The organism is Cobetia sp. LC6, from assembly GCF_030264805.1.
Classification (GTDB): Bacteria; Pseudomonadota; Gammaproteobacteria; order Pseudomonadales; family Halomonadaceae; genus Cobetia.
In genome coordinates this window covers 115,344-230,686 of record NZ_JASSPL010000005.1, presented here as the reverse complement: position 1 = coordinate 230,686, position 115,343 = coordinate 115,344, and the positions used below count along the sequence as shown (strand labels likewise).

The following is a 115,343-nucleotide window of genomic DNA, read 5'->3' as shown; positions in this document are numbered from 1 at the left end:
TTGCCCGCACGGCTATGCCAGTGCCTATCAGGTCGCCCATGAAGCGCTGTCCGGGGGCAACGCCCCCACCGCCTTCATGTGTGCCAGCGACATCTTCGCCTACGGCGTGATGGAAGCGGTCAGCGCCTGCGGCCATGCACCCGGCAAGGACATCGCCATCATCGGCGCCGATAACCTGCCGCCGCAGATGTACCGGCAGCCCAGCCTCAGCACCCTGGACATCTCGTTCGAGACCGTCAGTCAGGCACTGATCGAACTGGTGCTGGCGCCGCAGGAGGGCGCGCCACGTCATCGCTGCTTCGATTACGACCTGCTGCTGCGCGATACCACTGCCTGAGCACACTGGATCATCGCCTGACCTCACGACGCCAGACGCCTGACCGCCAAACGCCTGATCTGAAATTGCCACTGACAGAACGTGGTCAGCGTGACGCCAGAAAAACAACACCCGACCGGGGAGACCTCCATGCGCAAGATGCCAATCGCCCTCGCTTTGCTGGCGCTGCTGGGCAGTACGTCCGCCCTCGCTGACATCACCTTCTTCAGCACCCAGGCCAGACCGCTGGAAGAGGCCCAGCAGATGCGCGAGATCGCGCTGGCACCCTACGCCGAGGCCATCAATTACATGCCGCAGGAGACGGGCACCTTCCTGTCACGTCTCGAGGCGGAGAAAACCAGCCCCGACGGCGCGCTGGATCTGCTCGGTGGGCTGCACGGCGAACTGGGGTCGCTGACGCCCAGCATTCTGGCACCGCTGAATGACCTGGAAAGCTCGCTTGCGGACACGGGCATCAGCCAGCAGTACATGATGCTGGGCAAGCTGGGCGGCGACCAGCAGCGCTACATTCCGTGGATGCAGGCGACCTACATCATGGCCGCCAATCGCAAGGCGCTGCCCTACCTGCCCGAAGGTGCTGACCTGAACGCGCTGAGCTATGACGAGCTGCTGGCCTGGGGCCGCAACATGCAGGAGGCCACCGGCAGCCCCAAGCTGGGCTTCCCGGCCGGTCGCAAGGGGCTGATCCACCGCTTCCTGGAAGGCTATCTCTACCCGTCCTTTACCCACTCGGTGGTGCGTGAGTTCCGCAGCGATGACGCCGTGGCCATGTGGAAGAAGTTCCGCGAGATCTGGGCGGTGACCAATCCGCGCTCCACCGCCTATGGCTTCATGCAGGAACCGCTGCTCAATGGCGAGGTGTGGGTTGCCTTCGATCACACCGCGCGCCTAAAGGATGCCTTCAACAAGCAGCCGGATCAGTACGTGGCCTTCCCGGCCCCCGCCGGCCCCAGCGGACGCGGCTACATGCCGGTGGTCGCCGGTCTGGCAGTGCCCGCCAATGCCACGAATCCCGACGCCTCACGCAAGCTGATCCGCTATTTGATGACGCCCGAGGCACAGATTCGCACCCTGCGCGCGACCAACTTCTTCCCGGTGGTGGAGGCAGAGCTTCCCGATGACCTGCCCGCCAGCATTCGCATGTCCGGCAAGGCGGTCGCGGCTCAGTCCTCCGCCGATGACGCCTTGCTCTCGCTGCTGCCCAGCGGCCTAGGCCAGCAGTCGGGCCTGTTCAACAAAATCTACCGCGATGCCTTCGTGCAGATCGTACTGCGCGACGCCGACATCGAGGAGACGCTGAATATCCTCGCCCCGCGCCTGCAGACGCTGATCAACAAGTCAGGCGCAGGCTGCTGGCTCCCGGATACGCCCAGCGACGGCCCCTGCCCAGTCAAGTAAGCCGCTGGCGCCAGAACGCAACATCAAGAACGCATCACTCGCAACACAGCAGCAGCAACGGCAATCCCCAGACGGGTCGCCATGTCGGAACGCCAACCCCTGTCATACCGACCCGGTGCCACCAAACCATTCCGACAAGCCATCACAACAACGCCAAAGGTGAGCAAAGATGAAGCACGATCGCTGGCTACCTTATTACCTGATCGCCCCCAGCCTGCTGTTCATGGGTGCCTTCTTTCTCTATCCGTTCATCCAGATCTTCGCCGAGGCCTTCACCAGCAGTGACGGCAATGTTGGCCTGGCCAACTTCACGCGCATCTATCAGGACTTCAACTTCTGGCCGTCACTCAAGAACACCCTGCTGCTGACCGGGGTCGTGGTGCCGCTGCAGCTTGTGCTGGCCATCGGCATGGCGCTGATGGTCACCAAGATGAACAAGGGCCGCGACAGCATCCTCTACATCTGGACCATCCCGCTGGGCATCTCCGATCTGGCCGCCGGCATCATCTGGCTGGCGATCCTCGAGCAGTTCGGCTTCCTCAACAGCTTCCTGAGCGCGGTCAGCGTGATCGATGCGCCGGCGTCCTGGCTCAACTATCAGAATGCCTTCGCGCTGTTCCTGGCCGTGGTGGTCGCCGAGATCTGGCGCGGTACCGCCATCGTGCTGGTGATCCTGGTATCGGGCATGGGGCTGATTCCCAAGGAATATGACGAAGCCGGTCAGGTGTTCGGCGCCAGCTACTGGCAGCGCCTGTGGAAGATCACCCTGCCGATGCTGCGCCCCAGCATCCAGTCGGCGCTGATTCTGCGCACCCTGCTGGCACTCGAGGTCTTCGCGGTAGTGATGATGCTGGGCGGCAGTGACATGCCGGTACTGATGAGCGAGACCTTCGACTGGCAGTTCCTCTACCAGCAGACAGGTGCCGCTGCGGCCTACGCGGTGTTGATCATGCTGATCTCGGTGGTCATCACCGGCTTCTACATCAAGTTCCTCAATGTGCCGAAGGAGGCTCGCTGATGAAATCCTCTTCTTCCGAGGCCGTCATGCCGTCATCGCTTTCGTCACGCGCAAGCGCCTCCTCAGCCGGCTCCTCAAGCCAGGTGGCACAGACCGCACACAAACCACGGCGCAATGATATGGCCTGGAAATGGCTGTTCTGGGCCGGTGTCTCGATTCTGGTGCTGTGGGTGCTGGTGCCCATCGCCCTGCTGATGCTCAACAGCGTCAGCACGCCGGAGCAGATCACCGGCTGGCCCAAGACCCTGACCCCGGCGCTGAGCTTCGAGACCCTCGACTTCTTCTGGCACTACCAGGGTGTGATCAGCGCGCTGGGCAACTCGCTGCTGGCCGCCGTCTTCACCATGGTGATCGCCATCGTGCTCGGCGCACCGGCAGGCTACGCACTGGCCCGCTTCGTGTTCCCGGGCATGAATGCCTACCGCATGATCATCATCCTGTCGCGGGCCTTCCCGATGCCGCTGCTGGCGCTGCCGCTGGCCGTCATCTTCATCCAGGTCGGCATCGATGACTCCATCCTGGGCCTGGCGATGGTGCACGCCACCTTGGCACTGCCGTTTGCGGTGCTGATCACCTCCAGCCTGTTCATGGGCATTCCGGTGGAACTCGAGGAAGCTGCCTGGCTGATGGGCTGCAATCGCTGGCAGGCCTTCCGTCGCGTGGTGCTGCCGCTGGCCGCCCCGGGCATCACCGCCTCAGCCGTGTTCGCCTTCGTGATCTCGTGGAACGAGGTGTTCGCCTCGGCGATTCTCACCGTCGAGAACCGCACCCTGACCGCCTTCTTGGTGCAGAGCCTTTCCGAGTCACCTGCCGAGATCAAGTATGCCGGTGGTCTGATTCTGGTCGTCCCGGCACTGCTGTTCCTGTTCGCGATCAGGAAGTACCTGTTCAGCATGTGGGGCATTTCCAACCGCTAACGTACGCCCGCTCATCAGGCCAATGACCGGCGGCGATCTTCATCGTCTCCCGCAAGCGAGTTCACTTCCTCGCCGCCGCTCTCGATCAAAGGAGTCAGACCATGTCAGCCATCCAAATCAGCGCCGTACGCAAGCAGTTCGGCAAGCAGGAAATCCTCAAGTCCATCGATCTCGAGATCCGCGACAAGGAATTCACCGTGCTGCTCGGCCCGTCCGGCTGCGGCAAGTCCACCCTGCTGCGCATCATCGCCGGGCTGGAATACGAGAGCAGCGGCTCCATCCGCATCGGCGAGCGTGAGATCACCTCGCTGGCACCGCGCGATCGTCGCATCGCGATGGTATTCCAGAACTACGCCGTCTTCCCGCACATGACCGTGGCGGAGAACATCGCCTTCGGCCTGCGCGTGCGCAAGGACAGCGAGGCGCATATCCAGCGCAAGGTGAAGGAAACCGCTGAACTGATGCATATCGAGGACCGCCTCGATCACTACTCCGGTCAGCTCTCCGGCGGTCAGCGTCAGCGTGTCGCGGTCGCGCGCGCCCTGGCGATGGAGCCGGAAGTGCTGCTGATGGATGAGCCGCTCTCGAATCTGGACGCCCTGCTGCGTCTGGAGATGCGCGCCGAGCTCAAGACCATCCTCGCCGCCTCCGACACCACCACCATCTACGTGACCCACGACCAGGTCGAGGCCATGAGCCTAGCGGACCGTATCGCGGTCATGAAGGGTGGCCAGATCGAGCAGTACGCACCGCCGTCCGAGATCTACCACTACCCGGCGACCGAATTCGTCGGCAGCTTCATCGGCAACCCGCCGATGAACTTCATCGCCCCGGATGCACGCTGGAATCAACCCACCAGCACTTCGCCGTCCGCCAGCCAGATCCACAAATGCGGCATTCGCCCCGAAGACTTCGAGGTGCGCTTCGAGCCCACCGAGAACTTCGCGCCGGTGCGCGTGCTGGTCTCGGAATTGCTGGGATCGCACAAGCAGCTGACCGCCCGTTTCGGCGACGAGATGATTCGCGTCAACGTGCCGAGTGATCTCGAGGTCGGCAATGGCAGCGACATCCACATCCGCCCGCTGGCCGAGAAGGTGCGCTTCTACGACCACAGCGGCCACCTGATGTCGGCGTAAGGCACCCCGACCCCGCTCTACCCAACCTTTCAGCCCAAACCTTTCATCCCGAACGGAGCCGACTTACATGAATGCCAAGCTCGACGCGCTCAGCGCTCACGACGTTCTCAAGCTCAACGACCTGGGCGGCTACACCGTGCCCACGCGTGGCCTCTATCCCTTCCAGTGGAACTGGGACGCCGCCATCACCGCGCTGGGCTGGCTGGCCGCCGGTGACGAAGCGCGTGCCTGGCGTGAGGTCGAGCGCTTGCTGGAAGGTCAGTGGGATAACGGCATGGTGCCGCACATCGTCTTCCACGGTGACGCGGAAACCTACTTCCCGGGACCGGAAGTATGGGGCGTCAAGCATAGCCCATCGACCAGCGCCATTTCCCAGCCGCCTGTGCTGGCCAGCGTCATGAAGCTGCTGTTCGAGGAAGGCCGTGATCGCAAGCTGGCCGAGGAAAAGCTGGCCGCCACCCTGCCCGGCGTCATTCGCTACCACCTGTGGTTCTACCGCGATCGCGATCCGGAACACACCGGCCGCGTGTGCAGCTATCACCCGTGGGAATCGGGCATGGACAATAGCCCTCAGTGGGATGGCCCGCTGGCTGGCGTGCCGCCGGTCGATGCTGAATACGTGCGTCGCGACACCGGGCTGGTCGATCCGTCCGAGCGCCCGCACAAGTACGAATATGATCGCTATATCTATCTGGTGAAGTTCTTCCAGCAGAATGAGCACGACGCCGAGGCGCTGTATCGCGACTGCCCGTACCGTGTCGAGGACATCAGCCTGATCTCCATCCTGCACCGCGGCACGCGCGACCTGATCGCGCTGTGCGAAGAAGATGCCGCCGGCCTGGGCCTGGTCAACACCCATGGAGAGGCGCTCTTCAGTCTCAAGCAGTCTCTGGCGCGCACCGAGGAAGGCGTGCAGGCGCTTTGGAGCGATGAGCTGGGCTGCTTCCTGAGCCGCGATGCGCGTGCCAACGTTCTGCTGGAGCACGTCACCACCGCCGGCATTCTGCCGCTGTTCGCCGGTGTCGCCAGCGGCGCCCAGGCGCAGCGCATGGGCGGACTGCTTGAGGAATGGCTGGAACAGGCGCCCTTCGGTGTCGCCTCCACCCACCCGGTCAGCACCCGCTTCGAGCCGAAGCGTTACTGGCGCGGACCGAGCTGGCTGCATATCAACTGGATGCTGGCCATCGGCTGCGAGGAATATGGCATGTCCCGCGAGTCCGACCAGATCAAGCAGGCCAGCCAAAAGTGCATCGAGGCCGCCGGCTACTACGAGTACTTCAACTCGGTAACCGGCGAAGGCTGTGGCGGTCGCGACTTCTCCTGGACCGCGGCGATGGACCTCTACTGGCTCAACCCGCTGGAGAGCTTCACTGCCAGCAAGGCGGCAGCCGGCGTCGTGGAGGCTTCCTGATGACTCAGCAAGCCTCTCAACTAGCGCAGGCACCGCAACAGGCACCGCTGACCAGACAGGCAGTACCGCCCATGCCGGCAACTTTCGCCAGCCGCGGCTTTCTGGACACGCATATCCGCTCGATCATGGACTTTTATCTGCCCAACGCGATAGATCATGAGCGCGGTGGCTACTTCCAGGCCTGGCGCGACGACGGCACAGTGTATGCGCCCGCGGCGCGTCATCTGGTCAGCAGCACGCGAATGGTGTTCAACTTCGCGATGGAATATCTGCGCAGCGGTGATGAGCAGTGTCTGGCCGCGACCCGCCACGGCATCGACTACCTGCGCAATGTCCATCTCGATCCGCAGACCGGTGGCTATCTGTGGTCGCTGAGCGAGCAAGGCGAGGCGGACCACACCAACCAGTGCTACGGCCTGGCGTTCGTGATGCTGGCCTATGCGACGGCCTATCGCGCCGGTATCGAGGAGGCTCGTGGCTGGCTCGAGGAGACCCGCGTGCTGATGGAAGACAAGTTCTGGTCGCCAGAGGCGGGGCTCTATGCCGACGAGGCCAGCGCCGATTGGCAGACGCTGTCCGACTACCGTGGCCAGAACGCCAACATGCATGCCTGTGAAGCCATGCTGGCCGCCTTCGAAGCCACCGATGAGGCGCACTATCTGGAGCGGGCCATGACCCTGGCCAGCAACATCTGCCAGCGTCAGGCCGCCAAGGCCGATGGCCTGATCTGGGAGCATTACGATCGCGACTGGAACGTCGACTGGGACTACAACCGCGACGACCCCAAGAACCTCTATCGTCCGTGGGGCTTCCAGCCGGGGCACCTGACGGAATGGGCCAAGCTGCTGCTGATGCTCAAGCGTCATCGCGATGACGACTGGCTGCTGCCGACCGCGCAGCGTCTGTTCGATACCGCCTTGGATCTGGCCTGGGACAGCGAGCGCGGCGGCATCTACTACGGCTTCGCGCCGGATGGCACCATCTGCGACGACGACAAGTACTTCTGGGTGCAAGCCGAGAGCCTGGTGGCTGCGGCGCTGCTGCACGAGGCCACCGGCAATTCACACTACGCCGAGTGGTACGAGCGCCTGTGGGGCTATGCCTGGCAGCACTTCATCGACCACCGGTACGGTGCCTGGTATCGCCTACTGAATTCTGACAACCAGCGCTTCGATGACCTCAAGAGCTCACCGGGTGCCAAGTGTGACTATCACAGCCTCGGCGCCTGTCATGAGCTGTTGCGCGTGATCACCCGCGACTGACCGCAGGCTGCTGTCCCGGGGCATGAATGTCTGCCCTGAATTAGCGATGGCAATAAAATGACGACCCGACTCTCCGCCTCTGCGGGGCGTCGGGTCGTTGCGTTTTTGTCGTTGCATTTTGTTCGTTGCGTTCTGTTCGTGCCATCGAGTGCAGGTCGAACCGACCAGCTTGCACATCGCGAGCTATTTTTTAGCACACCCATCGTGTTTCTTTAGAGCACTGCTAATGACAATACTGAATTGCGCTGATCACCCCACAAGAGGGTGACAGTCACCATCCGCGGGAATGACCCGACGCGATGTCCGTCTCGAATGTCTCAAAAAAGCAGAAACTACAATAACAAGCGGAGTCCTACATGCCCCTTTCTCAACTACTGGACTGGCGGTTACACCTGCTGGTCGTGGTGCTGTCTCTCAGCGCCGAATTGATCGGTATTCTCAAGTTCCCGCTAGGCCTCGGCACATTGCTGCTGTTGCCGCTGTTCTATGCCTTCATTGCCGCCGTACTGTGCAATCCGCACCTATTCAGTGGTACCAAGCGCTTCATCCCGCCGGTAGTCAGCGCGGCAGCAGGGCCAGTCATCCTGCTGTCGATCATGCCGTTCATCGCCCGTTTCGGTTCCACCATCGGCCCGGCCATCGAGCAGCTGATCTCGGCGGGGCCGGCGCTGATCCTGCAGGAGCTGGGTAATCTGGGCACGATGCTGATCGCGATGCCGATCGCGGTGGTGGTGCTCAAGATGGGCCGCGAGGCGATCGGTGCGACTTACTCCATCGCGCGTGAACCCAATATCGCGATCATCTCCGACAAATATGGCCTCAAGGGCCCGGAAGGTGTCGGCGTGATGGGCGTATATGTCGTGGGCACCATGTTCGGCACCCTGTGGTTCGCGCTGATGGCGGGCTACCTAACCTCACTGGACATCTTCGATCCACGTGCACTGGCCATGGCCTGCGGTGTCGGTAGCGGCAGCATGGTGGCGGCGTGTTCCGGCGCCATCGCCGGTGCCCTGCCGGAGATGGGCGAAGATCTGCTGGCCTTCGCCGGCGCCAGCAACCTGCTGACCTATGCCACCGGCCTCTATGTATCGCTGTTCATCGCCCTACCGGTTGCCGAGCGCCTGTTCCGCTTCTTCAGCCGCAACCGGGCTGGCAACGATGACGCCATGAATGATGAGGAAGCCAAACTCGCTTCCGAAGCACTGGCCGAAGACCGTCCGGAGAACCAGCTGGGCAAGACAGCACTGGTCGTCGCAGCCGTCTGCGTAGTCGGCTGGGTGGTCAACACCATCAATGGTGCCAGCCTGATTGATGCAGCGCCCGGCATGCTGATCCTGTACGTGATGACCATGCTCGGTCTGCTGGTCGCCCGCGTCATGCCCTTCTACCTGCCGGCCATCGCTTGGGTGTCGCTGGTCAGCATCCTGATGACACTGCCGTGGTTCCCAGGCAGCGGCTGGATCACCGAGCAGTTGGGCTTCGTCAACTTCCTCGCCATCGTCACGCCGGTACTCGGCTATGCGGGTCTGGCGCTGAGCAAGCGCGAGTTCAGCATGTTCCGCCAGGCGGGCTGGAAGCTGGTGATCATCTCGCTGCTGGTCTTCACTGGTACCTATATCGGCTCGGCGGTCGTGGCGCAGGCACTGCTCTGATCACACGGGCTTCGGGCTGTACCTTTCGCATTACCTTTCGCCTCTCACTTTGCTACCCCCTTCTCATCACTTTCACGCCGGCACTCCAGGGTGCCGGTTTCCACAGGAATACAGCATGCAACTACCCGACAAGATCGACGAGGCACTGCTGCGCAGCTGGCGTCATGAGTTTCATAAGCATCCCGAGACGGCCTTCGAGGAGCACCGCACCTCGGCGCGCGTCGCCGAGATCCTGCGTGCGGCAGGCTTGGAAGTCACCACGGGGCTCGCCGAGACCGGCGTGATCGCGGTGCTCGACGGGAAGCTGGGCAAGGGCCAGACCATCGGCCTGCGCGCCGACATGGATGCGCTGGATGTCACCGAGGCCAACGCCGTCTCACATTGCTCGCACACACCGGGCAAGATGCATGCCTGCGGCCATGATGGCCACACCACCATGCTGCTGGGCGCGGCCTGTGAACTGGCGCGCGCCCCGGACTTTGCCGGCCGCGTGGTGTTTGTGTTCCAGCCGGCCGAGGAGAACGAAGGCGGCGGCCGTCGCATGGTCGAGGACGGCCTGTTCGAGCAGTTCCCGATGGATGCCATCTATGGCCTGCACAACTGGCCGGGGCTGGCGCTCGGCGAGGCGGCCGTGCATGAAGAGGCGGTGATGGCGGCCTTCGATGTCTTCACCCTGACCCTGAGCGGTCACGGCTGCCACGCCGCCATGCCGCATCTGGGCAAGGACACCATCCTGGCGGCCTGTCAGCTGGTGACCCAGCTGCAGGGGCTGATCAGCCGCGAGACGCCGGCGCACCAGACCGCGATTCTCAGCATCACCCAGTTCCATGCCGGTGATGCCTTCAACGTGATGCCGGAAGAGGTCGAACTGCGCGGCACCCTGCGCTGCTTCGACCCGACACTGCGCGCGCATCTGCAGCAGCGCTTCCATGACGCCGTCGATGCCATGGCGACCTTCCACGGTCTCAAGGTCAACTTCGACTATCAGCCGCGCTATCCCGCGACGCTCAATGCGCCCGGCCATGCCGAACGCTGCGCCAGCGTTCTCGAGCAGCTGCCGAGCATCCAGCGGGTCCATCGTGACCTGCCACCCTCGATGGCCTCGGAAGACTTCGCCTATCTGCTGCAGGAATGTCCGGGCGCCTATATCTGGCTGGGCAACGGCGAAGACAGCGCCTCGCTGCACAACCCCCACTACGACTTCAATGATGCTGCCACGCCCATCGGTGTCAGCTACTGGACGTCGCTGGTGCGTCAGCTGCTGGCTGTTGGCGGATAGCAGATGGCCGGGATGAAGCACTGACGAAACCACCATCACTGATCAAAACCATCACTGATCAAGACCACCAGCGACTCGGGCCCGGCGAGGGGTGCTCAGCATGAAGATCTGCGTGATTGGCGATGCGCCCATTGGCACTCGGGCTATACAGGCGCTTGCGCATGCCGGAGTCGAGGGCGTCACGGTAGTGGCAGCGCCCGAGGGGCAAATCGCGAGCCATTCGTCCTTCAGCGCCGAGGTCTACCTGATGGCGCTGGCCACATCGCAACAGGTGCAGAAGGTACTGACGGGCAAGCAAGGCCTGCTGCGCAGGGCGCCGCCAGGCAGTACCGTGATCGATCTATGCAGTGGTGATGTCACGCTCAGCCGCGAACTGGGCGTGCAGACACGCCTCGCCGGCCATCACTGGCTGGAAGCGGCCACCAGTCGCAACCCGGCCGATGAGGCGAATGACAGCCTGACGCTGTTGATCGGCAGTGATGAGGCGACAGTGACGCGCATGACAGCGCTGCTTGATGCCATCTGCACGCAGCATCTGCATGTCGGGGACGCCGGCTGTGGCCATGCCGCCGCCCTGGCCAGCGACTATCTGCATACCGCGCACCTGATCACCACCGCCGAGGCGGTCGCCATGGCCTATCGCGCAGGCGTGACACCTCAGGCGTGCATCGATGCCATCAACCTGGGTGCCGGGCGCAGTGCCGTGAGCGAGGTGAATTTTCCGCGTTGGGTGCTGCCTGGCCGCTATGACTCGGGGATCTCCACCGGTCAGCTGCGCCGCGACCTGCGCCTGGCGCGCAGTTTCGTCACCACGCTCAACCTGGCAGAAGGCTTGATGAAGGCGGTCTTCGAACGCTGTCAGCCGCCGGAGCTGTGTCCGGCGGACGAGGATGATCTCCATCATCTATGTGATCGCTGGCTGAGCAAGGTGCCCGCCCAGCTGCGCCCGCCTCAACTGACCGAAACCAGAGCCCCTGGATCATGAGGCCCGAGGTCAGCGCGCTTCCTGACGCGGACCGCTGAATGCCGTGATCCAGCGTTCGAGATGACGAAGCAACTGCAGGCTGGCACGCGGCATGCGCCGTCCGACCCGCGTGATGATATGTGCGCGGGCCTGGCGGAAGCTGGCACATTCCACATCCCGCGCGATCAACACGCCCTCCTGGAGCTCACGGGCCGCGGCAAAGGCCGGCAACAGCGTGATGCACAGTTCGGACCGCGCCGCCTGCTTGAGCACTTCCATGGAATTGGTCTGCACCACCATATGCGGGCGCACCCCCGCCTCACGAAAACCATCGTCCATCAGCTGACGCACGCCGTGACTCGGCCCCCACAGCGCCATGGGGTGCTGCGCCACTTCCTCGAGTGTCAGCGCATGGGCCTCGCTCGCCAGCGGATGCTCCGGCGACATGATGGCCACCAGCGGCTGCGGACTCGAATGCCAGAAGCGCAACTGGGGATGGACCCGCTCGTGATACATCAGGCCGATATCCGCCTCATCCTCGATCACGCTGTCGATGATGCTCTGCATGCTGCCGGTATCGACCTTGAGCGTGATGCCGGGGTACTGCTTGCGAAAGGCGCGCAGCGGACTGTTGATGATATCGCCGACGAAGCCTTCGCCGATGATCAGGCGAATTTCCCCGGTTTCCAGCCGCTGATAGGCATCGAGGCGCTCGCCGAGGTGCTGGTCGAGCTTCTCTCGCTGCAGGATGTAATCCAGCAGCATCTCGCCGACTCGCGTCGGCTGCACGCCGTCACGGGTACGCTCGATGAGCGAGGCGGCCATGGCCTCTTCGAGCAGACCTATCTGACGACTGACAGCCGAGGGAGCGATGTTCAGACGCGCTGCGGCACGCCGGATGGAGCCGGCTTCGACGGTGACCTGAAAATAGACAAGACGCTGATGCGGGATATCCATAAGGCGCTCTGCAGAGGATGGGAGAGGGAATTACATAAGTGCCAGGGAAAGTGCTGCCAAGAATGTCTGGATAACTGGACAGTCTTCACACAGGACGCAGCCAGCAGAGTACTCGATATTCTGACGTCTCGGGCAGCACGCGGTTGAACTCCCCCACCCTCAACGCCATATCAGAACGAATCATCACTTCACCTCCTCTTCATGACAGTTCTCACGGCCCTCCGCGCCGTGACGCGAAGACAGGCGATCAGCGTCGCGAGCAGGCCGAATGGAGAAGCAGACGCACCCGCCATTCTGAAGCCAGTGCGCGAATAGGCTAAGATGGTCCATCGCTCCATTGACTGTGTCTGCGTGACACACCACACAGTCCCCATGACAAGGAGATTCAATATGCTGACCATCTCCAATTCGGTAGCGCTGGCCGACTGGGAAATCGACCTCACCCAGATTCGCGCCCAGGGCAATGGCGGCCAGAACGTCAACAAGGTCGCCTCCGCCGTTCACCTGCGCTTCGATGTGCAGCGCTCGACGCTGCCCGGCTTCTACAAGGAGCGCCTGATGCAGCTGTCGGATCAGCGCATCAGCAAGGAAGGCGTCATCATCATCAAGGCGCAGAGCCATCGCACCCTCGAGTTGAACAAGGAGGATGCGCTGGCGCGTCTCAAGGCGATGATTCTGGAAGCCGTGAAGGTACAGAAGGCGCGCCGTGCGACAGCGCCCAGCAAGGGCGCCAAGCGTCGCCGCGTCGACAGCAAGACGCGCAAGGGCAAGATCAAGGCCATGCGTGGCAAGGTACAGGACTGACATCGCCGCAAGCGGCGGCCAGTTCACGACTCATAACTCACGTCAGGGATGACAATTCATGCGCAATATCATCAGCTCGGCCGTGCTGGGCGGCCTGCTGGCCGTGGGGATGGTCTGGAGTGGCAGCTATCTCAAGCAGGCTGCCCAGGTATGGGAATCTTCCAGCCGTGTAGTTACGGTAAAGGGACTCGCGGAGCGCGAGGTCAAGGCCGACCTGGCCCTCTGGCCGCTGCACTTCAGCGTCAATGCCAATCAGCTGACCGGGCTTCATGAGGCGCTGGCCAATGATGAGCGCAAGATTCGCGCCTTTCTCACCGCCCAGGGCTTCCCCTCCGACCAGGTCAGCGTGACCTCTCCCCAAGTGACTGACCTTTACGCCAACAGCTACAACGCCCAGCGCCCGGATGAGCGCTATCGCGCCGAAGCTACGGTGCTGGTGCGCTCGCCCAAGGTCGACCTCGTCAAGCAAAGCGCCTCACTGACCGGTGAACTGGTGCGCGAGGGTATCCTGCTCTCGGCTGACTATGCCTACCGCACCGAATTCCTGTTCACGGGGCTTGAAGCCATCAAGCCGGACATGATCGCGGCCGCGACCGCGGATGCCCGACGCGCCGCCCAGCAGTTCGCGGAGGATTCCGGTAGCACGGTCGGCCACATCAAGCATGCCAGCCAGGGCTATTTCTCGATCTCGGACCTCGACAGCTATACCCCTGACATCAAGAAGGTCAGAGTCGTGACCACCATCGACTACACCCTGAGCCACTGATCACCTCTCGACAGCCCCCTTCTTCGCCGTATGGAGCCCCAATGCCCGACACCCCGCTGAGCAAGACCCAGACAAGCTTCTATCGACGCCTGTTCGTGGCCCACCTCATCGCGCATGACATCGCCAGCGTGCCAGCCATCATCGCGGCCACCGGCATGCCGCGGCGTACCGCCCAGGACACCATCACCGCCCTGGGTGAGCTCGAGATCGTCTGTGAATTCCAGCGCGAGGAAGGCCAGCGCAACAATATCGGCCACTACGTGATTCGTGACTGGGGGCCGATCAATGCCCAGTGGGTAGCCGACAATGCCGAGCGCCTGCAGAAAGCGCTGGGCTATGCGTGAGGGGCATGAACTTGATCGAAAAACGAGGGCCGAGAAATGGGGGGCGAGAGATGGCTTTCGAGAATGAGCTCTCAAGCATGAGGCCTCAAGCATGATGGCTGACCCATGACGGCCGAGATTCTGGACAGTGCCGTTCAGCACGGCGTGATCGCAGTGCTGATCCAGCTGGCGCTGTGGCCGCTGTTTGGCGTGGGGTCGGCAGGTGCCATCGCCGTCGCCCTGTTTCTGGGCCGTGAGATCGCTCAGCATGAATACAAGGGCGATGGACCCAAGGCAGAGAACTGGGACTACGGCCTGCTGCAGCACTGGAATCTGGATTCCTGTCTCGATGTCGCCCTGCCGCTGCTCTGCTGTGTGAGCCTGGCCAGTACGGTCTGGGCGTTCAGGCGCTACCTGACCCGGGAGTGATCCGCGGCCCGCCTCGCGACTAGATGGGTCGCTCAAGCGCACGGCGAAAAGTGAACGTCGTAAAAAGTGAAAAACCCGTGCAGTCTTCTCTGAACGACTCCCCTCCCCCAGCGCTGCGTTCCACCCTTCCTTGCCCTGCGCGTTTTGACTGTCCTTGTAGCCTTTTCTTCCTGGCTGTCTTCCTTGCTGCCTCGCTAGCCCTGTGCTTGGCTGTCTCTTGCCTACATCTGGCCTGCTTTTCACCTCAGCACGGTGCAACGATATTCGCTGGAAAGCGTTGCCTCAAGCATCATCAGCCAACGGCAATGCTGGTGACACTGCGCCGTGCAGCGCCCGTCGCAGTGGCGGAAGGCGCAGAAGCAGCGCGACGACGCAGCGGATGTCGGGCGCGATCCTGCAGGTAGGCCGAGAGCGTTTCCGGGCGAATGCCGGGATGCTGAAAGACGTAATCCTCGGTGATGATCGACAGAAATTCTGCACTGCGTGCGCCCGCGACCTCAAATCCCAGGATGAAGTGGCGCGACTGAGAGACCTCGAAGCAATAGTTCTCGGCGGCCACGGCGCAGGTCTGCACCACGTAGCCTCCCGCCCAGCTGTTCTTTAAGGATGGATCGTTCGGGATTGAATCGAGATGCCGTGTGAACGTCTATGATTTTCATTATCACCCCCAATATCGACTGGCGCAGTATATACGAAAAATCTAATACTTTCATGATCAGAGAAATCACCCTACCTGCCCCGCACTTCGAACCGACAGTCAATTGATCCAGATCAACTCAAGCGGCAGCGACTTCTGGGCCAGATGCCAGTGGCATCTGCCTGGATCAATAGAAAAGCGCTTGCGCGAGCACAGTGCTGATTGAGCTGAGAGGCAAGGAAAGAGAGCAATACGAACCAAAGGAGAGATACGCGAGGCAGGCGGGTCATCGCGAGAATGGTGATGAAGAATGGAAATCGGGAGCTGAAAAATGAAGAGCAGTGAGTGAATAGTGACGAGATGGGCATCTTCAGGACATGCGAAAACACAAAAAGGCCATCCGTTACCGGATGGCCTTTTCACTTGAATCTGGTCGGGACGACAGGATTCGAACCTGCGACCTCTGCAACCCCATTGCAGCGCGCTACCAAGCTGCGCCACGTCCCGACAGTGTCTGGAAGAGCTTCCCCCTCAAGACGAGACGTAATGTACCGCATTGATCTCAAAAAGAAAAGCAGGAATCTCACATTTCTTTACCTGCGTCGTGATCTGGTGTCGCAGTGACGCCTGAATCAGCTGTCGGCATTGCAAAATGCCCGGGTGCGACGCATGTTCATGAAGCAGCCATTCTTGCGCACCTTCGAATGCAGCGCCCCATAAACGACAATCGTCTAGGAGTTACCTACCGATGATCCAATTCACGCTTACGTCCATACTCAAGAGCGGCACCAGTGTCAGCGGAGACCCCATCAAGGTCAGCGCCGACAGTGTCCCTGCTGCCGGCAGCCAGATCACCAAGGGGCAATGGCCGGCACTCGATGCCCTGTCGCCCAACTTTCCGGTGACGGTAACGGGGGTCGAAGAGGATGACGATGGCAACACTCTTGTGCGCCTCAAGGAAGCCGACAGCCCGGATGCCAACGATCCCGACAGCTACCGCTACACGCCCTGGAAATAAAGGAGACTGCCACAATCCACACAAAGTCGCTCCGGGTAGCTGACGAGATACGCACCCTGCAGGTAGCTTTTGCGCCGCTTCAGCAAAACTACTGAACGCCATTGCGCATGACGCTATATACGGCAATCTTTTGCCCTCCTCTGCGTTGGTATAGAGTTAACAATCTTATCGTTGGCTCCAGCGAGATGTGACTGATGATGGGCCGTAGTATTATCCAGTCTTTCCCAACTGGTGCCTGCTGTGCACTGAAATCTCGTTACCCGAGGTCACATGGTCAGCCCATTGAAAATGATAGTTGCCTCTTGGCGGTGGCTAGTTGGTGGGACCGGATCCGCGCGTGAGACACTCCACCATGGCTTTCTCGTTTCCGCTATCTTCATCGGGTTGATCTCTGCCCTCTTCAATTCCCTGCTGGACCTTACCCTACCGGCGTATAACATCGTGCTGACCATCATCAGCGCATTCATCGCTCTAATTTGGTATCGCTCGCGCTTTCATGGTGAATTTCAGCGTATGGCCTGGCTGTTCTGCACCTTGGTGACCTTTGTGATGCTACCGGGCAACTGGTTGTTCAATCATGGCGCGACCGGCCCGACCCTGCTGTTCTACTTGATGGCATCGGCTTATGTGCTTGCCGTACTCCCCGACAACCCCAGGCGCCGGGGCGTCATCATAATCGGTCTGATGTTCATGCCTTGGGGGTTGCTGGCGTTTGAACAGGCAAGACCGGGACTGGTCAGTGCCTATCCATCCGAGGGCATGCGCTTCCTCGATATGGGCTTCAGCTATACGCTGTCCTTCGGACTGCTCAGTGTAGTAATTGCCGGATACGCCAAGCGCATCCACGAAGAGCGAGATATCGCCAATGCCTATGCCGCACGGCTCGAGCGCCTCAGCATGCTGGATAGCCTGACTGGCCTCTACAACCACCGCGCCATCCACGAACAGGCCAAAGCCTGGATCAGAAGTTCGCAAAGTGCCTGCCTGCTGATCTGTGACCTGGATCACTTCAAGATGATCAATGACAACCACGGGCACCCTTACGGCGACACAGTACTGGAAGAGTTCTCACGCCATGTCAGCCAGCTGACGCAGGAATTCTCAGGGGAAGCGGGACGCTATGGCGGCGAGGAGTTCATGATCCTGATCCCCGGGACCTTGGCGACGGCTCGCCAGTTCGATAGAAACTTGCGGGAGCGCTGCGAAGCCTCGCCTCTGCTACATGGCGTAATCCTCTTCAGCACCGGCGCCAGCGAATTGCACGCCGATGATACCCTGTCGAGCTGGGTCAAGCGCAGCGATGACGCCCTCTATCACGCCAAGGAAAATGGCAGAGGCCGCCTGATGGTCGACAAGGACCTGAGCGTCATCTAAACCTCGATCCTACTTTCTTGGACCGGCTGAGCCATCCCCAAACACATCGCCCCCGCAAGCTTGGCTTGCGGGGGCGATGTGTTTGGGGTCTGATGCGAAGCCACTACACCCAACGCGAGGCGAGGCAGATGCCGCTCAGCGCTCGCCCTTCAGCCACTCGAGGTTGATCTCGTGCTGGCCGTTGTCATCGGTGATGAAGATGGTGCCTTCGGAGATCATCACGGTCCACTTGATGTTGCGTGGCAGCGACTCGGTTATGGCGTCCAGCGAACCTTCCGGCACGGCCGCGATGTTAAGGTTGGAGAGCCCCGCCACTGCCGGCACGACCTTGGTTTCCCACACGCGCAGGCTGCCATAGGCCAGCAGCGAGGTACGCTCGGTGCGGCGCGAGCACCAGGTCAGGCGCTCGGCATCCGGCTGACCGACTTCGATCCAGTGCAGGACACGACCATCGAGGCTCTTTTCCCACAGCGCCGGCTCATCGACATCGGACAGGCCGCGACCGAACGCGATGTTCTCGCTGTACCACAGGGCGTGGCCCAGCAGGCGCACGCAGAGACGCAGTTCGGTTTCGGAGGGATGACGAGCCACCGTGAAGCGCAGGGTCTCGTAGACGCCGCGATCCAGGTCGGTCAGCGACAGATCCACCTTGTAAGGCGTGGAAGACAGGGCCATGAAAATCTCTTCTTGAAAAGGCAAACGTCTCGGAAAGGCGATGGCAGGAATACATTCCCTATAAAGCACCATGCTCCTCGACTGAACCACGCGCGTGAAAGTGCAAACGCGTGGGTGCGGAGCGCAGAGTCTACCCTAGCCGGGCCCTGAACGCCCGACTCCTGCCTAGCATGCCAACCCTCAGGCGAGGTGACGCGCTACCAGGGCATCAATGGCCTGGATGTCGCTCAGGCTTTCGCGCACCATGATCAGCTCGCGCCCGAGCGCCAGCGCCCGCCGCTCGGCGCGTGCGCGGGTGGTATCATCGCTGATGGATTCGAGTTCCAGAATATGCGCAAGCCCCACGGTACGACGGATCAGCTCACAGCCGGCGTAACCGAGCGCATCCCGCAACATGCGAGCCAATAGACGCTCAGCCACGCTCGGCGCAGCGAAGCTGGCATCCGGCGTGTTGGCGGCCTGCTCACGATACTCACGAGCGAAGTTATCCCAGCTGGCGACCGCCTGGGCGCGCAGCTGGGCCACGTAGTCACGCTTGTCGCCCTGCTCTCCCTCAAGCTCGGTATGCGCACAGGCCGCCAGCCACAGTGCCGCCAGCCAGCTGCCGATATCGAAACCCGCCGGACCGAAGAAGCCGAATTCCGGATCAATGACCTTGGTGCTGTCTTCACGCACGAAGATCGAACCGGCATGCAGATCGCCATGCAGCAGTGCCTCGGGCGCGGACAGGAAACGCTGCTTGAGCTCCGCCACTTCAACCTTCAAGGCGGCGTCCTGCCACAGGGCTTCGGCATCCGCGCGCAGCGCCGGATTGATGCTGTTGCGCTCGTGATCACAGAACGGATCTATGAAGAACAGGTCTTCGGTGATCTTGCACTGATCGGGATTGATGAAGCGGGCGACGCGCGCCTTCTTGTCGTGGGCATCGAGTGCCAGATCGCTGCTGCGATAAAGCGTAGTGGCCAGAAAATGCCCCATCTGCTCGCCCAGCCGTGGCAATGACGCGCGCGCCAGAAAGGCATGGCGCAGATTGCGGTGATCGCCGATATCTTCCATCACGATCGCTGAACGAGCTTCATCGAAGTGATGAAGCGCCGGCACCAGGTCCGGCGCGCAGTCTGCCTCGAACTGCAGGGTTTCAGCCTCGATGCGCACACGCACCAGCGACAGCGGCCAGCTTTCGCCGATGATACGCACCCAGGGCAGGCCCTGCTTGACGATTACCGAGGCGGAGCGGTCCGGCGTGCAGACGCGATAGACATAGTTGATGTTGCCATCGCCGATCTCTTCGACCTGAAGTGCTTCAGCGGTCGCGAAGCCCGGATATCGAGCACCGACGTGCTGGCGCGCGAAGGCGATCACATCCGCATCATCGCGAAACTGATAGTCGATGGAAGGCGCGTGGCTAGCGGTGGGGTCTTGAGCAGTCATGGCAGGTCTCAGCGCTGAATCATGAAGTCGCCGGCCCCGGCGACGCTTCGCGTGCATGGCATGCGAAGCACCTCAAGGCTCTCACCTTATTCTTTTAAGAAATAAGAAGGCGATCAGTTATAGCGAGAAGATGCCTGCTGGCGCGGCGATTGGCAAGACCTGCCGAGCGAGTTTTGCTCAGCTCGGCAGGCGCTTGTCGCATGCAGGATGCTGGATTACTGGATGGGAGCCAGCAGATAGGCCGCGCGCGAGACCAGCTTGCGCCACATCGGCCGCGCATCCAGCTCTTCGCAGCTGATTTCACGACAGTGGCGGAAGTCCTCTTCGAGCATCGCCTCCACTTCCGAGGCGAACTGATGATCAGGCACGAACGCCGTGATCTCGAAGTTGAGGCGGAAGGAGCGGTTGTCGAGATTGACGGTGCCGATGGTTGCCGTATGACTATCCATCAACATCACCTTCTGATGCAGGAAGCCTGGCTGATAGCGGAAGACGCGCACGCCGGAGCGAATCATCTCGGACAGGAACGAGAACGCCGACAGGAACACCAGCAGGTGATCGGGTCGCTCAGGAATCATCACCCGCACATCCACCCCGCGCAGCGCAGCGATCTTGAGCGCATCCTGCACGCCCTGGTCCGGCACGAAATAAGGGCTGGTGATCCAGATGCGGCTGACCGAGGAGTGAATCGCCTGCTGCACCAGCAGGCTGGCCGTCTCGCGGCGGTCCGCCGGGCCGGAAGGCACGATCACTACATGCTGACATTCGTCACAGCTGATCTGCGGCTGCCATTCAAGCGACAGCACCTCACCGGTCGCCCAGTGCCAGTCTTCCCAGAAGGCTTCCTGCAGGCCCATCACGCTGGGGCCCTCAAGCTTGAGATGGGTATCACGCCAGGCCCCGTAACGCTCGGAATGGCCCAGATATTCATTGCCGACATTCAGCCCGCCCACGAAGCCGACACGGCCGTCGATGACGGTGATCTTGCGATGATTACGGAAGTTGATCTGGAAACGATGGCGCCAGCCCCGCGAGGAATTGAAGGCACTGACCTCACACCCCGATTCCATCAGATCATTCAGATAGCCGTCGGGCAGCTTGCGCGAGCCGATCTCGTCATACAGGAAACAGACCCGCACGCCGCGTTCGGCGCGGCGCATCAACTTCTGCTTGAGACGCACCCCCAGTTCATCGTTTCGCACGATGAAGAACTGGATCAGGATGTAATCCTCGGCGGTATCGATGGCATGAAACAGCGAATCGAAGGTGTGCTCGCCATTGATCAACAACTTGGCGCGGTTGCCGGTGGTGACAGGCATCATCGCCAGGCGCTCTATGGCATCCAGATGGGTGGGATTGCCGCCCAGCGGGCGTGACAGCCACGGCGACAGTTTGGGACGGAAACGCATCAAGACGCGGCGCATGGTCGAGTCGCGCTCCTCGCGAGCACTGACATAACCATAGAAACGTGGGCGCCCGAATACCCAGTACAGTGGCAGGGCGACGTAGGGAAAGGTCAGCAGACACAGAATCCAGGCGATCGCACCCTGGGAGGTACGACTGGACATCAGGGCCATGACGGCGGTCATCGCACCCAGAATGTGACTGCTCAACAGCAGAAAGCCAAGTAACCAGGCGGTCATTGCAGCTCCATTGCAGGCGTCAGGGTTGCCAGAGTATGCCACAGCAGTGCGCGCAACGATGCCATGACATCGACGGCACACAGACGAAGACCCCCGCCGGCATGCCATCACCGGCGGGGGTCTTCAGGTCATATCCACACGATACGACGGCGTATCACGACAGGGCCATCATGCACGCTCAGCGATGATTTCCTTCCACTTGGCCGGGCCCGTCTGGTGCACGGAGACACCCGCGCTGTCGACGGCCACGGTCACCGGCATGTCTTCGACCTCGAATTCGTAGATCGCTTCCATGCCCAGGTCTTCAAATGCCAGCACACGGGATTTCTTGATCGCCTGGGCGACCAGGTAGGCAGCGCCGCCGACGGCCATCAGGTAGCTGGACTTGTTGTCACGGATGGCGTCGATCGCGGTCGGGCCACGCTCTGCCTTGCCAACCATGCCCAAGAGACCTGTCTCTTCCAGCAGCGTACGCGTGAACTTGTCCATGCGGGTCGCGGTGGTCGGGCCAGCCGGACCGACGACTTCGTCACGGATCGGGTCGACCGGGCCGACGTAATAGATGAAGCGACCCTTGAGGTCGACCGGCAGCTGCTCGCCGCGCGCCAGCATCTCGGTCATGCGCTTGTGAGCCGCATCACGGCCAGTCAGCAGCTTGCCGTTGAGCAGTAGGGTGTCGCCCGGCTGCCAGCTCTGCACTTCCTCAGGCGTCACGGTATCGAGGTTGACACGCTTGACGCTGTCGCCCGCTTCACGGGTGATTTCCGGCCAGTCCTCGAGCTTGGGTGCCGGCAGTTCTGCCGCACCGCTGCCATCCAGAGTGAAGTGCACGTGACGGGTCGCCGCGCAGTTCGGGATGATCGCCACCGGCTTGTTGGCCGCGTGGGTCGGGTAATCCATGACCTTGATATCGAGTACGGTAGTCAGGCCACCGAGCCCCTGGGCGCCGACACCAGTCGCGTTGACCTTCTTGAACAGCTCGAGACGGAGCTCTTCGGCACGGTTGGAGGCACCACGCGCCTGCAGCTCCTGGATATCGATCGGCTCGAGCAGGGACTCCTTGGCCAGCTGCATCGCCTTCTCGGCGGTACCGCCGATGCCGATGCCCAGCATGCCGGGCGGACACCAGCCAGCGCCCATCTTCGGAATCTGCTCCAGCACCCAGTCGACCACGGAGTCGGAGGGATTGAGCATCGCGAACTTGGACTTGGCTTCGCTGCCGCCGCCCTTGGCCGCGACGTGGATCTCGACGCTGTCACCCGGCACCAGCTTGTGGTGAATGATGGCCGGCGTGTTGTCCTTGGTGTTGGCACGCTTGCCGTCCGGGTCTGCCAGCACGGAGGCACGCAGCACGTTGTCCGGCAGAAGATAGGCGCGACGCACGCCTTCGTTGATCATGTCATCCAGGCTCATGTCGGCATCGAAGCTCACGTTCATGCCGACGTGAACGAAGACGGTGACGATACCGGTGTCCTGACAGATGGGACGATGACCCAGGGCACACATCCGGGAGTTGATCAGGATCTGCGCGATGGCATCCTTGGCGGCAGGATTCTCTTCACGCTCGTACGCCGCGTTCATGGCGTCGATGAAATCCTTCGGATGGTAGTAGGAGATGTACTGCAGCGCGTCGGCGACGCTCTGGATCAGGTCATCCTGGCGGATCACGGTCATCAGGATCGGCTCCTCAAGGGCAAGCGATGGAAAAGACAGACACACTGGCGCGCAGGGCACAGGGGCGATTACTGTTGTCAGGCACGGCAATCGCGCCGCCACGGGGCGAGCGTCAGGTCAGGTGCGCGGGATTATACCTCATGCGAGCACGCGGCGGCAGAGCGAATCCTGCAACCCGCAAGTCATGAGAATTCAGCAGGTTATGGCCCAGTCTGCGCAAGGCTCTGCCGCCCTGAGCCACCTGCTTCGCTGCCGGCAGTCGAGTGTATCGCGAGGCGACTGCCGCCGCCCCGTTGCGGTACCGTCCTGTCATGCAGACTCCCCCTTCTTCAGCCACGATGATTGCTCAATGACGCCACGCGACTGTTCACCCCCCTCCTTCTCGCCACGCCTCTTCCCGCGACGCTTCTTCTCGCGGCGTCTGCTGTCGCTGGCCGCTGCCGCGCTCACGATGTTGCTGGCAGGCTGTGGCACCCAGTCGGGTTCTGGCGCAGGTATCGGGAGCGATACCTTAGACTGGGTGACGCCCTCCCCCCCCCACGGCAAGAGCAATTCACGGGTTCGCCATCTGGTACTTCACTACACCGATGATGATCTGCACGGCTCCCTGCTCAGCCTGACGGGCTCTCAGGTCAGCGCGCATTATCTGCTGTCGGCGCCGATGCCCGCGACCGGCCTGCCGCGCGTCTATCCGCTGGTGCCGGAAGCGCGCCGCGCCTGGCATGCCGGCGTCAGCCAGTGGGGTGAGCGCAGCAATCTCAATGACACCTCCATCGGTATCGAGATCGTCAATGCCGGGCCCCTGGCACTGGAGCCATTGCAGGGAGGCGAGCAGGAAGATGCCAGGGAGGCGGTCGCCAGGCGCTGGGCCCCCTCACGTGGCTTCGCACCGTGGAGCGAGGCGCAGATCACTGCATTAATCACGCTGCTCAAGCCCATCATCGCGCGCCATGGCATCAAGGCGGTGGATATCGTCGGGCACTCGGACATCGCCCCTGAGCGCAAGACCGACCCCGGCCCGCGATTCCCCTGGCAACGTCTGCATGACGCCGGCATCGGTGCCTGGCCACGCACCTCTGACGTGCTGTGCTTCCAGCGCCAGCTGGCAAGCGAAGGGCTGCCATCACGAGAGGTTCTGCTCACGGCGCTGACGCATTACGGCTACCCAGTGGACGTCGCACGGCCCGAATTGGCGATTGCCGCGTTCCAGGCACACTTTCGTCCCGGGTCGATCAGTGGGGCCTTCGATGTCGAGAGTATCGCGATATTGCTGGCGCTCAACGCACGTTACCGCCAGTCGCCTGGCTGCCAGCCGCCCTGAAAACGTCAGGCATGAGCCCCGGACAGTCACCTGAATGTCACTTCTCTGTCACATTTCTGACGCAGCATCGATTTGTCCTTGACGCACCAAACAGATTTGCATGGCAGTTTGACGACCGCCGTCTACTCTGGGATGAGGCATGACCAGAGAGGGTCATGGGCAGACAAGCTAGCGACTGGCTCGAAGAAGCCGGAATACCCCATCACAATGAGGTTCATCATGGCTGACAACATTCTCAGTGCAGTACCTGAAACGGCAGCAGACATGACAACACCCGCCACATCCCCCGGGGCTCTTGGATTCGTCGTCTGTGATGACAATCGCATCTATGGGGCGGGCATGAGCGAAGAAGACTGCCTCGACAACGCCCTGGAGTGCCTGTGCGGTTTCTGTGAGCGCAGCGCGCTCAAGAAGATGCTGGAGCTATGTCAATCCGGCGTGCGCTATCCCTTGCGCCAGCTTCCCGCCAGCCAGGCCTGCGTCAGCAATTGCCAGGTCTCCGGCCCTACCGATCATTACCGTATCCATGACGGCGTCGCCTATGCTCCGGAAGAATTCATGACACCTCTCTCGGCGTAAGCCATTCACGCCACTTTACCCGCCCCCCTGGCTCGCACCCTGCATCGCATCCTCAAGAACGCGCCCCTGCCACCGAGGTTTCAGTGACAGGGGCGCGTTCTTTTGCATTGCCTTCCTCTGGTGAGGCGCGACAGCGAATCACGTGCCAGGCCTCTCAGCCGCCAAGATAGGCACGACGCACGTCATCATTGGCCAGCAGCGCCTTGCCGCTGTCCGCCAGCACCACGCGACCATGCTCCAGCACATAACCGCGATCGGCGATCGACAGGGCGCGATGGGCATTCTGCTCCACCAGGAAGATGGTGGTGCCCTGCTCGCGCAGCTGCTCTACGATCTCGAAGATCTGCCCGATCACGATGGGCGCCAGCCCCAGCGATGGCTCATCGAGCAACAACAGCCGCGGCCGACTCATCAGGGCGCGCCCGATGGCCAACATCTGCTGCTCTCCGCCGGACATGGTGCCGCCGCGCTGCTGAAAGCGTTCCTTGAGGCGCGGGAAGAGCCCCAGCACGTGCTCGATACTGCGCTCGTTTTCCTCCTTGCTCTGGTAATAGCCGCCCATGGCAAGATTCTCCTCCACCGTCATGCCGGTGAAGATGCGGCGACCTTCCGGCACCACCGACAGCCCTCCACGCATCACACGCGCCGTGGGTGTACCGGTGATCTCCTCGCCCTCGAACCACACCCGCCCGCTGGTCGGACGCGGATCGCCACAGATCGACATCAGAAGCGTCGTCTTGCCGGCACCGTTGGCACCGATCAGCGTCACGATCTCTCCCTGTCCGACGGCCAGCGAGACATCATTGAGCGCCTGCACCGGCCCGTAGTGGGTGGTCAGATGCTCGAGGGCCAGCATGGCCTCCCGGGGCGCGAGCTCCTCACCGGCAAGCGTGGCCTCGGGTGTCACGTCTTCGACATGCTCACTCATGATCACTCTTCCCCCAGATAGGCCTTGATCACGGCATCATTGCGCCGTATGTCTTCCGGACTGCCATCCGCCAGCGGCTGGCCCTGATTGACCACGTAGATGTGGTCCGAGATGCCCATTACCAGACTCATGTCATGCTCGATCAACAGCACCGAGATGCCCTCATCGCGGGTCAGGCTGACGATCAGGTCATCCAGATCGCGCGTTTCATTGGGATTGAGGCCCGCCGCCGGCTCATCCAGCATCAGCAGCCGCGGCCTGGCGACCATGCAGCGCGCGATCTCGAGCCGACGCTGCTGGCCATAGGCCAGATTGCCCGCCTCGCGGTTGGCGAATTCGAGCAGACCGACTCGCTCCAGCCAGTCGCCGGCATGCTGCATCAGCGCCTTTTCACTGCGTCGATAGCCCGGCGTCTTGAACAGTCCCTTGAGAAGGTTGCGTTCGGCGTGCATGTGCTGCGCCACCAGCAGGTTCTCGATGACGGTCATCTCCTTGAACAACCGCACGTTCTGGAAGGTGCGCACCATGCCAGCCTGAGCAATTCGGTAGCCCGGCAGACGATGCATGGCGCGGTTCTGGAAATACACCTCGCCGCCAGTCGGCTGATAGAAGCCGGAAATGCAGTTGAAGACGGTGGTCTTGCCTGCACCATTCGGTCCGATGACCGACACCACCTCCCCCGGATGTACCTGAAGCGTCACCCCATCCACGGCCTTGAGGCCACCGAACTGCATGGTGAGGTCACGCACATCCAGCAACGGTGCCCCACCCTCAGCGCGCGCCTGACGATGTGAGGAGGTGGCTGGTGCTGCCTTGTTGAGGCCTTGCCTGTCGTGGACCTGCTTATCATGTGTGTCAGCCACGGTCGAGCTCCATCTGCGGTCGTTTGAGCGGCACCAGGCCCTGAGGACGCCATACCATCATCAGCACCATCATCAGTCCGAACAGCAGCATGCGATATTCATTGAATTCGCGTGCCAGCTCCGGCAACAGCGTCATGGCGATCGCGGCCAGAATCACACCCAATTGCGAGCCCATTCCCCCCAGCACCACGATGGCCAGAATGATCGCCGACTCGATGAAGGTGAAGGATTCTGGGCTGATGAAACCCTGACGCGCAGCGAAGAAGGCACCGGCGAAACCGGCGAAGCTCGCACCGATCGTGAAGGCCGAGAGCTTGATACCGGTGGGGTTCATCCCCAGCGAGCGACAGGCGATGTCATCCTCGCGCAGCGCCTCCCACGCCCGCCCGATGGGCATGCGCAGCAAGCGGTAGATCACGAACAGCGTGATCAGCACCAGAATCAAGGCCAGCAGATACAGGTAGATCACCTTGAGGGCCGGGTCATAGTCGATGCCGAAGAACTCATGGAAGGCGATGTTGCCCTCGTCGGCCCGCCGCGAGAACTCGAGATTGAACAAGGTCGGCTTGGGAATGCGCGCGATGCCATTCGGGCCGCCAGTCAACTCGGTCCAGTTGTTGAGCAGGATGCGGATGATCTCGCCGAAGCCCAGCGTCACGATGGCCAGATAGTCACCACGCAGCCGTAGCACGGGGAAGCCAAGCAGATAGCCGAACAGCGCCGTCATCAATCCGGCGATGGGCAATGCCTCCCAGAAGCTGAAGCCCAGATAGCTGTTGAGCAGCGCATAGGTATAGGCCCCAACGGCGTAGAAGCCCACGTAGCCGAGATCCAGCAGCCCGGCGAGCCCTACCACCACGTTGAGCCCCAGGCCCAGCATGATGTAGATCAGCGTCAGGGTGGCGAGGTCCACCGCCGAGCGGTTGGAGAGGAACGGGAAGATCAGCAACGCACCGATGGCCAGCATGATCCACAGCTGACGCTTCTGACCGCTCATGACATCAGGGACGCTGAAACGTGAAGGTTTGCGCGTGCGTGCGCGCCACTCCTCTATCTGCGGACGTACCAGCTGATGCAGGAAGACAGCCAGCGCCGCGGCCAGCAACCATCCCCAGGTGTCCATGCCCATCAAGCGTACTGTGGTGGTGATGCCGGTGGACTCGAGCTGCACACCCAATACCGAGCCCCCCAGCACGAGGGTCAGCACGGCGGCCGCAAGTGCCGACCACCAGGGACGCCGATAGGAAGGCTGTGGCGGAATCGTCTCGGCGGGTGAGGTACCCGCTGTCTTCAAAGTCTGTTTCGCAAGCTTGGGCATCAGATCTTCTCCACTTCGGGCTTGCCGAGAATCCCGGAGGGACGGAACAGCAGAATCAGGATCAGCAGTCCGAAGGCCACCACGTCCTTGTATTCAGTCGACAGGTAACCGCCGGTCAGCGCCTCCGCGACGCCCAGCAGCAGGCCACCCAGCATGGCGCCGGGGATGCTGCCGATACCGCCCAGCACCGCCGCCGTGAACGCCTTGAGGCCGGCAAGGAAGCCGATGTAGGGATTGACCACGCCGTAGTACATGCCGAGCAGCAGGCCTGCCACGGCGGCAAGCGCCGCCCCGATCACGAAGGTCATCGAGATGATCATGTCGGTATTGATGCCCAGCAGACGTGCCATGCCGGCATCCTGCGAGCAGGCACGGCAGGCACGCCCCAGGCGCGAGCGCGAGATGAAGGACGACAGCAGCAGCATGCACACCAGAGTGACGCTGAAGATGATCACCTGCATGTAGGAGAGATTGACTGCGAAGCTTTCCAGCCCGAACTCCCAGCCGCCCGGGATCAGGCTGGAGATCGCCATGTCCCGCGAGCCCTGGGCCAGACGCATGTAGTTCTGCAGGAAGATCGACATGCCGATCGCCGAGATCAGCGCGATCAGACGCTTGGAGCCACGTACCGGGCGATAGGCCACCCGCTCCACAGCAAAGCCGTAGGCACAGGACACCAGCACCGCCACCAGCAAGGCGGCCGCCATCAGAAAGAAGGGGTTGGCGATACCCAGCATGCCCAGCGCCGCGATAACGATGAAGGTCACGTAGGTGCCGATCATGTAGATCTCGCCGTGGGCGAAATTGATCATGCCGATGATGCCATAGACCATCGTGTAGCCGATGGCGATCAAGGCATAGGTACTGCCGATGGTCAGGCCATTGATGACCTGTTGCAGGAAGTAGAGGATGTCTTCCATGGAACGACCCTTGGCCGCGACTGTCGTCGGCTTGTGGCCGGTGACCGTCAGGGAAATGCCGCATGTGCGGCGACAACGGGAGGGCACGGCGATATTGCATCACCGTGGACTCGACCGAACGGAGAAGCCCGCCATGCCAGGTGGCATGACGGGAAGCGTCTCGGGGGTGATCCACCACGGCCAAATGAGGTCTCAACTACTCTCTCAAATGATCGCTCGAATGAGGTGCCAGATGTGATGTCACATGGCCGTGGCGAAGGCTGAGCTCAGACGAGCAGAGGCCAGCCGATGATCAATGTGCCGCTTCGCTCTTGGTTCCGTCGGCGTGCCAGTTGTAGACGACGAAGTTGAAGTCCTTCAGATCGCCCTTCTCGTCGTATTCGACCTTGCCGATGGGCGTGTCGAAGCTGTTGGCCTTGAGATATTCGGCGACGTCATAGGGGTCGGTGGAGTCGGCGCCCTTGATGCCATCGGCGATGAGCTCCACCGCGGTGTAGGCCGGCATGACGAACGGGCCGGAGGGGTCCTGATCCTTGTCCTTGAAGGCCGCGACCAGATCGGCGTTCTTCGGGTCTGTCTCGAAGGCCGGCGGCAGCGTCACGTAAAGCCCTTCGGAGGCCTGACCGGCGATCTTGGAAATGTCCGGGTTGCCGACCCCTTCCGGGCCCATGAAGGGTGCATCGAAGCCCAGCTCACGCGACTGACGCAGCAAGAGGCCCAGCTCCGGGTGATAGCCGCCGTAGTAGACGAAGTCGACGTTCTCCTTCTTGAGCTTGGAGATCAGCGCCGAAAAATCCTTGTCGCCTGCCGTGATGCCCTCGAACAGCACCACATCGATGCCTGCTTCCTCGACGGTGTCGCGCACGCCGGTGGCGATGCCTTCCCCGTACTGCTGCTTGTCGTGGATCACGGCCATGTGCTTGGGCTTGACCGTCTCGGCGATATAGCGCCCGGCGACCGGCCCCTGCAGGGAATCCAGGCCGATGGTGCGGAAGACCAGCTCATAGCCCTGCTCGGTGATGGTCGGGCTGGTGGACGCCGCCGTGATCATCATCACGCCTTCCTCGGCGTAGATGTCCGAGGCCGGCTGGGTCGCGCTGGAGCACAGGTGGCCGATCACGTACTGGACACCGTCATTGACGATCTGGTTGGCCACCGCCACCGCCTGCTTGGGATCACAGGCGTCGTCGTATTTGACGCCCTTGAGCATCTCGCCGTCGACGCCACCGGCGGCATTGATCCGCTCGATGGCCATCTCGGCACCGATGAACTGCATGTCACCGTACTGGGCGACCGGCCCCGTGACAGGGCCTGCCATGGCGATGGTGATATCGGCCTGAGCCTGGGTGGACATCGCCGCGGCGATACCGAGAGCGAGAAGAGACCTGCGCATCATGATGAGAATTCCTGTTCCCGATTATTGTTGTACTACGGCCGGGCAGACCTGACTGACGCCTGGTGCCAACGCTGGGCTGACCGAAAAAGGCTGGCGACAGTGTCTGTCATTCGCTGACCTTGTGCGCCGCTGCCAGCCTGCAGGCAGGGGGTCGACACGTCAGGAATGCCTTGAAAGCATTATTGGCAGCAGCGAATACGCATGTAAAGTGACCGTTTGGGCGCTCATGAATGCGGCCCGGCAGCCTGCCAATAGCGAAAAGCACCACGCTTTCCAATGTGGCCAGACAATCCTCGGAAAACCCGATCAAAGCCAGTCATTGGCACATGCCAACACGCGGATAACAGGATTTCCCTCTCCTCTTGCACCATCAGGACGCGCCGCAGCCCCCTGCCCGGCTACGCCCAAGGTTGTAAGAGAAGCAATCCTGCCACCCTCCCCGAGCAACCGGTTGCCCCTGAGCCATGCACTGAGCTGCAATGTGATGATCTGCGAGGCATAGGCAAGATAACGGGATAACTCGCTGATGACACTTGCGCAACACATATCCGCCGCGCGCTGGTGCCAACGCCAGCCCTGAACGCCACGCGCCCGACGATGGGTGACATCGTCGGGCGCGCAGGGTAATGCCTTTGGCAACGCGAAAGCTGGTCGATGGAGAGCGGCGTCAGCCCAGCGCGATCAGGCGATTGCGGACATCGTTGATCTGATCGCGCAGTCGACCGGCTTCCTCGAACTCGAGGTTCTTGGCCGCGGCAAACATGGCATCTTCGAGACGGCTGATCTCCTTCTCGAGCGCCTGAGGCCCTTCGGCCGCCAGTGCGGCGTAGTCCGGCGTCTCTTCCGCCACCTGACGCTCGCTGCCCTTGCGACGGCTGCTCTTGCGGCCCGGTGCCTGGGCACCTTCCATGATATCCGCCACCGACTTGGTGATGGTGCGCGGCGTGATGCCGTGCTCGTCGTTGAAGGCCATCTGCTTCTCGCGACGGCGTTCGGTCTCGGCGATGGCCCGCTGCATGGAATCGGTGATGCGATCCCCGTACAGAATGGCCTTGCCGTTGGCGTTACGCGCCGCGCGGCCGATGGTCTGGATCAGCGAGCGTTCCGAGCGCAGGAAGCCCTCCTTGTCGGCATCCAGGATCGCCACCAGCGAGACCTCCGGTATATCGAGGCCCTCACGCAGCAGATTGATACCGACCAGCACATCGAACTTGCCCAGGCGCAGGTCACGTATGATCTCGACGCGCTCGACGGTGTCGATATCGGAGTGCAGATAACGCACCCGCACATCATGCTCTCCCAGATACTCGGTCAGGTCTTCCGACATGCGCTTGGTCAGCGTGGTGATAAGCACGCGCTCGCCCACCTGGGTGCGCGCCTTGATCTCGGAGAGCACATCATCGACCTGGGTCGAGGCCGAACGCACCTCGATGATCGGATCGAGCAGTCCAGTTGGACGTACCACCTGCTCCACCACCTGGCCGGCATGTTCTTCCTCATAGGGGCCAGGCGTCGCCGAGACGAATATCGTCTGCGGAAGGATGCTCTCCCACTCCTCGAATTTCATCGGGCGGTTGTCGAGGGCCGACGGCAGGCGGAAGCCGTACTCCACCAGCGTCTCCTTGCGCGAACGGTCACCGCGGTACATGCCGCCGACCTGCGGCACGCTGACGTGGGACTCGTCGATGAAGACCAGTGCATCCTTGGGCAGGTAGTCGAAGAAGGTCGGCGGCGCATTGCCGGGATCACGCCCCGACAGATAGCGCGAGTAGTTCTCGATGCCGTTGCAGTAGCCCAGCTCCATCATCATCTCGATGTCATAGAGGGTACGCTGCTCCAGGCGCTGGGCCTCGACCAGCTTGTCGTGCTTGCGCAGGTAATCGAGGCGCTCGACGAGTTCTTCCTTGATGCGATCGACTGCAGCGACGATGGTCTCGCGCGGCGTCACGTAGTGACTCTTGGGATAGATGGTCATGCGCGGCACCGACTCGGTTACTTCACCGGTCAGCGGATCGAACAGCCGGATGGAATCGATCTCGTCATCGAACAGCTCGACACGCACCGCCTGCTCTTCGGAGTCGGCTGGGAAGATGTCGATCACGTCGCCACGCACCCGATAGGTGCCGCGCCGGAAATCCATGTCGTTGCGAGTGTACTGCAGCTCCGCCAGTCGCCTGAGGAAGCCACGCTGGTCTATCTGCTCACCACGATTGAAGTGCAGACGCATCTTCAGGTATTGATCCGGATCCCCCAGGCCATAGATGGCCGAGACCGAGACCACGATGATCGCATCGCGGCGTTCCAGCAGCGCCTTGGTCGCCGACAGGCGCATCTGCTCGATATGGTCGTTGATCGAGGCATCCTTCTCGATGAAGGTGTCCGAGGAGGCGACGTAGGCTTCGGGCTGGTAGTAATCGTAATAGGAGACGAAATATTCGACGGCGTTGTCGGGGAAGAACGACTTGAACTCACCGTACAGCTGCGCCGCCAGCGTCTTGTTGGGAGCCATGACGATGGCCGGACGCTGCAGACGCTCCACGATGTTGGCCACCGTGAAGGTCTTGCCGGAGCCAGTCACGCCCAGGAGGGTCTGATGCGCCAGGCCCGCGTCCAGGCCGGTGATCAGCTTCTCGATGGCCGCCGGTTGGTCACCGGCCGGCTGAAACTTGGAATCGATGCGAAATGGTTTGCTCATGCGCTCTCAATGGTGGCAGTCAGTCGGGTCTTCAACTGACGACAGACAGATGATTGCCCAGCGCTATCATTCATTCGCGGGCGCTTCTCGACTGGTCACCGAGACCCGGGTGCTGGTCATCAGGCGATGGATGGGGCAACGCTCGGAGATCTCGATCAGGCGTGCGCGCGTCTCGGCGTCCAGCTCATGGCCCTCCTCGGCCAGAAACTGCATGCTGACCGTGAGGCGATATTCGCTGTCGCTGCCACGGCGCTCGTCGCTGTCGTCCCGGTCCACCGTGGTGGTGATCCCCGCCAGCGGCAAGCCCTTGCGCCTTGCATACATCTGCACGGTGATCGACTTGCAGGCCCCCAGCGACAGGTCGAAGTAGTCATGCGGGTCCGGAGCGCTCTCGTCGCCACCGACCACCGCCGGCACATCGACCAGCAACTCATCAAAGCTAGCGACCTGTACCCGCTGCACGAAACTGCCTGACCGACGGCTGATTACCTCGATGCTCATTCGTCACCTCCCTGTCGCTGATCTGTCCGTGATCCCGCTCATGAGACGTTGCCTGCTCGCCGCCTGTCCAGCGTCACCGCACTGCGGTCACTTGACCTTGTAACCGGCCTTCTCGACCGCCTTGACCAGCGCGTCATAACGCACCTGACCGTCGACTTCGGCAAAGCCACGCCCGACCTCGGCTTCCTTGACGCCATCCATCATCATCAGCGCCGTGGTGACCTTGTTGACGTCCTTGACGCTCTCGACGCCGATCAAAGTAAGAGAAAAACTGGCCATCGTGTCATTCCTGTCATGCGGTAAAAAAGGGGCGCCGCGGCGCATTGCAGCCGTCAAGAATAGCACGGTTGCCTGGCAGTCAGCGCGGAGCAGACGCTTCGCAAGCCAGGCCGCAGAAACGCCTGGCGGGACGGGAGCCCAGATTTGCCCGTTCTTTTACTGCCACTTGAGGCACAAGGGGCTGACAGCCGCCAGCTGGCGCGTGACAATGCGGGCATCCGACATGCCGCATGGTTGCCAGAGCGCCACCGGCAGTTCACTCCTTCGCAACAGGATGGTGGTAGATGAATCCCTTCAAGACGCTGATGCAAGACCACGGCTACCAGCTCGGCGAGGACGGCCGCCTGACGCTGGGTGAGCCAGACGATGCCTCCATGCCAATCGCTGGCGTAGCTGACCGCACCCTGGCCGAAAATGGGTTGACCCCGCTGGGCAATTTCGAAGTCCTCGAGGTCTGCGGCAAGGATGGCGAACGCTTTCTGCAGGGGCAGACCTCACAGCAGCTGAGTCTGGTCGATGGCGAGCTGGCGCCGCTGACGACCTTCTGCACACCCAAGGGGCGCATTCTGGCCATGGCTCAGCTGCTGCGCGTCAGCGAAGAGCGCCTGTGGCTGGTGATGCCGGCTGGCACCGCCGAACCGCTGCGCGCCCATCTGGCCAAGTTCGCGCCCTTCTACAAGGTGACGCTGGAGGTGTCGTGCGAGCTGAGCGTGCTCGGCCTTCTCGGCGAACAGACTCTGGCGGCCTGTGCCGACGCCCTGGCGGCACCGGCTCTGCCCGCGTACGACCTGGCCATGCGCTCGGTTCTCCAGTCGCCCCTGCAGTCGAGCGAGGAAGAAGAACCGCAGACCTGCGCGCTGGCTCGCCAGCCGTCAGGCGATACCCCGCGCGCGATACTGGTCGGCCCGCATGCCACCCTGGCAAGCCTCGCGACGGCGCTTTTCGCACGCGATGTGGCCGCCAGCGACGAAACCCGCTGGCGCCTAGAAGATATTCGCGCCGGTCTGCAGTGGGTCACTTCCGCGCAGACTGACAGCTGGCTGCCGCAGATGCTCAATCTGGAAGCCCTCGCCGCGATCAGCTTCAAGAAAGGCTGCTATACCGGTCAGGAAGTCGTGGCACGTGCCCACTTCCGCGGTCAGGTCAAGAAGCGCCTGCAACGCCTGACGACAATGCAGCCGGCCGACTTGCCGGCGGTGGGCAGCAAGGTCACATCTCCCGATGGCAAGTCCCTTGGCGAGGTGCTGCAGGCAGCCCATGATGAGCAAGGACGCCTGGAGCTGCTGGCCGTGATCAGCCTGCGTGATGAAGAGATCGCGTTGGCATTGGAAGATGGCACCGAGCTTGAGCGCAGCGCACTGCCCTATGCCGTCGAGCGTCGCGACCCGGAGCAGCTCAAGGGCTGACTGTCTTGAAGGGCTGAGCCTTGAAGGACTGATCGCTTGAAAGCCGCCACAGGAAAGCCCCGCACGTGCCAAGGTGCGGGGCTTTTGACTGTCGGGATTGCTGATTTCAGGCGCCTGCCGGGGCTCACAGCCCTTACAGCCCTTACAGCCCTTCCGGCAGCCAGCCATCCCCTGCGACAAGGTGCTCGATCAGCTCCTGCACCGGCATCGGTCGTGCATAGAGATAGCCCTGATGCAGCGAACAGCCATGTGCGAGCAATTCCGCTCGCTGCTCTGGCGTCTCGATACCTTCTGCTACCACCGCAAGATGGAAAGCCTCCGCCAGGCCCAGCATTGCTTCGATCATGGCCTGCCCCTTGCTGGAGCCAAGCGCCATCACGAACTGCCGATCGATCTTGAGCTTGTCGAACGGCAACTGCTGAAGCTGTGACAGCGAGGAGTAGCCCGTACCGAAATCGTCCAATGCCAATGCCACGCCGTGAGCCCGGATGGTCTGGAACAGCACGGCGAGAGCCTGGATGTCATCCGGCAGCTGGCTCTCGACCAGCTCAAGCGTCAGGCGCTCACACAGCTCCGGATGCCGGAACAACGTTTCCAGATCTGACAGGAAGCGCTTGTCCATCATGTGACGCACGGTCACGTTGACGCTCAGATGCAGCTCATGACCGCTTTCGTGGACGCGCATCAGGGTCGCGATGCTTTCCTTGAGCACCCAACGCCCCAGCGCGACATCCAGGCGTGCGGACTCGACGATCGCCATGAAATCCGCCGAGCCCAACAAGCCATGTTCGGGGTGCTGCCAGCGAATCAACGCCTCCGACAGCTGCAAGCGGCCGCTACGCCCATCGACGATAGGCTGCACGAAGAGCCTGAGCTGATTCTCACGCAGCGCGACGGTGAACTCGGCCTCCAGCTGCTTGAGGCGACGCAACTCACGCTCCGCCTCCTCATCGAAGAAATGCCACTCACGTTGGCACTGCTGCGTATCGTGCAAGGCACGCTCGGCGCGATAGACCAGCGCATCCACCTGGTGGCCATCCTCGGGGTAGCGCGTGATGCCCAGACTCGGCTGCAGATAGATCACCTCATCATTGAGCGTGACCTTGTCGCGCACGGCATTCAGCAGGTTGTCCAGCCAGCCGCTGATACCGCCTCGCGTCGCTTCCAGCAGCCGGCGCTGGACCATGATCAGCAGCCTGTCGGTCTCGAGGCGCGCCACATCGCCCGAATTCCCCAGCAAGGGAGCGATACGCTTCTGGACCTGCTCCAGCTGGTGATTGCCCGGCTCGGCGCCGGCATGATCATAGAGCACCTGCAAACCGCCAATCCGCAGCGCCATCAGCACGAAGCCCTCCATCGGCGCGACCTCTCCCAGCTGATCAATCCGCACCTTGATCAGGCGTAGCATGCCTTCACGGCTGAGCAGGCCGGTATCGAGATCCGTCTCGCGCTCCTCGAGCAACTGGTGCTGGAGCAGCACGCGTTCCTGCTCCAATCCTCGTACCACCAGCGTATCGAGGGTCATGTCCAGCAACGGCATCATCTCGGTGGGATTGAGTTGGTGGCCACGACTGGCCACCAGCAGCGATTCGCTGCGCCCGGGATGCGGCGAGACCGAATACCCCATCAGCTGGCTGGCACCCAGTCGCTGGCACAGCAGCAGCGCGCGGTCATTCGGCTCATTGGCATTCCTGTCGACGCTCCCATCGCCTTCGCGCCGCGAGCGATCATCGGCTGACACGCACACGCGTCCCACCGGCAGGCGCCAGAGAGGATCATGCCGCAACGATTCCTCACTCAACCACTCACGCTCATCGTGACTCTGCAGGATCAGGTAGCCAGCGTTGGGGTTTCCCACCTCACGCCGATAGAGGATGATCTCTGCTCCCAGCATCTCGCGCACGCGCTGCAGATACCGGGTGAGAGACGCTCGCGCATTCTGCGGCGTGTGGGTTTCATAGGGGGCGCTCAGGAATTGCTGGTTGAGGATGCTGTGGCGCTGGTATTGATGCTCGAGATAGGCGCCATAGGCCTGGCTCGCTCTGCGGCGCCGACTGTCGCGCACCAACATGCCGATAGTCCCCATGCCCGCAAGCAAAATGATCAACAGCAACACCGCCAGCGGAGCGCCCATCTCCTGCAGCAACTGAGCGACGCGGTTTTCATTCTGCCAGCAGGCCTTGGCATGGTTGTAGCGATCGGCACGGCCGGACGCCGGCAAGGCCACGCAGACCTGCTGCGTCGCGATGGGCTGTGGCATGGCATTGCTGACCACCTGCAGACCCTTCAAGCCCAGTACGGCCGCCTGCTCATCGAGCAGGTCTGCCGTGAGCGGCATGCCCAGTATCAACAACCCCTGCTCGTCTCGCGGTGGCAAGGCCTCCTCATCCTCGTAGAGCCCCTGCACGCCGATCAGCCATGGCTGGTGGTCGACGATCAACCAGGCCAGCTGAGGCTGCGTAGGTGACTGACGGGCAACCTGCATGACGGGGGCGAGCGCACGTCGCCAGCTCACCGGCTGCTTGCCCAGCCAGTCGGCCCCCGGCGATCCGGCGTTGTGCTGGACCCAGGCTACCACCTGGCCATCGCCACGCACCGCAGAGATCAGATGTATGCCGGTATTGATGGCGAATTCGGGGCCATACATGTACTCAAGCCAGGTCGTGTCGAGCTTGGGCTCGCGCAGAAACCTGGTCACGGCTTCTTCCCAGTAGCCGTTTTCCTGCAACTGCCCCTCGAGCAGGCGCTGTTCACTCCTGATCCACAAGGCCAGCCGCTGCCTGTCGGATTCATGATCCGCCTCGCGGGATTGCGTGATCTGGCTGGCCGTCAACCAGGCGGTGGCCAGCAATGCCGCCAGCAACAGCAGCGGCAGCAGGTACATCCGATAGCGGGGGCCAGCAGGCAGGAAGGCGTGCGCGAAGACAGCAGAGGACTCATGTGACGACACACGAGAGGAGGAACGCGATGCTGAAGAATCTGACATTGATTTACCGATGATGAGGCGACCTCCTGAACCGGGTCGGCAGGCTGTCGCCTGGCCTTTGAGGTCAGTCTAGATCAGACGTTCAGTTGAAGAATACGCTGCACATTCGTCGTGGTGGATAACGCGATATCGTGGCGGCTGCTCGAGCGGAGTTCCGCCACCACGTCCGCGACCTTCGCCACTCGCGATGGCTCATTGCGCTGGCCCTGAAACCCGCACAGCGGCATGTCGGGGCTATCGGTTTCCAGCACGAAGCCATCGTCGGGCAGTGACGCCACCACTCCGCGCAGCTTGTTGGCACGCGAGTAGGTCACGCTGCCGCCCAGCCCCAGCACGAAGCCAAGCTCCAGAAAGCGCTGTGCCTGCACCTGACTGCCCGCGAAGGCATGGATGATGCCACCACGGGTGAGTCGTGCCTGTTTGATACGCTTGGCGACTTCGTCATTGGCACGCACGCAGTGCACGATGACAGGCAGGGAGAATTCGCGTGCCATGCTCAGCTGTGCCTCGAACAGCTGCCATTGGGCGTCATGATCGGCCAGGCGCGCATCAAAGCCACACTCGCCCAACGCGACGATCTGGCCAGCATGCTGGTCGAGAGCCTGATGGAGCGTCGCCAGCGCGCCCTCACCATGTTCGGACAGAAAATAGGGATGCAGTCCCAGGGCACCGTAGATACGCGCCGATGAATCCGCCAGCGCCAGCACTGCCGAAAAGCTTGCCACCGTGGTGGCGGGCACCACGAAGGCCGAGACATCTTCCTGCTCGGCACGCGCGATGACCGCCTCACGATCCGGCGTGAAGTCAGCGAAATCCAGATGGCAATGGCTGTCAATCAGCATGGAATCTCCCGGTGATGGTCGTACAGCCATCGTGCTATATCAGCGCGTGTCAGACAAACGAAGGGACCGGCCTGGTGGCCGGCCCCTTGAGGACGAGTGTCGATATTGCTTTATAGACCGTCGTGACTGGCGAAGATGACCTAGGCCGCCTCCACCGGCGCCGCCGGCGCAAGCTCCGAGGTGCAATGACCACAACGGGTCGCTGCCAGCGGAACCTTGGATAGACAATACGGGCAATCCTTGTCGGTGACCTCCTCCGGCACTTCCTCGGCTTCCTTCTTGAGCTTGTTGATCTGGCGGATCAATACGAATACCGCCAGCGCCACCAAGGCAAAGCTGATGATGGCATTGATGAACAAGCCATAGTTCAGGGTTACGGCTCCCGCTTCCTTCGCGGCATCCAGGCTGGCATAGGGGGCCGCCTGGGCACCTTCCTTGAGCACGATGAAGAAGTTGGAGAAATCGACTCCCCCGATCAGCAGCCCGATCAGCGGGTTGAGCATGTCACCCACCAGACTCTTGACGATCAGGGTGAATGCCCCGCCGATGATGATGCCGACCGCCATGTCGACGACATTTCCCTTGACGGCAAAGTCACGAAATTCCTGCATGAATCCGGACATCTGTCACCTCCTGTCACTCGCTAACCATCCGGTGGATTACCACGCATCAAGCATGGCCCGCACTGAGACATATCCCACGCCATTGTTGTTGTCATTGTCTGCGCCCTACCGGCCTTCGCCCCTGCAAGATTCATCACGCGGATGCCTGCACGACAACATGACCAGAACATTATGCCGTGCTGATGCCGCGCCATGGGTTGGCTGTGTAAACGTAGGGTTACACGCAAGTCGGGACACAAAAAACGCTACCTTTCGCCGAGCATAAAAAACGCCACCCCGAAGGGTGGCGTTCTTCATGCCGTGATCGACAGTCTCGCTATCGCAGCGCCGCAGTGGCAGCGCCGTTGTGGCGACTACATTGTGGCAACGCCGTTGCGGCAACGCCGTTGTGGCAACTGTCTCAGTGCTCACGGGTCGCGCGGAAGGTGATGTCCGGCCAGCGCTCCTGGGTCAGCTGCAGGTTGACGCGGGTCGGCGCGATATAGGTCAGCCAGCCGCCGCCATCATAGGCCAGGTTGGCACTGGCCTTGCGCTTGAAGTCTTCCAGCATCTTGGTGTCATCGCAGTAGATCCAGCGTGCGGTCTGCACGTTGATCGCCTCATAGATGCACTCGACCTTGTACTCTTCCTTCAGGCGGTGAGCGACCACGTCAAACTGCAGCGTACCGACGGCACCGACGATCAGGTCGTTGTTGTCGAACGGCTGGAAAACCTGGGTCGCACCCTCTTCGGAGAGCTGCTGCAGCCCTTTCTGCAGTGCCTTCATCTTCAGCGGGTCCTTCAGGCGCACACGCTTGAACAGTTCCGGCGCGAAGTGCGGAATGCCGGTGAAGCGCATGTCCTCACCGATGGTGAAGGTATCACCGATCTGGATGGTGCCGTGGTTGTGCAGGCCGATGATATCGCCCGGCCAGGCTTCTTCCACGTGGGAGCGGTCCGCCGCCATGAAGGTCAGGGCGTCAGGAATCTTGACATCCTTGTTGATGCGTACGTGGCGCATCTTCATGTTCTTCTCGTACTTGCCGGAGCAGACACGCAGGAAGGCGACACGGTCACGGTGCTTCGGGTCCATGTTGGCCTGGATCTTGAACACGAAGCCGGTGAAACGCTCATCGTGAGCCGTGACTTCGCGGGTATCGGTATCGCGCGGCTGGGGCGGCGGCGCGTATTCGACGAAGCCATCGAGCATCTCGCGCACGCCGAAGTTGCCCATGGCAGTACCGAAGTAGACAGGCGTCAGTTCACCGCGACGATAGGCCTCGAGATCGAACTCGTGAGAGGCGCCGCGCACCAGCTCGACTTCCATGCTCAGCTCTTCGATCAGGTCCTCGCCCAGCACTTCGATGGCTTCGGGGCTGTCGAGGCCCTTGATGCGCACGTCGTCGGGAATACGGTTGCCCTGGCCCTGCTTGTAGAGATGGATCTCGTCATTGAGCAGATGATAGACGCCCTTGAAGCCCTTGCCGACGCCGATCGGCCAGGTCATCGGCGCGCACTGGATGTTGAGCACCGTCTCGACTTCATCCATCACCTCAATGGGGTCACGCGTCTCGCGGTCCATCTTGTTGACGAAGGTCAGGATCGGCGTGGTGCGCAGACGGCAGACTTCCATCAGCTTGATGGTGCGGTCCTCGACACCCTTGGCACCATCGATGACCATCAGCGCCGAGTCGACGGCGGTCAGCGTCCGGTAGGTATCTTCGGAGAAGTCCTCGTGCCCGGGGGTATCCAGCAGGTTGACCATGCGGTCCTTGTAGGGGAACTGCATCACGGAGGTGGTCACGGAGATGCCACGCTCCTGCTCCATCTTCATCCAGTCAGAGGTCGCGTGGCGATCGGCCCGCTTGCTCTTGACCGAGCCGGCCATCTGGATGGCATTCCCGAACAGCAACAGCTTCTCGGTAATGGTGGTCTTACCGGCATCCGGGTGAGAGATGATGGCGAATGTACGGCGCACATCCGCCGCCTTGGCAATCTGGGAATCTGACATGGGCTGAAAGGCATCCGGCTCGACGTGAGGCACGCCGCGCGCACTGTTGGGTGAATAGCAGAACAAGACGAATGGCGCGCATTGTAGCGGCTGGCGCGGCGCGGCAACAGAGGCGAGCGTGATCAGCGGCCTTCAGTCATCCTTGCGCGCGCGAAAATGCCAGGGCCCCTCGCCCACCGGCGCCTGATCATTGAGGATCTCGTGGCGGATGGCATCCTCGATCTCGTCGCTGTCCAGGGAATAGAGGCCGCATTGCTTCAGCGCGCAGCGAACCCGGATGTCACGCCCGAGATATTCGAGCAGCACGCGAGTGCTGGCCGGCGTGCGGTCACCACTTGCCGATACCCCGATCCGCAGCCCCTTGAGGCGCGACACACGGCTGGTGAAGGTCGGGTAGAGAATGGTCTGGGTGATCTCATTGCCGGTCATCGACTCGTAGTCGGTCATGAAGATGCGATCACTCAGATAGAACGCCATCCCCTGATACTTGCAGTGTGAAACGCCGACGCCGGAGGACTCGCGCTCGACCAGGCGCTCAAGACGCTGGTAATAGACGCCGTCCTCGCGCTGGATGATGGACACCAGCCCCCGCAGTATCCGCCCCGGCGACGACATCGACAGGTAATACTCATAGTAGTAGCCCACATAGCGGCTCAGTTCGGAGGCGCCCGAGCGCCTCAGCTGCGCCAGCGGCTCGCTCTCCACACGCGTGGCCTGACTCTCGCGTGGCTTGGGACGCACCTGCACCAGACGCTGGAACTGACGATTGGGGAGCAGGATCTCGTGCTCCTCCACCCCGAAGAACTCGCAGATCCGCCGCAGCGTATGCGCAGCGGGCCGGTACTGACCGCTCAGATATCGATTGAACTGTGGGCGGCTGATCTCGAGCCGTCGACTCACCTCGGCGATGGATCGGTAGTAGCTGCACAGCAGCCGCAGATTGAGGGCCAGGTCTTCGTTCATGGGACTGTCTCGCGCGGGGATAGAACCTCAGTCTACGCCGCCCACTCGCCATGACCCAGAGTGCGTCAGGCTCAGTCTGTATCGGATAGTGCGCCTGAGTGCGCCACCTTGAGTCAGGTCGTCAAATTCCGCGCCTCACGAGTGAGTGATGCAATGCAGAAGTCCCTCACACGCAGATAGTAATAACCATAAAAGAGGCTATCGCATGACTCTTGCATCCAAACTCACGTTCCACGGCGGGCCCTGGGTCTCGTTCCTGCCCATCCTGTGCTTCATCACCACGGCCATTTATGTGGCCACCAGTCTGGAGGAGCCGACCATCCAGGGTATGTGGGTCGGTATTCTCGCCGGCCTGCTGGCCACCTTCCTGTTTGCCCGTGACAAGTCCGTCTACAGCGACACCATCATGAAGGGCATGGCCAGCAAGGTGGCCATCGCCCCGGTGGCAGCCTGGATCTTTGCCGGCATCTTCGCCACGGTGCTGCGCTCCTCAGGGCTGGTGGACGGCATCCTGTGGGCGGCTTATCACACCGGCGCCACCGGCACGGCCTTCCTTGTCGTGACCTTCCTCGCCTGCGCCCTGTTCGCCACCGCGGCAGGCACCGGCTTCGGCACCATCGCCGCGGGCATGGGCGTGCTCTATCCCGCGGGCGTCATGCTGGGAGCCGACCCGCTGCTGCTGGCAGGGGCCATCGTGGGCGGCGGTGCCTTCGGCGACAACCTGGCACCCATCTCCGACACCACTATCTCCTCGGCAGCGAGTCAGGGCGCTGACATCGGTGGCGTGGTTCGCTCCCGACTCCCCTTCACGCTGGTGGCCGGCAGCATCACGCTCGTGGTGATGGTGCTGATCAGTCTGACGCAGCAAACGACGCCACTGGTCGTCGCGCATGAACAGCTGGCCGAGCACATGGACCCCAAGGGCCTGGTGATGTTGCTGCCCGCCCTGGCCGCCATCTACGTGGCTATGAAGAAAGGCGATGTGATCTTCGCCACCACCGTGGGAATTCTGTCCGGCATGCTGGTGGCGATGCTCACCGGCCTCAACACCCTGAGCGGTTTCGTGTCGGTCGAGAATGGTGCGCTTATCAATGGCGTGGCCGGTTGGATGGCAGACCTGTCGATTCTGGTGATCCTGCTGTCGGCGGGCATTCGTCTGATGCTCGATGGCGGTGGCAGTGAGAAGCTCATCAATGCGCTCAAGGGCGTCGTGCGCACACCGCGTGGCGCGGAAGCCTCCTCCGCCGGGCTCTCGCTGCTGATGTCCTCGCTGATGAGCATCAATGCCCCGGCGATCCTCGCGGTCGGCCTGTCCTACGCCAAACCGGTCGGTGAACGCTTCGACCTGAGCCCTTACCGTCGCGCCAACATTATCGACAGCATGTCCTGCATCCTGGTCTATTCGCTCCCCTGGTCAGCCGCACTGCTCTTCGCCTCCGGGCTGTCCGTGAAAGCCGCCGAGACCTTCCCCGGCGTGCCAGCCCTGATGCCGCTCGATCTGACGCCTTGGGTGCTCTACGCCTGGGTCCTGCTGGCCGTGATGAGCGTCTCCATCGCCACCGGCTGGGGCCGTCGTTTCAGCCCGGAAGGCCAAGCGAGCGCGCAGGACGAAGCTACCGGCGACACGCCCGCTGTGCGCTCCCCGCTGTCAGCGTCATCCTCAAACTCAGTCTCAAGTTAGGCCCCAGGCTCAGCCAACTGATCTGCCCCTGACTGAGCTGCCCTTGACTGAACCTTCACCGCCTGCCCCGCAACAAGACGACGGACATCGCCATGCAAGATACTGAGCTGCGACAACGCAACGTGATCGGCATCCTTACCGGCTCCGGCCCGGATGCCGGACTGGATCTCTGGAACAAGCTGCTGATCGCCAACAAGGCCCGCGTCGGGCCTGGCTATCGGGGAGATCTGGATGCGCCACATGTCCACCTGATCTCCCAACCGGCGCTCGGGCTGTCCATGGAGCTCGAATCCCATGAACAACAGGTATGGGAGGCGCTGTCCGACAGCGCCCGCAAGCTCGCCGAGCATGTCGACTACTACGCCATCGCCTGCAATACGCTGAACTACTATCAGCCACAGCTGGAGGCTCTGGCGCTGAATGCCCGGCTGGTGTCGTTCAACGATGTCGTCATCGACAGGGTGAGGCGCGACGGACTAGAAAAGGTGGCGCTGCTGGGCGCGAAATCCGTGACGGACATGGGTGACTGGTCACCCTATCGGGCACTGGCGGAGGTAGTGGAGGTCGAGGTGCCCGGCGACCCACACCTGCTGCATCAGATCATCTATGACGTGAAGGCACGTGGCGGCGATGACCCGAGCGTGGTCCAGCGCTTTCATGCGCTGCTGGAGAGCCTGTCGTCAGGCACCGTGCTGCTGGCCTGTACGGAGCTGCCACTGATTCCCGTCAGCACCGTCAGCTCATCAGGCAACGACACAGCCCCCGCCAAGACCCTGATCGATGTCACGGAACTGGTCGCGGAGGAACTCGCCCGCAAGTCCTGCGGCGCCTGATCCCCCTTGCCCCAGCCTGGCCCCGCCTGACCTCCAACCCGTGACCCAGCCCTGGCGATAGATGAACTGTCTGCCAGGGCCTTACTCCTCGACCTCGGACAGTGTCTCGACGATATGACACTGTGCCATCACCCCGCCGGCACAGCAGTGCGTCAGGCGCTGCAACTCTTCCTCCATGACGGCGAGATCGCGCTGACGCTTGCGCACCTCGGCCAGTTGCGCCTCGATGCGCACGTCTATCTGATGGCACGGCAACGCCTGCTGATCCGCCAGCCCCAGCAAGGCGCGGATATCATCCAGCGAAAACCCCAGCCGCCGACAACGGCGGATGAAGGTCAGTCGCCTGAGCTGTGCATTGCCATATTCGCGATAACCGTTGGCCGCACGCCGCTGCGGGGCCAACAGCCCCTGCTTCTCGTAGTAGCGGATCGTCACCGCCTGGACATCAGACGCCCTGGCCAGTTGGCCGATGCCCATCGTCACCTCGCCGTGCGATGAGGTGGACGATTCCTTCTTCCGTGCGAAATCTCTGGTGGTCATCGATGACTTCTCCTCTCGCCATGTGTTGCATGTCGATGCATCAACCGTTTCATCAGCCGACTTGACCTTATAGTGACTATAACCTCCATGCTGTCATCAACACGACAGGAGGCCAAGACCCATGAAAAGCTGTTGCGAAAGCAAATCCGGCGAGCTGGCAGAGCTCAGAGCCTCACAGGGCAAGGTGTTGAAGATACTGCTGGCGCTGAATGCCAGCATGTTCATCGTCGAATTCACCGCGGCCTGGTCGCTCGGCTCCACCGCGCTGCTGGGGGATTCACTCGACATGTTCGGCGATGCCAGCGTCTACGCCCTGACCCTCTACGTGTTGCACCGCAGCGTACGTGAACGTGCATTGAGCGCACTGGTGAAAGGTATCGTGATGCTGGCACTGGGCCTGATCGTCCTTGGCGAAGCGGGCTATCAGGCCCTCCACGGCGTCGCCCCTGCCGCACACGGCATGGGCGCCTTCGCTCTGCTGGCGCTGGCCGTCAATCTGGTCTGCTTCGGCCTGCTGTGGCGCTTCAAGTCGGATGATCTGAACATGCGCTCCACCTGGCTATGCTCACGCAATGACATCATCGCCAATGCCTCGGTCTTCGGCGCTGCGATACTGGTGGGTTGGACGGGCTCCCGTTGGCCGGACGTGCTGCTGGGGGCGGCGATTGCCGCACTCTTCCTGCAGTCCGCCTGGCAGGTGATTCGTGATGCCCGTGCCGAACTGCGCGAGGCCAGGCAGGCCGGGAACAGTCAGACACCTGACGATCAGGCGCCTGACGACCAGGACGCTTCCAGCACCAGCAGCTGTTGCACCCCGCCGACAGCTGCGGTAGTGCTTGAGCAATCTCACGCCAGCAGTTGCTGCTCCAGCAAGCGCTGTGGATGAAGCACGACGTCGCTGACCCATGACTGCCAGCAACACGAAAGCGCCCCGTCGGTAACGACGGGGCGCTTTCGTGTCTGGATAACACCAGACTCAAGGGGCCGGACAATCTGGCTGACGCTCGGGGTGAGCCTGCCGAAAGGCTTCCAGCGACTGACAGGCCGCCTCGATGGCCAGAACCCTCGGGTAGTCCTTGAGTTCACACTCGAAGCGGCGCGCATTGTAGAGCTGAGGCATCAGGCAGGCATCCGCCATGCCCGGGCTATCGCCATGGCAGAAACGCCCTGCACTCTCCGCCAGCATCACTTCCAGACGCGCGAAGCCCTCGGCGACCCAGTGTCGGTACCACTCAAGGCGCTGCTCCTGGGTGACCTCAAGCCGATCGGTCAGATAATTGAGCACGCGCGGATTGTTGAGCGGGTGCATCTCACAGGCCATGAACTGGCACAGTGAGCGCACCTTCGCACGCGCTTCCGGCGCTGAGGGCAACAGCGCCGGGGTGGGCCAGCGCTCCTCCAGATATTCCATGATCGCGAGTGACTGGGTCAGGGCCACAGATGTTGGGGTATCTCCCACCATCAGGGTCGGCACCAGTCCCTGGGGATTGATGGCCAGATAGTCCTCGCTGCGCTGTTCGCCCTTGAGCAGATTGACCGGCACCTGAGCGACCTCAACCCCCTTGAGCGCCAGCGCGATTCTTACCCGATAGCTGGTAGATGAACGGTAATAACCATACAGGCTCATTGAACTCATGCTGCACTCCCCTGTGACACGGTTGGATGCCGGCCGCCCCTTCGCACCACCTCGCACTCAGTTGGCTTGAGGCTTACCGGCACACGACGTCTTCCCGAGACGTGTCTCTGAGAAGCTCTGCCTCTCGACGCCGCCCTCAGGCGTCCAACTGCGTCACCTGCTGATCAATGGCGCCGAAGATGCTCTGGCCATCGCGATCGAACATCTCGATGCGGATGCGATCACCGAAACGCATGAAGGGCGTGCGAATCTCATCGAACAGGATCTTCTCGACCATGCGCACTTCGGCCAGACAGCTGTAGCCCACACCCCCTTCGCTGATCGGTTTGCCGGGGCCGCCATCCTTGCCGGGATTGGACACGGTGCCTGAGCCAATGATCGCACCGGCGCCCAGGGGGCGAGTCTTCGCGGCATGCGCCACCAGCTGCGGGAAGCTGAAGATCATGTCTGGCCCGGACTCTGGCTCACCGAACTTCTCACCATTGAGATGCACGCTCAGCGGCAGATGTACGCGCCCCTGCTGCCAGGCATCCCCCAGCTCATCCGGCGTCACGGCGATGGGCGAGAAGCTTGACGACGGCTTGGCCTGGAAGAAGCCGAAGCCCTTGGCCAGCTCGCCAGGGATCAGCCCACGCAGACTGACGTCATTGACCAGCATCAACAGGCGAATGTGGTCCTCGGCCTGCTCCGGACTGACGTGCATCGGCACATCATCGGTGATGACGGCGATCTCGCCTTCGAAATCGATGCCATGCTCCTCACTGACGCATACGATATCGGCGCTGGGGGCCAGGAAGCTGTCGCTGCCGCCCTGATACATCAGCGGGTCATGCCAGAAGGTCTCGGGCATCTCGGCGCCACGCGCCTGACGCACCAGCTGCACATGGTTCAGATACGCCGAGCCGTCTGCCCACTGATAACTGCGCGGCAGCGGGGAATGCAGCGCCTGACTTTCCAGCGCAAAGGCGTCCGTCAGCGTGCCATCATTGAGCGCCGCGTAGCGTTGCTCGAGTCTGGGCGCCAGCGACGTCCAGTCTTCCAGCAGCGCCTGCAGGGTCGCGGCGACATCCGCGACCTTGACGGCGCGGGTCAGGTCACGGGAGACCAGCAGCAGCGTTCCATCGCGGGAACCATCCTGGTAGGTAGCGAATTTCATGGGTGCCTCCTTGAAGAGCAACGTGAGCAATAATGCAGGAATTGCCTGGGGTCGGATGACGATGAACAGTCAAAGGTCATCGCTGATGCAGGGTGAATTAAGGAGTGGTGTGAGGCGTGAAGTGAGACGCGAGCCCCTGCCAGACCGAGCCGTAGTCGCGCTGACGAGCGCTCGACGACAGGGCCTGTGGGGTAGGCTGGAACAGATAGCGACTCTCGAACATGAAGGCGAGCGTATTGCCCTGATAGCGGGGGGCAAGTTCCGCCTGACTGGCGGCCTCGAAGGTGGCAGCGTCGGGGCCATGCGGGGTCATGGCGTTGTGAAGACTCGCGCCGCCCGGACGGAAACCTTCGCGCTTGGCGTCATATTCGCCATGGATCAGCCCCATCAACTCGCTCATCAGGTTGCGATGGAAATACGGCGGCCGGAAGGTGTTCTCGGCGACCATCCAGCGTGGCGGGAAGATCACGAAGTCGAGATTGGCGACCCCGGCAGTGTCAGACGGTGATGTCAGCACGGTAAAGATCGAGGGGTCAGGGTGATCGAAGCTGACCGTATTGATGGTATTGAAGGTCGCCAGATCATATTTGTAGGGCGCGTAGTTGCCGTGCCAGGCCACGACATCCAGCGGTGAATGATCCAGGCTCGCGCGCCAGAAACGCCCGCCGAACTTGGCCACCAGCGTGAAGTCACCGGCTTCGTCCTCGAAACGTGCCGATGGCGCGAGGAAATCACGCGGATTGGCCAGCCCATTGCTGCCGATAGGCCCCAGAGAGGGCAACTCGAGAGGCGCGCCATAGTTCTCGGCCACATAACCTCGACAACCCTGCGCGTGTCCCGCCAGCGGATTGAGCTGGAACTTGATACCACGCGGGATCACCACGATCTCGCCGCTGGCGACTTCCAGCAGGCCCAGCTCGCTGCGCACCTCGATGGCACCCTGTTGCGGCACGATCAGCAATTCGCCGTCGGCATTGTAGAAAAAGCGCTGCTGCATGCCGCGAGAGAAGGCATAGAGGTGCGTGGCACAGCCCTGCTGCGCCTGGGCATCCCCATTGACCGCCAGCGTGATCAGGCCGTCCAGAAAGTCCCCTGTCGAGAATGCAATGGGGTCCCAGCGCATCGGGTTGGGATCCGACATTCTCTCGGCCAGCGGTGCGGTGGCGACCTGCGGCATCTCCATGGGCTGATAGGCGCCCTGCACCACCGAGGGCCGAATGCGGTAAAGCCAGCTGCGCAGGTTGTGACTACGCGGCGCGGTGAAGGCCGAGCCGCTCAACTGCTCCGCGTACAGGCCATAGGGGCAACGCTGGGGAGAGTTCTGGCCCTGCGGTAAGGCGCCAGGCAACGCCTCGCTGGAGACATGATTTCGAAAACCGGCGTGATAATGACACTCAGCATTGCGCTCGCGCATGACGATTCATCTCCTTGTGGGCTCGCGGCTCCTGATGACCTGGGGCATCCACGGCACGACATGCCGCCACCGCCCTTAAATAGTTACATATGAAACCATATAGACAGACTCATACCTTGGCAATCGCTCAAGTGCTCGACTTTTGTCTTGCTAGCTGTCGGAAGTGGTAACATCGGTAACCTGATCCGACCGCCATGCACTGTCGTGACAACGCTGGTCAGCCCTCTCACTGAGACAGGTAACTCTCGATGCAACGCACTGATGACACTCCCGAAGCACGCGATGCCCTTGATGGGGAAGCCTCACAGGACACGCCCCGCTGCGAGCTGGATCTTGACCAGTTCCTGCCCTATCGCCTCAACCGACTGGCCGAGCGCACCAGTGAGGCGATGTTCGCCCGCTATGGCGAACGCTTCGCCATCAATGTCGCCGAGTGGCGTCTGCTGGCCTGGTTGAGCCGTGGCGTACCGATGACCGCACGGGAAATCAGTCTGCGCACCCACATGGACAAGGTACGCGTCTCGCGCGCCGTCAAATCACTGGAGAACCGTGAACTTATCCTTCGTCGTCCGAGCGAGCAGGACCAGCGTGCGCAGCTGCTGGTTCTCACCGCCGAGGGTGAGGCCATGCTCGCCGAGCTGATTCCCGAAGCTCGGCGTTTCGAGGATGAGCTGCTCGGTGCGGTCAATGCACGCCAATACCGTGATCTGCTACTCACCATGCAGACCCTGGAGCGACAACTGGATCAACTGCCGGGCAGCGATTGAGCCAGGCATGCAAGACGCTCATCCACAGAACGACAGGGGATTTCCTGGCCGCCATTTCGCGCGACGTACAATTATGGTATAGGCTGTGTACTGTTTTTAAGGAGCCTTGCCAGCATGCATCGCAAACCGCACCTGCCCAGCAAGCTGTGTCAGACCTGCCAGCGCCCCTTCACATGGCGCAAGAAGTGGCAGGATTGTTGGGATGACGTACGCCATTGCAGTCAGCGCTGTCGACGTAACGCACGCCAGCTGGCACGGGAGGCGCGCGATGACGTCCACTGACCCCTGGCTGGTATGGTTGAACGAGGATCTGCGCCTCGATGACAACCCGGTATGGCAAGCCGCACTCGAGGAGCGAGCCTCGCACCTGCTGGTCGTGCATGTTCTGGCGGAGACGACCTTTCAGCCCTTCGGCAGCGTCAGCCCCGAGGAGCCACGCCTGCAGCCGCTCAGCACGGGACGGCAACATGCCCTGCTCGGGAGTCTGGAATCGCTGCGCACACGACTTCAGGCGCTGGGCAGTGACCTGCTGATCCTCCACGGCGACGCAGCACGACTGATTCCGCAGCTGGCAAGGCAATATGGCTGCCGGGGCGTCATCACGCGCCGCGCCACGGGCGTGCTGGAACAACGCCAGCAACGCGCGGTGGCAAGCCAGTGTCGCTTGCGGCAATTGAACAGTGGTTTGTTGCTGGACGAAGACGAGCTGCCGGAACCACTCGCCGCACTCCCCGAAAGCTTCAGTGCCTTCCGGCGCAAGCTGGAGAAGGCCCGCCCGAGCCTCCCCGACATACCCGCCCCGCTACAAGCGCCATCCCAGTTCCCTGGTTGGCCAGAGGCCGCCCCTCGTGGCTTTCAGGGCACGGCCAGGCAACTGCTCGAGGCACGCCACTGGCAGGCCGACTCCCGCGGCGAATACACCTTTGCCCCCGGAGAGCCCGCCGGCCTGCAGCGCCTGCAGGATTACCTGAGCCCAGCCTTCGCCGGCCAGTACAAGACCACCCGCAATCGCCTCAGCGGGGCGGATTTCTCGACCCGCTTCTCCGTGTGGCTGGCATTGGGCTGTCTGTCGCCGCGACGAATACTGGACGCACTGCACCGCTTTCAAACCACGCTGCCCGAGCACTGCGAGCATCCGCAGGCAGCTTTCAAGGACAGCGACTGGGTCCGCGTCGAGCTGTTATGGCGCGAATACTTCCACTGGGATGCACGGCGTCTGGGCAGACAGACCTTCACGAGCGACTCCCAAAGCTACGATGCGGCTCAGCCGCGCAGCCATGAGCTGGCGTCGGAAGCGCTTGAACGCTGGCAGACCGGAAGGACCGGGGTGCCATGGGTCGATGCCGGCATGCGCGAACTAGCGGCTACCGGATGGCTGAGCAACCGCATGCGCCAGAACGTGGCGAGCTTTCTGGTCAAGGACCTTGGCGTGGACTGGCGCCAGGGGGCGGCCTGGTTCGAACATCAGCTACTGGATTACGACATTGCTTCCAACTGGGGTAACTGGCGCTATCTGGCGGGTATCGGACGTGATCCGCGTGGAGATCGGCACTTCAACATGATGAAGCAGGCACGCCAACATGACCCTCTCGGTCATTACGTCAGCCGCTGGATACCGGAGCTTGCGACACTGCCCTCCGGCATGCAGCGCCATGCACCCTGGCTCGCCTGGTCAAGCAGCGCTGAACGCAACGGATCAGCGGGTCACTACCCCCGCCGGCCTCTCACGCATGTCGAGGGTTGGGAGGCCCATCTGGCCGACATCACTCCGACACGCGTGACGCCCTAGCTGAGTGGCTCCTTCGAGCGAGGCTGACAACCTTTGAACCACGAAGAGAAAGCCACAAAGCGGGTACAACGCAGAGGAAGCAACGAAGGGATATTCCATAGCGCCTTGGCGCTAACTGGCCGTCAGGGCTGCACTTTATGAGCCTTATTCACTATCATGGCCGCATTCCTCGCAGGAGTCGTCATGAATCAGCCGCTACCGCCACCACTGTCCACGCCGCACCGCAATCTCATTCGTTTGACCATCGCGCGCGGCATCACCTGGACCGGCTTTCTCATCTTGATCATCTTCGGGATCGAGATTATCGGCTTTCAGCTAAATGTGCTGCCCGTGATCTCGATCATTATCGCGATGGGGCTGGTCAATGTCGCGACCTGGTGGCGCCTCGGGCAATCACATCCTGTCACCGATACCGAGAACCTGATTCACCTACTGGTGGATATCGCCGGTCTGACGATGTTGTTCTTCCATACCGGTGGCTCCACCAACCCCTTCGTGCCCTATTACCTGGTGCCGGTGACCATGGCGGCCGCAACGCTCCCGTGGCGTTATGCCTGGGTGATTGCCGCGGTCGGCATGGGTTGTTACAGCTTCCTCATGGTGTTCTATGAGCCGGTGCCGCAGCTGGCGACCTATGAACTGGGCGGACGTATCAGCCTGCATGTCATCGGCATGTGGCTGAACTTCGGCCTGTCGGCGTCGCTGGTGACCTACTTCATCTACAAGATGGCCCATGCCCTGCGAACCCGAGATCAGGCGCTGTCCACCACTCGTGAGGCCGCCCTGCGCAGCGAGCAGGTATTGGCGGTGGCCAGCCAGGCCGCTGGCACCGCGCATGAGCTGGGCACCCCGCTCTCCACCATGGCGGTACTGTTGAGCGAGATGCGCGAGGATGCCAAGGACAGGGATGACCCTCAGCTGGAGGATGATCTTACCCTGCTGCGCAGTCAGGTCGACACCTGCAAGCAACGTCTGCAGGCGATGGTGGCCGCAGCCGACCGCCGCCGCATGGAGCAGCCTCAACCCATCAATGCTGCCCAGTGGCTGGAGGAAATCGTTCAGCGCTGGCTGGTGGTGCGCCCGGATGTGCAGCATAGCGTCGAGGTGACGCCCGGCGCTGAACAAGCATTCATGCTGGTGGATACCACGCTCGAGCAGGCGCTGATGAACCTGCTCAACAATGCCGCCGACGCCTGCCCGGATGATATCGAGATCACCCTGGAGCAACGCGATCAGGAAGTGCTGATCGACATCCGCGATCATGGCGATGGTGTGCCCATGGCGGTGGCGGATCAGCTCGGTGAGACCTTCATCTCCACCAAATCCAAGGGCATGGGTATCGGCCTGTTCCTCACGCATGCCACCATCAATCGGTTCGGTGGCGGCGTGAGTCTGTATAACCACGAAGATGGCGGCACCTTGACGGAAGTGCGCCTCCCCCTTCATCTGACATGATGGCGGCAAAGACCGCCCAAGCGAGAACCCTGATGAGCGATGCAACCCGACTGCTGATCATCGACGATGATGAATTCTTCTGCCAGGTCACGGCGCGCGCCATGACGCGTCGCGGCTATGAAGTGGAAGTGGCCCGTGATGAAGCCCAGGCACTCAGCGTGGCACGCAGCCACCGCCCGGAGCTGATCACGCTGGATCTGAAGCTGGAGCAGAGCTCCGGCCTCAAGCTGCTGCCCGAGCTGATCGCCCTGCTGCCTGACACGCGTATCGTGGTGCTGACCGGGTATTCCAGCATCGCCACCGCGGTGGAAGCCATCAAGCTCGGCGCGGTCAACTACCTGTGCAAGCCCGCCGATGCCGATGAGATTCTCAACGCCTTCAACCGCGAAGGCGGCGACCCTGCCGCCGAGATCTCCGACAATCCGCCGTCGGTCAACCGCCTGACTTGGGAGCACATCCAGAAGGTGCTCAACGAGCACGACGGCAACATCTCCTCCACCGCCCGCGCCCTGGGCATGCACCGCCGTACCCTGCAACGCAAGCTGCAGAAGCGTCCGGTCAAGCGCTGAGATAGCGCCGCTGCCCTGGCCTGCGCCCCCAGGCGACACTTTGCTGCCGGCCAAGCAAAAGCCCTCACCATCCTCGCTCGCAAGCGCGAATCGATGGTGAGGGCTTCGTGTCTCTGTGCTGCCTGGAATGAGCCGATACTCAAGGGTACGCCGTTACTGCGCCGTCCACCCCAGGTCCATGTTGAAGCTGGAGCCGGTCACTGAGCCTGCCTTGTCGGAGGCCAGCCACACCGCCATGTCCGCCACTTCGGAGGGATCGATCATGTGCTTGATCGCCGCGCCCTTGAGCATGATCTTCTCTATCACTTCATCTTCAGGCATGTCATTGAGCTTGGCCTGCTCGGCAATCTGCTTGTCGACCAGCGGCGTGCGCACGTAGGCCGGGCAGATGGCATTAGCGGTGATCCCACTTTCCCCACCCTCGAGCGCAGCGGTCTTGGTCAGCCCCATCAGGCCATGCTTGGCGCTGACGTAGGCCACCTTGCCCGGTGACGCGACGTGCGCATGGATGGATGCCATGTTGACGATGCGCCCATACCCATTCTTCTCCATGTGCGGCCAGGCTGCCTGGATCAGCGTGAACGGCGCACTCAGCATCAAGGCGATGATCTGATTCCACTTGGCTTCGGGGAAGTCCTTGATGCGCTCGACATGCTGTATGCCGGCATTGTTGACCAGGATATCGAGGCGTCCGAAACGGGATACGGCTTCTTCCACCGCCGCGCGACACTGCTCGGCATCCGTCAGGTCGGCCTTGAAGAAGGCAGCCCCGGCCTTGTCGGCAACCTCTGCCCCCTCATCACTGAAATCGACCGCCAGCACCTGATGCCCGGCATCGCACATCGCTTGCATGATGGCGGCGCCGATACCACTGGCGGTGCCGGTCACCAGTGCAACGCGGACAGGGGAAGATTGTTGTTCACTCATGCGAATCTCCTGACAGAGGGGAATGTCATGCTGCTCTGCAACATATAATGAAGATAGCGCTAATCTAGCCGTCTTTACCACCCGACCATCGCCGAGTTGCACTCCCCACTGGCATTATCGAGCGCCAGCAGTATCACAGCCGCATGATGCATTCGACGCAATCGTTGCATCCGCTGACGCAACCCGGCCGCCAGGCGCTATTCACGACGAGAAGTGGGCCGGCTATGACGGAAAGCGAACCTGCACCAGCAGCCCCGGGGCCTGCGGCGTTCCCAAGGGACTCTCCTTCAGCGCAAGCTCTGCGCCTAGACGTTCAGCGAGCTCGCGCACGATGGAAAGGCCAAGCCCCGAGCCTTGAGTCTTCTGGCCGGCCAGACGCACGAAGCGCTCAAAGACGCGCTCGCGTTCACGCAGCGGGATTCCGGGGCCCGTATCGGCCACTTCCAGACGCCATCCATCGTCGTCGCGGCGGATATCCAGACTCACCTCTCCGCCTTCTGGCGTATAGCGCAGCGCATTGTCGAGCAGATTGCGCAGCAGCACGTAGAGGCCGTTCTCGTGACTGACCAGCTGCGCGCCGGGTGCAACCTCGATATGCAGCTTGATGCCTCGCTGGCGTGCCATGGGGCCCAGGTCCCGCGCCAGCTCATTGGTCAGCTGGGCGAGATCGACGGAGCGACGCGGTGCCTCTGCCCCGCTTTCCAGTCGTGACAGGGTCAACAGCTGCTCCACTACCCGTGTCATGCGATTGACGCCATCCACGATCATGCGTGCCGAGCGCCGCGATGCCTCATCCCTGGCATCGGCCTCCAGATTCTGGGCATGCACCTTGATGCCCGCCAGGGGAGTCCGCAATTCATGGGCCGCATTGGCCGTGAAGCGCCGCTCCTTGTCAAGGGTGTCCGCCAGGCGCACCAGCAGCCCATTGAGGGCATCCACCATGCCGCGTATCTCGTCAGGTGCCTCGCTGGCATCCAGCGGCTCAAGGTACCCGGGTTGACGGGCCGTGATCTGATGACTGATGCGCAATACGGGACGAAAACCCCGCGAGACCGCCACACCGATCAGCAAGGCGATCACGAGCAACCCGATCACCAGCGCCAGCACGTTGTGCAACGCAATCTGGCCGGTCAGTTCATCGCGCACATCTTCACGCTGGGCCGCCGTGACCCAGATGCCACTCTCGGGGAAATACAGCGTGAAGGTGAACCAGTCATGGTGATTGTCATGCTGCATGCCATAGCCAGGCACCGGCAGGTAATCCAGCGCCACGGAGGGTGAAGAGAGGCCAAGCAACGGCTGGCCCAGCGCATCCCACATCTGGAAGATCAGTTTGTCTTCATAGACATGCCCCAGCGGGGATTTCTCGTGACCATCGGCAAAGCTCAAGGAGGGTGGACGCAGGCTGAACTGGCCCGATGTCATCTGCTGCAACTTTTCCTGACGCGCGGCCGGTGTCAACGACGCCACTTGAGACTGATAGAGCCGCCCCAGCATGCGTGCATTCTGGGCCAGCTCAGCGTCGAACAGCTCATCAATCTGCTCGCGGGAGTCGAAGTAACTCCAGGCAGCGGCCGTGCCCAGCACGATCACGACGCCACCAATCAGGTTGCGCCGCAGGAAACTGCGGATGGATTTCACGTGAGTTCCCCCAGCCGATAGCCCACGCCGCGCACGGTCTTGACCACCCCGGTGCCGAACTTGCGGCGCAGATGGTGCACATGTACCTCGATGACATTGCTCTCGACATCGCCATCCCAGCCATAGAGCTGCTCGACGAGCTGATCTCGGCTGAAGACACGGCTGGGGTGCAGCAGCAGGAACTCCAGCAGATCAAACTCGCGCCGTCCCAGCGCGACCTCACTACCGGAGAGCGTGACAGTGCGGCCAGCTTGATCAATGCGCAACGGCCCCAGCTGCAGGCAACCGCTGGCCTGCCCGGCATGGCGCCTGACCAACGCACGCAGACGCGCCACCAGCTCGGCAATGTCGAACGGCTTGACCAGATAGTCGTCCGCGCCGCCGTCCAGACCACGTACCCGGTCGCTGATCTCATCACGTGCCGTCAGGATCAATACCGGCAACGTCTGGCCCTGACTGCGCAAGTGACTCAAGACCTGCAGACCGTCGAGATCCGGCAGGCCAAGGTCCAGCACCAGCACATCAAAGGGCGAATGCTTGAGCGTGGCGGCAACGTTAGCGCCCTCCTTCAACCATTCAGTGCTCATGCCTTCGCGGCGCAGGGTATGGTTGACCCCCTCCCCCAACAACGGATCATCTTCGACGAGCAGAACTCGCATCTGGACTCCTTGAAATCGTTCTGATTCTGCCATGTCATATCAGGACATGAGACAAGACGTCCGCCACCGAAAGGTGACGGACGTTGGAAGCAAACCTCGGGATAGCACATCGCCGGTGTCGGTAGATCAGCCAGCCATCACACACCGCTGCGTGCACGACGCCCCGGGTGTCGAGCATGGCGCCACCTGGCCAGACGCGCCGTCAGCAGCATCCTCTGCTCACGCAGCCCGAGCGCGCCACGCTCCAGCATGCGGCGCGGCCCTCCGATGACACGCCGCAACGCCTCACCCGCCATCAACCAGCCATACGCGAGCGGGCGCCCGGCTCGCGCCAGACGCAGTCGGAAGATCAGCGCGCGCGCCTGACGCGCCACACTGACAGGATGATTGCCCTGATGACGCGCTAGGCGCATCAACAGAGGGTCCTCTTCACCGGTGATCAGCGCCGGAGTATGCAACCTGATACGTAAGTGTTTCGCTGTCGCCAGCGGAACGAAAAAGTCGCCGTCTGCCTGCACAATCAGCTCCAGCAGCGGGCGTCGGCTATCCGCCGAGCCATGAAGCTCAAGACACTCCAGAACCTTGGCGCGCACCTCGGCCGGCCACCCCCCATGCTCGAGCACATGCCAGGCGCGGCCACTCTCCAGGTGCCAGCGGCCATCGCCCGGCAGGCTCAGCAAGGTATCGGGGCGCTCCGAAGTCGGGATGTTGCGCAGCTGCGTGCATAGCGCTTCACCCCTCACATCTGCGTGCGTCAGTGAGAGGCGGCGATGTTGCTGGCCACTCGGGGTGGGCAATACCCTGCGCAGCAAGGCAAGGTCATCCCCCTCTCGCTCGACCAGAATCAATACAGCTCCTGCTGCCGCCAGCTGCCAACAGAGCTCTCGACAGCTGGAGGCCATCGGCGCCTCGACCAGTACACGATGCCCGGCAAGGCCAACGGGCTTGAGCTTTGCAGCGGTGTGGGCAAGACCAGTGCGTTCAAGAACTGTGCGTGCAAGAGAAGTGAACATGAGGGCTTTCCTTGGATCGAGGCATTACCAGACACAGAGGCGCGAGTGGATGCCACACCTTGTGGACCTGTGTAGGAGCATGATCGATCAGCTCACTGACAGCCATGTGGCAACGAGGTGACATCTCCACAAGACGTGCTGGCGATTACCATGGCCAACACGCAAGCGTTCAGCTGAACCATGGAGTGATCACAAGCATGAACGGCTGCGCTTAACGCAAACTTAAACCCTCACAAGACGATGCCACGATAGCGCTGGCCTTCCTGCTTCTTGCTCGCCGCTTGCTCGCTCGAGCTCGACTCTCCACGAATGTGCCCCTCATGCTCAGAAGCCGAACAGCCCAACGATAGGCGGCACGATGAAGGCGGTCAGCAGACCGGTCAGCCCCATCGACATGCCAGCGAAGGCGCCCGCGAGCGTGCTCACCGACGAGAAGCAGAAGGCGGTACCGATACCATGCGCCGACAAGCCCATGGTGAAGCCCTTGACGGTATCGTCTCGCGCCCCTGCCAGTCGCATGACAACGGGGCCTACCACACAGCCCAGGGTACCGGTCAGCAGCACCAGCCCTGCCGTCAGCGAGGGGATACCGCCCAGTTTTTCAGCAATCCCCATCGCGATCGGCGATGTGACGGATTTGGGTGCCAGGCTCAAGGCCACCTGGGTTTGTGCCCCCAGCGCCAGCGCCAGACCCAGGGTAGTGGTCACGGCAGTGACGATACCGACGCAACAGGCCGTCAGCAGTGGCCACAGCATTTGCTTGACCCGGTCGAGATGGTCAAACAACGGTACCGCCAGCGCGACGGTGGCCGGCCCGAGCAGGAAGTGGATGAACTGGGCCCCTTCAAAGTAGGTGGGATAGTCGGTGTCCGTCAGCCACAGAAACCCGATGATCAGCGCGATGGAGACCAGTACCGGGTGCGCCAGCGATGCGCCCCGTGCCAGACGATTGATCGCCGTCGCCAGCAGAAAGGCCACCAGCGTCAGTAGCAGATGCAGCAACGGAGAAGCGCTCAGGTACACCCACAGGGCGTCAAGTGGGGCCAGATTCATGAGGACACCTCATCGCCGTTGGGTGACTTGCCCCCTGGCCCGCTCGGCGTAGCAGAGCCTCGATCGATCAGACGCTGCAACAGCCAGGCCGTGACGAACTGGGTGACCGCGATCGACGCGACCAGCGTGATGGCGATGGCGGTGAGATCGCGTGCGATGAGCTCGAAATGGACCATCACGCCAACGCCCGCAGGCACGAATAGCAGCGACAGATGCGAGAGCAGGCCATTGCTGGCAAGCCTGAGACTGGCCGGCACGCGTTCCCGCAGCAGCGCACGGGCCAGCTGACGTTGACCGAAGTCTCGATCCGCACTCTCGTCAACGCGCAGCACTCCTTCCCCTTCTCTGTCCGGGGCAGGCAACAACCGTTTGCGCAGCCGCCCTCGCAACATCAACCCCAGCAGCAGGAAAAGCATTCCCAGTACTGGCCCTGGCACCGGCAACAACAACGCACGCCCCGTCACCTCGCCGAGAAACTGGCAAAGCAGAAGGATGCAGAACCCCTTAATCAACGCCATTTCCTTTCATACTCCTCTTGACCGTGTCAGCCCGTCAGGCTGCCATACTGACAATTATGTCACAGCCATCCTTGACGACCTCCCCTCTCTGCCCTGGCGTCCTTACTGCCCTCAATGTTCAAGACGCCAACAACGGTTTGGCAACGCTCTACTGTGGTAGTCTGCGATTTCGACCTCTCCATCACCGTTACAGACAGGGAAGGCTGCGACACGATGCCAGACTCTCTCGGGCTTGATACTTCCGTTATTCCCAATTGGATCAAGACATTGCGGCATGAAGAGGATCATCAGGCCCTGATGATTCTTGAGCTGGCTGCGGACCTGGCTGGCGCTCCTATGGGGATGATCAACCTGCGTGACGGCGAGCAGCTCAAGCGCTGGTTGAGTCTGGATGACAACGCGCATGAGTCCGTCCTTATTAGCAATGCGCTGTGTGGCGTGGCAGTACTACAAGCTAGTCCCCTCATCACGTGTGACGCCCGTCGACAACCCGAATTCGCCGGTTGCAGTTCGGTGCTTGCCGACGGCATTCGTTATTACATCGGCTTGCCCCTCAAGGCAGACAATGGCGAGATAATCGGCTGTATGAGCCTGGCGGACACTACACCGCGTCAACAGTTGCCCAGCCCAGACGTCCTCATCCGGCTGGACAAGCTCGCGACCCTGGCGACCGAGGCGCTGAAACGCCAAGTCAATCAAAGCTACCTCAATGCAGAGTTCGCAGACAGTCAATCGCGCGCCAGCTGGATATTGCGCAGCATTTCCGATGGCATCATCGAATGGAAAACAGGCAACGAGAGACTGACCATCTCTACCCGCCTGGAAAACCAGTTGGGGTATGAAGCCGGAACACTCGACACCGGACTCGAAGCATTGCATGAGAGAGTCGCACCCGACATGCGTGACGACTTCAAGGCCTTGGTCAACGCCAAGCGACTGAGCGGAACGCCTTTCAATTGCGAGTTGCTGATTCGCACTCAGCAGGGAGACCATCGCTGGTTTGAGCTACGCGCTCAATTCGAGGTCAGAAACGGCGAGCCCTACCGCTTCATTGGCTCATTACTGGATATCCATCAGCAGCATCTAGCCAAGGAGGCCCAGGCGGACAAGCTGCGCCGCTATGAACGTCAGCAGGCGGCTTTGATCGAGCTTGGCAACACCCGCCACGATGACAGCACGCAACTGGATGGCCTGCTGCCGTGGCTATGTGAGCAAATCGCCAAGGGCCTGCAGATACGCAAGGTCAGCTTCTGGTACATGGATGCCGACCACGACCGCCTTTCGCTCGCCCATGTCCATGATGCGTGGATCCCCCCGCCGCACGATGCGACGCATAGCACAGTCCCCACTCGCCTCACCCGAACCCAGAACCGGGTCTATTTCGAAGCCCTGGATGCCGGGCGTGCTATCGCGTTGTCCGATGTGACCAAGGCCAATCAGGAATTGCTGTTTGATGGCACCTTCCGCTGCAGCGTGAAGGCCATCATCGACAGCCCGATCCGTGTGGCAGGCCAGGTGGTGGCCGTCATCTGCTGTACGGAAAGCAATGCCCCGCGCGAATGGGCAGATGATGAGCGGGCGTTTCTTGCCTCCGTGGCGGATCACGTCTCACAGCTCATGACCGAATTCGAGCAACAAGCCTCTCAGAAGCGCCTGCGGGCCAACGAACGACGCTACCGCGCCACCTTCGAGCACTCTGCTGTCGGCATGGCGCACCTGAGCACCAGTGGCCAGCTGTTGCGCGTCAACCAACGACTCGAGAGCATCCTGGGCTACACCGCCGCCACCTTGTCCCAGAGTGTAATACGCGAACTGATCGAGCCGGAGGACCTGGAAAGCTTCCTGCAGCAACATCAGGCTCTGATCGAGCAGCGCAAGGACTTCTTTACCCAGCAATGCCGCTTCATCCACGCCTCCGGCAACTCGGTGCATGCCGAGATCAGTGTTTCTGCGGTTGAGGCGACGCCAGACCAGGAGGGCTATACGCTGCTGGCGCTGATCGACAATACGCTCAATCACACCATGTCGCAGCGCATGGCCCACGAGGCCAACCACGACAGCCTGACGGGATTGCTCAATCGCGGCGCCTTCAAACGTGAACTGACGACACTTTGTGATGATGCGCGTGCCACCCGCGCACTGCATTGTCTCGCCTACATCGATCTGGACCAATTCAAGGTCGTCAATGACACCTGCGGGCACTCGGCAGGCGATGCCCTATTGATCCAGCTGGTCGACGTCATTGCCGCCGGCTTGCGCAAACAGGATCGACTCGCACGCCTGGGAGGAGATGAATTCGGCTTGCTAATGCCCGACACGACGCTGGATGACGCCGAAGCGCTGCTTGAACAGATGCGCCAATCCGTCACCAACTTCCGATTCATGTGGGAAGATAAACTGTTCACCATCAGCACCAGCATTGGTCTCGTGAGCATCGACAGCAACCACAACGACCCGCACCAACTGCTGAGTGCCGCCGATGCTGCCTGCTATGAAGCCAAGGATGCCGGGCGCAACCGCATTCATCGGCACAGCGAATCCGGTGATGAGGTAGCACGGCGCATGCAGGAAATGCACTGGCTGACAGAAATCACCGCGGCCATAGAAGAACAACGCCTGGTGCTTTACCAACAGCCGATTGTCAGCACCCTCGCCACTCCACAAGCCGTCAACGCAGAGCCAGGCGAGGGCCCGCACTGCGAGCTTAACTGCGATCTACATTACGAAGTGCTGGTGCGCTTGAAAGGCCGGGATGGCACCATCATTGCGCCGGGCGCCTTCCTGCCTGCGGCGGAGCGTTATGGCCTGTCGGCCGCCATCGATGAACATGTCATTCGCCAATACCTGAGCTGGCTGGCAGCGCACCCTGCGCATGCCCAGCGACTGACCATGGTGTCACTCAATCTCTCCGGACACTCCATAAGCAGCCCAAGCTTTCGCGACCTGCTGGTCACGATGGTCCGCGACAGTGGCATCCCGGGTGACAAGCTGTGTTTCGAGATCACCGAATCCGTCGCCATCACGCGGCTGGGCGACGCCCGCGCCTTCTTCGAGGCACTCGGCGCACTCGGCTGTTCCTTCGCGCTGGATGACTTCGGGAGTGGAGTCTCGTCCTTTGGTTATCTGAAAAACCTGCCCGTCGACTTCCTGAAGATCGATGGCGCCTTCATTCGCGACATGGACACCAACCGCGTCTCCTACTCCATCGCCCGCGCCATTGCCGAAGTCGCACGTGAAATGGGCATGAAAACAGTGGCGGAATTCGTGGGGAGTGCACAAGTGCTCGACTCCGTCACCAGTATCGGTGCCGACTTTGTACAAGGCTACGCGCTGGGCATGCCGGAGCCACTCGAGACAAACGCCATACTACCCAATACCGATGATGCCCACGGCAAGGGGCATACTGAAGGCAAAGTCTCCAGCACAATCTCACGGGGCAATGACACTCGCGTGGTGGAGCCTTCTCCTAAAGTTTACTGAGACAAGGGCTTGCTGAATCAGAGGCTCGGGCTTGCTGAGTCAGGGCGGGGCGCCATAGAGCAGAGAAGCGGCATTTCCTCAAAACCACACACTACCCTATCTCCAGAACCGGACCAGAGAAGCCCAGCCTCTGAGCGGCGAACGCTACTCGGGGGCTGGGCTTATTTTCCCTTTCAGGGTGCAAGATGCAAGAAAGAGTAGCGGTGTCAGAAACCGGATTCGCGACGCCAGCCCCCACCACTTGACGCCAGGTTCGGCTCAACAGGCTGCGCGGCTCAGTATCGACATTGACCATGCCGCGCCGGCCAGGCATCGAGAGTGCCAGCGCCTGAGAGAAGTCCACTGGCTCAAGCGTGACCCGATAGAGGCTGCGCATCAGTTCCAGCTGCCCATCATCACCCTCGCGAACCTTCAAGTCCCCACCATAGGGCGCGGCCATTTCCGGCTGCTCAAGCACTGCGACTGCCTGAGCCTCGACGCTGACCACGCGCATTTCCAGCGGCTTGCCTACAGGCGCCAGCGGATAGAACCAGGCAGTAGCACCTTCATCGACGCGCAGTACCTCTTCCTCTTCCACCCAGGCCGTCAGGGCCACTTGCCGAGGATTGCGCAGCGTCATCACCCACTCCCCTCACCGACCCAGCCCCCTGCTTTCAAGGCAGGATTGAGCGAGTGCACCTTGCCGGCGAATGCCGCCTTGAGCTGGCCGGTCGCCTGCTCGGCTTGCAGCGCGCTGACCCGTTGGCGCTGCACCTCAAGATCGGCCTGCACCACCGGGCTATCCTGCAGCAGTCTGCGATCCAAACCACTGGCGGAGCGACGCCAGTCCAGCTGCTCCACGCGACGCTCGGCACTGGCAAGGCGCTCACCTCGGCGGGGCAAAAACCATGTAAAGTTTTTAATAGCAGAATATTGGTTACATCAGTTTCTTGACCCAGAGCGCAGCAGCCTCCACCAGCTTCTGGTGTGCGTGGCGGAATGCCTCCTCACTCTTGCGATAGGGATCGGGAATCTCTTCTCCCTGGCCGCCAGCCAGCCAGCGGCCGAACAGCATCGTCTTGCCACTGACCTGCGGTGCCATCTGGTTGATGGCACGGCGGTGGCCATCGCTCATGACCAGAATCAGATCCGCCGCCGTCAGCATCTCAACCGACACCTGGCGTGCACGATGCTCACCTACCTCAAGGCCCGACTCGACGGCGAAGCGTGCTGCCGTGGGCTCGACAGGGTGATCGACCAGAGCGCCCACGCCCGCCGAATGCACTGTCTTGCCAGGCAACGCCTGCTTCAGCAGTGCCTCACCGACCGGACTGCGACAGATATTGCCGGTACACACCACCAGAATATTGTTGAACACGCTGACTTCCTCTTCCTTGTGACGCTTGCACTCATGTTGATGGCCCGGCGCACGGCAAGCTTGGCCCCGCACGGACGTCAGACGCCCATTGTCGCATGCTGGCAGCCTGTTCGGCAGGTTCACATTTGACCGCTTCGCGATCGAGCGCTGATGACACCTCTGGCTTTTCAAGGGCCAGCAGCGTGCTCATATGGCAACACTGAGGTGACCCGACGCAATAGCCCCTGCCCCTTGAAGATCTCAGGCAATATCGCCAAGTCCTGATGTGTAGCCAATGAAGTGACTGCCTCAAGGGCCGATCTCGATCCCTCGCGATCCCCATACAGTCACTTGCTGAACCAGCACCCACCAGGGAGGCAAGATGAGCAACAAGACACTGACCGCATCCAACCCGGCCAATGACAAGGTTCTCAAGGAATACGCCACGCTGAGCAAGGAAGAGGTTCAGCAGAAACTGGAGCAGACGCGCAAGGCGTACTCGAGCTTCAGCCAGACCACCGTGCAGGATCGTGCGCAGCGCCTCACCGTTCTGGCGGACCTGATCGATGAGCATCAGAAGGAAATCGCCACGCAGATCGCCCATGAGATGGGCAAGCCCTATGATCAGGGCATCAGCGAGACGCAGATTTCCTCCAGCATCGTGCGCTTCTATGCCGACAACCTGCCCAAGCTGATGGAAACCGAGCAGCGGGATGTCGATGGCGCCGTGCGAGCCAAGATCGTCAAGGACCCCATCGGCGCCGTCCTCGGCGTGATGCCGTGGAACTATCCGCTCTATCAGGTCATCCGTTTCGCGGCTCCGGCCCTGGCGGGCGGCAATGTCTGCCTGATGAAGCACGCCTCCAATGTCCCGGGCTGTGCCGATCTGATCACTCAGCTATTCCACAAGGCCGACTTTGAAGAGGGTATCTTCACCTGGTTGCCGGTGGGTTCGGAGATGATCGAGGACATCATCAATGATCCTGTCGTCCAGGGCGTGACCCTGACCGGCAGTGAAGAGGCGGGTCGCAAGGTCGCCGAGCAGGCAGGCGCGGCGCTTAAGCCAAGCGTGCTGGAGCTGGGCGGTATCGATCCGCTGATCGTGCTGGATGACGCCGACATCGAGCGTGCAGTGGATCTCGCCATCGCCGGGCGTTTCGACAATACCGGCCAAAGCTGCGCCGCTTCCAAGCGCCTGATCGTCGACAAGTCTCTCGCCGAGGACTTCTCCAAGCGCCTGATCGAGAAGGTCAAGGACATGCGCATGGACGACCCGATGAGCGAAGGGGTCGATATCGGCCCGATGTCTCGCAAGGACCTGCGCGATGACCTGCATGACCAGGTCCAGCGCGCCATCAAGGCAGGCGCCAAGCTTGAGTGCGGTGGTGAGATTCCGGATCGCGACGGTGCCTGGTATCCGCCGACGGTGCTGACCAACGTCACCCAAGGCAATCCGGCCTTCAATGAAGAACTGTTCGGTCCGGTTGCCTCCGTGGTGGTCGCGGACAACGAAGCGCATGCCATCGAGCTTGCCAACGACTGCCCCTATGGCCTGGGCAGCACCGTGGTGGCCAAGGACGACGAACGGGGTGAACGCGTCTCTCGTCAGCTACAAGCTGGCATGAGCTTCGTCAACCGCCCGACCACGCCCTTCGCCCAGCTGCCCTTCGGTGGTGTCAAAGGCAGTGGCTACGGTCGGGAGCAGAGCGAATATGGCTTCGGTGCCTTCATGAACATCCGCACCGTCTATGTCGCTGAACACTGAGTCCCTGTACCTTAAGGCGTAACGCAACGCCAGCGACACTACACAGCTGAAGACTAAGACTGAACAGCTGAAGAGACTGCAGTGGATGATTCACTCCAGACCATTCGCGGCAATGAACAACGCCCCGCTTTTCAGCGGGGCGTTTTGCGTCAAGGATTCGCAAGCTCTGCCTTACGATATTCCCTCTCTCGACCATCGCACTGATCGCACCCATCAGGTCAGCGCATCACGCAGCCCTGCAGGCATGCTTCACCTTCCAGCTGAACCGTGACGTGCGAGATGTCATGGCCGTCGCGCAGATAGGCCTGAACACGCTCCAGCACATCGCCGGGTACGCTGGTAGCGGCCACGACGACGTGCAGGCTGGCAATCGGCGACTGAGGCGTCAGCCCCCACAGATGCAGGTCATGTACGCTCTCCACGCCCTCAAGCGCCAGAACGCCGGCCTGGATATCGGCATGGTCGAGCTGCTCCGGCGTGCCTTCCAGCAAGGTGTGCGCCGACCGCTTCACCAACGACCAGGCACCGCGCAATATCAGCACTGCCGCGAGCACTGACAACAGCGGGTCCGCCTGATTCCAGCCGGTGGACATGATGATCAGCGAGGCGACGATGGCCGCCACCGAGCCGAGCAGATCCCCCATCACATGCAATACCGCGCCACGCAGATTGAGGTTATCCTGATCGCCCTGATACAGGATACGAAATGCCGCGATATTGACAACAAGTCCAAGCACGGCAATCGCCAGCATCGGCCCCGCCAGTACGTCGGAGGGCAGCCAGAGCCGCTTGACGGCGGCCACCACGATCGCCGCCCCAATCACCAGCAGGGTCAGGCCATTGACGAACGCGGCCAGCACCTGAAAGCGCGCATAGCCGAAGGTCAGCTTGCGGGTCGCCGCCCGATGCCCGAGGCGAAACGCGCCCCAGGCCAATGCCAGCGACACGGTATCACTGAGCATGTGCCCGGCATCCGCCAAGAGGGCCAGTGAGCCCGCGACCAGCCCGCCGACCACCTCCGCCAGCATGAAGCCGCCCGTCAGATACATCGCCAGCCTGACGCGTCGCTCGCTGTCGGCGGTCACCTCAGGCGCATGATCATGGTGGTGCCCGTGTGAATGACCGTGCGAATGATCATGTGAGTGGCCGTGTGAATCTCCATGCGCGTGACCATCTGAAGGGTCGGAGCCATGAGAATGATCGTGAGCGTGCTGCCCGGAAGGCTCATGCGAGGGTTCGCGAACCTCATCTTGCGGTGTCGATGCCATTCAACCTCCGGCCATCTAATGAAAAAAGAAACGTGTCTGCATGATGCGCAGCGTAACGTCGAAAGTCGCGCGTCTTTCAAGACGCATTGGCGGATTTTCGCGTTCCGATAAAGGCCAGCAACCACTGCGCCAGCTTGATAGGATAGTTATCACTTGCGAAGCAACGAATAAAGGATTCCCGCCTTCCCCATGAGCCTCTCCTCCGAGACGACCCCCTCCCGCTCGCCTTTCAAGGCCGATCTGCTGCTCCTGCTGGTCACCATCATCGCCGCCGCAGGCTGGATCTTCTCCAAGGAGGCGATGGCCGGCATGCCCCCTCTGCTGTTCATCGGCAGTCGCTTCCTGCTTGCGGGGCTCATTCTGGCCATCTTCGATGCGCGCTCACTGGGCCAACTGTCCACCGCGCGCAAGCTGCGCGCAAGCGGCGTCGGTGTCCTGTTCGGGGGTGCCATGGCCTGCTGGTCGCTAGGGGTCGCACTATCTGATCAACTGGGCGTGATCGCCTTCATCAACAGCTTCGGCATCCTGATGGTGCCGGTACTCGCGCGGCTGTTGTTCAAGGACAGGCCGCCGATGAGCACCTGGATCGCACTGCCCACCGCTCTGCTCGGTTTCGCCCTGCTCGGCATGGGCCAGCCCGGCGCGACCGATGGCTTCACCATCGAGCCCGCCCAGTGGCTCATCTTCGGCGCCGCCTGCCTGTTCGCACTGGTGTTCAACTTCAATTCACGCCTGGTACGCAATATCCCGGCTCTGCCGCTGACGGCCATCCAGCTGATGACCACCGGCGCCACCTGCCTGATACTCTCGGCGCTCAGCGAGAGCTGGCCCGCCGGCATCAGTCTCGACATCCTGAGCTGGTTCCTGGCCAGTACCCTGATCGCCAGCACGCTGCGTTTCTTCCTACAGATCTACGCACAGGGCCTGACCACGCCCAGCCACGCCTCGGTCATCCTGATGCTGGAAGCGGTCTGGGCCGCCCTGATGTCGGCCGCCTGGTTCGGTGAGCGCATGACCCTGATCCAGATGACCGGCTGCGGCCTCATCTTCACCGCCCTGTTGATCAATCGCTGGCAATGGATCTCACGCCTGTGGCGTCAGCGGCGGGCTGCCTCGTGAGAAAAGCGTCCTGACTTGAGTGTCAGGCATGTCGCCACCATGTCTGACGCTTGAGCGTTCGACTTCCCGCCCCATTCTCTGCCACCGGAGCCACCATGATCCCCACGCTACTCGGCGTACTGACGCTGCTGATGGCAGCCTTCACCCTGCTGCCACTGACGCGTATTCGCCATTGGTCGGTACGCATCATGGATTTCCCCCGTCTGCAGCTGGCCGCATTGTGGGCGATGTTGTTGATCGCCGACCTCGCGGTGTCCGAGCTTGCCTTCGGGCTCAGGGTGTCACTGGCCGTGATCGCCGTGGCCGGTCTTGTCTATCAGGCACACTGGATCGTGCCCTATACCCGCCTCTTTCCCTGCGAGTCCGCGCGCACCAAACAGCATGACCGGCAGCGCCAGGTCCGTCTGCTCACCGCCAACGTCCTGACCAGCAACCACGACAGTGACAAGCTGCTGGCCATCATCGAACGCGAACAGCCCGACGTGCTGGTGACGCTGGAATCCGATGACTGGTGGCAGCAGCAGCTCGACGTGCTCGAGGCGGATAGCGAGCAATACGGCTATACGCATACCCTCAAATGCCCGCTGGACAACCTCTACGGCATGCATGTCTATTCACGCCTGCCACTGCATGACGCCAGCATCAACTACCTGGTCGAAGAGGATGTGCCGTCGATGCATGCGCAACTGGAACTGGCCAGCGGTGATCGCGTGCGAGTGCACTTCCTACACCCGGCGCCGCCCAGCCCGACCGAGAATGACGAGTCATCCGAGCGGGATGCCGAACTGATCATCGTGGCGCGCAGCGTCGCCGACAGCCAGCAGCCGGTGATCGTGACCGGTGATCTCAACGACGTGGCCTGGTCTCGCACCACGCGCCTGTTCCGCAAGCTGTCCGGCCTGCTGGACCCCCGCGTCGGCCGTGGAATGTTCAATACCTTCCACGCCAACATTCCCCTGCTGCGCTGGCCGCTGGATCACCTCTTCCATAGCGAGCACTTCAGTGTGGTGCGCGTGGCGCGCATGGAAGCCTTCGGCTCCGATCACTTCCCGCTGCTCACCGAACTAGCACTGACACCCGCCCAAGACACCGGCGAGACGCTCGATGCCCCGGAGCCGGACGCCGACGACCAAGCCGAGGCCAGCGAGACCGCCAACGATGAGAATGTCAGCCAGCAGGACGTGCCGAAGCCCGAGCGCTGAGCACGACATGCCTGAGGTGGCATTTGGCTGAATTCTCCAAAAGGTCTCAGGCTGGCTGATGAGGGTTGAGCCATACGGGAGGCAGGCATGCGAGGACTCGACTGGCTGGGCACGCGGCTGGCGCGTCATCTCACGGCGCCAGGCAAGCTGCCGGCGCATCGCGCCACGTCATCACCGGAAAATCTGGCTGCCACCCTGCAGCGCGGCGATGTCCTGCTGGTCGAGGGCTCCTCGCGTATCAGCACCGCCATTCGCTACCTCACCCAATCGGCCTGGTCTCACGCCGCACTCTGCGTGCGCACGCCGCTGGACAGTAGAGGATGCCCGGTCAAGGGCGACTGCCTGCTGGAAGCGGATGTCTCCGCCGGAGTGCGCCGCGTCCCTCTCAACTTTTATTGGCATCAGCACACGCGCATCTGCCGTCCGGTCGGACTCACGGAAGACGAGATCAGCGCGTTGATCGCGCATGCCGAGGCGCGCCTGGGCCATCAATATGACCTGCGCAACATCGTCGACCTGGCTCGCTATCTGATTCGCACGCCACCGGTGCCAAGCCGCTATCGACGCCGCATGCTGGCACTGGGCAGCGGCGACCCGACCCGTGCGATCTGCTCATCGCTGATCGCCGAGGCCTTCCAGGCCGTGCGCTATCCCATCCTGCCAGACAGTGACGTCCTGCCCTCCAGCGACCCGGCATGTCTGCACTGCTATCAGGAGTTGCTGCATATCCGCCATCACAGCCTGTATGCGCCCTGCGACTTCGATATCTCGCCCTACTTCGACATCATCAAGCCCACCCTCTGTGCGCCGGATTCGATCCCCATCGCCTGCAGTGGAGCGAACCGCCCGCCTGATCTGGTATGCTGCGCGCCATCCGCGGCTTTGCTGGCTGACACCTGTGCATCAGCCCTCCTGTGCCGCCTGCTGCCCTCTGACACTCTTCACGACCGGAACCACGCCCGTGACCAATAACGACATCATCCGTCGCCTGCGCTACGCGCTGAATCTCTCCGATACCGACATGATCAACACCTTCGCTGCCGCGGACCACGAGGTCTCACGCGCCCAGATCAGCGATTGGCTCAAGCGCGATGATGATGAAGCTCAGCAGCGCATCAAGGACATCGACCTGGCCAGGTTCCTCAATGGCCTGATCAATGTGCGTCGTGGCAAGCGCGAAGGCGCCCAGCCGGCGCCTGAAAAGCGTCTCGACAACAACGTGATTCTGCGCAAGCTCAAGATTGCCTTCGAGCTCAAGGATGACGACATGCTAGAGCTGCTGGCACTGGCCGGTTTCGAGCTGATCACCAAGTCCGAGCTGTCTGCCTTCTTCCGCAAGCCCGACCATCGCCACTACCGCGAGTGCAAGGACCAGATCCTGCGCAATCTGCTCAAGGGCATCGAACTGCACCATCGTCGCCATGACCCCGAGACCGAGCAGCACGCCGTCGATCCGGCCTGATCAGACATTGATATGCTCTCAACAACAACGCCGCCCCGGATTCCGGGGCGGCGTTGTTGTATGACGACAATGGAGGCACCAGCGGCAGCTCAGCATTCGCGGTTGGGACGCCCATCCATGGTGGCCAGGCGCGCCAGCAACGGCGCCATGCGGTGCTTGCTCCCTTCCGCAGCCGCGACCAGCATCGGCAATACCCAAGACGGAAGGTCAGGCATCAGACGATAATAGACCCATTGCCCCTGACGGCGATCCAGCAGCAGACCGCAATTGCGCAACTGGGCCAGATGGCGTGACACCTTGGGCTGCGACTCCTGCAACACGTAGGTCATCTCGCATACGCAAAGCTCGCCTTCTGCATGGACAAGCAACATCAGCACAAGGCGCGTATCGTCGCTGAGGCATTTGAAAAGACGTGTGGGGGTCAGAAGAGACAATGCAGAATTCCACCTGATTAAATGATGTGAGCGTTCCGCCAACCACAGCTGCAAGCGAGTGCGAATTTCGTTCAAGGCGCGCCCACAGGACACGGCAGTAGCCTCATTGCACGGGCCTTCGATATCCCTGCACACCAGCTCATCGGTCTGGTCATCCCACTGGCGGCATTGCTGCGTCGCCTTTTGACACCTCGCGATGGCGGTATCGAAGGGTTGCGACCGGTAGCGATCGAATCGCTTGCCAAGCCTGAATCATCGCCCCCCTCCCGCGCGTGCAAGAGGGTCCAGCAGCACATGCTGTTGCGAGGCACCATTTGCTCGCCACTCGAGAGCTCTTTCCAAGAGCTGCCTGCAACAACCCGAAATCCGGTCAGCAGCTAGCGGCTAGCAACTCTCGCTAGTCATCATCGCCCTCTTCGGCGCTCTTCTGGCGCGCCTTGCGCTCCTGCTCTTCTTCCATGGCCGCCATGATGTTCTCGAGCAGCGCATCCACGTCCGGCGCTTCGGCGTCGTCCTCATGAAGGCCTGTCAGCTCGACATCCGGGTCCATGTCGCCGGCCTCGAACAATGCCCAGATCTCGTCGGCGTAGCGTGTCTGTGCCAGTTCAGGCGCGAACATCGCGTAGTAGGCGGTGATATTGGCGACATCACGCGCCAACATACTCCTGGCATTATTATTGGCCGCAGCATCGACCGCCTGGGGCAGATCAATGATCACCGGGCCATAGTCATCGACCAGCACATTGAACTCGGACAGATCACCATGCACCAGGCCGGCATGCAGCATGCGCACGATGTACTGCATCATCAGCGCATGGTCTTCCCGCGCTTGCTCGGCGGACATTGAGACATCATTCAGGCGCGGTGCCACATTGCCGTCGTCATCGGTGACCAGCTCCATCAGCAGCACGCCATCGAAGCAGCCGAACGGCTGCGGCACGCGCACACCGGCATCGGCCAGACGATACAGCGCATCAACCTCGGCATTCTGCCAGGCGGCCTCCTGCTGGTTGCGTCCGAAGCCGGAGCCCTTCTCCATCGCCCTTTGACGGCGACTGTTACGCACCTTGCGGCCTTCCTGATACAGCACAGCCTGCTTGAAGCTGCGCTGGGCAGCATCCTTGTAGACCTTGGCACAGCGAATCTCTTCTCCGCAGCGCACGACATAAACCGAGGCTTCCTTGCCACTCATCAAGGGGCGGAGTACTTCATCGACCAGACCGTCATCTATGAGCGGCTGGATTCTCTTTGGCGTTTTCATCGCGTTCTTATACGCGTTTTGCGATACATCGGGAATCACCCTGCAGCAATTTTGTGACATACCTTACGACAAAACCCCCGCCAATGCGTCATTGGCGGGGGTTTCAGCATTCACTGACAGACTGGCTCGGCGGCAGCAGCGCCAGCGCTTATTGGGCGTTCTTGAGGCTCTGCATGTCAATCACGAAACGATACTTGACCTTGCCTTCCTGCATGCGCTTCCAGGCATCATTGATGGTGTCGATGTCGATCATCTCGATATCGCAGCCAATGTCGTGCTCGGCGCAGTAGTCGAGCACTTCCTGGGTCTCCGGCATGCCACCGATCAATGAGCCCGCCAGTACACGGCGCTTCATGACCAGGTTGCTGCCCTGCAGCGCGGGATCCACTTCCTGCACCAGGCCGACGAGGATATGCGTGCCGTCGTACTTCAGGGTATTAAGGTAAGGGTTGAGATCATGCGGCACCGGCACCGTGTCGAGCAAGAAGTCGAAGGTTTCGGTGGCGGCTACCATCTGCTCGTCATCCGTCGAGACGATCACATGATCGACACCATTCTCGCGCGCTTCCTCGACCTTGCTCTCGCTGCGGGTGAAGAGCGTCACTTCACAGCCCATCGCCTTGGCGAACTTGATGCCCATGTGACCAAGGCCGCCCATGCCGATCACCCCGACCTTGTCACCGGACTTCACGCCATAGTGACGCAGCGGCGAATAGGTCGTGACACCCGCGCACAGCAGCGGCGCGGCCACAGCCGGGTCGAGCTTGTCCGGGATGGAAACCACGAAGCGTTCGCTGACGACAATCTTGTCGGAATACCCCCCTTGGGTGAGGCTGCCATCGTGACGGTCCGGGCTGCCGTAAGTCATGGTCATGCCGTCGAGGCAGTATTGCTCGAGCCCCTTCTGACAGGCACTGCATTCACGGCAGGAATCCACCATGCAGCCGACGCCGACCATGTCGCCCACCTTGTACCGACTGACGTCATTGCCCACTTGGGTCACCCGACCCACGATCTCGTGCCCCGGCACCAGCGGATACTGAGAAAAGCCCCAGTCATTGCGCCCGACGTGCAGATCCGAGTGACAGACACCGCAATAGAGAATCTCGATGGCCACGTCATCCGGTCGCGGCTGGCGACGCTCGAAGTTCCAGGGCGCCAGGTCTGCCGTTTCGGATGCCACCGCATAAGCGCGAGTCTGGGCGTCAAAATCACCGTTGGAAGGGCTTGTCATGGAGTCACTCCTTGCTTGGTTGGTCGACGGGCAGCCTGATCATCCAGGATGGCTCAGCGCCTGTAAAAGGATTCGCATGCCATGCGGCAATCGCGATCATGCTTATTGACCTCTTGCCGACAGCCCGACTTTTCAATGGCTTGGCTGCCCTGCATCACTGTGTTGGCCAGATCGCAACAGCGCCCCACCAAGCTGCGCGAGGCTTGCAGACACAAGGAAAAGCGACGCAAAACATCAGGCTTCTGATTCCAAATTGACGCCATCAAGCAGCAAAGTTGCCACTGTGTTATCATGACTGTTCACCCCTCACGTCTTGGAACGGAGTCCCGCATGGCGAATACTCGTACTGCTGCAAAGAAAAAAGCACCGGCTGCTGTTGAAACTTCAGCCTCGCTTGAAGCTCAGATGCAGGCCTTCCTGGACCGTGGTGGCAAGGTGGATGTGATTGAATCCGGTGTCAGCGGCCAAGTCATTGGCGTCAAGCCGACCAAGCCGTCAAACCCTGCTGCCAAGAGCTGAGGCTTGCCCATCAAGCCTTGGTGCTCGAACGCGCTGCTCGCCTCACTCAACTGGCGCCTGCCATCGAGTCACTGACCGGTGAGAGCGTTGTTCATCGCTAGACCTCCAGCCGCTGCCCTGCATCATCAGGTAGCGGCCGGCTTCTTTCTGGGGAAAGGAAAATCACCTCTTGCCTACCCTTGCTCCTCCCGCCAGGGCGACGCCCATGCCAACATCCTCTTCGCGCGACAGCTCTCTCGACTCCCACCAGCACAGCGAGCATGTCTCTCGCGACGCGGATGGGGCACGCACACGCCTGGCCGTCTTCATTGATGTGCAGAACATCTACTACACCACCCGCGACACCTTCGGTCGGCAGTTCGATTATCGTCGCCTATGGGCAGAGCTCGAGCGCCTCGGCTCGATTCAGCATGCCTACGCCTACGCGATCGACCGTGGCGACCCCAAGCAGCAGCAATTCCAGCAGCGCCTGCGTGAGATAGGCTTTGAGGTCAAACTCAAGCCTTTCATCCAGCGCGGCGACGGCTCGGCCAAGGGCGACTGGGATGTCGGCATCACCATCGACGTGATGGAAGCCGCCCCCGAGGCCGATGAGATCATCCTCGCCTCCGGCGATGGCGACTTCGCCCTGCTGCTGGATCATGTCGCCACCCGCCACGCCATCACCACCCGCGTCTATGGCGTCGAAGCCCTCACCGCCCTCGCCCTGATGAAAAGCGCCCATCACTTCCGCGAAGTCGATGAAAGCCTGCTGATGCGCTGATACCGATCGATCGCGTCTCAACCGCGCTCGAATTCTGTCTGTCGCATAAGAAACGCCCGCACGCCCTCAACTAAACAAGGGGATGTGCGGGCGTTTTCGTCTGGGCCACCAACGGCTTGCCAGGCATTCAGGCTTTACCGCGAACTTGCCAACTAGCTCTGTGGTGCGGCACTCAGCGTCAATTCGATGGCGTCGTGGCGCCAGTGTTCATCATCGCAGTCCACCGCGCGGCCATTCTGATCGAAGTTGATGCGAGTGATGCGCTGCGCGGGGCTACCCTGCGCGGCGTTCAGCGCGGCGGCGGCCTCAGCGTCGAACACCGTGGAGGCCAGCTCGAAGCTTACGCGACTGACACGAATGGCGTATTCGTGCCGGTAGAGGTCGGTCAGGGAGTGGGCAGCGAGGTCGAAATCGAGGATGCCCGGGAAGCAGTCACGTCGCAGGTGATGGCAGACATGTAGCACGCGCCGCCCGTCGATACGCCGCACGCGAGTGATGCGATAGACCACTGAGCCCTCCGCAATCCCCAGCCGCCGCGCGATCACCGCGTTGGCGGCGACTTCTCCTGCCGCCAGTACCTCGGTGCTGGCCACCCGCTGCTGTGACTCGACCATGTCGCGAAATGGCAGGCACGCCAGCAAGTCATAGCGCAGTCGTGGCGGCGAGACGAACCAGCCCCGCCGATTCTCGCGATAGATACGCCCCTCCGCCTCCAGCTGCAGCAGGGTGTCGCGCAGGGTGACCCGCGTCGTGTCAAAGCGTTCGATCATCTCGCGCTCGGAGGGCAGGCGCTGTGAAGCGCGTAGCGGCGCTGCCTCAAGATGGTTCAGCAGCCTGCCCTTGAGCCCTGCCACGGGGACATCCGCGTCAGGAATTGCCGATGAAGCGGCGTCACTCTGTGGCTCAAGCGAAGATGAAGGCATGCGAAGTTCCTGAAAGATAAAGAAAGACAGCAATTTCTGGCGAGTCACTTGCATGACATCCAGGGCGTCCAGGATGGAAAGGGTCAGAGCAAAGCGATTTCTGTGGTCTAGTTCAGATGACCCGAAAAGCTCAGTGCGACTTTTCAAGACACGCTTGTCGAGACACGCATGAGGAGAATAGTGGCATTGGCGTGACAACTCGGTGACAGCGCAGCTCTGGCTGCCACGCCAGGCCAGTCATCACGCGCTGCCTTGTGCCTTACACGCCTATAGCTTTGGAAGATAGCGATCACTGGAGCCTGCGACAAGGCACGAAGAAGGCACGCAGAAGGAATGAGAGAGGCAGAGGCAGAGCCGCCACCCCATGCCATGACAACGACATGTTGACGACACGCAACTGTCACAGGCGAGCGCTAGAGTCGATTGTGCCTTTTGAACTGAACTAGACCACACAGTCTCGGCTGACTCGGCACTTGCCTGATCACTTGGCAGAGCAGTGGTCTGATCAATGATCCGAGAACGAGCCTGAGCAATGACCTGAGCACCCGGATGTGCTCTCAGCGCGTCGGCAGGGTGCCTGATGCCCGACACGCCTTACCTTCAGCGCAGCGATTGTTCATCACCTACTGGGGAAATCTCCTTGAAGTCGATTGCCACTACCTCATCCCGTTCCACCGGTCTGCTGGTTTCCACCTGCATGGCCGCCCTGTTGGGCAGTGCCTCCGTCAGTGCCGCCGACATTCCGGTTGACCTTCTCGAGGCCGCTCAGTCCGAAGGCCGTGTCGATAGCGTCGGCATGCCGGATAGCTGGGCCAACTGGAAGGACACCTGGGCAGACCTCGAGTCGAAGTATTCCATCGCGCATAGCGATACCGACATGAGCTCCGCCGAGGAAGTCGCCAAGTTCAAGGCCGAGGGCGAGAACGCCACCGCCGATATCGGTGATGTGGGCTTCGCCTTTGGCCCGATCGCGGTGCAGCAAGGCGTGACCCAGGCCTACAAGACCACGACCTGGGAGCAGATCCCGGAGTGGGCCAAGGACAAGGATGGTCACTGGGTACTGGGCTACACCGGCACCATTTCCTTCATGATCAACAAGACGCTGGTCAGTGAAGATGAGCGCCCGACCTCCTTCGCCGACCTCGCCGAGGGAGACTACAAGGTGTCTGTCGGCGCCGTGGGCAAGGCCTCCCAGGCCAACAACGCCATTCTGGCCGCCGCCTTCGCCAATGGCGGCAAGGAATCCGACCTGACCCCAGGCCTGGAAGTCTTCGCGGAACTGGCACGCCAGGGTCGTCTGTCACTGGCAGAGCCGAGCATCGCCAATCTGGAGAAAGGCGAAGTCGAAGTCGCCCTGCTGTGGGACTTCAATGCCTTGAACTATCGCGATCAGATCAACCGCGACACCTTCGAGGTCGTCATCCCGTCTGATGCCTCCGTCACCTCCGGCTATGCCACCATCATCAACAAGCATGCCGCGCACCCGAATGCCGCCAAGCTGGCCCGGGAGTACATCCTCTCCGATGCCGGTCAGCTGAATCTGGCCAAGGGGTATGCCCGTCCGATCCGCGCCGAGCACCTCACCCTGCCCGAGGATATCGCTGCCAAGCTGCTACCCAATGAGCAGTATGCCAATGCACGTCCGGTACAGGACTTCGCGGGCTGGGAAGCCAGTGCCAAGCAGCTGCCGCGTCAGTGGCAATCCCAGGTCCTCATCCATCAGCAATGATCCCCGGCCTCTGCTTCACGCAAGCAGAGCGCGCACCATCCTGACAGACGGCATCGCCTTCGCGGTGCCGTCTTGAGCTTTACGGAGTCACCATGTCTCAGCGTGTCATTCTTGTCGTGCTCGACGGTCTCAACCACGCCGTGGGCCGTCATGCCATGGGCTATCTGAGCGCCCTGGTCGAGGCCGGCCGTGGCCAGTATCAATCACTGGACTGCGAGCTGCCGGCCATGTCGCGCCCGCTCTATGAATGCCTGCTGACCGGCGACCTGCCTGTCGACTCGGGTATCGTCAACAACGGTATCGTGCGTCGCTCACGCGGCATCAGTCTGTTCGACCTTGCCAGCCAGCAGGGCAAGCGCACGGCTGCCGCCGCCTATCACTGGGTCAGTGAACTCTATGTTGCGGCCCCCTTCGTAGCGGCCCGCCATCGCTGGCTCGACAACCCGGAATCCGCCATCCAGGCGGGCATCTTCTATTGGCAGGACCATTATCCGGATGACCATCTGTTCAGTGACGCCGAAATGCTGCGCCTGCGTCACGATCCGGACTTCCTGCTGGTGCATAGCATGAACATCGACGATGCCGGCCATCGTCATGGCGGCGACACGCCGCAGTACCGCAACGCCGCGCGGCATGCCGACGTCGCCCTGGCCGACTATCTGCCGGCATGGCTGGAAGCCGGCTATCAGGTAATGGTCACCGCCGATCACGGCATGAATGCCGACCGCTCACACTCCGGCCTGCTGGAAGAGGAGCGTCGCGTGCCGCTGTGGACCTTCGGCAACGCCTTCGCCAACGGCGCCGCGACGAATCTCAAGCAGCGCGAGCTCTGCGGCACCCTGGCCACATTGCTGGGACTTGAGCACAGCAAGGCGAGCAATCCGTCGCTGCTGGTGAGCCATGCTGCCACGCGAGGCTTCCAGTGATGTCTGCCGCCTTCAAGCGCCGCTTGGCCAGCCCCGTCATGTGGTTGCTACCGTTTGCACTGATCTTCGGCGCCTTCCAGATCGCGCCGCTGGTGTGGGTGATGGTCAGTGCCTTCAAGACTCCCACCGGCTGGGGGCTGGCCAACTTTCACGAGATCGCCTCCTCGGCCTTCTTCCGACAGGCCATCTGGCGCAGCCTCGAGATCTCCTTCATGTCCAGCGTGCTGGGGCTGGCGATCGCCGCCGTGACCTGTCACAGCATGCACCGCTGTGGTCCGCGTCTGACGCGCATGATGATCGCCTTCACCAACATGACCAGCAACTTCGCCGGTGTCCCGCTGGCCTTCGCCTTCATCATCCTGATGGGCGCCAACGGCATGCTGACCCTGATGCTGGAGCGTTTCGGCCTGCTCGAGGACTTCAATCTCTACTCGCGTACCGGCCTGATCGTCATCTACACCTGGTTCCAGATTCCATTGGGCATCCTATTGCTGTATCCCGCCTTCAGCACCCTGAAGACGGAATGGCGTGAAGCCGCCAGCCTGCTGGGCGCCAATCGCCTCGCCTACTGGCAGCACATCGGCCTGCCGGTACTGTGGCCGTCATTGGCGGGCACACTCACCGTACTCTTCGCCAGTGCCATGGGCGCCTACGCCACCGTCTATGCGCTGGTGAACACCAGCTACAACCTGATGACCATCCGCATCGCCAATCTGGTCTCCGGGGACCTGTTCCTGCAGCCGGAACTGGCCAGCGCGCTGGCCTTGGTGCTGGTCGTCATTCTCGTCATCGTCACGCTGATTCAGCAATGGCTCATGCGCAGGAGCTACCATGTCACTTCCCGCTGAACTGCCCTATCGCCACGGCAAGCCCCTGCTGCCCAGCCTGATGGCCCGTCTGCGTGGGCTCAACCCCTACAGCGTGGTGGTCGGCAGCGTTTTCACCCTGCTGGCACTGCCACTGATAGCCACTCTGTTCTACGCCCTGGCGACACGCTGGGGCGCCAGCCTGACCCCCGACGCCCTGACCGTGAAATGGTTTCTGGAGCTTTGGACCACGCCGCGTTTTCTGGCGGCGTTCGGGCGCTCGCTGCTGGTCGCCGTCGGTGCGCTGGCACTGTCGTTGCTGCTGATCGTGCCGGTGGTGTTTCTCGCCCACACACGCTATCCGCGCCTGGACAGCGTGATGAATGGCCTGATCCTGCTGCCCTTCGCCGTGCCGCCCATCGTGTCATCGGTCGGCCTGCTGCAGCTCTACGCAGGCGGCCCGCTGGCCATCGTCGGCACGCCGTGGATCCTGATCCCCACCTATTTCACCATCGTGCTGCCCTTCATGTATCGCGCCCTGGCCAACAGCCTGCGCGCACTGGATGTAGCGTCCCTGATGGAGGCCGCTCAACTGCTGGGGGCAAGTCCGCTCAAGGCGTTCTTCCTGGTCGTGCTGCCCAATATCCGCGTCGGCATCCAGATTGCCGTCTTCCTGGCCTTCTCGTTCCTGGCCGGCGAATTCGTGTTCGCCAACATGCTGGTCGGCACACGCTTCGAGACCCTGCAGGTCTATCTGAACAATATCCGCGGCGCCAGCGGCCACTTCACCAGCGCCTTGGTCATCACCCTTTTCGTGTTCACTCTGATCCTGACCTGGCTCGGCAATCGTCAGCCCGCCGAACAGGAAATGCCCGCGGATGATCCCGGCGAGGCACTGGCCACCACCATGACCGACGGCTTGCCCGGCCCGGTACCGAGCGCCGACCCCGAGCCGCGCCACACCACTTACCAGTCGTCAGACTCCGCACCCCGAGGGGACCGCTGATGCTTGCCATCGATACCGCCACCACTTTCGACAGCCAGAGCGCCGGCGGCCTTCTGACCGGCGCCCTGCGCGAACGCGCCGCCGACCAGCACTACCTCAAGCTCAATGGCCTGGCCAAGAGCTTCGGCAAGACCCAGGTATTCGCCGAGATAGAGGCCGAGATCGCGCGCGGGGAATTCATCACCCTGCTCGGCCCCTCCGGCTGCGGCAAGTCGACCCTGCTGCGCGCCATCGCCGGGCTCAATGAGGTCGATGCCGGCCAGATCATCGTCGATGGTCACGACATCACGTCGCTGCCGCCGCAGCGTCGCGGCATCGGCATGGTCTTCCAGCACTATGCGCTGTTCCCCAACATGCGCGTGGCGGACAACGTGGCCTTCGGGCTGCGCATGAAGAAGGTACGCCCGGAAGAGCGCGAGCGGCGTGTCACCGAGGTGCTCAGATTGGTGGAACTGACCGATCAGGCGCAGCGCTTCCCGCATCAACTGTCCGGCGGCCAGCGTCAGCGTGTAGCACTGGCGCGTGCGTTGGTAGTCGAGCCGCAGATCCTGTTGCTGGACGAGCCGCTGTCGGCACTCGATGCACGTATCCGACGCCATCTGCGTGACCAGATCCGCGATATCCAGAAGAGCCTCGGCCTGACCACCCTGTTCGTGACCCACGATCAGGAAGAGGCGCTGCTGCTGTCGGATCGCATCTTCCTGATGCACCAGGGGCGCATCCTGCAACAGGGCAATGCCGAGGCACTGTATACCCGCCCGGTGGATGCCACGGCAGCAGGCTTCATGGGGCATTACAACCTGATCGGTCGCGAGCTGGCGCGCCCGCTGCTCGGCTACGAAAGCGACAGTCCGCGCGTGGCCCTGCGTCCGGAAGCGCTGTATCTGCAACCGGACACCAGCCCCCAGGGGCAGCAGGATGAATGCGCCAACTTCCCGATCCAACCCTTGCCGGACAATGCCGGCCCCGGCTGCCCGGGCGTGATTCGCCGCCACCAGCTGCTCGGCAATATCGTGCGTTACGAGGTGGACTGTCAGGGACTACGCCTGAATGTCGATGTCCTCAATCGCAGTGCTCGGCAGCTACTGCCGTGTCATCTGCGCGTGATGCTGCATGCCGATCTGGATGAGGTTCAGGCGCTGGGCGGGAACGAGACCGTCGCCACGTCGGAGGTGTCCCATGGATGACATCACGGGGCTTGCCATCTTCGATCTCGATGACACCTTGCTCGAAGGCGATGCCACGGGGCTCTGGACAGACTGGTTGATCGCGCAGGGCTGGATCGCCAATGGCAAGGAATATCGCGCAATCTGGGCACAACAGATGCTGGACTACGCGGCCGGTGAGCTGGACATGGAGACGCACCTGACCCACCTGCTGGCCCCGCTGGCGGGTCGCGCCGTCAGTGAGGTCGATGCCGAGGTGGCACGCTTTCTGGATGCCGAACTGATGCCGCGCCTGTATCGTGAGGGACTGGAGCGAATTCACTGGCACCGCGCGCAGAACCATCAGGTCGTGATCATCTCGGCCTCGACGGCGCATCTGGTCGCCCCCCTCGCCGAGCGCCTGGCGCTGGACGCGGCCCTGGCCACGGCCCTCGAGACCGAGCAAGGCTGCTACAACGGGCGGGCCTGTGGCATTCGCACCTTCCGCGAGGGCAAGCTTGCAGCACTCAAGGCATGGCAGCAGCAACACGCCAGCCACAGGGCCGGAGTGCCCAGCTGGGGCTATTCGGATTCACGCAATGATCTGGCCTTGCTGGAATTCGTCGATCACCCCTTCGCCGTCCATCCGGACCCGACCCTTGCCAACCTGGCGCGACAGCGCGCCTGGCAGACACTATGTTGGCAATGAAGGAAACCGGGTTGGCAATGGGGGAGGCCGAATTGGCAACAAGAGACGCTGGGCTGGGATCGGGAGCCCCTGCGCTGGAATTGAGAGACTGGAAGGGAATCGAGAGCCACTGCGCTGAAATTGAGAGAAAGTGCATAATAGGCGACGCTGGGCGTAAAAAAAGGCACTCTATGCCAAAAATGCAAGCATAAAGGAAGCCATGCAATGGCCAAGGTCAGGGTCAGTCGGACCGCACGTGTACCCGATCCCATGCGCGTCAGGCGCTATCTGAAAGCCCCCGAAGTCGGCCCGCGCGTGCTGTTCTTCAGTGGCGGCACCGCGCTGACCGGGGTCTCGCGCACCCTGACCCGCTATACCCACCACAGCATCCATCTGGTGACGCCGTTCGACTCCGGGGGCAGCTCGGCCAAACTGCGCGAGGCCTTCTCGATGCCCGCCATCGGCGATCTGCGTTCACGCCTGATGGCGCTGGCCGATGACAGCGTTCTGGGCCATCCCGATATCTATCGCCTGTTTACTCACCGCCTGCCGCGTGAAGCTCGCCCGGAGATGCTGCACGCTACGCTGCGCGAGTTGGCGGCTGGGCGGCATCCGTTGACCATGGCGGTCGCGGAACCGATGCGCACCCTGATCTGCCATCAGCTGGGCTTTCTCATCGAGGCCATGCCGGAAGGCTTCGATCTGCGCGGCGCCAGCATCGGCAACCTGATCATTGCCGGCGGCTATCTGAACCATCACCAGCAACTGGATCAGATCATCTTCCTGTTCTCCAAGCTGGTTCACGTGCGCGGCACGGTACGCGCCGTGGTCAATGTCGATTGTCATCTGGCGGTGACGCTGGAAGATGGTCGCGAGATCATCGGTCAGCACCGCATCACCGGCAAGGAAGTCGCCCCCCTCGATTCGCCCATCGCGCGCATGCGTCTGGCAGCGGCAGAGAGCGACCACCACGTGCCCGTGGTGCCGGAGCTGCACGCCAACAATCGTCAGTTGATCGAGTCGGCCGAACTGATCTGCTTCCCCCCCGGCAGCTTCTATTCCAGCGTGCTCGCCAATCTGTTGCCCAAGGGCGTCGGGCGTGCGGTGCTGGCCAACCCCTGCCCCAAGGTCTATATCCCCAACTGCTGCCCGGACCCGGAGCAGACCGGCAAGCGCATGGACGAGCTTGTCAGCATGTTGCTCGACACCCTGTGTGCCGACCTCACCGGCCGTATGGAAGACTGCCCCACCGAGAACCTGCTCAACATCGTGCTCCTCGACAGCCAACGCGGCGACTACCCCGGCGGCCCCTGCATCGAGGCGCTCGAGCGCATGGGCATCACCGTGATCGACACCAAGCTGATCAGCGAGCAGAGCGCACCCTACTACGACAACGAGCTGCTGGTCACCGCGCTGCTGTCGCTGGTATGACATCAACCGCGAGATGCTCGGCCTGAAGTTGCTGGACATTAGCCGCTCGGCCTGAGTTGCTCTGCCTGAAACCACTTGGCATGAACTGCTCTGCAGAACAGGAACGCCCCCGCCTGCCAACAGCAGACGGGGGCGTTCTTTTATGAGATACGACGCCGAGACTTAGATCACGCCACGAAACGCGCCGAGGATCACCATCCCCAGCACCAGCTTCCAGGGTGCCAGCGAGAAACGCGTCAGAGCGATGAAGGCGGCCAGCGCGATCACCAGGTCCATACGGCTCAGCACGCTGGTGGTCCACAGCGGGTCATAGAGCGCCATGCCCAGCACGCCCACCACAGCCGCATTGGCGCCGGCGAGCGCAGCGCGCGCCCCCGCGCGGGAGCGCAGACGCCCCCACAGTGGCGCCACACCGATCAGCAGCAGAATCCCCGGCAAGAAGATGCTCAACAGCGCAATGACGGCACCGAGCAGTGGTGAATCTCCGCCCAACTGCGCCATGCCAGCCCCCAGCCAGACGGCAAAGGTGAACAGCGGCCCCGGCACCGCCTGGGCGGCGCCATAGCCGGTGAGGAAGGTATCAGCCGCGATATGGCCCGTCTCGACGGTGGAGGCCTCCAGCAGCGGCAGCACCACATGCCCGCCCCCGAACACCAGCGCCCCGGCACGGTAGAAGATATCGACCAGACTGCCGGAGGCCACCAGCGGCAGGCCGATCAACAACACGAAGAACGCGACCAGACAGTAACGCGCCAAACGCGTCGAGACCGGCAGTGACAGCCCCGCTGCCTGGGCTTGCTGGCGCACGGGGGCCGCCTTGTCATCACGACACAGCAGGCTGCCGAGCACTGCGCCCATCGCGATCACCCCGACCTGCGCCCAGACGCTCTGTGCCAGCGCCAGGCCCAGCATGGCCAATAGTGCCAGACAGGTACGCCGCAAGTCCGGGCACAGCTTGCGCGCCATGCCCCAGACCGCCTGGGCGACGACGGCCACCGCCACCAGTTTCAAGCCGTGGATCACCCCGGAGGCCAGCGGCCCTTCGAGGCTGCCCGCCACCAGCACCAATACCAGCAACGCCAGTACAGACGGCAAGGTGAAGCCGATCCACGCCAGTATCCCGCCCATCACGCCACCGCCACGCACCATGCCCAGCGCGAAACCGACCTGGCTACTGGCCGGTCCCGGCAGAAACTGACAGAGCGCGACCAGCTCGGCGTAGGCCTTGTCACTCAACCAGCCTCGCCTGCGTACCAGCTCATCGTGGAAGTATCCCAGGTGAGCAATCGGGCCGCCGAAGCTGGTCAGCCCCAAGGTGAGGAAGGTGCGCAGCACTTCACTGCGCCGCGCCTTGTCGCTTGCAAGCGGGGCATCAGGCGTCTCGTGGTCGCGCTCACGCTCACGCTCACGCTGGGCAGTTTCATCCGGATGTGACATGACGTCTCTCTTGGTGCGGAAAGGAAAGGATAACGACCAGAAATCCAGCGAGGGGCTTAGCACGAGCTATATGAAAGAATTTTCACTTGCTGACGCTACGGTGACATCAGGCGATGCGCAATGTCCTGATCCTCGCGCCCCTTGCATCCCCCATCAGACTGTCGCTGCCAGATGACAGGAAGCCCGCCCCAATGATGGGACGGGCTTCCTGCATAAGGGCTTCCTGCATAAGGGCTTAGGCGTCAGGTGCCCGGCGAAGGCTTCAGTTGGCCGACGTTTCCTGAGTGGAGGCATGCTGCGTGTCCGAGGGCAACGCGATGGCCATCACGGCGCTCGCCGCCACCAGTGCCGCCGACCACCACAGGCAGGCTTCCAAACCATAGGCCTGATAGAGCCATCCGGACAGCAACGTGCCCAGCAGGCGCCCCATGGCGTTGGCCATGTAATAGAAGCCGACATCCATCGATACGCCTTCACTGCGCGCGAAGCGCACGATCAGGTAGCTGTGCCAGCTGGAATTGACGGCGAAGATGACGCCGAACACCAGCAGGCCGATGATGAACCCCTCGAGGGGTGCCAGCCCCGACAGGATGGCCGCACTGCTGTCGCCACCCAGCTCGGCGTCCAGCGACATGCTCGCCATCAGCGCGGGCAACAGCGCCAGCACGCCGGCCAGCAGCACGGTCATCCAGCGCACGCCCGCATCACCGCTCAAGCGTCGCGCGATCGGCCCGGTAATGTGCGGGGCCTGGGTCTGCACCCCGCCATAACCGATCACCCACGCGGCCATCAGGATACCGACCGTCCAGAAGTTCCAGCCATGTACCTCGGCCAGATAGACCGGCAAGGCGACCACGAACCAGACATCGCGTGCAGCGAACAGGCACATGCGTGCTGCCGACAGCACATTGACCGCCCGCGAGGTCGAGAACATCTCACGAAACGCCGGCTTGCGGCTGGCCTTGCTTTGCCCGAGCGATGCCGAGAGCTTGCGCAGTGACAGCACCAGTACCACGGCCAGCATGAGCCACATGGCAAGTACCGTGCCCTGGAAGCCGATGAGGCTGAGCGCCGCGCCACCGAGGAAGAAGCCCAGACCCTTGAGCGCATTCTTGGAGCCGGTCAGCAGCGCGACCCACCGGTATAGCGCGCTCTGCGATTCCGCTGCCTGCTGCCCCTTCGGCACCAGCACCTTGATGGCACTCTTGGCGCTCATCTTGTTGAGGTCCTTGGCGATGCCTGACAGCGCCTGGGCAATCATCACCCAGACCACCGTCAGCATGGGCTCCGGCACCAATAGCATGCCGAGCGCCACCAGCTGCATCGCAAGCCCGGCATTCATGGTGCGATTGAGGCCGAGCCTTGCCCCCAGCCAGCCGCCGACCAGGTTGGTGACGACACCGAAAACCTCGTAGAACAGGAACAGCAGCGCGATATCCAGCGCCGAATAGCCCAGCGAATGGAAATGCAGCACCACCAGCATGCGCAGTGCGCCATCCGTCAGCGTGAAGGCCCAGTAATTCCCCGTCACCAGCAGGTACTGGCGCACCTCATGGGGCAGCTCTCGCAGGCGGGCAAGCATGTCAGCGCTCCTGTGTGCTGGCGTCGACCAGATCGCCCAGGCCCACTTTCAGTGCCAGCTCTGCGGTGCGGTTGGCATAGCCCCACTCGTTGTCATACCAGGCGTACAGCTTGAGCTGGGTACCCGCGACCACCATGGTCGAGGGCGCATCGATGATGCTGGAGCGAGAATCGGTACGGAAATCGATCGATACCAGCGGGCGTGTCTCGTAGCCCAGCACGCCAGCCAGCTCGCCTTCCGCCGCGCTCTGCAGCGCCTGATTGACCTCTTCCACCGTCACTTCGCGGTTGAGCTCGAACACCATGTCGGTCAGGGAGGCATTGGCCAGTGGCACGCGAATGGCGTGGCCATTCAAGCGGCCTTCCAGCTCCGGGAAGATGGCGCTGATCGCCTTGGCGGAGCCCGTGGTCGTCGGAATCAGGCTCATGCCGCAGGCCCGCGCGCGGCGCAGGTCCTTGTGCGGCGCATCCAGAATCGTCTGGGTATTGGTGATGTCGTGCACGGTCGTCATGGAGCCATGACGAATGCCGAACTGCTCTTGGATCACCTTGATCACCGGCGCCAGGCAGTTGGTGGTGCAGCTGGCCGCCGTCACGATGCGATGGGCCTCGGCATCATAGAGATGATCGTTGACGCCCATGACGATGTTGAGCACGCCCTCTTCCTTGACCGGCGCGGAGACCACGACCCGCGCGACGCCCTGCTCGAGATAGGCGTTCAGCACTTCGGTGCTCTTCTTCTTGCCGGAGGCCTCGATCACTACGTCACAGCCCGACCAGTCGGTGTCACCGATCTCACGCTGGCTTGAGAACGCCGTGCGCTGGCCATCAAGGATGATGGAATCGGCGTCACTGGTGATACCGTCTCCCGGGGACCACTGGCCATGCACGGAATCGAATTCCAACAGATGGGCGAGGGTTGCGGCATCGCCGCCCGGGTCATTGATACGCACCACGTCCAGCGCGATATCCTCGCGCAGCTTCCACAGCGCGCGCAGCGCGAGACGACCGATGCGCCCAAAGCCGTTGATGCCGACGCGCAGGGCTGGCATGCCCTCCGGCACGCTGATGGACGCGGAATAGGACGGAGCACTATGAGCAGGACACATGGGCATTTCCTTGAGAGTGTTCGAAAAGATTCGGCTAACGTTCTACGCCCTGTGCGCTCAACAGCAGCGCACAGGGCGGTTGGGCATCGCCTCCAGCCACGCCATCCAGCGCGACACCTCGCTGGCGTTGGCCTGACAGAGAGTGCCGAGAACCTGATGGCGCCAGGCCGGCAGATCAGGCGCAAGGCGGTAGTGCACCCACTGGCCACGCCGCTGACTGGTCAGCAGGCCAGCATCTCTCAGATGCGCGAGATGCCGCGAGACCTTGGGTTGGGAGATGGGCATGGCGCGCTGCTCCAGCAGCCAGATAAGCTCACAGACACACAACTCTTCCATCCGGGCCAACAGCTGCACGATGGTGAGGCGAGTGTCCTCGGCAAGGCACTTGAAGACCTGCAACGGTGACAGGCAAGCCGCCATGCCTCCCACTCCATCAATGGTGTCATGGGTTGACGGTTTCATGGTGATGTCCTTGCGCATGCCTGAGCCATCCTGGTCCCGACATCCTCTCCCGATCCTCTCTCACTGGCACCTGAAGCTTGGCAAGGCAGGTAGCCAGCCAGCCGACTGAAGCCCATCGATATACGGAAAATCATATATGTGTTTTTGCATATATAAAGTGACATATGCATGACAGTTGGAAGACAACCGGCGCGTGAATAGATGGCAGCGATGGAAAGCGAGTGAAGGGTGATTGAAAGCCGAATGAAGCGCGATCAGAACATCGCCTGGCTCGATGTACCATCGGGTCGGCGGCCACACCATCAACACTGTTGCGCAAACGGCACGCATATGTTGCCTGTCCTCAAAAGCGAATGCGCTTGCGAACAAAAGTCGAGCAGCGTTAGTGTGTGCCCATCAAGCACACGAAGTGCCCTTTTGAATCACGCATCCCTCGTGATGCACAGGAGAGACAAATGGCGGATTTCGCTCAAGTCGTCGATAGCAACTACACCCAGGAAGTCATCGAGAGCGAGCAGCCGGTGCTGGTCAAGTTCTGGGCACCGTGGTGCGGACCGTGCAAGATGCTCGACCCGATCGTCGAATCAATTGCCGAGGAACAGGGCGATGCCCTCAAGGTCGTTGCCATCAATGTCGATGATGCACCGGACCTCGCAGCTCAGAATGGCGTCCGCGGCCTGCCGACCATCGCGCTGTTCAAGTCCGGCGAGAAGCTCGAAGCCCTGACCGGCGTCCAGCCGAAGGAAAACTTCGACGCCATGATCTCGCGTCACGCCTGATCGAAACAGGTTCTGGCCGCAAGGCACTGACGCTGCAATGAAAAAACGCCCTCCATGAGGGCGTTTTTTCATTGCTACAACTGATCACGGAGTGGTGTGCAGGCGAACTACCAGATTTCCATGAAGAGCTCACAGGCTTCCTTGAGCTTGTCACCAGGCACACCATCTCTCGCCTGGATGGCAATTCCATTGACGAAGGTATCCAGCATCAGAACAAATTGATCCAATGGTTTTTCATAACGCCACTCCCCCCTTTCCTGCCCGCGCGCGATGCACGCCATCAGGGAAGCACGAATATCATTGCGCACCGAGAGTGCCATGTATTCGACGTCCTTGTTGTCATCACCACAGTTCAATCCTGACAGCACGATCATGCAGCCCGAGGGCTGGCTTGAGGACGTCTGCATGGTGACATATTTGATCAACATGTTCTTGATGGCATCTCTGGCAGATACCTTTTCATTCTCGAGCTCTACAAACACTTGTTCACAGGTCCGGGTATACATCTCCAGACATTCGCGATAAAGCGCCTGCTTCGATTCAAATGCCGAATAGAAACTCGCGGAAGACAAATTTCCCAGTTCCTTTCTCAGCTCGGCCAGTGAAGTGCCCTCAAAGCCATTTTTCCAGAATAGCTCCATGGCCTTTCTGACAGCATCTTCGCGATCAAACTGACGTGGGCGACCTGTTCTAGCCATAGCATAATCTCGATAGCAACCTGCAAGGTGAAAGCAAGTATTACATATGATAACACTCGCCATGACATACCACCGTCATGATTCCTGAGGATAGTCATTCCGTCGTTGGATGTGCAACATCCTCAGGCATGTTTCATTATCGGCGGCGGGTACTATATCACGAGAATATCAGACTAACCCTCGAGATCTGCAAGATACTTCTCTGCATCCAGTGCTGCCATGCACCCCGTACCGGCAGACGTGATAGCCTGACGATAGTGGTTATCACTGACATCTCCTGCCGCGAAGACGCCTGATTTGCTGGTCAAGGTCTGGCCTCCTCCAATACCGGAATAGACATTGATATACCCGTCCGTCATGGCCAATGCGCCCTTGAAGATCGATGTGTTGGGATCATGACCAATGGCGATGAAAACGCCTGCCACAGGTACCTCCTCCACCTCCCCCGTCAGCGTGGAAGCCAGGGAGATAGCCGTGACACCGGTGTCATCGCCCAGTACTTCCTCTACCTGCCTGTCCCATCGAATCGTGACCTTGCCTTGTTCAACCTTGTCAAAGAGACGCTTCTGCAGCACTTTCTCTGCACTCAGCTGATCACGACGATGCACCAGGGTCACATGAGAAACGATATTGGACAGGAACAATGCTTCTTCCACGGCAGTATTGCCCCCTCCTACGACCGCAACCTCCTTGTTTCTGTAAAAGAATCCATCACAGGTAGCGCAGGCTGATACCCCCTTCCCCATATAGACCTGCTCACTTTCGAGTCCAAGATATATCGCGGATGCTCCGGTCGAAATGATAAGCGCATCTGCGGTATAGGTATCTTCTCCCTTCAGAATGAAAGGGCGACTTTCCAGGTCCACTTCGGTGATATGATCGTAAGCGATCTCGGTATCAAAACTTTCCGCATGCTCCTTGAGCTGTAACATCAACTCAGGACCCAGCACCCCCTTGGGATAACCGGGCCAATTCTCGACGTCGGTCGTCGATGTCAGCTGACCACCCACTTCCATTCCCGTTATCAACATGGGGGAAAGGTTCGCACGGGCTGCATAGATGGCTGCTGTGTAACCCGCCGGTCCGGACCCGAGTATTATCAATTTTCGATGTGTACTCATGATGAGTCCTTGCCCTATGCGTAGCGTGTAATCAGCTTCTGAAGCTCAGGAGTCGGTAGCATGCCAACAGAGCGATTGACCTCCTTGCCATCCTTGAAGATGACGACGGTCGGAATGCTACGCACCCCGAGTCTTTCCGCAATGGCCGGATGCTCATCGATGTTGAGCTCTGCCATTACCAGGTCATCATTCGCGATGGCCTCGGCTACCTGACGATATATCGGTGACATCATGCGACACGGTGCGCACCATTCAGCCCAGAGCCGCACGGCAAAGGTCACGCCTTTATCGCTGAGAGACTGAAATTCCTTTTCGTTAAGATTGACGACGTTGATTGTCATGAGTCTGACTCCTGATAAATAGGTCTGTGGCGATCCATCAACCCATCATGTGGCCTGCCGCTCGCTCACTTGTCAGTGACCAAAAACATGGGACGAGCGTGCTCGATCATCTTGTCGACTACCAGCTGCACACCAGAAACCGACAGACGCATGGCGATGAATGACATATGTTGTGGATCAATTGATCCATAAGATATTGAGCCAGCCGGTCAGTGTCAACAACTTTTAGATCAATCGATCCAAAATAAAACCGCACTGCAGCCCCCTACTGTCTGGCCTCTTCCGTCAGGCCCAGCCAGCCGATGGCGAGATCATCCCTCCATCAACTCAGGATGCATTACGCAACCGATTGATTTACATTGTTTTATTGTATGAACTTGTGCAGAGTCGCTGGCATGCACAAGGTGGACCATCGCGGGGACATGACAACCTCGCCCCCGCCCAGGCCTAGGGCACATTCGCTCCCAAGCCGGACATGCCTGGAGGTTTCGTGGCATGCCGCGCGCTATCTTCACAGCAACAAGGAAGCATCGATGTACACAGCAGTCATTGGCGTCAAACGCTCCCCTCGGTTTCTGGGTGCCATCGCCCTGGTCAGTAGTTTGCTCACGGGCTGCGCCAACGGCCATACGAAGCTGCCGGCCACCACCACAGCGCTCAAGGCCGGGCCTGCCTACGGTGAGATGCGCTCTGTCGCCGTCATGCAGATTCGCCCCGGCAATGTGGCGGTGACGCCCGATGGGCAGGTCTTCGCCACCATCCACCCGATGGATGGGGATCACGATGTGCAGCTGGTCGAGATCACCGGTCAGAACAGCTACCGCGCCTGGCCCTCCCCCGCCTTGCAGACGCATGCCGGCCGCTACAACGATGCGACCATCGATTCCCCGCTGGGCATCTACCAGGATGGCCAGGGCGGGCTTTGGATCACCGACATGGGGCTGCATCTGGGCAAGACCCGCCTATGGGGCTTCGATATTGCCTCGGGCAAGCTGATCACCAAGCTGACTTTGCCTGAGAATATCGCCCCAGAGGGTAGCTTCGTGCAGGACCTGGCGGTGGACCGCAGCCGTGGCGTGGCCTATCTGGCAGACATCGCCAATCCGGGCTTGATCACCGTCGACCTGGGGAGTGGCGAGGCCACCCGCTTCAGCGAGCACCCGGCGCTTGAGGCAGAACCCGATGCCACGCTCAAGATCGATGGCAAGGACGTCCAGTTCAATGGCAAGCCTGCCAAGGTTGGCGTCGACCCGATCACGCTGTCCGGTGATGGCGAGACAATCTTCTTCGGCGCCATGACCGGCCACAGCTGGTACAGCGTACCGGCCAGACTGCTGCGCGAAGGTGCCGATCACGCCACCATTGCCGCTGCCATCACCCGCGTCGGCGACAAGCCCGTTTCCGATGGCGCAGACACCTCCGGCGGCACTCACTACTTCACCAACCTCAATCAGCATGGGCTGGATGTGCTGGGCGCCGATGGCAAACTGACGCCGCTGGTGCGCGATGAGCGCCTCGACTGGCCGGATGGCGTGCGCATGGCGCCCGACGGCTGGCTCTATGTCACCGTCAATCAGCTGGACAGCACGCCGCCCTTCAATGACGGCAAGGACAGCGGCCAGGCGCCGTATCGTATCTTCAAGGTCTGGCCCGTCGACAATTGAGTCGGTAATAGAGAGGTCGGTCGAATCGGCTTCTGAATGACAACGCCCGCACTCCTGATGAAGGAGTGCGGGCGTTGTCGTTTCTCACCCTGTTGAACCCCTGCTGGACACTTTCAGGATGACTGAACGATACTGACAACAAACAAACGTTTGAATTTTAGCTGACCACCCCCCTGACAAGCCCAGCCCAAAATAAAAAAGAGACCTGATCGCCATGACCGAACGCTTGCCGGATACCTGCCCCGCTACTGCCAGTGCGCTTTCAACAGCGCCACAGGATCACGTCACGGCACAACAACCCACCCGCTCAGATGGTGAATACGAGTGCGAGATTGCGGCGGCAGACGGCTATCGCCTCGCGGCGAGCGTGCATGAGCCTGACCTGCATCCCGCCAGCGCAAAGGGCGTCGTCCTTCTCCACCCCGCCACTGGCGTGCCGCAGTCCATCTATCGCGCCTTCGCGCAGGCGCTGGCCAGCCGCGGATTCCATGTGGTGCGCTACGACTATCGCGGCATCGGCCGCTCGGCGCCTCCCACACTGCGTGGTTTCGCCGCCAGCATGTCCACCTGGATCGATCAGGATGTCGAGGGCGTGACCCGCTGGGCCGCACAGCGCTGGCCAGAGTTGCCGCTTCTGGCAGTGGGCCACAGCATCGGTGGTCACGCCGTGGGCCTGAGTGACTCGAGCCGCCTGCTGAGTGCCGCGGCGCTGGTCGCCTCCCACGCAGGCTGCCTGCACTTCATCAAGCCGCTTGGCGAACGCCTTCGGGTCACGGCCCTGCTCAAGGTGATCGGTCCACTGACATCGCGCACCCTGGGCTATGTGCCGGGGCGGCGACTCGGCATCGGCGAGAACCTGCCCCGCGGCGTCGCCCTTGAGTGGAGTCGCTGGACCAGCCTGCCACGCTACTTCTTCGATGATCCCTCCATGCAGGCCGAGCGCCGTTTCGCCAGAGTCACCCAGCCGTTGCTGGTATTGGGCTTTGACGATGACCCCTGGGCGACGGCCCCCGGCATTGATCTGCTGACCGGCTATTTCACGCAAGCCACATTGGAGCGCCATCAGATCGACCCACGCCAACACGCTACGGGGCCCATCGGGCATATGGGGTTCTTTCGCCGCCAGCATCGAGACAGCCACTGGCCGCTGGTGATCGACTGGCTGGAAGGCCAGGCAGCAGCCGCTCGGAAGGAATGAAGCCGCCAATGCGAGTTCCATGGCCGCAATACGCAAGACGGCAGCCCGAGGGCTGCCGCTGTCATGCTGTCGTCGTCGTTCTGCCGTTGTCTTTCTGCAAGGCACCACATCAATCGGGCTGTCGGAATATCACGAACTCGTGCTCACATTGCGGGCAATGCCCCGAGTAGACCGCCCCGGACTTGCTCAAGCGTACGCTCTGATGCTCACAGGCAGGACAGCGCTGCTTGAGTGATGTGTTGGCGTTGCAGACCTGGCATTTGACGTAGTAGCCGTAGGGGCCATAACGCCCCAGCAGTGCATCTTTTTCCTGACACTTCTGGCACTGGACACGCACGGCCTGTGGCACTTGCGGGACGGCGGAAGCCTTGAGGCGTGCGGTGATTCTGTCGAGATGCTCGCTCAACTGTGGCGAGGCCAGACACGCTTCAGGCACTGGCGACCCGACAGGTGCCTCGGCTGACGGCGCTGATGTTTCGGCTCCGGGTTCGGCTTTGGGCAGAGCGACGCTCTCGGCGCTTGCCTTCACCTCATTGACTGCCGCAGCAGCGGGGATGGCAACTGCCACTGCACTCGAATCGCCTCCCTGCCTCTTTTTACAGCGTTCCTGGCTGCCACGCTCCTGTTCGCCACGCCCATTGCTGCCATGAGTACTGTAGCTCACGCCATTGTTACCGAAATCTTTGTTACCGAGGGCCTTGCTGGCGAGGGCTTTGCCGTCAGATTCGCGGATACTACCCTCATTGATCGCCCAGCGACTCGCGACACTGCCAGCGGCGTCTGGCGTCTTCGCTACCGGCTGCGGGCGCCAACTCACCTCGCTACGGACGGTCTCGACGGCATGTGCGCGACGCGAACGAGCGTCCTGCTTGAGCAGGAACTCGCTGACACGTTCAAGCTCATCCTTGGTGAACTCCGGACGGGTATCGAACAGCAAGGCACGCTTGACCATCGAACGCGCCCCGATCAGACCACTGACCTGTTCGTGGAGAAACTCCGGCTTCACCACCTGAGCCGAGACCCCCTTGGCCATGTCGTCACGGTGCACGATGGCATTGCTCGAGACAGCGCACAGTACTTTCCATTGTCGACCGGCAAAGCCGCCTTGCAACCCCAGGGTCTTGTTCATCAAACGAGCGCGATTCTCGATCAACAGGCGCTTGAGAATATCCTGCTGCAATTCCGCCTGACGCAATGGTGACTTGAGCCCAGACCAATTGCCCCGATAGCTGCGCTGCCATTCACCTGCCGCATTGACCCTGACTTCACCAGTGATGCTTTTCGACTCGATGATGATGAAGCCGAATGGATGCATGACCAGATGATCAATCTGAGCATTCTCCTCACCGTGTTTCAGTCTCAGATCATTGAAGATCACGACCTCGGGGTCGTCCCCGAAGGCACGCCGTAGATGGAAGGCCACATCCTCTTCCTGGCGGTGACCGTACCTGGCGCGCTCATCGTCGCCACTGTAGGTCTCTTTTTCCTTGGCTATCATCTGCTCGTCCCTGAAGCGCTGATTACATCCTTGTCAGCCCAATATATCGCTATTGCCCGTAAAATACGCCATGCAACATGCGTCAATAAACAGATTTCATCAAGATATTATAAACTTTATTTAAATCAGCCCGACTCCACTGCCATGTTTCTGGAGCGGGATAATCGTTAAAACTCTGTGTCAGGACAAATCAACGCCCCTCTACCCACTGTTGTCAGGGCAAGTCTGGGGCGCCAGACATCAGCCACTCACAGCGTCAGGCGGGTGGCGAGAAACTCGACGAAGGCGCTGATACGCGGTGACAGCGTGCTGTTGCGGTAATAGACCGCATGGATCTGCTCGCGGGGATTGGGACTCTGGACCTGCCCGGGCAACACTTCCACCAGAGCGCCGGTCTTGAGGTCATTGCCCAGCATGAAGCGCGAGATCAGCGCGATACCATGTCCCGCCAGGCACAGCTGACGCATGACTTCGCCACTGGTGGTCGGCAGATGAGGGGTCGTGTCAAAGCCCTGTGGTACCCCCTTGAGCGGCCAGCGATTGAGGCGACTGGGGGGCAGAAAACCCAGCAACTGATGGGCATGCAGCGCCGCGACACTGGACGGCACGCCATGCTCGGCCAGATAGGCGGGGCTTGCGACCAGATGCAACGTGGAGCGGCCCAGCACCTTGGCATGCAGTGTGGAGTCATCCAGCTCGCCGATACGGATGGCCACATCGGTACGCTGCTCCAGCAGGTTGATGATGTCATCGGCCGCTGACAGCTCCAGCGCGATGCCGGGATAGTAACGGGAGAACTCCGCGACCAATGGCACCAACTGATGCAGCACGAAAGGGCTCGCGGCATCGACGCGCAGCCGCCCGCTGGGCTGATCGCGCTGCTGCAGCAAGGCTTCTTCAGCACTGCCAAGCAGCTGCAGCCCCTTGCGCACGCGCTCGACAAAGCCGCGCCCTTCATCCGTCAGTGCCACGCTGCGTGTGGTGCGATTCAACAGCGGCGTTTCCAACTCACCTTCCAGGCGCTGGATAGCGCGCGACACCTTGGCCACCGGAATATTCAGTCGGTTGGCAGCGGCGCTGAAGCCTCCGCTATCCACCACGGCCAGTAGCAACTCGAGGTCATCCGAACGGCTGCGCATGCTGTGATCTCCTTGAAAGTGCAAGATGCATGGTCCCATGCATCTTTGCAGAAATCACAATAATCATCCGCATCAGGATCGCTTCTGCAATATTGCTTGCCGACAAAATCACCCAGCAAAAGGATATCGCCTAGAACCCGCCACGCCGACGCTCACCGGGCCGCAGCATTCTTACCCGAGCCTTGGGCGTGCGCCGCGGCAATGAAGGTGGCGCAGGAGGCGTCTCCAACTGATCCGAAGGGGAAACATCGCTGGTGCCGATCGAGCCGCCCAGCGTCGTCGCGAATTCCGAGCGCCGGGAAGGCTTGTCCTCGATTGGTGCGAGCGAATCCCCACCTTTCTCAACCGTCGTACCATCGACCCTATCGTCAGATGCGGAGCCATTGCCCTCTCCCCCCGATAGGGATGGGCCATGCCCATGAACTGCGGGCTGCGAAGCCAGCGGAGGAGGCGAAATGATCACCCAGGCAAAGGTCGGCAAGGTCAGATGCCAATAGATCGCCGGCAGGCGAATCGCCAGTATCAGCACGATGGCAGCACCGGTGGCCCACGCCAGGCCAACGCCAGCCTCGAGAAGCACGATATAGAGAATGCCACCCGCCAGCGACGCGGAGGCATAGATTTCCTGACGCAGCACCATCGGTACACGACGTGCGAGCACATCGCGGATCATGCCACCCGCCACGCCGCTCATGGTGCCCATCAAGACAGCCACTATGCCATCCACGCCCAGCATGCGCGCCTTGTGTGCGCCTAACACCGTAAACAACGCCAACCCGAAGGCATCGGTGACCGGCAGGAAAACCCGCGTCAGGCGATGGATATAATGAAAGCCGAGCGTCGCCACCAGCACCGTCAACAGGATGACCCACAGATAGATCGGCTGCTCGACCCAGAACACCGGGCCGATTCCCAGCACGAGATCACGCAGCGTACCGCCGCCGATACCGGTCACGGCGCCCAGCACCAGCATGCCGATCGGGTCCATGCGTGAACGGCACGCCACGACGACACCGGTCAGGGCAAAGATCATCACACCGGCCAGGTCTAGCCAGGTTATCCAGTTCATTCTCGTGAAGCCTCCTGCAGTGCGCTGGCGTGCGCATGAAACAATGGCGTATATGCTTGTCGCGAACCGTGATGGCCTCTTCTGCCAAGTCGTCTGCTGCGATGGCGTTTCGGCGCAGCGGCGCGATCATACTCCCTTTTGCGGCTCTTTTTGTGCCCTCGACGTCATCCGCGCCGCCTTGAGGGGCGGAGGATAATGACCCGCCTCAGGGCGTGGCCTGACCACAGCGAGCGGTCGCGCTGGGCGGCTCACCGAATCGCTGACGATAGGCACGCGAGAAGTGCGCCAGATGCGTGAATCCGACGCCGAGAGCCGCCTGGGAAACGCTGCGACTGCTGTCGGCCAATACGCACCGCGCATGATCCAGGCGCATGCCGAGATAGCGCTGCTTGGGCGTTTCCTCAAAATGCGCCATGAACAGACGCGTCAACTGGCGCTGGGATTGGCCGACCAGACGGCAGATGTCGGGGATCGAGAGCACCTGGGCAAGATTGGCCTCCATCACGGCCAGCGCCTTGACCACACTGCGTGGCAGCGAATCGTCTCGAGTGCTGGCAGCAGCAGGCGACGCCAGATGCCCGCGCTGATGCACCAACTGCCGCTCGACGGCGTCCGCCAGCGACGGCCCGTACAGAAACTCGATCCACGCCAGCATCATGTCGATACTGGCCGCGCCGCCAGACCCCGTCAGCCGCTCGCCCTGCCATTCATAGTCGGCCTGACTGATCTCGAGTTGAGGGAATTCCTCGCGAAAGGCCGGCACGCTCTCCCAGTGCAGGGCGACCCGATGACCGGCGAGCACCCCGGCGCGCGCCAGAATGAAGGGGGCGGTATCCAAGCCTCCCAGCCAGGCGCCATGGGCTGCCAGATGACGAATCACGCCACGCGCCTGGCTGCCGACGCTGACTTCCGGTCCGTAGGATGACACCACCATCAAGCGCGTCTGCGCCCCACTCTGGCCACCCGACGACGGCTCATCGACTAGAGACGACAAGGCACCATCGACGTCGATGCGCACGCCATTGCTGGCCACGACAGCCTCGCCATCACTGGACAGCAGGCGCCAGGCGAACAGCGGCCGTCCGAAGCGATTGGCGACCCGTAGCGGTTCCAGCAGGCAGAACAACGTCAACATCGAGAAGCGCGGCACCAACCAGACATTCAGCGTGTACTCGGCGGCCCCCGGTGCCAGCAGCGGCGGTGAATCCGGGCGCGGATACGGCGCAGAGAGGGGCTCCGTCGCCGACGCTAGAGGAGGCATGCGGGATGGCGTGGACTGTTCTGAAAGCCCGGAGGATTCAGAGGGGTCGGGCTGCGGTTCAGACATGAGGCAAATTTCATCAACCTGTGGCCATTTACCTCAACCTTACCCGTGTCAGGCATTCGAGGTAAGTGGCACAGGAGTGAGACAGGTCACACCGGATGAAACATGATGCTGCACCCCGCTCACAGGCAGGGTGCAGCATCAGGCGTTCGATCATTCTCCGTAACTATCGCGAGATGCAGTTGCGATGCTCAGTCGTGCTTCTCTGCTGCGGCCTCAGTCGTGATCCCAGGTGTTGATCATCGCGCCGAGTGATTCGAGGTCTCGAGGCCGACTACCAGCCCGGTCAAAGCAACGCAATCGTTGCTCAGCGCTAGGATACCCTCAAGATCGATGACATCGAGCAGCAGCAGAGTGGCAATCCCCATCTGATAAAGGCCGTGCGCGATGCCAGCCATGCCCCCGCTGACACAACCCTGCAATGGACGTATCGCCTTCCTTTGCCGCCAAGTGGCTGATGCCCCGTCTGGCAAGCTTTCGCCACGCACACCCCGAATGGCAACTGCGGGTACACGCAAGCGAGGGACTTTCAAATCTGCATCAGGACGGGATCGATCTCCCCATCCGCCAGGGCTCTGGCCAGCATGACGCCGGACTCAAGGCGATATGGTTGACGGGGCTTGAACATATCACCGTCTGCAGTCTCGGCTACCCGGAACAGCTGGGCGAGCGACTGGATAGGCTCGATATGCGCGGGTGCGTATTGATCGAGGACAGCCATCAGGGGTTGCATACCTTTGCGGCGCACTTCTCGGGGCTTGAGAAGGCCGATCGCCTCTGGGTCAATCGCACCAGTCTCGCGATCGATGTCGCTCTGGCGGATCAAGGTATCGCGCTGACACCGCGCCTGATGGCGGCGGAAGGCATCGCGAAGGGACAACTGGTCACCCTGCGTGGTCTGCCGGATCAGGGCCAGGATTCTATCTGGTCTACCCCGGGGCGCGGGCGCATCAGGCAGAGCAGATCATGTTGCCGTGGCTTCGCCAGCAGCTGGGGTTGTTGCAAGAAATATGAGCGCACGCCCCCATGGGCTTACGCCAAGACTCCACAACACCACTACGAAACCACCACGATGCTAGCCGGCGAAGGCTGGGCCTAGCGCTGGCTGATTCTGCTGATCAAACAGCTCGCAGCGATCTCGCCCCGAGGCCTTGGCACGATAAAGCGCCTCATCCGCCTGCTTCAGGATGGTCTCGAAGCTGCAGTTCTGGCCGGTGCCTGTGGCAGAAACCCCGATACTGACGGTGGCAATATCGTGGCGTGAATTCCCCGCGTGCGAAAGCGCCAGGTCGCGAACATGACGGCAAATCTCTTCTGCGCGAGCCAGTGCCTGCTGTGATGTACAAAATGGAAGTAGCACCACGAACTCCTCACCCCCGAAACGCGCCACGATATCGACATCGGGGTGCACACTTTCAGAGATGGCCGTCGCGATACGCTTGAGGCACTGGTCCCCTTTCACGTGGCCGTAGTGGTCGTTGTAGGCCTTGAAATGGTCGACATCGATCATGGCCACCGCGTACTGGAGTCGACTGTCGGCCTGCTTGCCGAGCAGGGAGTTCACGAGACTGTCAAAGTGACGCCGGTTATAGACTTCGGTCAAGGGGTCGATCGATGCCAGACGCCGAAACTCTTCACTCTTTTCAGTGAACTCCTCGACCCTGAGCTGCTCTCGGAGCAGCAACAGGTAGGCAAGACGCTCGGCCTTTTCACTGCGTAGATTGGAAATGATCGAAAACAGAGTAATGGAAAAGAACACCATGAAGGCCATCAAGCCCGCCGAATCGGAAGGCGTGGGATGCGTGGTAACCAGATACAGCATCACGCTGAAATGAAAGATCGAGGAGCACAGGGCATACAAAAAGCGCAGCTGAAATAGGACATTGCCCACCAGCACGATAAGACCGAGTGCGAACAGGTCGAGGAATGAATGCGCAGAAGCTGACAACTGAAGCAACAAGGCAGTCAAAATCATCGCGAGGCATATGAGCCCAGTCATCAACATCTCACGCATAATCGGTGAAACGCCACGCTTAAGCACGTAGAGGCCGACCAAGGTGATGGGTGTCATGACCCCGACGCGAATGACGATGGCTTCCCGCATGTAGTCCGGGCGCAAATACCAGTCATTAAACAGAAACAACACATAGATACCTATCGCCACCGACCCCATCAAGGCGAGCTTATGACTACGAGCCTGATGATTATCCTGCTCGAAGCGGGCCTCAATCTCGACCGGGAAACGCACTCCTAGACCGCCCTTATGCTGTATCTGTTGGTCCACCTGCACCATCAGGTCATTCATTAACATCCCCTCCAAGAGGAGTGACGATCAATGAACTCATTCTAGGTGTGGCGATTCAGATCGTTAAGCAATCAGATACAAACGTGACAATCGTTCACAACCTCGCCATGCGCGGAGTCTGTCAAGATATTTCAGACAACTATTTGGTCGAGTCAAACGCTCGGTTATCAGCTGAGTGATGCCCCCGACATCACTCAGCTCGCGAGCTTCCCTGCTCAACGTCAGCGCTTGAGGCTCCAGGGAGCGGCGATGCGGAAGAAGCGCAACGTCACCGCCTCATCCACCGGCCGGGTCAGCAATGACACCAGCACGAAGACCGGCAGGTTGAGCATCAACCCCCAGAAACCGGCATGCAGGCCCAGCGGGTGCGGCCATACGACGGTAAACAGCACCGTGACCACGAAGCCGGCACTGATGCCGCTGATGACACCTGCCGCCGAGGCACGCGGCCAGAAGAACATGCCCAGAAATGCCGGCAAGACCTGAGAGGCAAAGCCCAGCCCGATCAAGAGGATCATCACCAGATTGCCCGGCTCCCAGATCGCCAAGGGTGCCACGATCAGGAACATCACCGGGAAGATCAGCCAGCGCGCCAGCTTGCCAGCGTGTTGGTCATCAAGCTTGAGGCCCGGCTGCAGCACATCACGGCTCAGGCTCAGGGCCACCGAATGAATGAAGGGCTCGCTTGAGGACATCGAGGCCGCCAGCGTGCCCGCACCCAACAGGCCTACCAGCCAGACCGGCATGTTGGCCATCGCGTATTCGAGCACCACGGTGTCGGCGCGCTCGAGCTCCGGCAGGCTGTAGATACCGATGAACCCGACCACCACCAGCGGCAGGATCACCACATAGTAGGTCGGCAGCCAGCTGGCACTGCGACGGATGGTGCCGGCGGAGGCGGCACTCATCCATTGCGTCCATACCGGCGGCATGAAGGACAGCATCGAGACGATGATCGAGGTGGTCCAGAAGCTGAAGCTCATGTCGCCGCCGGCGCCGGGCAGACGCAGATACTCCGGGTGACTGGCCTCAAGACGCGTGAACACGCCACTGAATCCCCATTCGCCTGTGGAGAGATAGGCCGCCCAGAGGCCGATCACCCAGGCAACGACCAGCATCAACACGCCCTGGAAGGCATTGGTGCGCCCGATGGCGCGCTGGCCGCTGACGAACAGATAGACGGCGATTGCGCTGAGCACCAGCAACACGCCAGCCCAGAGCGGAATGCGCCCGCCGCTCATCACCAGCAGGATGTAGGCCGAGCCGATGGTCTGCAGGACCGCATAGGCGATGGAGGCAATCGACATCACCAGCGCCGACAGCGCGCCCAGCAGAGGGCTCTGATAGCGGTCCGCGATTGCGCTTGCCTGGGTGACATGCCCGAACTGCTCGCCGAACTTCCACACCTTGGGGCCGAAGTACCAGGCCACCAGCGCCAGATAGGCCAGATAGATGGCGACATAGAACACCGGCACGCCCTTGCTGTAGGCCCAGCCCGGCGCGCCCATGAAGGTATAGGCACTGACGCTGCCGGCGGCGATCAACAGATAGAGCGTCACGGGCCCCATCGAGCGCCCGGCGACTCCCCACTGCTCCAGCGTGTCCATGCACCGGCCGCCCCGCGCGCCGAGACCGATGGCCATGGCGAGAGCGATATAGCCCAGGGTGACCAGCAAGGGCACGCTGTCATGCATAGACGAAAAGGCATGCGGATCAATCACGCGGTGCCTCCGTCTCTTTCGCCAGCGAGCCCCGGGTCAACGGGCCTTTCGTCAGCGGGTCGTCGTCGCGGCGACGGCGCAACAGGCAATTGCCCAGCAACATCGCGCCACTGCAGGCGAAGATGATCAGGTAACTCCAGATGATCAAGGACGGCATGCCCCACAACAGGGTCTGCTGGTTGATCCAGCCGATCACCGGCCAGATACCCATCACGACCAGCAGCAGGAAGATCACCAGCAGGCTCCAGCCCCGCCAGGTCGAGGGCATGACGAGGCGCGGCAAGGAACAGGGAGTCTCTGCAGTCCGGGCATCAGGCTGAGAGGAAGACGGGGTGTCAGGCGCGGCCAAGACGATCTCCAATGTGAACAGGGAGTGAATGAAAATTCTCGGCGCGCAGTGTAGCCGCTGCGCCCCGCCCTGTGGAGTCACCCTGGTGAATCCCGCTGTTGAGTCACCCGGTTGAGTCGCCCTGTCGCGTCCCCCTGTCGAGTCGCCCTGTTGAATGACGCTGTTGAGTCACCCTGTGGCGCCATCTGGCATGAGATCGAGATGACGTCACAAGCTGACAGGGACAGGTGCTGCAAGGATGGGGGAAAGGGCGCCGTCATCGGGAATCTTCACAAAAACTGCAAAAGTCTTTCATCATTTCTTGCGTTTATCACAAAGGTTTCTGACGGCAGACTGCACAGCATCCAAGACCCACCCATTGCTGATGGAGAACTGCCATGCCCCTTGCCCTGCTGGCGCTGACATTGAGCGCCTTTGCCATCGGGACCACCGAGTTCGTGATCGTCGGACTGGTGCCCACCATCGCTCAGGACCTGAGCGTCTCTCTGCCTTCCGCTGGCCTGCTGGTCAGTCTGTATGCCGTCGGTGTCGCCATCGGCGCCCCCGTGCTGACCGCCATGACCGGCCGCTTCAATCGCAAGCTGGTACTGCTGGGACTGATGGCACTGTTCATCGCCGGCAACCTGCTGGCCTGGCAGGCACCCAGCTATGGCTCGCTGATCACGGCGCGCATCCTGACTGGCCTGGCCCACGGGGTCTTCTTCTCCATCGGCTCCACCATCGCGACAAGCCTGGTGAGCAAGGACAAGGAAGCCAGTGCGATCGCCATCATGTTCACCGGCCTGACCGTGGCACTGGTCACCGGCGTGCCGCTGGGCACCTGGATCGGTCAGCACTTCGGCTGGCGCGCCACCTTCCTCGTGGTCTCGCTCCTAGGCGTGCTGGCATTGATCGGCAGCGCCATCCTGGTGCCCAACAATCTCAAGAAGAACGTACCGGCCACCTTCGCCCAACAGCTCAAGGTTTTGACCCATCCGCGCCTGCTGCTGGTCTACCTGATCACCATTCTCGGCTACGGCGGCACCTTCACGGCCTTCACCTATCTGGCCCCGCTGCTGCAGGACGTCAGTGGCTTCAATGAAGGCGCCATCAGTCTAATCATGCTGGTCTACGGCGTCTCGGTCGCCATCGGCAACATCCAAGGCGGCAAGCTGGCTGACCGCATGGGCCCGATCCGCGCCCTGACCCTGATCTTCGGTGGCCTTATCGTCATCCTCGGCGTGCTGACCTTCACTGCCGCCAACCCGATCACCGCCGTGATCACCATCCTGATCTGGGGTGCCTTCGCCTTCGGCAACGTGCCGGGCCTGCAGGTCTACGTCGTGCAGCAGGCCGAACGCTTCGTGCCGCAGGCCGTTGATGTGGCCTCCGGCCTCAACATCGCCGCCTTCAACATCGGCATCGCACTGGGCTCCATCGTCGGTGGCCAGGTGGTCTCCGGGATGGCACTGACCGACACCGCCTGGATCGGCGCGCTGATCGTCACCGCCGCCCTGCTGCTGACCCTGCTGGCCGGTCGCCTCGACAAGCGTCACGCCTCTTCCATCGCGACCGCCTGATCCGCCGCGAAGCCTCCCGCCATCACGACGTGCCCCCGATTCCGACAGCTCAGCCTGCTGGCTCGGGGGCACCGTCGTCTACCCACCTGCTTGCTGAAGGACTCCATCATGATCTCCCCGACCCGCCCGCTGGATCGTCTCACTCAAGGCCCCCTGACCCTGGGCGTCGAACTGCCCCTCGACAATGATTGGGTCCGCACTGACAGAGCCCCCTCCACGCCCTTCGGCGTGCCTGACATGCGCGCCCATGCCGAGCTGATCAAACAGGTCGACAGGCTCGGCTTCCGTGCCGCCTGGTTGCGTGACGTGCCACTGTTCGACCCCGCCTTCGGCGATGCCGGTCAGGTCTTCGAGCTGTTCACCTACCTGGGCTATCTGGCCAGTCACACCGACAACCTGCTGCTGGGTACCGCCGCCGCGGTGCTGCCGCTGCGCCAGCCGTGGCTGGTGAGAAAGGCCGCCGCCAGCGTGCAGGCCCTGAGCGAAGACCGCCTGCTGCTGGGCATCGCCAGTGGCGACCGTCCGGCGGAATACCCGCTGTTCGGTGAGGAGTTCGCGACCCGTGGTGCCGTCTTCCGTCACGCGGTGGACGTCATCAAGGGCCAGGCGGACGACGCCCTGAGCGAAGGCCAAGCCATCCTGCCTGCCGCGACGCGTCCGCCGCTGTTGAGTGCCGGGCTCTCCCAGCAGACGCCCGAGTGGATCGGTCGCGAGATGGACGGCTGGCTGGCCTACCCGGGCACGCCGGAGGACCACATCCGCCGCGTGGCGCTCTGGCGTCAGGTCGCCGGTGACAAACCCTACGTCAGTTTCATCCACCTCAATCTGGAAGAAGATCCGCACGCCCCGGTGCGTCGTCATCGCTTCGGGTTGTCGAGTGGCCGCCTTGCCCTCATGGAAGAACTGTCGGCCATGCAGGATGCCGGGGTGAATCACATCGGCTTCCATCTGCGTCGCAATCGCCGCCCGCTCACGGAAACTCTCGAGGAACTGGGCCGTGAGGTGCTGCCGCACTTTTCATGAGGGGTGACGGATCACACTGATCAGGCCCCGCCATGGCGGAAAGGATTCACCGTTCACGTTTGCAAGGAGATCCCATGTCAGATTCCACGGAAACCACCACCCCGCAAGATATCAGTCACAGCGCCACCCGGGCACCCGCCTGGGTATGGCAAGGCCCGGGCGAGCCTGAGGCGCTCGAGCAGTTAGAGGTGGACATCGGTGCGCCGGGAGACGATGAGGTACTGGTCGCCACGCGTGCCATCGGCCTCAACCCCGTCGACTGGAAGTTCATGGCGATGGACAGCGAGCTGTGGCAAGCCGGCCAGATTCCCGGCGTCGATGCCTCCGGCGAGGTGATCGCCTGCGGTGCCAATGTTCGCCACGTATCGCCGGGCGATCGCATCGCGGTCCACACCACCCTGGCGGGGCCGGGCACCTTCAGCAAACGCCTGCGTGTGCCTGCGCGCGCCGTGATGCGTCTGCCCGTCACCCTGGGCTTCAATGACGCCGCCGCCTTCCCGTGCCCGGCACTGACCGCCTGGCTTGCCATCGACAAGCTGCCCGTCAAGGCCGGGCGACGCCTGCTGATCACCGGCGCCTCCGGCAGCGTGGGCCGCTGGCTGATCCAGCTGGCCCGACAGCGCGACTTCCATGTCATCGCCGCCGCCTCCGAGAAGCGCCACGCGGACCTCAAGGCGCTGGGCGCCGACGAGACCCTGACGGACGCCGAGCAGCTGGACGCTCCGGTCTACGCCGTGATCGATACCGTCAATGGGGATCACGCCCGCAAGATGACCCGCCACCTGGGGGCCAACGGCCATATCGTCTGTATCCAGGACCGTCTGGAGCAGGCGGCCGCGCCGGCCTTCGATCGCGCCATTTCGCAGCACGAAGTCGCACTCGGGGCACTTCACTGGGCGGGTGACGACGAGGACTGGGCACGCCTGGTCGCAGCAGGGGAAGGCCTTCTGGAAGCGATCGCCGATGGCTCCCTGAACCAGCCGGCGCCCTGCATCGAACCGTTCACGGCGCTGCCGGACTGCCTCGCCGAGCTGAAGAGTGGTGAGCGTCGCGCCCTGAAATTCGTGATCACGGCCAACGAATGAGGCGCATGGCGGGCGGCGCAGGATTGTTGCGCAACCGGCACATGACTGATGCGTAAGCACGCCATTGTCGCGCCAGTTTCACAGCCCCAGTAAACACGACACAACACATGGAAACGTCCCCGCCGCACTCGGCGGGGAGGTCAACAGGAGTTACCGCATGTCGACTACCCTACCGAATCCCGGCTTTGGCACCTTCCGTCTGGAAGGCGACACCCTGCGTGAGAGCATGAAGGCGGCGCTAGACGCCGGTTATCGTCATTTCGATACCGCTCAGTTCTACGGCAACGAAGCCGAAGTGGGACAGGTGCTCGCCGACAGCGGCATCCCGCGCAGCGAGCTGTTCGTCACCACCAAGATCTGGTACGACCGCCTCCAGCCTGGTGACCTGGAAAAGAGCGTCGAGGAAAGCCTCGAGAAGCTCAAGATGGATTACGTCGACCTATTGTTGATCCACTGGCCGTCGCCCAATGACGAAGTCGCCATGGAGGATTACCTGCCAGCGCTCGCCAAGATGAAGGCCGAAGGGAAGACGCGCCATATCGGCATCTCCAACTTCACCTGCGAGCAGATGGAACGCGCCGTCGGCATTCTGGGCCGAGATGCGCTGCTGACCAATCAGGTCGAGGTGCATCCCTTCCTCCAGAACCGCAAGGTGCTCGACAAGTGTCAGGAGCTGGGGCTGGAAGTCAGCGCCTTCATGCCGCTGGCCGTCGGCAAGGTGATGGATGACGAGACCCTCAAGATCATCGCGGACCGCCACGGTGTCAGCCCGGCTCAGATCGCTCTGGCGTGGCTGAAGATGCAGGACATCGTGACCTTCCCGTCCTCCACCAAGCCCAAGAACATTCGCAGCAACTTCGAAGCCTTCTCTCTGACTCTGACCGGCGAGGATATGGCCAAGATTGCCGAGCTGGACCGCGGCGAGCGAATCGCCAACCCGGACATCGCGCCCGACTGGGACTGATGGTCTGGCATTTGATCGACTGTCACCGATCGACTGAACTGATTGGCTAGGCCTGATCGACGGTTCCAGTGACAAGAAAGCCTCCCGGTCACTCTGCCCGGGAGGCTTTTTCGCATTTCCACCCTGCCTTGATTGGATCCCGAAGGGTGCTCAGCGATCCAGCCACCAGACGCGAGTCACGGCCTCGGTGCCGGGGCGTGGCGCCTCGAGATCCTGCTCATGCAGCAGATAGATCACCGTCCTCCCCGCCAGCCAGTCAGCCAGCCCCTGCGCGACGCGTTGCGCTGTCGTGGCATCCAGCCCCGAGAAAGGCTCATCCAGCAGCACGAGGCCGGGGTTGGTCAACGCCAGGCGCGCCAGACTGATGCGTCGGGCCTGACCACCCGATACCTGACGACCGCCCTCGCCGACACGCGTTGCCAGCCCCTGCGGCAGACTCGCGACCCAATCGGCGAGATCCACCGCGTCAAGCACCTGCCATAGCGCGGCATCATCGGCGTCAGCGGCCCCCAGTCGCAGGTTGTCAGCCAGACTGGCATCGAACAGATCGACCTGCTGAGTGAGGCAACCGACGCCATCGGCAATCGCCAGCGGCGCGTACTGATGTACCTCCTGGCCATTGAGCAATACCCGCCCGCTCTGCTCTTCACCTCGCTTCTCTTCAGTACCCCCGCTCGGCTCTTCATCTGGTCCGCTCTGCAGGCCGCGGGAGGCCAGGCTGGTCTGCCCGGTCAGCAGCGCCGCCAGCGTCGACTTGCCAGCCCCGGAGGCGCCACAGATCGCGACCTGCTCACCGGCCTCGACAGTGAGCGAGAGGGTTGAAAATGCAGCGAACAAGGCGCCCGGATAACGGTAGCTGACTTGCTCCAGCGTCACGCTGATCGGCCCCGCTGACAGACGAGCATCGCCATGCACAACACCCGCGGCGTGCTCGATATCATTAAGGCGCTCCGCGGCGCCAAGCGTCGCTCCGGCCTGACTGAAGGCCGCCGGCAGCCCCGCCAGTCCCTCACCCAGCGCCATCGCCGCAAGCGGCAGCATCACCATCATCGGTCCGCTGAGCTGGTCATCACGCAGAGCGAGCATGCCCATCGCCAGCAACAGCAACCAGGCGAGTCCGATCACCAGCACGGCCAGCGCATTGCCGACGGCACTGATGACCGCCAGCCGCCATTGGTCCGCCAGCAGACGCGCTTCCACCGCCTCAAGCTGCTCACGCACATGCCCAAGCGCCGCGTAGGCCTCGAGTTCGGCATGCCCGCGCAATGCCTCCATCAGGCTGGAGCGCAACGCCTCGAGAGTGGTCACACGCCGACGGCTGGCCACCAGCCCCCAGCGCGCCTGCCCGAGTGTCAGCCACGCCCAGCCAGTCAACAGCAAGAGCGCCAGCCACGGCGTCGCGCCCGGCAGCCACACGAGTGTGATGCCCAGCAGCGCCACAATCAGCAGCAAGGCCATCACCGGAGGCGCCGCCAGACGCAGATAGAGCGCATCGAGGGTGTCGATATCCGCGGTCAGACGATTGAGCCAGTCACTGGAACGCCGGGATGACAGCCGCGCGGGGTCCATGCTGACCAGCGAGGCAAAGGCACTGCCGCGCAGGCTGGCCAGCAGTCGCAGGATGGTGTCGTGATTGTAGAGTCGCTCCAGATAGCGCGAGACGGTGCGCGAAACGGCAAACAGGCGAATCGCGCTGCCCGGCGTGTAGACATCCAGCACCGCAACGGCTCCGGCAGCCAGCGCCGCCCCCGTCAGGGCCGACGCCGTGATGAACCACCCCGAGACCGCCAGCAGTCCAAGTGCCGACAGCGCGGTCATTGTCATCAGCACCACGCCCAGAAGCAGTCGACGCCGATAGCGCTCATGCACCCGCCCCCAGGGCGCCAGCGCGGCCAATGCCTCGCGCGTCGAGGGAGTGCGAGCGGGCCCGATCATGATGCGCCCTCCCCAGAATCCTGTTTCTCTCCAGTGGTGCCAACGACTCCATCACGGGTCAGGCACAGCTGGCGCGTCGCCATGACCCTCAAGGCCGGATGGTGAGTGGCGATGACCAGCGTACGGCCTTCTTCGGCCAACGCCTGGAAACCGGCGATCAGGCGCTGTTCGGTGTCGGCGTCCAGACTTGCAGTCGGCTCATCGAGCAACACCAGCGGCGCATCGCTCAAGAAGACCCGCGCCAACGCCAGACGCTGAGCCTGGCCGCCGGACAGCCCACGCCCGCCTTCGCCCAACGGGCTGTCGATGCCCTGCGGCAAGGCGGCCAGCACCTCGCCAAGGCCTGCGCGCGACAGCGCCTGCGCGATCGCGTCATCACTGGCGTCTGGCGCGGTGATACGCAGGTTGTCGGCCAGACTGCCCTGCATCAGCAGCGGGCGTTGATCCATCCAAGCAAGACGTGTGGCCGCATGGCGACGACAGCGGCCTTCATCGGGTGCCACGAATCCTGCAATCAGTTGCAACAGCGATGACTTGCCGGCCCCGGACGGGCCGCTGATCACCAGCACCTCGTGGGCCTTCAAGGTGAGATCCAGCGGGCCAAGCACCCTGCCCCGTCCGGGATGCGTCAGCGTGACGGCCTCCAATTGCAACATCACATCGTCGGGCAGCGAGACACTGGCCGACGCCATCGTGGAGGCCTGACGCGCCGGCGCGATGGGCGTGTCGAGCAGCTCCAGCAGCGAGTCCGCGGCGGCCAAGGCCGAGGCGCGATCATGATAGTGCTGTGACAGGGTGCGCAGCGGCTGGAAAAATTCCGGCGCCAGCAGCAGGATCAGCAGCCCGCTGAACAGGGTCAGCGACTGGGCGGGCCCGAAGGGAATGTCGCCCAGCAGACCGAAGCCGATATAGATCGCGACCACCGCGATCGACACCGACGAGAAGAACTCCAGTACCGCTGATGAGAGGAAGGCGAGGCGCAACGTGCGCAGACTGCGGCGGCGATAATCATCGGAGACCAACGTGACCTCACGCGTGGCCTGCTCGCCCAGGCCGAACAGGCGCAGCGTGGTGATCCCCCGCACCCGATCGACGAAGTGGCGTGAGAGGCGCGCGACCGCGACGAATTGCTCGCGATTGAGCGACTCGGCCCCCATGCCGACCAGCGCCATGAACAGCGGGATCAGCGGCGCGGTCAGCGCGAGCAGAATCGCCGCCAGCCAGTCCTGACTGACCACGATGGCCAGAATCACCAGAGGGCTGATCAACACCAGGCGCAGCTGCACGTAGAAACGCGCAAAGTAGCCTTCCAGCGCCTCGACCTGCTCGACCCAGCGCTGCGCCACTTCGGCACCATGGAACTGCGCTGCCCGCACCGGCCCCAGCGCCTGCAGGTGATCGAGCACATCACGACGCACCCGCTGGCGCAGTCGCTGACTGGCCTTCTGCGCGCAAAGCTCCTGTGCGGCACCCAGCAAGGCGCGTACCACCAGCAGCGCGATCAGACCCGTGAACGGCCACCACAGGCGGGCCAGCGACTCGGGCTGCTCTATCACCTGGGCGACCAGCCAGGCCAGCAGCACCAGTTGCGCGACCGTTGCCAGCCCCGCCAATGCGCCGCACAGCGCTGCCATACCCAACAGGCGACGCTCGCGCGTCGCCTGTTGGGTGAGCCACTTGCCAGCGGCCTTGCGCCTGGCCTTGTCACGCTCCTTGCCTGTGACATTGTCGGCGCTGACGCTTGCACGCGCCGTGTCACTGCCAGCGACGCTGGTCGGGGGATTCTGCGCTGCCCCCTGCGTGAGATCAGTGATAGCCACCGTCCTGCACCTTGCCGCGGAAGACCCAATAACTCCAGGCGGTATAGCCCAGCACGATGGGAATCACGAACAGTACACCGATCAGCAGGAACAGCTGCGCACCCGGGTCTGACGCAGCATCCCAGATGGTGATGTCCGGCGGCACCAGATACGGCCACTTGCTGAAGATCAGCCCCAGATAGGTGAACAGGAACAGTCCCAGGGTGGCGACGAAGGGCTGGCCTTCTAGGCGCTTGCTGACGGCACGCCAGAGGAAGGCTGCGCAGCACAGTGCCAGCACCGGGAAGACCCAGAACATGCCGATATGATTGAACCAGCGCTCCCGCACGTATTCATCGACGAACGGGGTATAGAGGCTGATGACCGCGAAGCCGACCAGCACGGCGATCAGCAACTTGGGCGTGATGCGATAGGCCCATGCCTGAACCTCGCCTTCACTTTTCAGAATGGTCCAGGTGGCGCCCAGCAGAGCGTAACCTGCCACCAGCGCAAGCCCGGTGATCACCGTGAAGGGGGTCAGCCAGTCAAAGGCACCGCCCACATAGATGTGGCCTTCAGTGGCAAAGCCCTGGATATAGGCCCCGACCACCACGCCCTGACAGAAGGTCGCCACGTAGGAACCGCCACTGAAGGCGACATTCCACCAGTGCCGATTGCGCGTGGACTTGAAGCGGAATTCAAACGCGATACCCCGGAAGATCAGCCCGGCCAGCATCAGGAAGACCCCAAGGTACAATGCCGGCAGCAAAATGGAGTACACCGCCGGAAACGCCGCCAGCAAGCCGGCCCCGCCCAGCACCAGCCAGGTTTCATTGCCGTCCCAGACGGGCGCGACCGAGTTCATCATCACGTCACGAGCGTGTTCATCCGGGGCGAAGGGATAGAGGATGCCGACCCCGAGATCGAAGCCATCCATCAGGATGTACATCATGATGCCGAAGCCGATGATCAGCGCCCAGATCATGGTGAGATTGATCAGTTCCATGTGCTCAACTCCTTACCGTACGGCTGGCATCATCATCGAGACTCTCATGCGCGGCGGACAGCGGGCGCATCGCGGTTTCGACATCGTCATGCGGCAGCTCAGGCTGCATGCCGCCACGGATGACGCGCGTCAGGTAGTAGCTGCCGGTCACGAAGACCACCAGATAGACCAGGAAGTAGCCGATCAGGGTGGCAAGCACCATCCAGCCGGTCAATGACGGCGTTACGGCCTCCTGCTGGGTCATCATCTCGTAGACCAGCCACGGAGAGCGCCCGGCCTCGGTGACGAACCAGCCGGCCAGCACGGCGAAGAATGGCGCGATCGACATCAAACGCAGCGTCTGCAGGAAGGGGCGCGAGCGATAGAGCTTGCCATCGCGACGCAGGAACAGGCCGATGAACGCCACCGCGATCATCACCAGCCCCATCGCCACCATCACGCGGAACGACCAGAACACGAACCACACCGGCGGCTGCATGTCGGGCTCGACCTCCTTGAGGCCTGGCACCACGCCATCGGGATCATGGGTCAGGATCAGGCTGGCCAGCTTCGGGATCGCGATCTCGAAGTGGTTCATCTGGGCTTCCTTGTCCGGCCAAGCGAACAGCAGCAAGGGCGCGCCCGACTGGGTTTCCCAGTTGCCTTCCATCGCCGCGACCTTGGTCGGCTGATGCTCCAGCGTGTTGATGCCGTGCATGTCACCCACCACTGCCTGCGCCGGTGCCAGTACCAGCAGCAGCCACATGCACATCGACAGCGCGCGCTTGTTGGCCTCGACATCGCGCCCGATCAGCAGATACCAGGCGCTCACCCCGGCCACCACGAAGCCGCCGGTCAGGAACGAGGCGATCGCCATGTGCGTGAAGCGATACGGGAAGGAGGCATTGAAGATGGCCGCGCTCCAGTCATTCACGAAGAAGTGACCATCGACGAAATCCACGCCCGCCGGTGTCTGCATCCAGCTGTTGGAGGACAGGATCCAGAAGGATGAGATGAAGGTGCCCAACGACACCATCAGCGCCGCGAACAGGTGGACGCCTTCCGGCACCTTGCCACGCCCGAACAGCAGCACGCCGAGGAAGCCCGCTTCGAGGAAGAAGGCGGTCACTACCTCATAGCTGAGCATCGGTCCGATGAAATTGGAGGTGGCATAACTGAAGTTGCTCCAGTTGGTGCCGAACTGGAAAGCCATCACGATGCCGGAAACCACACCCATCGCGAAGACCACGGCGAATACCTTCACCCAGAACGCCGCAAGGCGCTCCCAGGCGGCATTGCCTGTCTTGTAGAAAAGGCCATGCAACAAGGCCACAT

At 61.8% G+C, this 115,343-nt stretch carries 104 protein-coding genes, 1 tRNA gene and 1 pseudogene (2 of these 106 cut by a window edge); 50 read left to right on the top strand and 56 right to left on the bottom strand.

What is annotated here, in order from left to right; translation table 11 throughout:
• The 10 genes from QQF40_RS08620 to QQF40_RS08575 all read left to right on the top strand — a co-directional run.
• Positions 1-337: the 3' portion of a substrate-binding domain-containing protein gene (locus QQF40_RS08620; protein ID WP_285461079.1), read on the top strand. The gene continues 665 nt to the left of window position 1, outside the view; the window shows 337 of its 1,002 coding nt (coding positions 666-1,002); the start codon falls outside the window, past its left edge; the stop codon is at positions 335-337.
• 129 nt (positions 338-466) lie between these two features.
• The gene (locus tag QQF40_RS08615; RefSeq protein WP_285461078.1) at positions 467-1,735 is read left to right on the top strand and encodes an ABC transporter substrate-binding protein; all 1,269 of its coding nucleotides are present in this window, start codon (positions 467-469) and stop codon (positions 1,733-1,735) included.
• Between the two features lie 169 nt (positions 1,736-1,904).
• Positions 1,905-2,753, top strand: coding sequence for a carbohydrate ABC transporter permease (locus QQF40_RS08610; protein ID WP_043334942.1), 849 nt, complete (start codon positions 1,905-1,907; stop codon positions 2,751-2,753).
• Positions 2,753-3,670, top strand: a complete 918-nt coding sequence (locus tag QQF40_RS08605) for a carbohydrate ABC transporter permease (protein ID WP_285461077.1) — start codon at positions 2,753-2,755, stop codon at positions 3,668-3,670. The genes QQF40_RS08610 and QQF40_RS08605 overlap by 1 nt, the downstream gene beginning before the upstream one ends.
• A gap of 101 nt (positions 3,671-3,771) precedes the next feature.
• Positions 3,772-4,806 (top strand): ABC transporter ATP-binding protein, encoded by a 1,035-nt coding sequence (locus QQF40_RS08600; RefSeq protein WP_043334938.1) that lies wholly within the window; start codon positions 3,772-3,774, stop codon positions 4,804-4,806.
• A 67-nt stretch (positions 4,807-4,873) separates the two neighbouring features.
• Positions 4,874-6,217: an MGH1-like glycoside hydrolase domain-containing protein gene (locus tag QQF40_RS08595; protein WP_285461076.1), complete on the top strand. Its 1,344-nt coding sequence runs from the start codon at positions 4,874-4,876 to the stop codon at positions 6,215-6,217.
• Complete coding sequence (locus QQF40_RS08590) at positions 6,217-7,479, top strand: AGE family epimerase/isomerase (protein WP_352230727.1); 1,263 nt, start codon at positions 6,217-6,219, stop codon at positions 7,477-7,479. The genes QQF40_RS08595 and QQF40_RS08590 overlap by 1 nt, the downstream gene beginning before the upstream one ends.
• A gap of 356 nt (positions 7,480-7,835) precedes the next feature.
• Positions 7,836-9,131 carry a DUF3100 domain-containing protein gene (locus QQF40_RS08585; protein ID WP_285461075.1) on the top strand — a complete coding sequence of 432 codons (1,296 nt, stop codon included), beginning with the start codon at positions 7,836-7,838 and terminating at the stop codon, positions 9,129-9,131.
• Positions 9,132-9,246: 115 nt separating this feature from the next.
• Positions 9,247-10,410: a M20 aminoacylase family protein gene (locus QQF40_RS08580; RefSeq protein ID WP_285461074.1), complete on the top strand. Its 1,164-nt coding sequence runs from the start codon at positions 9,247-9,249 to the stop codon at positions 10,408-10,410.
• Positions 10,411-10,510: 100 nt separating this feature from the next.
• A complete protein-coding gene (locus QQF40_RS08575; protein ID WP_285461073.1) occupies positions 10,511-11,395 on the top strand; it encodes an NAD(P)-dependent oxidoreductase in 885 nt (294 codons plus the stop codon).
• A gap of 9 nt (positions 11,396-11,404) precedes the next feature.
• Here the strand turns inward: QQF40_RS08575 and QQF40_RS08570 are convergent, their stop codons facing one another.
• Positions 11,405-12,331 (bottom strand): LysR family transcriptional regulator, encoded by a 927-nt coding sequence (locus tag QQF40_RS08570; RefSeq protein WP_153635907.1) that lies wholly within the window; start codon positions 12,329-12,331, stop codon positions 11,405-11,407.
• 390 nt (positions 12,332-12,721) lie between these two features.
• Here QQF40_RS08570 and arfB point away from each other — a divergent pair, with 390 nt between their 5' ends.
• The 4 genes from arfB (at position 12,722) to QQF40_RS08550 (ending at position 14,653) form a co-directional block, all read left to right on the top strand.
• A complete protein-coding gene (gene arfB / locus QQF40_RS08565; RefSeq protein WP_043334927.1) occupies positions 12,722-13,135 on the top strand; it encodes an alternative ribosome rescue aminoacyl-tRNA hydrolase ArfB in 414 nt (137 codons plus the stop codon).
• Between the two features lie 58 nt (positions 13,136-13,193).
• Positions 13,194-13,901 carry an SIMPL domain-containing protein gene (locus QQF40_RS08560; RefSeq protein ID WP_285461072.1) on the top strand — a complete coding sequence of 236 codons (708 nt, stop codon included), beginning with the start codon at positions 13,194-13,196 and terminating at the stop codon, positions 13,899-13,901.
• 41 nt (positions 13,902-13,942) lie between these two features.
• Positions 13,943-14,245 carry a winged helix-turn-helix domain-containing protein gene (locus QQF40_RS08555; protein ID WP_153635910.1) on the top strand — a complete coding sequence of 101 codons (303 nt, stop codon included), beginning with the start codon at positions 13,943-13,945 and terminating at the stop codon, positions 14,243-14,245.
• A 105-nt stretch (positions 14,246-14,350) separates the two neighbouring features.
• Positions 14,351-14,653 carry a hypothetical protein gene (locus QQF40_RS08550; RefSeq protein WP_285461071.1) on the top strand — a complete coding sequence of 101 codons (303 nt, stop codon included), beginning with the start codon at positions 14,351-14,353 and terminating at the stop codon, positions 14,651-14,653.
• A gap of 292 nt (positions 14,654-14,945) precedes the next feature.
• On the opposite strand, the gene QQF40_RS08545 is transcribed toward QQF40_RS08550, so the two are convergent.
• Entirely contained in the window at positions 14,946-15,230 is a 285-nt protein-coding gene (locus tag QQF40_RS08545; RefSeq protein ID WP_285461070.1) for a hypothetical protein, read from the bottom strand.
• A gap of 490 nt (positions 15,231-15,720) precedes the next feature.
• Positions 15,721-15,797: transfer RNA gene (locus QQF40_RS08540), tRNA-Pro, on the bottom strand.
• Between the two features lie 241 nt (positions 15,798-16,038).
• On the opposite strand from QQF40_RS08540, the gene QQF40_RS08535 reads away from it, so the two are divergent.
• Entirely contained in the window at positions 16,039-16,308 is a 270-nt protein-coding gene (locus tag QQF40_RS08535; protein ID WP_285461069.1) for a hypothetical protein, read from the top strand.
• A gap of 270 nt (positions 16,309-16,578) precedes the next feature.
• Positions 16,579-17,682: a GGDEF domain-containing protein gene (locus tag QQF40_RS08530; RefSeq protein WP_285461068.1), complete on the top strand. Its 1,104-nt coding sequence runs from the start codon at positions 16,579-16,581 to the stop codon at positions 17,680-17,682.
• 135 nt (positions 17,683-17,817) lie between these two features.
• On the opposite strand, the gene QQF40_RS08525 is transcribed toward QQF40_RS08530, so the two are convergent.
• The 4 genes from QQF40_RS08525 to QQF40_RS08510 form a co-directional block, all read right to left on the bottom strand.
• Positions 17,818-18,357 carry a YaeQ family protein gene (locus tag QQF40_RS08525; RefSeq protein ID WP_043336867.1) on the bottom strand — a complete coding sequence of 180 codons (540 nt, stop codon included), beginning with the start codon at positions 18,355-18,357 and terminating at the stop codon, positions 17,818-17,820.
• A 180-nt stretch (positions 18,358-18,537) separates the two neighbouring features.
• On the bottom strand, positions 18,538-19,788 hold the full coding sequence (gene mtnK, locus QQF40_RS08520) for an S-methyl-5-thioribose kinase (RefSeq protein ID WP_285461067.1): 1,251 nt from the start codon (positions 19,786-19,788) through the stop codon (positions 18,538-18,540).
• A gap of 215 nt (positions 19,789-20,003) precedes the next feature.
• Positions 20,004-21,431, bottom strand: a complete 1,428-nt coding sequence (gene cls, locus QQF40_RS08515; protein ID WP_285461066.1) for a cardiolipin synthase — start codon at positions 21,429-21,431, stop codon at positions 20,004-20,006.
• Positions 21,432-21,599: 168 nt separating this feature from the next.
• Positions 21,600-23,105 (bottom strand): fumarate hydratase, encoded by a 1,506-nt coding sequence (locus tag QQF40_RS08510; RefSeq protein ID WP_285461065.1) that lies wholly within the window; start codon positions 23,103-23,105, stop codon positions 21,600-21,602.
• Between the two features lie 349 nt (positions 23,106-23,454).
• Here QQF40_RS08510 and QQF40_RS08505 point away from each other — a divergent pair, with 349 nt between their 5' ends.
• Together QQF40_RS08505 and QQF40_RS08500 are read left to right on the top strand one after the other, a co-directional pair.
• A complete protein-coding gene (locus QQF40_RS08505) occupies positions 23,455-24,426 on the top strand; it encodes an N-acetylmuramoyl-L-alanine amidase (RefSeq protein ID WP_285461064.1) in 972 nt (323 codons plus the stop codon).
• A 219-nt stretch (positions 24,427-24,645) separates the two neighbouring features.
• Positions 24,646-25,005 carry a hypothetical protein gene (locus QQF40_RS08500; RefSeq protein ID WP_285461063.1) on the top strand — a complete coding sequence of 120 codons (360 nt, stop codon included), beginning with the start codon at positions 24,646-24,648 and terminating at the stop codon, positions 25,003-25,005.
• 154 nt (positions 25,006-25,159) lie between these two features.
• On the opposite strand, the gene QQF40_RS08495 is transcribed toward QQF40_RS08500, so the two are convergent.
• From QQF40_RS08495 to QQF40_RS08460, 8 genes are all read right to left on the bottom strand, one after another.
• The gene (locus tag QQF40_RS08495; protein ID WP_043336899.1) at positions 25,160-25,861 is read right to left on the bottom strand and encodes an ABC transporter ATP-binding protein; all 702 of its coding nucleotides are present in this window, start codon (positions 25,859-25,861) and stop codon (positions 25,160-25,162) included.
• Between the two features lie 74 nt (positions 25,862-25,935).
• Positions 25,936-26,691 (bottom strand): high-affinity branched-chain amino acid ABC transporter ATP-binding protein LivG, encoded by a 756-nt coding sequence (gene livG, locus QQF40_RS08490; RefSeq protein ID WP_082388869.1) that lies wholly within the window; start codon positions 26,689-26,691, stop codon positions 25,936-25,938.
• A 97-nt stretch (positions 26,692-26,788) separates the two neighbouring features.
• Positions 26,789-28,114, bottom strand: a complete 1,326-nt coding sequence (gene livM, locus QQF40_RS08485; RefSeq protein ID WP_176677245.1) for a high-affinity branched-chain amino acid ABC transporter permease LivM — start codon at positions 28,112-28,114, stop codon at positions 26,789-26,791.
• The gene (livH, locus tag QQF40_RS08480) at positions 28,114-29,034 is read right to left on the bottom strand and encodes a high-affinity branched-chain amino acid ABC transporter permease LivH (protein ID WP_043336883.1); all 921 of its coding nucleotides are present in this window, start codon (positions 29,032-29,034) and stop codon (positions 28,114-28,116) included. The genes livM and livH overlap by 1 nt, the downstream gene beginning before the upstream one ends.
• Positions 29,035-29,326: 292 nt before the next feature.
• Entirely contained in the window at positions 29,327-30,427 is a 1,101-nt protein-coding gene (locus QQF40_RS08475; protein ID WP_404813686.1) for a branched-chain amino acid ABC transporter substrate-binding protein, read from the bottom strand.
• 670 nt (positions 30,428-31,097) lie between these two features.
• Positions 31,098-33,125 (bottom strand): excinuclease ABC subunit UvrB, encoded by a 2,028-nt coding sequence (gene uvrB, locus QQF40_RS08470; RefSeq protein WP_285461062.1) that lies wholly within the window; start codon positions 33,123-33,125, stop codon positions 31,098-31,100.
• 66 nt (positions 33,126-33,191) lie between these two features.
• On the bottom strand, positions 33,192-33,626 hold the full coding sequence (locus QQF40_RS08465; protein WP_285461061.1) for an OsmC family protein: 435 nt from the start codon (positions 33,624-33,626) through the stop codon (positions 33,192-33,194).
• Between the two features lie 87 nt (positions 33,627-33,713).
• Positions 33,714-33,905 carry a hypothetical protein gene (locus QQF40_RS08460; protein WP_153635924.1) on the bottom strand — a complete coding sequence of 64 codons (192 nt, stop codon included), beginning with the start codon at positions 33,903-33,905 and terminating at the stop codon, positions 33,714-33,716.
• Positions 33,906-34,189: 284 nt separating this feature from the next.
• On the opposite strand from QQF40_RS08460, the gene ygfZ reads away from it, so the two are divergent.
• A complete protein-coding gene (gene ygfZ / locus QQF40_RS08455; protein WP_285461060.1) occupies positions 34,190-35,311 on the top strand; it encodes a CAF17-like 4Fe-4S cluster assembly/insertion protein YgfZ in 1,122 nt (373 codons plus the stop codon).
• A 142-nt stretch (positions 35,312-35,453) separates the two neighbouring features.
• Here the strand turns inward: ygfZ and QQF40_RS08450 are convergent, their stop codons facing one another.
• The 5 genes from QQF40_RS08450 to QQF40_RS08430 all read right to left on the bottom strand — a co-directional run bounded on the left by QQF40_RS08450 (position 35,454) and on the right by QQF40_RS08430 (position 42,715).
• Positions 35,454-38,297 (bottom strand): EAL domain-containing protein, encoded by a 2,844-nt coding sequence (locus tag QQF40_RS08450; protein WP_285461059.1) that lies wholly within the window; start codon positions 38,295-38,297, stop codon positions 35,454-35,456.
• 74 nt (positions 38,298-38,371) lie between these two features.
• A complete protein-coding gene (locus QQF40_RS08445; protein ID WP_285461058.1) occupies positions 38,372-39,139 on the bottom strand; it encodes a TatD family hydrolase in 768 nt (255 codons plus the stop codon).
• 140 nt (positions 39,140-39,279) lie between these two features.
• Positions 39,280-39,762 carry a large conductance mechanosensitive channel protein MscL gene (mscL, locus tag QQF40_RS08440; RefSeq protein WP_176677253.1) on the bottom strand — a complete coding sequence of 161 codons (483 nt, stop codon included), beginning with the start codon at positions 39,760-39,762 and terminating at the stop codon, positions 39,280-39,282.
• Between the two features lie 400 nt (positions 39,763-40,162).
• The gene (locus tag QQF40_RS08435; protein ID WP_153635928.1) at positions 40,163-41,752 is read right to left on the bottom strand and encodes a peptide chain release factor 3; all 1,590 of its coding nucleotides are present in this window, start codon (positions 41,750-41,752) and stop codon (positions 40,163-40,165) included.
• Positions 41,753-41,884: 132 nt separating this feature from the next.
• Positions 41,885-42,715 (bottom strand): helix-turn-helix domain-containing protein, encoded by an 831-nt coding sequence (locus QQF40_RS08430; protein WP_285461057.1) that lies wholly within the window; start codon positions 42,713-42,715, stop codon positions 41,885-41,887.
• A 205-nt stretch (positions 42,716-42,920) separates the two neighbouring features.
• On the opposite strand from QQF40_RS08430, the gene QQF40_RS08425 reads away from it, so the two are divergent.
• Together QQF40_RS08425 and QQF40_RS08420 are read left to right on the top strand one after the other, a co-directional pair.
• Entirely contained in the window at positions 42,921-44,396 is a 1,476-nt protein-coding gene (locus tag QQF40_RS08425) for a Na+/H+ antiporter NhaC family protein (protein WP_285461056.1), read from the top strand.
• A 92-nt stretch (positions 44,397-44,488) separates the two neighbouring features.
• Entirely contained in the window at positions 44,489-45,229 is a 741-nt protein-coding gene (locus QQF40_RS08420; protein ID WP_285461055.1) for an aspartate/glutamate racemase family protein, read from the top strand.
• Between the two features lie 81 nt (positions 45,230-45,310).
• On the opposite strand, the gene QQF40_RS08415 is transcribed toward QQF40_RS08420, so the two are convergent.
• A complete protein-coding gene (locus QQF40_RS08415; protein ID WP_285461054.1) occupies positions 45,311-45,769 on the bottom strand; it encodes a MerR family transcriptional regulator in 459 nt (152 codons plus the stop codon).
• A gap of 121 nt (positions 45,770-45,890) precedes the next feature.
• Here QQF40_RS08415 and QQF40_RS08410 point away from each other — a divergent pair, with 121 nt between their 5' ends.
• Entirely contained in the window at positions 45,891-46,655 is a 765-nt protein-coding gene (locus QQF40_RS08410) for a cation efflux transmembrane domain-containing protein (RefSeq protein ID WP_285461053.1), read from the top strand.
• Positions 46,656-46,745: 90 nt separating this feature from the next.
• On the opposite strand, the gene maiA is transcribed toward QQF40_RS08410, so the two are convergent.
• From maiA to hmgA, 3 genes are all read right to left on the bottom strand, one after another.
• Positions 46,746-47,396, bottom strand: a complete 651-nt coding sequence (maiA, locus tag QQF40_RS08405) for a maleylacetoacetate isomerase (RefSeq protein WP_285461107.1) — start codon at positions 47,394-47,396, stop codon at positions 46,746-46,748.
• Between the two features lie 145 nt (positions 47,397-47,541).
• A complete protein-coding gene (locus QQF40_RS08400) occupies positions 47,542-48,561 on the bottom strand; it encodes a fumarylacetoacetate hydrolase family protein (protein ID WP_285461052.1) in 1,020 nt (339 codons plus the stop codon).
• A gap of 97 nt (positions 48,562-48,658) precedes the next feature.
• Positions 48,659-49,975 carry a homogentisate 1,2-dioxygenase gene (gene hmgA / locus QQF40_RS08395; RefSeq protein WP_285461051.1) on the bottom strand — a complete coding sequence of 439 codons (1,317 nt, stop codon included), beginning with the start codon at positions 49,973-49,975 and terminating at the stop codon, positions 48,659-48,661.
• 248 nt (positions 49,976-50,223) lie between these two features.
• On the opposite strand from hmgA, the gene QQF40_RS08390 reads away from it, so the two are divergent.
• From QQF40_RS08390 to QQF40_RS08370, 5 genes are all read left to right on the top strand, one after another.
• Positions 50,224-50,742: a MarR family winged helix-turn-helix transcriptional regulator gene (locus tag QQF40_RS08390; RefSeq protein ID WP_285461050.1), complete on the top strand. Its 519-nt coding sequence runs from the start codon at positions 50,224-50,226 to the stop codon at positions 50,740-50,742.
• Positions 50,743-50,856: 114 nt separating this feature from the next.
• Entirely contained in the window at positions 50,857-51,024 is a 168-nt protein-coding gene (locus QQF40_RS08385; RefSeq protein WP_084589600.1) for a DUF2256 domain-containing protein, read from the top strand.
• Complete coding sequence (locus QQF40_RS08380; protein WP_285461049.1) at positions 51,011-52,531, top strand: DASH family cryptochrome; 1,521 nt, start codon at positions 51,011-51,013, stop codon at positions 52,529-52,531. Before QQF40_RS08385 ends, QQF40_RS08380 begins: the two co-directional genes overlap by 14 nt.
• A gap of 183 nt (positions 52,532-52,714) precedes the next feature.
• Positions 52,715-53,986 carry an ATP-binding protein gene (locus tag QQF40_RS08375; RefSeq protein WP_285461048.1) on the top strand — a complete coding sequence of 424 codons (1,272 nt, stop codon included), beginning with the start codon at positions 52,715-52,717 and terminating at the stop codon, positions 53,984-53,986.
• A 32-nt stretch (positions 53,987-54,018) separates the two neighbouring features.
• Complete coding sequence (locus QQF40_RS08370; RefSeq protein ID WP_043336058.1) at positions 54,019-54,555, top strand: response regulator transcription factor; 537 nt, start codon at positions 54,019-54,021, stop codon at positions 54,553-54,555.
• A gap of 153 nt (positions 54,556-54,708) precedes the next feature.
• Here QQF40_RS08370 and QQF40_RS08365 read toward each other — a convergent pair whose 3' ends face one another.
• The 6 genes from QQF40_RS08365 to QQF40_RS08340 form a co-directional block, all read right to left on the bottom strand.
• Positions 54,709-55,482: a 3-hydroxybutyrate dehydrogenase gene (locus QQF40_RS08365; RefSeq protein ID WP_285461047.1), complete on the bottom strand. Its 774-nt coding sequence runs from the start codon at positions 55,480-55,482 to the stop codon at positions 54,709-54,711.
• 222 nt (positions 55,483-55,704) lie between these two features.
• Complete coding sequence (locus QQF40_RS08360; protein ID WP_285461046.1) at positions 55,705-57,123, bottom strand: ATP-binding protein; 1,419 nt, start codon at positions 57,121-57,123, stop codon at positions 55,705-55,707.
• Complete coding sequence (locus QQF40_RS08355; protein WP_285461045.1) at positions 57,120-57,782, bottom strand: response regulator; 663 nt, start codon at positions 57,780-57,782, stop codon at positions 57,120-57,122. Before QQF40_RS08355 ends, QQF40_RS08360 begins: the two co-directional genes overlap by 4 nt.
• A gap of 137 nt (positions 57,783-57,919) precedes the next feature.
• Positions 57,920-58,795 carry a hypothetical protein gene (locus tag QQF40_RS08350; protein WP_285461044.1) on the bottom strand — a complete coding sequence of 292 codons (876 nt, stop codon included), beginning with the start codon at positions 58,793-58,795 and terminating at the stop codon, positions 57,920-57,922.
• Positions 58,796-59,119: 324 nt separating this feature from the next.
• Positions 59,120-59,848, bottom strand: coding sequence for an LrgB family protein (locus QQF40_RS08345; protein ID WP_043336043.1), 729 nt, complete (start codon positions 59,846-59,848; stop codon positions 59,120-59,122).
• Positions 59,845-60,366: a CidA/LrgA family protein gene (locus tag QQF40_RS08340; protein WP_153635940.1), complete on the bottom strand. Its 522-nt coding sequence runs from the start codon at positions 60,364-60,366 to the stop codon at positions 59,845-59,847. Before QQF40_RS08340 ends, QQF40_RS08345 begins: the two co-directional genes overlap by 4 nt.
• A 213-nt stretch (positions 60,367-60,579) precedes the next feature.
• Between QQF40_RS08340 and QQF40_RS08335 the strand changes: the two genes are divergently transcribed.
• Positions 60,580-63,846 (top strand): bifunctional diguanylate cyclase/phosphodiesterase, encoded by a 3,267-nt coding sequence (locus QQF40_RS08335; protein ID WP_285461043.1) that lies wholly within the window; start codon positions 60,580-60,582, stop codon positions 63,844-63,846.
• 91 nt (positions 63,847-63,937) lie between these two features.
• Here QQF40_RS08335 and QQF40_RS08330 read toward each other — a convergent pair whose 3' ends face one another.
• The 3 genes from QQF40_RS08330 to QQF40_RS08320 all read right to left on the bottom strand — a co-directional run bounded on the left by QQF40_RS08330 (position 63,938) and on the right by QQF40_RS08320 (position 65,203).
• Positions 63,938-64,465: a hypothetical protein gene (locus tag QQF40_RS08330; protein ID WP_285461042.1), complete on the bottom strand. Its 528-nt coding sequence runs from the start codon at positions 64,463-64,465 to the stop codon at positions 63,938-63,940.
• Complete coding sequence (locus QQF40_RS08325; RefSeq protein ID WP_285461041.1) at positions 64,465-64,686, bottom strand: hypothetical protein; 222 nt, start codon at positions 64,684-64,686, stop codon at positions 64,465-64,467. The genes QQF40_RS08330 and QQF40_RS08325 overlap by 1 nt, the downstream gene beginning before the upstream one ends.
• A 76-nt stretch (positions 64,687-64,762) precedes the next feature.
• Complete coding sequence (locus QQF40_RS08320) at positions 64,763-65,203, bottom strand: low molecular weight protein-tyrosine-phosphatase (protein WP_285461040.1); 441 nt, start codon at positions 65,201-65,203, stop codon at positions 64,763-64,765.
• Positions 65,204-65,564: 361 nt separating this feature from the next.
• Here QQF40_RS08320 and QQF40_RS08315 point away from each other — a divergent pair, with 361 nt between their 5' ends.
• The gene (locus QQF40_RS08315) at positions 65,565-66,947 is read left to right on the top strand and encodes an NAD-dependent succinate-semialdehyde dehydrogenase (protein ID WP_285461039.1); all 1,383 of its coding nucleotides are present in this window, start codon (positions 65,565-65,567) and stop codon (positions 66,945-66,947) included.
• A gap of 218 nt (positions 66,948-67,165) precedes the next feature.
• Here QQF40_RS08315 and QQF40_RS08310 read toward each other — a convergent pair whose 3' ends face one another.
• Positions 67,166-68,032: a cation diffusion facilitator family transporter gene (locus tag QQF40_RS08310; RefSeq protein WP_285461038.1), complete on the bottom strand. Its 867-nt coding sequence runs from the start codon at positions 68,030-68,032 to the stop codon at positions 67,166-67,168.
• A 372-nt stretch (positions 68,033-68,404) separates the two neighbouring features.
• On the opposite strand from QQF40_RS08310, the gene QQF40_RS08305 reads away from it, so the two are divergent.
• The 4 genes from QQF40_RS08305 to QQF40_RS08290 all read left to right on the top strand — a co-directional run bounded on the left by QQF40_RS08305 (position 68,405) and on the right by QQF40_RS08290 (position 71,998).
• Entirely contained in the window at positions 68,405-69,334 is a 930-nt protein-coding gene (locus tag QQF40_RS08305; RefSeq protein WP_285461037.1) for a DMT family transporter, read from the top strand.
• A 95-nt stretch (positions 69,335-69,429) separates the two neighbouring features.
• Entirely contained in the window at positions 69,430-70,536 is a 1,107-nt protein-coding gene (locus QQF40_RS08300) for an endonuclease/exonuclease/phosphatase family protein (RefSeq protein ID WP_285461036.1), read from the top strand.
• A gap of 87 nt (positions 70,537-70,623) precedes the next feature.
• Positions 70,624-71,508, top strand: a complete 885-nt coding sequence (locus tag QQF40_RS08295) for a YiiX/YebB-like N1pC/P60 family cysteine hydrolase (protein ID WP_285461035.1) — start codon at positions 70,624-70,626, stop codon at positions 71,506-71,508.
• Positions 71,498-71,998 (top strand): YehS family protein, encoded by a 501-nt coding sequence (locus QQF40_RS08290; protein WP_153635950.1) that lies wholly within the window; start codon positions 71,498-71,500, stop codon positions 71,996-71,998. Before QQF40_RS08295 ends, QQF40_RS08290 begins: the two co-directional genes overlap by 11 nt.
• 89 nt (positions 71,999-72,087) lie before the next feature.
• Here QQF40_RS08290 and QQF40_RS08285 read toward each other — a convergent pair whose 3' ends face one another.
• The 3 genes from QQF40_RS08285 to QQF40_RS08275 all read right to left on the bottom strand — a co-directional run bounded on the left by QQF40_RS08285 (position 72,088) and on the right by QQF40_RS08275 (position 74,927).
• Entirely contained in the window at positions 72,088-72,423 is a 336-nt protein-coding gene (locus tag QQF40_RS08285) for a metalloregulator ArsR/SmtB family transcription factor (protein WP_285461106.1), read from the bottom strand.
• 406 nt (positions 72,424-72,829) lie between these two features.
• Entirely contained in the window at positions 72,830-73,693 is an 864-nt protein-coding gene (locus QQF40_RS08280; protein ID WP_285461034.1) for a PA4780 family RIO1-like protein kinase, read from the bottom strand.
• A gap of 148 nt (positions 73,694-73,841) precedes the next feature.
• Positions 73,842-74,927 (bottom strand): NAD(P)-dependent alcohol dehydrogenase, encoded by a 1,086-nt coding sequence (locus QQF40_RS08275; protein ID WP_285461033.1) that lies wholly within the window; start codon positions 74,925-74,927, stop codon positions 73,842-73,844.
• Between the two features lie 330 nt (positions 74,928-75,257).
• Between QQF40_RS08275 and QQF40_RS08270 the strand changes: the two genes are divergently transcribed.
• Complete coding sequence (locus QQF40_RS08270; protein WP_084589604.1) at positions 75,258-75,446, top strand: PFL_1563 family small protein; 189 nt, start codon at positions 75,258-75,260, stop codon at positions 75,444-75,446.
• A 205-nt stretch (positions 75,447-75,651) separates the two neighbouring features.
• Entirely contained in the window at positions 75,652-76,209 is a 558-nt protein-coding gene (locus QQF40_RS08265; protein ID WP_285461032.1) for a LabA-like NYN domain-containing protein, read from the top strand.
• Positions 76,210-76,361: 152 nt separating this feature from the next.
• On the opposite strand, the gene QQF40_RS08260 is transcribed toward QQF40_RS08265, so the two are convergent.
• On the bottom strand, positions 76,362-77,132 hold the full coding sequence (locus QQF40_RS08260; protein WP_285461031.1) for a UTRA domain-containing protein: 771 nt from the start codon (positions 77,130-77,132) through the stop codon (positions 76,362-76,364).
• Positions 77,133-77,772: 640 nt separating this feature from the next.
• Between QQF40_RS08260 and QQF40_RS08255 the strand changes: the two genes are divergently transcribed.
• From QQF40_RS08255 to QQF40_RS08225, 7 genes are all read left to right on the top strand, one after another.
• Positions 77,773-78,861, top strand: coding sequence for an ABC transporter substrate-binding protein (locus QQF40_RS08255; protein WP_285461030.1), 1,089 nt, complete (start codon positions 77,773-77,775; stop codon positions 78,859-78,861).
• A gap of 92 nt (positions 78,862-78,953) precedes the next feature.
• Positions 78,954-79,787, top strand: a complete 834-nt coding sequence (locus tag QQF40_RS08250) for an alkaline phosphatase family protein (RefSeq protein WP_285461029.1) — start codon at positions 78,954-78,956, stop codon at positions 79,785-79,787.
• Positions 79,787-80,635: an ABC transporter permease gene (locus QQF40_RS08245; protein ID WP_285461028.1), complete on the top strand. Its 849-nt coding sequence runs from the start codon at positions 79,787-79,789 to the stop codon at positions 80,633-80,635. The genes QQF40_RS08250 and QQF40_RS08245 overlap by 1 nt, the downstream gene beginning before the upstream one ends.
• Positions 80,619-81,599, top strand: coding sequence for an ABC transporter permease (locus QQF40_RS08240; RefSeq protein WP_285461027.1), 981 nt, complete (start codon positions 80,619-80,621; stop codon positions 81,597-81,599). Before QQF40_RS08245 ends, QQF40_RS08240 begins: the two co-directional genes overlap by 17 nt.
• On the top strand, positions 81,599-82,786 hold the full coding sequence (locus QQF40_RS08235; RefSeq protein ID WP_285461026.1) for an ABC transporter ATP-binding protein: 1,188 nt from the start codon (positions 81,599-81,601) through the stop codon (positions 82,784-82,786). Before QQF40_RS08240 ends, QQF40_RS08235 begins: the two co-directional genes overlap by 1 nt.
• The gene (locus tag QQF40_RS08230) at positions 82,779-83,453 is read left to right on the top strand and encodes an HAD family hydrolase (RefSeq protein ID WP_285461025.1); all 675 of its coding nucleotides are present in this window, start codon (positions 82,779-82,781) and stop codon (positions 83,451-83,453) included. The genes QQF40_RS08235 and QQF40_RS08230 overlap by 8 nt, the downstream gene beginning before the upstream one ends.
• A gap of 204 nt (positions 83,454-83,657) precedes the next feature.
• The gene (locus QQF40_RS08225) at positions 83,658-84,863 is read left to right on the top strand and encodes a GAK system CofD-like protein (RefSeq protein ID WP_285461024.1); all 1,206 of its coding nucleotides are present in this window, start codon (positions 83,658-83,660) and stop codon (positions 84,861-84,863) included.
• A gap of 162 nt (positions 84,864-85,025) precedes the next feature.
• Here QQF40_RS08225 and chrA read toward each other — a convergent pair whose 3' ends face one another.
• The 4 genes from chrA to QQF40_RS08205 form a co-directional block, all read right to left on the bottom strand.
• Positions 85,026-86,300, bottom strand: a complete 1,275-nt coding sequence (chrA, locus tag QQF40_RS08220) for a chromate efflux transporter (protein ID WP_285461023.1) — start codon at positions 86,298-86,300, stop codon at positions 85,026-85,028.
• Positions 86,301-86,562: 262 nt separating this feature from the next.
• Positions 86,563-87,882, bottom strand: coding sequence for an organoarsenical effux MFS transporter ArsJ (gene arsJ, locus QQF40_RS08215; RefSeq protein WP_285461022.1), 1,320 nt, complete (start codon positions 87,880-87,882; stop codon positions 86,563-86,565).
• A 1-nt stretch (position 87,883) separates the two neighbouring features.
• On the bottom strand, positions 87,884-88,933 hold the full coding sequence (locus tag QQF40_RS08210) for an ArsJ-associated glyceraldehyde-3-phosphate dehydrogenase (RefSeq protein WP_285461105.1): 1,050 nt from the start codon (positions 88,931-88,933) through the stop codon (positions 87,884-87,886).
• A 114-nt stretch (positions 88,934-89,047) separates the two neighbouring features.
• Positions 89,048-89,452 carry a metalloregulator ArsR/SmtB family transcription factor gene (locus tag QQF40_RS08205; protein ID WP_285461021.1) on the bottom strand — a complete coding sequence of 135 codons (405 nt, stop codon included), beginning with the start codon at positions 89,450-89,452 and terminating at the stop codon, positions 89,048-89,050.
• A 455-nt stretch (positions 89,453-89,907) separates the two neighbouring features.
• On the opposite strand from QQF40_RS08205, the gene trxA reads away from it, so the two are divergent.
• Entirely contained in the window at positions 89,908-90,231 is a 324-nt protein-coding gene (gene trxA / locus QQF40_RS08200) for a thioredoxin (RefSeq protein ID WP_054557199.1), read from the top strand.
• A gap of 107 nt (positions 90,232-90,338) precedes the next feature.
• Here the strand turns inward: trxA and QQF40_RS08195 are convergent, their stop codons facing one another.
• The 3 genes from QQF40_RS08195 to QQF40_RS08185 form a co-directional block, all read right to left on the bottom strand.
• The gene (locus tag QQF40_RS08195) at positions 90,339-90,929 is read right to left on the bottom strand and encodes a TetR/AcrR family transcriptional regulator (protein ID WP_285461020.1); all 591 of its coding nucleotides are present in this window, start codon (positions 90,927-90,929) and stop codon (positions 90,339-90,341) included.
• 173 nt (positions 90,930-91,102) lie between these two features.
• Positions 91,103-92,053, bottom strand: coding sequence for a thioredoxin-disulfide reductase (gene trxB / locus QQF40_RS08190; protein ID WP_285461104.1), 951 nt, complete (start codon positions 92,051-92,053; stop codon positions 91,103-91,105).
• Positions 92,054-92,064: 11 nt separating this feature from the next.
• A complete protein-coding gene (locus QQF40_RS08185; protein WP_285461019.1) occupies positions 92,065-92,391 on the bottom strand; it encodes a thioredoxin family protein in 327 nt (108 codons plus the stop codon).
• Between the two features lie 533 nt (positions 92,392-92,924).
• Here QQF40_RS08185 and QQF40_RS08180 point away from each other — a divergent pair.
• Both QQF40_RS08180 and QQF40_RS08175 read left to right on the top strand, forming a co-directional pair.
• Complete coding sequence (locus QQF40_RS08180) at positions 92,925-94,055, top strand: L-dopachrome tautomerase-related protein (RefSeq protein WP_285461018.1); 1,131 nt, start codon at positions 92,925-92,927, stop codon at positions 94,053-94,055.
• 214 nt (positions 94,056-94,269) lie between these two features.
• Positions 94,270-95,253, top strand: a complete 984-nt coding sequence (locus QQF40_RS08175) for an alpha/beta hydrolase family protein (RefSeq protein WP_285461017.1) — start codon at positions 94,270-94,272, stop codon at positions 95,251-95,253.
• A gap of 109 nt (positions 95,254-95,362) precedes the next feature.
• Here QQF40_RS08175 and QQF40_RS08170 read toward each other — a convergent pair whose 3' ends face one another.
• The 4 genes and pseudogenes from QQF40_RS08170 to QQF40_RS08155 form a co-directional block, all read right to left on the bottom strand.
• Complete coding sequence (locus tag QQF40_RS08170; protein WP_285461016.1) at positions 95,363-96,751, bottom strand: nuclease-related domain-containing protein; 1,389 nt, start codon at positions 96,749-96,751, stop codon at positions 95,363-95,365.
• Between the two features lie 248 nt (positions 96,752-96,999).
• Positions 97,000-97,890 carry a LysR family transcriptional regulator gene (locus QQF40_RS08165; protein WP_285461015.1) on the bottom strand — a complete coding sequence of 297 codons (891 nt, stop codon included), beginning with the start codon at positions 97,888-97,890 and terminating at the stop codon, positions 97,000-97,002.
• Between the two features lie 445 nt (positions 97,891-98,335).
• Positions 98,336-98,959, bottom strand: a pseudogene (locus QQF40_RS08160) (trimeric intracellular cation channel family protein); the annotation flags it as partial.
• A 205-nt stretch (positions 98,960-99,164) separates the two neighbouring features.
• The gene (locus QQF40_RS08155; protein ID WP_285461103.1) at positions 99,165-100,220 is read right to left on the bottom strand and encodes a GlxA family transcriptional regulator; all 1,056 of its coding nucleotides are present in this window, start codon (positions 100,218-100,220) and stop codon (positions 99,165-99,167) included.
• Positions 100,221-100,704: 484 nt separating this feature from the next.
• Between QQF40_RS08155 and QQF40_RS08150 the strand changes: the two genes are divergently transcribed.
• Positions 100,705-101,382 carry a LysR substrate-binding domain-containing protein gene (locus tag QQF40_RS08150; protein WP_285461014.1) on the top strand — a complete coding sequence of 226 codons (678 nt, stop codon included), beginning with the start codon at positions 100,705-100,707 and terminating at the stop codon, positions 101,380-101,382.
• Here QQF40_RS08150 and QQF40_RS08145 read toward each other — a convergent pair.
• From QQF40_RS08145 to QQF40_RS08135, 3 genes are all read right to left on the bottom strand, one after another.
• Entirely contained in the window at positions 101,359-102,588 is a 1,230-nt protein-coding gene (locus QQF40_RS08145) for a GGDEF domain-containing protein (RefSeq protein ID WP_285461013.1), read from the bottom strand. The two genes, QQF40_RS08150 and QQF40_RS08145, sit on opposite strands and share 24 nt — an antisense overlap.
• Positions 102,589-102,809: 221 nt before the next feature.
• Positions 102,810-104,282 (bottom strand): sodium:solute symporter family protein, encoded by a 1,473-nt coding sequence (locus QQF40_RS08140; RefSeq protein ID WP_285461102.1) that lies wholly within the window; start codon positions 104,280-104,282, stop codon positions 102,810-102,812.
• Between the two features lie 19 nt (positions 104,283-104,301).
• The gene (locus QQF40_RS08135) at positions 104,302-104,577 is read right to left on the bottom strand and encodes a hypothetical protein (protein WP_285461012.1); all 276 of its coding nucleotides are present in this window, start codon (positions 104,575-104,577) and stop codon (positions 104,302-104,304) included.
• A gap of 458 nt (positions 104,578-105,035) precedes the next feature.
• On the opposite strand from QQF40_RS08135, the gene QQF40_RS08130 reads away from it, so the two are divergent.
• From QQF40_RS08130 to dkgB, 4 genes are all read left to right on the top strand, one after another.
• Positions 105,036-106,217 (top strand): MFS transporter, encoded by a 1,182-nt coding sequence (locus QQF40_RS08130; protein ID WP_285461011.1) that lies wholly within the window; start codon positions 105,036-105,038, stop codon positions 106,215-106,217.
• A 108-nt stretch (positions 106,218-106,325) separates the two neighbouring features.
• Positions 106,326-107,240, top strand: a complete 915-nt coding sequence (locus QQF40_RS08125; RefSeq protein ID WP_285461010.1) for a TIGR03571 family LLM class oxidoreductase — start codon at positions 106,326-106,328, stop codon at positions 107,238-107,240.
• A gap of 74 nt (positions 107,241-107,314) precedes the next feature.
• Positions 107,315-108,325 carry an alcohol dehydrogenase catalytic domain-containing protein gene (locus QQF40_RS08120; protein ID WP_285461009.1) on the top strand — a complete coding sequence of 337 codons (1,011 nt, stop codon included), beginning with the start codon at positions 107,315-107,317 and terminating at the stop codon, positions 108,323-108,325.
• A 157-nt stretch (positions 108,326-108,482) separates the two neighbouring features.
• Complete coding sequence (gene dkgB / locus QQF40_RS08115) at positions 108,483-109,289, top strand: 2,5-didehydrogluconate reductase DkgB (protein WP_285461008.1); 807 nt, start codon at positions 108,483-108,485, stop codon at positions 109,287-109,289.
• Between the two features lie 150 nt (positions 109,290-109,439).
• Here the strand turns inward: dkgB and QQF40_RS08110 are convergent, their stop codons facing one another.
• The 4 genes in view from QQF40_RS08110 to QQF40_RS08095 are tightly spaced (at most 4 nt apart) and all read right to left on the bottom strand, a layout consistent with a single transcriptional unit that may run on beyond the window.
• Complete coding sequence (locus tag QQF40_RS08110; RefSeq protein WP_285461007.1) at positions 109,440-111,224, bottom strand: amino acid ABC transporter ATP-binding/permease protein; 1,785 nt, start codon at positions 111,222-111,224, stop codon at positions 109,440-109,442.
• Entirely contained in the window at positions 111,221-113,044 is a 1,824-nt protein-coding gene (gene cydD / locus QQF40_RS08105) for a thiol reductant ABC exporter subunit CydD (protein ID WP_285461006.1), read from the bottom strand. Before cydD ends, QQF40_RS08110 begins: the two co-directional genes overlap by 4 nt.
• Positions 113,031-114,029, bottom strand: a complete 999-nt coding sequence (gene cydB / locus QQF40_RS08100) for a cytochrome d ubiquinol oxidase subunit II (RefSeq protein WP_285461005.1) — start codon at positions 114,027-114,029, stop codon at positions 113,031-113,033. Before cydB ends, cydD begins: the two co-directional genes overlap by 14 nt.
• Positions 114,030-114,033: 4 nt before the next feature.
• On the bottom strand, positions 114,034-115,343 hold the 3' portion of the coding sequence (locus QQF40_RS08095; RefSeq protein WP_285461004.1) for a cytochrome ubiquinol oxidase subunit I. Its footprint extends 97 nt past the window's final position; only the last 1,310 of its 1,407 coding nucleotides appear in the window; its start codon lies beyond the right edge, outside the window — the gene reads right to left on this strand; its stop codon occupies positions 114,034-114,036.

Excerpts from the sequence above, each read along its gene's own strand:
- ygfZ (WP_285461060.1), top strand. The coding sequence starts at position 34,190 with ATGAATCCCTTCAAGACGCTGATGCAAGACCACGGCTACCAGCTCGGC.
- QQF40_RS08390 (WP_285461050.1), top strand. The coding sequence starts at position 50,224 with ATGCAACGCACTGATGACACTCCCGAAGCACGCGATGCCCTTGATGGG.
- QQF40_RS08570 (WP_153635907.1), bottom strand. The coding sequence starts at position 12,331 with ATGGATATCCCGCATCAGCGTCTTGTCTATTTTCAGGTCACCGTCGAA.
- QQF40_RS08450 (WP_285461059.1), bottom strand. The coding sequence starts at position 38,297 with ATGTCAGATTCTTCAGCATCGCGTTCCTCCTCTCGTGTGTCGTCACAT.
- cydB (WP_285461005.1), bottom strand. The coding sequence starts at position 114,029 with ATGGAACTGATCAATCTCACCATGATCTGGGCGCTGATCATCGGCTTC.
- QQF40_RS08430 (WP_285461057.1), bottom strand. The coding sequence starts at position 42,715 with ATGAACGAAGACCTGGCCCTCAATCTGCGGCTGCTGTGCAGCTACTAC.
- QQF40_RS08140 (WP_285461102.1), bottom strand. The coding sequence starts at position 104,282 with ATGCATGACAGCGTGCCCTTGCTGGTCACCCTGGGCTATATCGCTCTC.
- QQF40_RS08345 (WP_043336043.1), bottom strand. The coding sequence starts at position 59,848 with ATGAATCTGGCCCCACTTGACGCCCTGTGGGTGTACCTGAGCGCTTCT.
- QQF40_RS08155 (WP_285461103.1), bottom strand. The coding sequence starts at position 100,220 with ATGCCTCCTCTAGCGTCGGCGACGGAGCCCCTCTCTGCGCCGTATCCG.
- QQF40_RS08130 (WP_285461011.1), top strand. The coding sequence starts at position 105,036 with ATGCCCCTTGCCCTGCTGGCGCTGACATTGAGCGCCTTTGCCATCGGG.
- QQF40_RS08560 (WP_285461072.1), top strand. The coding sequence starts at position 13,194 with ATGCGCAATATCATCAGCTCGGCCGTGCTGGGCGGCCTGCTGGCCGTG.
- QQF40_RS08605 (WP_285461077.1), top strand. The coding sequence starts at position 2,753 with ATGAAATCCTCTTCTTCCGAGGCCGTCATGCCGTCATCGCTTTCGTCA.
- QQF40_RS08380 (WP_285461049.1), top strand. The coding sequence starts at position 51,011 with ATGACGTCCACTGACCCCTGGCTGGTATGGTTGAACGAGGATCTGCGC.
- maiA (WP_285461107.1), bottom strand. The coding sequence starts at position 47,396 with ATGAGCCTGTATGGTTATTACCGTTCATCTACCAGCTATCGGGTAAGA.
- QQF40_RS08495 (WP_043336899.1), bottom strand. The coding sequence starts at position 25,861 with ATGCTGGCCCTCGAGCATCTGACCACCCACTACGGGCCGGTGCAGGCG.
- QQF40_RS08275 (WP_285461033.1), bottom strand. The coding sequence starts at position 74,927 with ATGACAAGCCCTTCCAACGGTGATTTTGACGCCCAGACTCGCGCTTAT.
- QQF40_RS08120 (WP_285461009.1), top strand. The coding sequence starts at position 107,315 with ATGTCAGATTCCACGGAAACCACCACCCCGCAAGATATCAGTCACAGC.
- livH (WP_043336883.1), bottom strand. The coding sequence starts at position 29,034 with ATGGAAGACATCCTCTACTTCCTGCAACAGGTCATCAATGGCCTGACC.
- chrA (WP_285461023.1), bottom strand. The coding sequence starts at position 86,300 with ATGTCACATCCGGATGAAACTGCCCAGCGTGAGCGTGAGCGTGAGCGC.
- QQF40_RS08110 (WP_285461007.1), bottom strand. The coding sequence starts at position 111,224 with ATGATCGGGCCCGCTCGCACTCCCTCGACGCGCGAGGCATTGGCCGCG.
- QQF40_RS08295 (WP_285461035.1), top strand. The coding sequence starts at position 70,624 with ATGCGAGGACTCGACTGGCTGGGCACGCGGCTGGCGCGTCATCTCACG.
- QQF40_RS08150 (WP_285461014.1), top strand. The coding sequence starts at position 100,705 with ATGGACGTATCGCCTTCCTTTGCCGCCAAGTGGCTGATGCCCCGTCTG.
- QQF40_RS08465 (WP_285461061.1), bottom strand. The coding sequence starts at position 33,626 with ATGAGCATCGAGGTAATCAGCCGTCGGTCAGGCAGTTTCGTGCAGCGG.
- QQF40_RS08435 (WP_153635928.1), bottom strand. The coding sequence starts at position 41,752 with ATGTCAGATTCCCAGATTGCCAAGGCGGCGGATGTGCGCCGTACATTC.
- QQF40_RS08355 (WP_285461045.1), bottom strand. The coding sequence starts at position 57,782 with ATGCGAGTTCTGCTCGTCGAAGATGATCCGTTGTTGGGGGAGGGGGTC.
- QQF40_RS08245 (WP_285461028.1), top strand. The coding sequence starts at position 79,787 with ATGTCTGCCGCCTTCAAGCGCCGCTTGGCCAGCCCCGTCATGTGGTTG.
- arsJ (WP_285461022.1), bottom strand. The coding sequence starts at position 87,882 with ATGCTTGCCCGCCTGCGAGAGCTGCCCCATGAGGTGCGCCAGTACCTG.
- mscL (WP_176677253.1), bottom strand. The coding sequence starts at position 39,762 with ATGTCCGGATTCATGCAGGAATTTCGTGACTTTGCCGTCAAGGGAAAT.
- QQF40_RS08615 (WP_285461078.1), top strand. The coding sequence starts at position 467 with ATGCGCAAGATGCCAATCGCCCTCGCTTTGCTGGCGCTGCTGGGCAGT.
- QQF40_RS08425 (WP_285461056.1), top strand. The coding sequence starts at position 42,921 with ATGACTCTTGCATCCAAACTCACGTTCCACGGCGGGCCCTGGGTCTCG.
- QQF40_RS08600 (WP_043334938.1), top strand. The coding sequence starts at position 3,772 with ATGTCAGCCATCCAAATCAGCGCCGTACGCAAGCAGTTCGGCAAGCAG.
- QQF40_RS08185 (WP_285461019.1), bottom strand. The coding sequence starts at position 92,391 with ATGACAATCAACGTCGTCAATCTTAACGAAAAGGAATTTCAGTCTCTC.
- livM (WP_176677245.1), bottom strand. The coding sequence starts at position 28,114 with ATGCCCAAGCTTGCGAAACAGACTTTGAAGACAGCGGGTACCTCACCC.
- uvrB (WP_285461062.1), bottom strand. The coding sequence starts at position 33,125 with ATGAGCAAACCATTTCGCATCGATTCCAAGTTTCAGCCGGCCGGTGAC.
- QQF40_RS08385 (WP_084589600.1), top strand. The coding sequence starts at position 50,857 with ATGCATCGCAAACCGCACCTGCCCAGCAAGCTGTGTCAGACCTGCCAG.
- QQF40_RS08280 (WP_285461034.1), bottom strand. The coding sequence starts at position 73,693 with ATGAAAACGCCAAAGAGAATCCAGCCGCTCATAGATGACGGTCTGGTC.
- QQF40_RS08415 (WP_285461054.1), bottom strand. The coding sequence starts at position 45,769 with ATGACCACCAGAGATTTCGCACGGAAGAAGGAATCGTCCACCTCATCG.
- QQF40_RS08500 (WP_285461063.1), top strand. The coding sequence starts at position 24,646 with ATGGCTGACAACATTCTCAGTGCAGTACCTGAAACGGCAGCAGACATG.
- QQF40_RS08530 (WP_285461068.1), top strand. The coding sequence starts at position 16,579 with ATGGTCAGCCCATTGAAAATGATAGTTGCCTCTTGGCGGTGGCTAGTT.
- QQF40_RS08585 (WP_285461075.1), top strand. The coding sequence starts at position 7,836 with ATGCCCCTTTCTCAACTACTGGACTGGCGGTTACACCTGCTGGTCGTG.
- QQF40_RS08260 (WP_285461031.1), bottom strand. The coding sequence starts at position 77,132 with ATGCCTTCATCTTCGCTTGAGCCACAGAGTGACGCCGCTTCATCGGCA.
- QQF40_RS08340 (WP_153635940.1), bottom strand. The coding sequence starts at position 60,366 with ATGGCGTTGATTAAGGGGTTCTGCATCCTTCTGCTTTGCCAGTTTCTC.
- QQF40_RS08410 (WP_285461053.1), top strand. The coding sequence starts at position 45,891 with ATGAAAAGCTGTTGCGAAAGCAAATCCGGCGAGCTGGCAGAGCTCAGA.
- QQF40_RS08610 (WP_043334942.1), top strand. The coding sequence starts at position 1,905 with ATGAAGCACGATCGCTGGCTACCTTATTACCTGATCGCCCCCAGCCTG.
- QQF40_RS08555 (WP_153635910.1), top strand. The coding sequence starts at position 13,943 with ATGCCCGACACCCCGCTGAGCAAGACCCAGACAAGCTTCTATCGACGC.
- QQF40_RS08475 (WP_404813686.1), bottom strand. The coding sequence starts at position 30,427 with ATGCGCAGGTCTCTTCTCGCTCTCGGTATCGCCGCGGCGATGTCCACC.
- QQF40_RS08125 (WP_285461010.1), top strand. The coding sequence starts at position 106,326 with ATGATCTCCCCGACCCGCCCGCTGGATCGTCTCACTCAAGGCCCCCTG.
- QQF40_RS08235 (WP_285461026.1), top strand. The coding sequence starts at position 81,599 with ATGCTTGCCATCGATACCGCCACCACTTTCGACAGCCAGAGCGCCGGC.
- QQF40_RS08195 (WP_285461020.1), bottom strand. The coding sequence starts at position 90,929 with ATGGCTAGAACAGGTCGCCCACGTCAGTTTGATCGCGAAGATGCTGTC.
- QQF40_RS08550 (WP_285461071.1), top strand. The coding sequence starts at position 14,351 with ATGACGGCCGAGATTCTGGACAGTGCCGTTCAGCACGGCGTGATCGCA.
- hmgA (WP_285461051.1), bottom strand. The coding sequence starts at position 49,975 with ATGCGCGAGCGCAATGCTGAGTGTCATTATCACGCCGGTTTTCGAAAT.
- QQF40_RS08510 (WP_285461065.1), bottom strand. The coding sequence starts at position 23,105 with ATGACCGTGATCCGCCAGGATGACCTGATCCAGAGCGTCGCCGACGCG.
- QQF40_RS08170 (WP_285461016.1), bottom strand. The coding sequence starts at position 96,751 with ATGATAGCCAAGGAAAAAGAGACCTACAGTGGCGACGATGAGCGCGCC.
- QQF40_RS08420 (WP_285461055.1), top strand. The coding sequence starts at position 44,489 with ATGCAAGATACTGAGCTGCGACAACGCAACGTGATCGGCATCCTTACC.
- QQF40_RS08305 (WP_285461037.1), top strand. The coding sequence starts at position 68,405 with ATGAGCCTCTCCTCCGAGACGACCCCCTCCCGCTCGCCTTTCAAGGCC.
- QQF40_RS08365 (WP_285461047.1), bottom strand. The coding sequence starts at position 55,482 with ATGAGTGAACAACAATCTTCCCCTGTCCGCGTTGCACTGGTGACCGGC.
- cls (WP_285461066.1), bottom strand. The coding sequence starts at position 21,431 with ATGACCGCCTGGTTACTTGGCTTTCTGCTGTTGAGCAGTCACATTCTG.
- QQF40_RS08180 (WP_285461018.1), top strand. The coding sequence starts at position 92,925 with ATGTACACAGCAGTCATTGGCGTCAAACGCTCCCCTCGGTTTCTGGGT.
- arfB (WP_043334927.1), top strand. The coding sequence starts at position 12,722 with ATGCTGACCATCTCCAATTCGGTAGCGCTGGCCGACTGGGAAATCGAC.
- QQF40_RS08165 (WP_285461015.1), bottom strand. The coding sequence starts at position 97,890 with ATGCGCAGCCGTTCGGATGACCTCGAGTTGCTACTGGCCGTGGTGGAT.
- QQF40_RS08590 (WP_352230727.1), top strand. The coding sequence starts at position 6,217 with ATGACTCAGCAAGCCTCTCAACTAGCGCAGGCACCGCAACAGGCACCG.
- mtnK (WP_285461067.1), bottom strand. The coding sequence starts at position 19,788 with ATGACTGCTCAAGACCCCACCGCTAGCCACGCGCCTTCCATCGACTAT.
- QQF40_RS08595 (WP_285461076.1), top strand. The coding sequence starts at position 4,874 with ATGAATGCCAAGCTCGACGCGCTCAGCGCTCACGACGTTCTCAAGCTC.
- QQF40_RS08240 (WP_285461027.1), top strand. The coding sequence starts at position 80,619 with ATGTCACTTCCCGCTGAACTGCCCTATCGCCACGGCAAGCCCCTGCTG.
- QQF40_RS08210 (WP_285461105.1), bottom strand. The coding sequence starts at position 88,933 with ATGCCAGCCCTGCGCGTCGGCATCAACGGCTTTGGGCGCATCGGTCGT.
- QQF40_RS08375 (WP_285461048.1), top strand. The coding sequence starts at position 52,715 with ATGAATCAGCCGCTACCGCCACCACTGTCCACGCCGCACCGCAATCTC.
- QQF40_RS08400 (WP_285461052.1), bottom strand. The coding sequence starts at position 48,561 with ATGAAATTCGCTACCTACCAGGATGGTTCCCGCGATGGAACGCTGCTG.
- QQF40_RS08535 (WP_285461069.1), top strand. The coding sequence starts at position 16,039 with ATGATCCAATTCACGCTTACGTCCATACTCAAGAGCGGCACCAGTGTC.
- QQF40_RS08460 (WP_153635924.1), bottom strand. The coding sequence starts at position 33,905 with ATGGCCAGTTTTTCTCTTACTTTGATCGGCGTCGAGAGCGTCAAGGAC.
- QQF40_RS08580 (WP_285461074.1), top strand. The coding sequence starts at position 9,247 with ATGCAACTACCCGACAAGATCGACGAGGCACTGCTGCGCAGCTGGCGT.
- QQF40_RS08525 (WP_043336867.1), bottom strand. The coding sequence starts at position 18,357 with ATGGCCCTGTCTTCCACGCCTTACAAGGTGGATCTGTCGCTGACCGAC.
- trxA (WP_054557199.1), top strand. The coding sequence starts at position 89,908 with ATGGCGGATTTCGCTCAAGTCGTCGATAGCAACTACACCCAGGAAGTC.
- QQF40_RS08370 (WP_043336058.1), top strand. The coding sequence starts at position 54,019 with ATGAGCGATGCAACCCGACTGCTGATCATCGACGATGATGAATTCTTC.
- QQF40_RS08135 (WP_285461012.1), bottom strand. The coding sequence starts at position 104,577 with ATGCCCTCGACCTGGCGGGGCTGGAGCCTGCTGGTGATCTTCCTGCTG.
- QQF40_RS08205 (WP_285461021.1), bottom strand. The coding sequence starts at position 89,452 with ATGAAACCGTCAACCCATGACACCATTGATGGAGTGGGAGGCATGGCG.
- QQF40_RS08330 (WP_285461042.1), bottom strand. The coding sequence starts at position 64,465 with ATGACGCTGCGCAATCCTCGGCAAGTGGCCCTGACGGCCTGGGTGGAA.
- QQF40_RS08225 (WP_285461024.1), top strand. The coding sequence starts at position 83,658 with ATGGCCAAGGTCAGGGTCAGTCGGACCGCACGTGTACCCGATCCCATG.
- QQF40_RS08250 (WP_285461029.1), top strand. The coding sequence starts at position 78,954 with ATGTCTCAGCGTGTCATTCTTGTCGTGCTCGACGGTCTCAACCACGCC.
- QQF40_RS08505 (WP_285461064.1), top strand. The coding sequence starts at position 23,455 with ATGACGCCACGCGACTGTTCACCCCCCTCCTTCTCGCCACGCCTCTTC.
- QQF40_RS08315 (WP_285461039.1), top strand. The coding sequence starts at position 65,565 with ATGAGCAACAAGACACTGACCGCATCCAACCCGGCCAATGACAAGGTT.
- QQF40_RS08270 (WP_084589604.1), top strand. The coding sequence starts at position 75,258 with ATGGCGAATACTCGTACTGCTGCAAAGAAAAAAGCACCGGCTGCTGTT.
- QQF40_RS08335 (WP_285461043.1), top strand. The coding sequence starts at position 60,580 with ATGCCAGACTCTCTCGGGCTTGATACTTCCGTTATTCCCAATTGGATC.
- QQF40_RS08350 (WP_285461044.1), bottom strand. The coding sequence starts at position 58,795 with ATGTTCACTTCTCTTGCACGCACAGTTCTTGAACGCACTGGTCTTGCC.
- QQF40_RS08145 (WP_285461013.1), bottom strand. The coding sequence starts at position 102,588 with ATGAATGACCTGATGGTGCAGGTGGACCAACAGATACAGCATAAGGGC.
- QQF40_RS08575 (WP_285461073.1), top strand. The coding sequence starts at position 10,511 with ATGAAGATCTGCGTGATTGGCGATGCGCCCATTGGCACTCGGGCTATA.
- QQF40_RS08300 (WP_285461036.1), top strand. The coding sequence starts at position 69,430 with ATGATCCCCACGCTACTCGGCGTACTGACGCTGCTGATGGCAGCCTTC.
- dkgB (WP_285461008.1), top strand. The coding sequence starts at position 108,483 with ATGTCGACTACCCTACCGAATCCCGGCTTTGGCACCTTCCGTCTGGAA.
- QQF40_RS08265 (WP_285461032.1), top strand. The coding sequence starts at position 75,652 with ATGCCAACATCCTCTTCGCGCGACAGCTCTCTCGACTCCCACCAGCAC.
- QQF40_RS08230 (WP_285461025.1), top strand. The coding sequence starts at position 82,779 with ATGGATGACATCACGGGGCTTGCCATCTTCGATCTCGATGACACCTTG.
- QQF40_RS08445 (WP_285461058.1), bottom strand. The coding sequence starts at position 39,139 with ATGCTGATTGACAGCCATTGCCATCTGGATTTCGCTGACTTCACGCCG.
- QQF40_RS08175 (WP_285461017.1), top strand. The coding sequence starts at position 94,270 with ATGACCGAACGCTTGCCGGATACCTGCCCCGCTACTGCCAGTGCGCTT.